This is a genomic window from Roseibacillus ishigakijimensis (assembly GCF_016595415.1).
Taxonomy (GTDB): Bacteria; Verrucomicrobiota; Verrucomicrobiia; order Verrucomicrobiales; family Akkermansiaceae; genus Roseibacillus; species Roseibacillus ishigakijimensis.
In genome coordinates this window covers 1-115,343 of the sequence record NZ_JAENIO010000004.1, presented here as the reverse complement: position 1 = coordinate 115,343, position 115,343 = coordinate 1, and the positions used below count along the sequence as shown (strand labels likewise).

General features: G+C 60.2%; 88 protein-coding genes and 1 pseudogene (1 of these 89 running past the window's edge). 52 read left to right on the top strand and 37 right to left on the bottom strand.

The features are described 5' to 3' along the window. Positions 1-877 carry the end of a helix-hairpin-helix domain-containing protein gene (locus JIN78_RS02665; RefSeq protein ID WP_200390388.1) on the top strand. The gene continues 2,522 nt to the left of window position 1, outside the view, so only the last 877 of its 3,399 coding nucleotides appear in the window; its start codon lies off the left edge, out of view; the stop codon is at positions 875-877. 12 nt (positions 878-889) lie between these two features. Then, a complete protein-coding gene (locus JIN78_RS02660; protein WP_200390387.1) occupies positions 890-1,540 on the top strand; it encodes a hypothetical protein in 651 nt (216 codons plus the stop codon). Between the two features lie 27 nt (positions 1,541-1,567). On the opposite strand, the gene pdeM is transcribed toward JIN78_RS02660, so the two are convergent. Beyond that, the gene (gene pdeM / locus JIN78_RS02655) at positions 1,568-2,242 is read right to left on the bottom strand and encodes a ligase-associated DNA damage response endonuclease PdeM (protein ID WP_200390386.1); all 675 of its coding nucleotides are present in this window, start codon (positions 2,240-2,242) and stop codon (positions 1,568-1,570) included. 89 nt (positions 2,243-2,331) lie between these two features. Between pdeM and rsgA the strand changes: the two genes are divergently transcribed. Further along, complete coding sequence (rsgA, locus tag JIN78_RS02650) at positions 2,332-3,435, top strand: ribosome small subunit-dependent GTPase A (protein ID WP_200390385.1); 1,104 nt, start codon at positions 2,332-2,334, stop codon at positions 3,433-3,435. Between the two features lie 21 nt (positions 3,436-3,456). Here the strand turns inward: rsgA and JIN78_RS02645 are convergent, their stop codons facing one another. The 9 genes from JIN78_RS02645 to JIN78_RS02605 form a co-directional block, all read right to left on the bottom strand. Next, complete coding sequence (locus JIN78_RS02645) at positions 3,457-3,993, bottom strand: hypothetical protein (protein ID WP_200390384.1); 537 nt, start codon at positions 3,991-3,993, stop codon at positions 3,457-3,459. Positions 3,994-4,077: 84 nt separating this feature from the next. Then, entirely contained in the window at positions 4,078-4,737 is a 660-nt protein-coding gene (locus JIN78_RS02640) for a hypothetical protein (RefSeq protein ID WP_200390383.1), read from the bottom strand. 145 nt (positions 4,738-4,882) lie between these two features. Continuing rightward, the gene (locus JIN78_RS02635; protein WP_200390382.1) at positions 4,883-5,824 is read right to left on the bottom strand and encodes a metal ABC transporter permease; all 942 of its coding nucleotides are present in this window, start codon (positions 5,822-5,824) and stop codon (positions 4,883-4,885) included. Next, positions 5,821-6,408, bottom strand: a complete 588-nt coding sequence (locus JIN78_RS02630; protein WP_200390381.1) for a Uma2 family endonuclease — start codon at positions 6,406-6,408, stop codon at positions 5,821-5,823. Before JIN78_RS02630 ends, JIN78_RS02635 begins: the two co-directional genes overlap by 4 nt. Before the next feature lie 49 nt (positions 6,409-6,457). Further along, the gene (locus tag JIN78_RS17490; RefSeq protein WP_200390380.1) at positions 6,458-7,825 is read right to left on the bottom strand and encodes a metal ABC transporter permease; all 1,368 of its coding nucleotides are present in this window, start codon (positions 7,823-7,825) and stop codon (positions 6,458-6,460) included. A 15-nt stretch (positions 7,826-7,840) separates the two neighbouring features. Continuing rightward, positions 7,841-9,256 carry a sulfatase gene (locus JIN78_RS02620; RefSeq protein ID WP_200390379.1) on the bottom strand — a complete coding sequence of 472 codons (1,416 nt, stop codon included), beginning with the start codon at positions 9,254-9,256 and terminating at the stop codon, positions 7,841-7,843. A 7-nt stretch (positions 9,257-9,263) separates the two neighbouring features. Further along, positions 9,264-10,091 (bottom strand): metal ABC transporter ATP-binding protein, encoded by an 828-nt coding sequence (locus JIN78_RS02615; RefSeq protein WP_200390378.1) that lies wholly within the window; start codon positions 10,089-10,091, stop codon positions 9,264-9,266. 63 nt (positions 10,092-10,154) lie between these two features. Beyond that, on the bottom strand, positions 10,155-10,934 hold the full coding sequence (locus JIN78_RS02610; RefSeq protein ID WP_200390377.1) for a transporter: 780 nt from the start codon (positions 10,932-10,934) through the stop codon (positions 10,155-10,157). Positions 10,935-11,021: 87 nt separating this feature from the next. Beyond that, positions 11,022-12,014, bottom strand: coding sequence for a metal ABC transporter solute-binding protein, Zn/Mn family (locus tag JIN78_RS02605; protein WP_200390376.1), 993 nt, complete (start codon positions 12,012-12,014; stop codon positions 11,022-11,024). Positions 12,015-12,233: 219 nt separating this feature from the next. On the opposite strand from JIN78_RS02605, the gene JIN78_RS02600 reads away from it, so the two are divergent. The 11 genes from JIN78_RS02600 (at position 12,234) to fdhD (ending at position 27,309) form a co-directional block, all read left to right on the top strand. Then, entirely contained in the window at positions 12,234-13,832 is a 1,599-nt protein-coding gene (locus JIN78_RS02600; RefSeq protein ID WP_200390375.1) for a c-type cytochrome, read from the top strand. Beyond that, the gene (locus JIN78_RS02595; RefSeq protein WP_200390374.1) at positions 13,829-16,216 is read left to right on the top strand and encodes a ThuA domain-containing protein; all 2,388 of its coding nucleotides are present in this window, start codon (positions 13,829-13,831) and stop codon (positions 16,214-16,216) included. Before JIN78_RS02600 ends, JIN78_RS02595 begins: the two co-directional genes overlap by 4 nt. Before the next feature lie 360 nt (positions 16,217-16,576). Further along, positions 16,577-16,702, top strand: a complete 126-nt coding sequence (locus JIN78_RS17485) for a hypothetical protein (RefSeq protein ID WP_267906996.1) — start codon at positions 16,577-16,579, stop codon at positions 16,700-16,702. A 118-nt stretch (positions 16,703-16,820) separates the two neighbouring features. Next, positions 16,821-18,734, top strand: coding sequence for a hypothetical protein (locus JIN78_RS02590; RefSeq protein WP_200390373.1), 1,914 nt, complete (start codon positions 16,821-16,823; stop codon positions 18,732-18,734). 46 nt (positions 18,735-18,780) lie between these two features. Continuing rightward, positions 18,781-19,518, top strand: coding sequence for a phosphodiester glycosidase family protein (locus tag JIN78_RS02585; protein WP_200390372.1), 738 nt, complete (start codon positions 18,781-18,783; stop codon positions 19,516-19,518). Between the two features lie 111 nt (positions 19,519-19,629). Then, the gene (locus JIN78_RS02580) at positions 19,630-20,958 is read left to right on the top strand and encodes a thioredoxin family protein (RefSeq protein ID WP_200390371.1); all 1,329 of its coding nucleotides are present in this window, start codon (positions 19,630-19,632) and stop codon (positions 20,956-20,958) included. Positions 20,959-21,020: 62 nt separating this feature from the next. Continuing rightward, the gene (locus JIN78_RS02575; protein ID WP_200390370.1) at positions 21,021-21,959 is read left to right on the top strand and encodes a thioredoxin family protein; all 939 of its coding nucleotides are present in this window, start codon (positions 21,021-21,023) and stop codon (positions 21,957-21,959) included. 121 nt (positions 21,960-22,080) lie between these two features. Further along, positions 22,081-23,127: a recombinase RecA gene (gene recA / locus JIN78_RS02570; RefSeq protein WP_200390369.1), complete on the top strand. Its 1,047-nt coding sequence runs from the start codon at positions 22,081-22,083 to the stop codon at positions 23,125-23,127. Between the two features lie 425 nt (positions 23,128-23,552). Further along, positions 23,553-24,599, top strand: coding sequence for a ketol-acid reductoisomerase (gene ilvC, locus JIN78_RS02565; protein ID WP_200390368.1), 1,047 nt, complete (start codon positions 23,553-23,555; stop codon positions 24,597-24,599). 232 nt (positions 24,600-24,831) lie between these two features. Continuing rightward, on the top strand, positions 24,832-26,433 hold the full coding sequence (locus tag JIN78_RS02560) for an MFS transporter (RefSeq protein WP_200390367.1): 1,602 nt from the start codon (positions 24,832-24,834) through the stop codon (positions 26,431-26,433). 102 nt (positions 26,434-26,535) lie between these two features. Then, positions 26,536-27,309, top strand: a complete 774-nt coding sequence (gene fdhD, locus JIN78_RS02555; RefSeq protein WP_200390366.1) for a formate dehydrogenase accessory sulfurtransferase FdhD — start codon at positions 26,536-26,538, stop codon at positions 27,307-27,309. 9 nt (positions 27,310-27,318) lie between these two features. Here the strand turns inward: fdhD and JIN78_RS02550 are convergent, their stop codons facing one another. Both JIN78_RS02550 and JIN78_RS17835 read right to left on the bottom strand, forming a co-directional pair. Then, positions 27,319-29,022, bottom strand: coding sequence for a hypothetical protein (locus tag JIN78_RS02550; protein WP_200390365.1), 1,704 nt, complete (start codon positions 29,020-29,022; stop codon positions 27,319-27,321). 596 nt (positions 29,023-29,618) lie between these two features. Then, positions 29,619-30,179, bottom strand: a pseudogene (locus tag JIN78_RS17835) (peptidylprolyl isomerase); the annotation flags it as partial. A gap of 614 nt (positions 30,180-30,793) precedes the next feature. Here JIN78_RS17835 and JIN78_RS02540 point away from each other — a divergent pair. The 4 genes from JIN78_RS02540 to JIN78_RS02525 all read left to right on the top strand — a co-directional run bounded on the left by JIN78_RS02540 (position 30,794) and on the right by JIN78_RS02525 (position 35,216). Beyond that, positions 30,794-31,528, top strand: a complete 735-nt coding sequence (locus tag JIN78_RS02540; RefSeq protein ID WP_200390363.1) for an HAD-IB family phosphatase — start codon at positions 30,794-30,796, stop codon at positions 31,526-31,528. Between the two features lie 240 nt (positions 31,529-31,768). Next, positions 31,769-32,671 (top strand): putative selenate ABC transporter substrate-binding protein, encoded by a 903-nt coding sequence (locus tag JIN78_RS02535; RefSeq protein WP_200390362.1) that lies wholly within the window; start codon positions 31,769-31,771, stop codon positions 32,669-32,671. A gap of 71 nt (positions 32,672-32,742) precedes the next feature. Further along, entirely contained in the window at positions 32,743-33,495 is a 753-nt protein-coding gene (locus JIN78_RS02530; RefSeq protein WP_200390361.1) for a phosphonate ABC transporter ATP-binding protein, read from the top strand. Further along, positions 33,492-35,216, top strand: coding sequence for a PhnE/PtxC family ABC transporter permease (locus JIN78_RS02525; RefSeq protein WP_200390360.1), 1,725 nt, complete (start codon positions 33,492-33,494; stop codon positions 35,214-35,216). Before JIN78_RS02530 ends, JIN78_RS02525 begins: the two co-directional genes overlap by 4 nt. Positions 35,217-35,222: 6 nt before the next feature. Here the strand turns inward: JIN78_RS02525 and JIN78_RS02520 are convergent, their stop codons facing one another. The 5 genes from JIN78_RS02520 to JIN78_RS02500 all read right to left on the bottom strand — a co-directional run bounded on the left by JIN78_RS02520 (position 35,223) and on the right by JIN78_RS02500 (position 45,682). Then, the gene (locus JIN78_RS02520) at positions 35,223-38,297 is read right to left on the bottom strand and encodes an FG-GAP repeat domain-containing protein (RefSeq protein ID WP_200390359.1); all 3,075 of its coding nucleotides are present in this window, start codon (positions 38,295-38,297) and stop codon (positions 35,223-35,225) included. Positions 38,298-38,567: 270 nt separating this feature from the next. Beyond that, a complete protein-coding gene (locus JIN78_RS02515; protein ID WP_200390358.1) occupies positions 38,568-39,209 on the bottom strand; it encodes a peptidoglycan recognition protein family protein in 642 nt (213 codons plus the stop codon). A gap of 7 nt (positions 39,210-39,216) precedes the next feature. Continuing rightward, positions 39,217-40,089, bottom strand: a complete 873-nt coding sequence (locus tag JIN78_RS02510) for a YicC/YloC family endoribonuclease (RefSeq protein ID WP_200390357.1) — start codon at positions 40,087-40,089, stop codon at positions 39,217-39,219. A gap of 192 nt (positions 40,090-40,281) precedes the next feature. After that, complete coding sequence (gene trxB / locus JIN78_RS02505) at positions 40,282-41,217, bottom strand: thioredoxin-disulfide reductase (RefSeq protein WP_200390356.1); 936 nt, start codon at positions 41,215-41,217, stop codon at positions 40,282-40,284. Between the two features lie 316 nt (positions 41,218-41,533). Then, on the bottom strand, positions 41,534-45,682 hold the full coding sequence (locus JIN78_RS02500) for a carbohydrate-binding protein (RefSeq protein ID WP_200390355.1): 4,149 nt from the start codon (positions 45,680-45,682) through the stop codon (positions 41,534-41,536). 232 nt (positions 45,683-45,914) lie between these two features. Here JIN78_RS02500 and trpA point away from each other — a divergent pair, with 232 nt between their 5' ends. Both trpA and JIN78_RS02490 read left to right on the top strand, forming a co-directional pair. Beyond that, a complete protein-coding gene (gene trpA / locus JIN78_RS02495; protein ID WP_307832970.1) occupies positions 45,915-46,709 on the top strand; it encodes a tryptophan synthase subunit alpha in 795 nt (264 codons plus the stop codon). An 81-nt stretch (positions 46,710-46,790) separates the two neighbouring features. After that, a complete protein-coding gene (locus JIN78_RS02490) occupies positions 46,791-47,690 on the top strand; it encodes an alpha/beta fold hydrolase (RefSeq protein WP_200390353.1) in 900 nt (299 codons plus the stop codon). 345 nt (positions 47,691-48,035) lie between these two features. Here the strand turns inward: JIN78_RS02490 and secD are convergent, their stop codons facing one another. The 3 genes from secD to tgt are packed head-to-tail and all read right to left on the bottom strand — an operon-like array spanning position 48,036 to position 51,934. Then, complete coding sequence (secD, locus tag JIN78_RS02485) at positions 48,036-50,417, bottom strand: protein translocase subunit SecD (protein WP_200390352.1); 2,382 nt, start codon at positions 50,415-50,417, stop codon at positions 48,036-48,038. 42 nt (positions 50,418-50,459) lie between these two features. Continuing rightward, positions 50,460-50,813 carry a preprotein translocase subunit YajC gene (yajC, locus tag JIN78_RS02480; protein ID WP_200390351.1) on the bottom strand — a complete coding sequence of 118 codons (354 nt, stop codon included), beginning with the start codon at positions 50,811-50,813 and terminating at the stop codon, positions 50,460-50,462. Further along, positions 50,810-51,934 (bottom strand): tRNA guanosine(34) transglycosylase Tgt, encoded by a 1,125-nt coding sequence (gene tgt, locus JIN78_RS02475; protein ID WP_200390350.1) that lies wholly within the window; start codon positions 51,932-51,934, stop codon positions 50,810-50,812. Before tgt ends, yajC begins: the two co-directional genes overlap by 4 nt. A gap of 257 nt (positions 51,935-52,191) precedes the next feature. Here tgt and JIN78_RS02470 point away from each other — a divergent pair, with 257 nt between their 5' ends. Both JIN78_RS02470 and JIN78_RS02465 read left to right on the top strand, forming a co-directional pair. Then, entirely contained in the window at positions 52,192-54,540 is a 2,349-nt protein-coding gene (locus JIN78_RS02470; RefSeq protein WP_200390349.1) for an OmpA family protein, read from the top strand. A gap of 14 nt (positions 54,541-54,554) precedes the next feature. Next, the gene (locus JIN78_RS02465; protein WP_200390348.1) at positions 54,555-55,301 is read left to right on the top strand and encodes an alpha/beta fold hydrolase; all 747 of its coding nucleotides are present in this window, start codon (positions 54,555-54,557) and stop codon (positions 55,299-55,301) included. 33 nt (positions 55,302-55,334) lie between these two features. Here JIN78_RS02465 and JIN78_RS02460 read toward each other — a convergent pair whose 3' ends face one another. Continuing rightward, positions 55,335-56,159, bottom strand: a complete 825-nt coding sequence (locus tag JIN78_RS02460) for a LamG-like jellyroll fold domain-containing protein (RefSeq protein WP_200390347.1) — start codon at positions 56,157-56,159, stop codon at positions 55,335-55,337. Positions 56,160-56,347: 188 nt separating this feature from the next. Here JIN78_RS02460 and JIN78_RS02455 point away from each other — a divergent pair, with 188 nt between their 5' ends. Then, the gene (locus tag JIN78_RS02455; protein WP_200390346.1) at positions 56,348-59,215 is read left to right on the top strand and encodes a PSD1 and planctomycete cytochrome C domain-containing protein; all 2,868 of its coding nucleotides are present in this window, start codon (positions 56,348-56,350) and stop codon (positions 59,213-59,215) included. Positions 59,216-59,223: 8 nt separating this feature from the next. Beyond that, positions 59,224-60,651 carry a DUF1501 domain-containing protein gene (locus JIN78_RS02450; RefSeq protein WP_200390345.1) on the top strand — a complete coding sequence of 476 codons (1,428 nt, stop codon included), beginning with the start codon at positions 59,224-59,226 and terminating at the stop codon, positions 60,649-60,651. 92 nt (positions 60,652-60,743) lie between these two features. Here JIN78_RS02450 and fabV read toward each other — a convergent pair whose 3' ends face one another. Next, positions 60,744-61,928 carry an enoyl-ACP reductase FabV gene (fabV, locus tag JIN78_RS02445; RefSeq protein WP_200390344.1) on the bottom strand — a complete coding sequence of 395 codons (1,185 nt, stop codon included), beginning with the start codon at positions 61,926-61,928 and terminating at the stop codon, positions 60,744-60,746. Positions 61,929-62,126: 198 nt separating this feature from the next. Between fabV and JIN78_RS02440 the strand changes: the two genes are divergently transcribed. Beyond that, a complete protein-coding gene (locus JIN78_RS02440) occupies positions 62,127-63,539 on the top strand; it encodes a sulfatase family protein (RefSeq protein WP_200390343.1) in 1,413 nt (470 codons plus the stop codon). 31 nt (positions 63,540-63,570) lie between these two features. Here the strand turns inward: JIN78_RS02440 and JIN78_RS02435 are convergent, their stop codons facing one another. After that, positions 63,571-64,626 (bottom strand): hypothetical protein, encoded by a 1,056-nt coding sequence (locus JIN78_RS02435; protein ID WP_200390342.1) that lies wholly within the window; start codon positions 64,624-64,626, stop codon positions 63,571-63,573. A gap of 123 nt (positions 64,627-64,749) precedes the next feature. Between JIN78_RS02435 and JIN78_RS02430 the strand changes: the two genes are divergently transcribed. Beyond that, complete coding sequence (locus tag JIN78_RS02430) at positions 64,750-65,583, top strand: alpha/beta hydrolase (RefSeq protein WP_200390341.1); 834 nt, start codon at positions 64,750-64,752, stop codon at positions 65,581-65,583. A 21-nt stretch (positions 65,584-65,604) separates the two neighbouring features. On the opposite strand, the gene JIN78_RS02425 is transcribed toward JIN78_RS02430, so the two are convergent. Continuing rightward, complete coding sequence (locus JIN78_RS02425; protein ID WP_200390340.1) at positions 65,605-67,746, bottom strand: choice-of-anchor L domain-containing protein; 2,142 nt, start codon at positions 67,744-67,746, stop codon at positions 65,605-65,607. A 278-nt stretch (positions 67,747-68,024) separates the two neighbouring features. Between JIN78_RS02425 and JIN78_RS02420 the strand changes: the two genes are divergently transcribed. Both JIN78_RS02420 and JIN78_RS02415 read left to right on the top strand, forming a co-directional pair. Continuing rightward, positions 68,025-69,311: a hypothetical protein gene (locus JIN78_RS02420; RefSeq protein ID WP_200390339.1), complete on the top strand. Its 1,287-nt coding sequence runs from the start codon at positions 68,025-68,027 to the stop codon at positions 69,309-69,311. 142 nt (positions 69,312-69,453) lie between these two features. After that, positions 69,454-70,830 (top strand): sulfatase, encoded by a 1,377-nt coding sequence (locus JIN78_RS02415; RefSeq protein ID WP_200390338.1) that lies wholly within the window; start codon positions 69,454-69,456, stop codon positions 70,828-70,830. 74 nt (positions 70,831-70,904) lie between these two features. On the opposite strand, the gene asnB is transcribed toward JIN78_RS02415, so the two are convergent. Next, a complete protein-coding gene (gene asnB / locus JIN78_RS02410; protein WP_200390337.1) occupies positions 70,905-72,869 on the bottom strand; it encodes an asparagine synthase (glutamine-hydrolyzing) in 1,965 nt (654 codons plus the stop codon). An 83-nt stretch (positions 72,870-72,952) separates the two neighbouring features. On the opposite strand from asnB, the gene JIN78_RS02405 reads away from it, so the two are divergent. Next, complete coding sequence (locus JIN78_RS02405; protein ID WP_200390336.1) at positions 72,953-73,276, top strand: four helix bundle protein; 324 nt, start codon at positions 72,953-72,955, stop codon at positions 73,274-73,276. 31 nt (positions 73,277-73,307) lie between these two features. On the opposite strand, the gene JIN78_RS02400 is transcribed toward JIN78_RS02405, so the two are convergent. From JIN78_RS02400 to JIN78_RS02390, 3 genes are all read right to left on the bottom strand, one after another. Then, positions 73,308-74,399 (bottom strand): aspartate/ornithine carbamoyltransferase family protein, encoded by a 1,092-nt coding sequence (locus JIN78_RS02400; protein WP_200390335.1) that lies wholly within the window; start codon positions 74,397-74,399, stop codon positions 73,308-73,310. A 145-nt stretch (positions 74,400-74,544) separates the two neighbouring features. After that, positions 74,545-75,963: a sodium:solute symporter family transporter gene (locus JIN78_RS02395; RefSeq protein ID WP_200390334.1), complete on the bottom strand. Its 1,419-nt coding sequence runs from the start codon at positions 75,961-75,963 to the stop codon at positions 74,545-74,547. Between the two features lie 7 nt (positions 75,964-75,970). Continuing rightward, complete coding sequence (locus JIN78_RS02390; RefSeq protein WP_200390333.1) at positions 75,971-76,303, bottom strand: fibronectin type III domain-containing protein; 333 nt, start codon at positions 76,301-76,303, stop codon at positions 75,971-75,973. 364 nt (positions 76,304-76,667) lie between these two features. On the opposite strand from JIN78_RS02390, the gene tdh reads away from it, so the two are divergent. The 10 genes from tdh to JIN78_RS02340 all read left to right on the top strand — a co-directional run bounded on the left by tdh (position 76,668) and on the right by JIN78_RS02340 (position 87,179). Then, complete coding sequence (tdh, locus tag JIN78_RS02385) at positions 76,668-77,693, top strand: L-threonine 3-dehydrogenase (protein WP_200390332.1); 1,026 nt, start codon at positions 76,668-76,670, stop codon at positions 77,691-77,693. 36 nt (positions 77,694-77,729) lie between these two features. Further along, the gene (gene kbl, locus JIN78_RS02380) at positions 77,730-78,905 is read left to right on the top strand and encodes a glycine C-acetyltransferase (protein WP_200390331.1); all 1,176 of its coding nucleotides are present in this window, start codon (positions 77,730-77,732) and stop codon (positions 78,903-78,905) included. A 97-nt stretch (positions 78,906-79,002) separates the two neighbouring features. Next, on the top strand, positions 79,003-80,289 hold the full coding sequence (locus JIN78_RS02375; RefSeq protein WP_200390330.1) for a Zn-dependent hydrolase: 1,287 nt from the start codon (positions 79,003-79,005) through the stop codon (positions 80,287-80,289). After that, a complete protein-coding gene (locus JIN78_RS02370; RefSeq protein WP_200390329.1) occupies positions 80,283-81,014 on the top strand; it encodes a cysteine hydrolase family protein in 732 nt (243 codons plus the stop codon). The genes JIN78_RS02375 and JIN78_RS02370 overlap by 7 nt, the downstream gene beginning before the upstream one ends. A gap of 38 nt (positions 81,015-81,052) precedes the next feature. After that, the gene (locus JIN78_RS02365; protein ID WP_200390328.1) at positions 81,053-82,093 is read left to right on the top strand and encodes a tRNA dihydrouridine synthase; all 1,041 of its coding nucleotides are present in this window, start codon (positions 81,053-81,055) and stop codon (positions 82,091-82,093) included. A gap of 42 nt (positions 82,094-82,135) precedes the next feature. Next, complete coding sequence (locus JIN78_RS02360; RefSeq protein WP_200390327.1) at positions 82,136-82,600, top strand: hypothetical protein; 465 nt, start codon at positions 82,136-82,138, stop codon at positions 82,598-82,600. Positions 82,601-82,631: 31 nt separating this feature from the next. Continuing rightward, positions 82,632-82,985, top strand: coding sequence for a cupin domain-containing protein (locus tag JIN78_RS02355; RefSeq protein ID WP_200390326.1), 354 nt, complete (start codon positions 82,632-82,634; stop codon positions 82,983-82,985). A 165-nt stretch (positions 82,986-83,150) separates the two neighbouring features. Further along, a complete protein-coding gene (locus tag JIN78_RS02350) occupies positions 83,151-83,705 on the top strand; it encodes a PEP-CTERM sorting domain-containing protein (RefSeq protein WP_200390325.1) in 555 nt (184 codons plus the stop codon). A 189-nt stretch (positions 83,706-83,894) separates the two neighbouring features. Continuing rightward, positions 83,895-85,418: an alkaline phosphatase PhoX gene (locus JIN78_RS02345; protein ID WP_200390324.1), complete on the top strand. Its 1,524-nt coding sequence runs from the start codon at positions 83,895-83,897 to the stop codon at positions 85,416-85,418. Between the two features lie 81 nt (positions 85,419-85,499). Then, positions 85,500-87,179: a hypothetical protein gene (locus tag JIN78_RS02340; RefSeq protein ID WP_200390323.1), complete on the top strand. Its 1,680-nt coding sequence runs from the start codon at positions 85,500-85,502 to the stop codon at positions 87,177-87,179. Between the two features lie 39 nt (positions 87,180-87,218). On the opposite strand, the gene JIN78_RS02335 is transcribed toward JIN78_RS02340, so the two are convergent. From JIN78_RS02335 to JIN78_RS02320, 4 genes are all read right to left on the bottom strand, one after another. After that, positions 87,219-88,709 (bottom strand): hypothetical protein, encoded by a 1,491-nt coding sequence (locus JIN78_RS02335; RefSeq protein WP_200390322.1) that lies wholly within the window; start codon positions 88,707-88,709, stop codon positions 87,219-87,221. Between the two features lie 36 nt (positions 88,710-88,745). Continuing rightward, positions 88,746-89,720, bottom strand: a complete 975-nt coding sequence (locus tag JIN78_RS02330) for a c-type cytochrome (protein WP_200390321.1) — start codon at positions 89,718-89,720, stop codon at positions 88,746-88,748. Between the two features lie 153 nt (positions 89,721-89,873). After that, the gene (locus JIN78_RS02325) at positions 89,874-90,578 is read right to left on the bottom strand and encodes a hypothetical protein (protein ID WP_200390320.1); all 705 of its coding nucleotides are present in this window, start codon (positions 90,576-90,578) and stop codon (positions 89,874-89,876) included. Between the two features lie 41 nt (positions 90,579-90,619). Continuing rightward, complete coding sequence (locus JIN78_RS02320; protein ID WP_200390319.1) at positions 90,620-91,510, bottom strand: SDR family oxidoreductase; 891 nt, start codon at positions 91,508-91,510, stop codon at positions 90,620-90,622. Positions 91,511-91,603: 93 nt separating this feature from the next. On the opposite strand from JIN78_RS02320, the gene deoA reads away from it, so the two are divergent. After that, complete coding sequence (gene deoA, locus JIN78_RS02315; protein WP_200390318.1) at positions 91,604-92,920, top strand: thymidine phosphorylase; 1,317 nt, start codon at positions 91,604-91,606, stop codon at positions 92,918-92,920. On the opposite strand, the gene JIN78_RS02310 is transcribed toward deoA, so the two are convergent. Beyond that, the gene (locus JIN78_RS02310) at positions 92,917-95,352 is read right to left on the bottom strand and encodes a glycoside hydrolase family 31 protein (RefSeq protein WP_200390317.1); all 2,436 of its coding nucleotides are present in this window, start codon (positions 95,350-95,352) and stop codon (positions 92,917-92,919) included. The two genes, deoA and JIN78_RS02310, sit on opposite strands and share 4 nt — an antisense overlap. Before the next feature lie 246 nt (positions 95,353-95,598). On the opposite strand from JIN78_RS02310, the gene JIN78_RS02305 reads away from it, so the two are divergent. Next, positions 95,599-96,867 (top strand): glycosyltransferase, encoded by a 1,269-nt coding sequence (locus JIN78_RS02305; RefSeq protein WP_345778140.1) that lies wholly within the window; start codon positions 95,599-95,601, stop codon positions 96,865-96,867. An 8-nt stretch (positions 96,868-96,875) separates the two neighbouring features. Further along, positions 96,876-98,438 (top strand): glycoside hydrolase family 57 protein, encoded by a 1,563-nt coding sequence (locus JIN78_RS02300; RefSeq protein ID WP_200390315.1) that lies wholly within the window; start codon positions 96,876-96,878, stop codon positions 98,436-98,438. Between the two features lie 66 nt (positions 98,439-98,504). On the opposite strand, the gene JIN78_RS02295 is transcribed toward JIN78_RS02300, so the two are convergent. Both JIN78_RS02295 and JIN78_RS02290 read right to left on the bottom strand, forming a co-directional pair. Further along, positions 98,505-99,866 carry a hypothetical protein gene (locus tag JIN78_RS02295; RefSeq protein WP_200390314.1) on the bottom strand — a complete coding sequence of 454 codons (1,362 nt, stop codon included), beginning with the start codon at positions 99,864-99,866 and terminating at the stop codon, positions 98,505-98,507. A 117-nt stretch (positions 99,867-99,983) separates the two neighbouring features. Then, positions 99,984-101,123: an aminotransferase class I/II-fold pyridoxal phosphate-dependent enzyme gene (locus JIN78_RS02290; RefSeq protein ID WP_200390313.1), complete on the bottom strand. Its 1,140-nt coding sequence runs from the start codon at positions 101,121-101,123 to the stop codon at positions 99,984-99,986. A gap of 149 nt (positions 101,124-101,272) precedes the next feature. Here JIN78_RS02290 and JIN78_RS02285 point away from each other — a divergent pair, with 149 nt between their 5' ends. Next, positions 101,273-103,876 carry a lamin tail domain-containing protein gene (locus JIN78_RS02285; protein WP_200390312.1) on the top strand — a complete coding sequence of 868 codons (2,604 nt, stop codon included), beginning with the start codon at positions 101,273-101,275 and terminating at the stop codon, positions 103,874-103,876. A gap of 63 nt (positions 103,877-103,939) precedes the next feature. Here JIN78_RS02285 and JIN78_RS02280 read toward each other — a convergent pair whose 3' ends face one another. Next, positions 103,940-104,338, bottom strand: a complete 399-nt coding sequence (locus tag JIN78_RS02280; protein WP_200390311.1) for an NINE protein — start codon at positions 104,336-104,338, stop codon at positions 103,940-103,942. A 139-nt stretch (positions 104,339-104,477) separates the two neighbouring features. Here JIN78_RS02280 and JIN78_RS02275 point away from each other — a divergent pair, with 139 nt between their 5' ends. Then, positions 104,478-107,177 (top strand): PVC-type heme-binding CxxCH protein, encoded by a 2,700-nt coding sequence (locus tag JIN78_RS02275; RefSeq protein WP_200390310.1) that lies wholly within the window; start codon positions 104,478-104,480, stop codon positions 107,175-107,177. A gap of 69 nt (positions 107,178-107,246) precedes the next feature. On the opposite strand, the gene JIN78_RS02270 is transcribed toward JIN78_RS02275, so the two are convergent. Beyond that, a complete protein-coding gene (locus tag JIN78_RS02270) occupies positions 107,247-107,732 on the bottom strand; it encodes a DUF805 domain-containing protein (protein ID WP_200390309.1) in 486 nt (161 codons plus the stop codon). An 84-nt stretch (positions 107,733-107,816) separates the two neighbouring features. On the opposite strand from JIN78_RS02270, the gene JIN78_RS02265 reads away from it, so the two are divergent. From JIN78_RS02265 to JIN78_RS02235, 8 genes are all read left to right on the top strand, one after another. Beyond that, positions 107,817-108,542: an RDD family protein gene (locus JIN78_RS02265; RefSeq protein WP_200390308.1), complete on the top strand. Its 726-nt coding sequence runs from the start codon at positions 107,817-107,819 to the stop codon at positions 108,540-108,542. Then, complete coding sequence (locus JIN78_RS02260; protein ID WP_200390307.1) at positions 108,539-109,513, top strand: stage II sporulation protein M; 975 nt, start codon at positions 108,539-108,541, stop codon at positions 109,511-109,513. Before JIN78_RS02265 ends, JIN78_RS02260 begins: the two co-directional genes overlap by 4 nt. Beyond that, positions 109,500-110,990, top strand: coding sequence for a DUF4129 domain-containing protein (locus tag JIN78_RS02255; protein ID WP_200390306.1), 1,491 nt, complete (start codon positions 109,500-109,502; stop codon positions 110,988-110,990). The genes JIN78_RS02260 and JIN78_RS02255 overlap by 14 nt, the downstream gene beginning before the upstream one ends. Positions 110,991-111,034: 44 nt before the next feature. Continuing rightward, a complete protein-coding gene (locus tag JIN78_RS02250; RefSeq protein ID WP_200390305.1) occupies positions 111,035-112,096 on the top strand; it encodes a DUF4350 domain-containing protein in 1,062 nt (353 codons plus the stop codon). After that, positions 112,093-113,130 (top strand): AAA family ATPase, encoded by a 1,038-nt coding sequence (locus JIN78_RS02245; RefSeq protein WP_200390304.1) that lies wholly within the window; start codon positions 112,093-112,095, stop codon positions 113,128-113,130. The genes JIN78_RS02250 and JIN78_RS02245 overlap by 4 nt, the downstream gene beginning before the upstream one ends. A gap of 3 nt (positions 113,131-113,133) precedes the next feature. Next, positions 113,134-114,441: a DUF58 domain-containing protein gene (locus tag JIN78_RS02240; protein WP_200390303.1), complete on the top strand. Its 1,308-nt coding sequence runs from the start codon at positions 113,134-113,136 to the stop codon at positions 114,439-114,441. 3 nt (positions 114,442-114,444) lie between these two features. Continuing rightward, a complete protein-coding gene (locus JIN78_RS17480; protein WP_267906994.1) occupies positions 114,445-114,576 on the top strand; it encodes a hypothetical protein in 132 nt (43 codons plus the stop codon). A 21-nt stretch (positions 114,577-114,597) separates the two neighbouring features. After that, positions 114,598-115,343: RHS repeat-associated core domain-containing protein (locus tag JIN78_RS02235; protein WP_307832969.1), on the top strand; the 746-nt coding region annotated here is incomplete at its 3' end.

The window sequence follows — 115,343 nt, the reverse complement described above, 5'->3', positions numbered from 1 at the left end:
GGGAGACTTCGAGCCCAGCGAAGTTCTCAGCCAACTTTTCGATGGTTCCAATGCCACGGATGAGGCGGTGGGAAAAGTAGCGGCCTATATGAGTGTGGACGGACTTTTCAATGTCAATTCCACTTCGGTGATGGCTTGGAAGGCATTGCTGGGCGCGCTCAACGGCTCGCAAGTCACCACCCGGGATGAGAGTGGGGAGGTCTCTCCGCGCGATTCGCGGGGGGGAGTGCCGGTTCCCGGTCTTCTGGTCCCCGCTGATGAGGTGGCGGATGGGCGCACGGGTCAGCCTCTCTTTGACTCGGCGCAGTGGAATGGCCGTCGTGTCCTTTCCGAAGATGAAATCGAGGCGCTGGCAGAAGGCATCGTGCGCGAAGTGCGCAAGCGGGGGCCTTTCCTCTCTCTGGCGGACTTTGTGAATCGCCGGGTCGGCAATGATGACGACTTGGCCCGGGCGGGAGCCATTCAGGCCGCGCTCGACTCCGATCAAGTCGGGTTGAATGCTGCCTTCGAGAACCGGAGCGTCCTGGGGGCGACGGCTAGCCGGATGGCCTTCCCGGCCGCCGAGGATGGACCCATTTCCACCGGGATTCCGGGCATCATCAAGCAGGCTGACATCCTGACACCCATCGGGCCGCTGCTCACCGTGCGCTCGGATACCTTTATCGTGCGAGCCTATGGGGAGTCGCGTGGACCCAACGGCCAGGTGCGGGCCCAGGCCTGGTGTGAGGCCCAGGTGCAGCGGGAGGCGGACTATCTGGTCAAAGAGGCGGATGAGCGGGACGAGTTGCCCGACGACTTGAGCAATCGGCTGAACCAAACCTTTGGCCGGCGCCTCAAAGTTCTTTCTTTCCGCTGGCTTAACCCTGCCGAAGTCTAATAGAGTGTCGTAATGATGAGACTGTTTTTATCGACACTGTTTCTCCTTGGGGTAGGCCCGTTGTGGAGTCAGGGCCTGCAGGTTCGCTTCTTGGCCCAGACCCTGCCGAAAAATCTCCCCGAGGTGGTGGGGGTAGCCGCTGAGGAGGCTTCCGAGCCCTTCAGCGTGCCCAAGAACAATCTGTCCCCGCGGCAACAGATGCCGGCCCGCGAGTTTGTCCTGCAAACGGTGGGAGAAAACGGCAAGCCCTTGAGCAAGATCAAGCTGCCCGAGAGCGGGAGCGACTTCATCGTGCTCTTGACCCCGGGGAAAGACACCGTTTTTGAACCTGTGATTGTCAACAGCGATGACACCAGCTTTCGGCCGGGTCATTTCTACTTTCTCAATCGTTCCAAGGAAACGGTGGTGGGGAAAGTTGGCGACACGCAAGCCATGCTCAAGCCCGGTGAGGGTAAGGTGGTGGTGCCCACCAATCCTCAGCAGGAGCGCTATTACAACGTGCTTTTGGGGGTTCGGGAGGGAAATAGTGCTCGTCCGCTGAGTTCGGCGCGGTGGCCGATGTCGAAGGTCAATCGCACCTACGTTTTCTTCTTTGATGACCCATCGGGAAAGAGCGTGGATTTCCGCGCGGTTGACGAGTTCGTCCCGCCGGATGAGGAGTGAGGAGGGGCTGAGAGGGGAGAAAGCGGCTCACCTCTCTGTCGACCAAAGCTTGGCGGGCAGCTCGACCACCCGTCCGTTCAAGGGGGTGAAGAGGCGGTCTTCGCCCTCTTTGTAGGGATAGGATTGCCCTCCGGTGAAGCTGCCGAAGGCGGGTAGGACCAATTGATTGCCGCGCAGCCAGTAAATCGGGGTGCGGAAGCCGGGGCCGGTGCCGTCCTTGATGCGCACGGCAGGGTGGAGATGCCCGCCGAGGTGAAAGCCAGTGGACTCGCCGAGCACCTCATCGGGATTGTGCCGAATCTGGAAACCTTCCCGGGTGACTGTCGTTAGCAAGGGATGAGCGGGGCCGAGAGGGTTTTTTCCGCAGGCGGCATCGTGATTCCCCTCCACCAGGGTGATGGGCACGGGGGCCTTTGCCAGCCAAGGGAGGAGGAGGGAAAGGACCTCGGGCTGACAGCCGACGCGGGCATGGAGGAGGTCGCCGGCGATGACGAGTTCCGTGGCCCGGGTATCCGCCAGCAGCTGGTCGAGGCGGGCCAGGTCGGCCGCGGTATCACCTTCCGGGACGGGGAGGCCGCGGGCACGGAAGGCGGCGGACTTACCGAAGTGGGTGTCGGCCAGCACCAGCACTCTGGTCGTTGGCAAGAGGAGCGCTTTGTCCGCCAGAAGTTCGATGCGGCCGGGAGGGAGGTCGAGAAACACCTGCGCACTGTGCGCGGGTGGGGAACGGCGTCCACTGCTTTTCGGCGAAAATCTTTTCTGGAGAGCTGCCTTTTGCTAGGCTCGCGCGAGTGACTTTGCAAGAAATCGGCTGGAGCGACTTTTTTGAGGAACAATTTGCCCCCTATCGCAAGAAGGGCTGGGTGCCCGCGCGTCTGGTGGAGGAGACCAAGATTAATTTTCGCGCTTGGCTGGAAGGGGGGGATGAGTTGGAGGTGGTGACGGGCGGGAAGGTGTGGCACGCGGCCAGTTGTGATGCCGAGCTCCCGGCAGTGGGCGACTGGGTGGCTGTGGAAGTGCAGGATGATGGCGACGAGCACATCATCCGGGCTCGTCTGGAGCGTCGCACCACTTTTTCCCGCAAAAAACCGGGAAATTCTTCCGAAGAGCAGGTCATCGCGGCCAATGTCGATCTTGTGGTGGTGGTCACCGATGCAGTGGCTGACTTCAATCTCCGCCGCTTGGAGCGCTACCTGACCCTGATCGGAAAGAGTGGTGCCCGGGGCGTGTTGCTCGTCAACAAGGCCGACCTCGTCAGTGAGGAGGAGATGGCGGAATTGGTCGCTTCCGTGAAGGACTTGGACGCCCGCATCGAGGTGAGGGGGGCCAGTGCGTTGGAAGGAACGGGCCTAGAGGTCCTCAAGAGCTATCTCACGGAAGGGGTCACCCTGGCCCTGGTTGGCTCCAGCGGGGTGGGAAAATCGACTCTCGTCAACCAGCTCCTTGAGCGGGATGATCTATTGACCGGTGAGGTGAATGAGGTCACTGGCAAGGGGCGGCACACCACCAGTTGGCGTGAGCTCGTGCTCCTGCCGGAGGGAGGCATGCTCATCGATAACCCCGGCATCCGGGAGGTGCAGATGTGGACTGATGAGGCGACATTGCGGGAGAGCTTTGCTGATATTGAGGAGTTGACCCGTCAGTGCCGCTTCTCGGATTGTCGCCACGAGAAAGATGCCGGCTGTGCCATCGTGGCTGCGGTGGAGGCGGGAGAACTCGACCCCGCTCGCTACGAGAGCTTCCTCAACCTCGAAATCGAGATTGAAGAACTGAAACGGCGGCAGAAGAAGCGCCAGATGGCCACCGAGCGCTGGGCTAAGCGCGACCGCAAGGTGAAGGCCCGCAATTGGGCGGATCGGGTCGAGCTCGACAAGGAAGAGCGGGGAGATTGGTAGGGAGCCGCTCCTCTGGGGAGGTCAGGGCACAATGAAGTATTTGCCCCGCTTGACGTCGGGCAGTCCGGTGGCGGGGTCTACGTAGGGCTTGCCGGTGGCGGGGTCGATGGGGATGGTGGAGGGGTCGCAGAGTTTGTCACCCGAGCTGGCTCCCGTGGTGTCGAGCACGTTGTAGGGAGGGTAGGGGGAGATGACGGTGTTTGGTTTCAGGCTGCTCATCGCCACTGGGATTTCTCCCGAGCTGGTTTGGGCGGGGCGATTCTCGCTTGTGGCCGGAGAGGGCGCGGGAGGTTGGTAGCCAGGTCGGGATTGGGAGGCGGAGCTATTGTTGTTCAAGCGGGAAGGGGGCTGGTAGCTCGACCCTCCGCTACCGGCCTCGCGGTAGTCTGAGCCCTCGTTGCCGAGCTCCGCGCTGCGATAGTCCGACGGGGGCGAGATTCGGGGACCTCCGTAGGCCAGGGGCGCTTGGGGTGGGTAGGGGGTGCAGGAGGCGAGCGCTCCGGCGGCCAGGCAGGCTCCCGCGGAGGCGAGACTGCGGAAAAGGGTCCAGTTTTTCATAATGGTAGAAATTTGACTTCGCTTGATGCTAGATTATTCGCATGAATCCCTCACAAAGCAAGTCTCTGCTTACCAGGGGGGCCATTATTGGCCTACTGGCAAGGTGGAAGATTTGCCCGTTTTTTCCTGAGTGCCTTTGTCCTGGTTGAGGTTCAGAGGCGCGCTGGGGGCTTCTTTTTCCGGATGGGCCGGGAGCTGGGCTTCCGAGACCAGGCCGGTGGCCAGGCAGAGGAGATTGTAGTTGTGGTGAATGACGGCCGGGAAGGTGACTCGTCCGGGCTCCGCGACGTTTTCCCGCAGGAGTTTGGAAGAAAGGTCGGCCAGGAGATCGGTGCCTACTTTGGCGACTTGCTGCACGCCCATCACCTCGGTGCTGGCGTCGGCCCCTTGCCGAATGGCATCGGAGGTGATTTTTTTTCCTTGGAAGGCCATTGAGGATTGGGCGGACACGATGTTCCCCTTTTTGTCGAGAGTCACTTGCAGAGAGGCGTGGTCGTCGGCGGCGAAGAGTCCGCGCAAGTGGTCGATGCGCATGGAGATGAAGAGCCCGCCGTCTGGCATGGGGGTGACTTCCGGCTTCCAGGTGCGGTAATTGGAGCCGGAACGCTCGTAGTCGGCGGCGCGATTGCCTTTGGCTTCCCAGCCGCCGAGCTGTTCGCCGAGCTTGTCCATGTTCAGAATCGGTCCCGCCACCGCGAGGAGGGTGGAGAGCAGGAGGGTGAGGAGAAGCAGAGGAGTTTTCATGAGGTCGATTGAGAGGGTGGAGGAGAGACGTCGCCGGGGGAGACTTTCTTCACCGTATTTTGCCACAATGCGCGCGAAATACAGGAGAGACTTGGAAATTTTTGCGCGGGGCCCTGTGGGGGGACTGTTGGAAGCGCTTCTTTGTTCAGTGGGGACTGAGAAGGTCGCGCGATTTTGGCGAAGGGGTGGAGTGAGGAGTTGGCTGGTTGCGTCGGTGCAGACTTTTTTGCACAAGACCTCCCAGCCAGACGAGGAGGAAAAGGAAGCCCGAGGCGGTGGCCATCATCCCGGAGGTGTTGGTGTCGGCGAAGCCGAACCAGGTGGGCACGGTGATGGCGCTGAGGTGACCCAGGAGGGCGGCGGCCGCCGCCAGGAGGCAGGAAAAGAGGAGGACGAGCCCCAGGCGATGGGTCAGCAGCAGGGCGGTGGCGGGGGGGACGATGAGCATGGCGATGACGATCACGCTGCCCACGGCCTCGAAGGCAGCCACGGTGGTGATAGCGACGAGGACCATGAGGAGGTAGTGCAAGAGCTGGGAGGAGAAACCGAGGGTGTCGGCCAGACCGGGGTCGAAGGCGCTGAGTCGGAATTCTTTGAAAAGGAGAAGAATGACGAGGAGATTGAGGAAAAAGATCCCGCCCGCGACTGCGGCCGCGCGGGGGAGAGCGAGGCCAAGGAGGGTCACTTCGTCGAAGGGAGTCAGCTCGATGGCTCCGTAGAGCACGCAGCCGGGATCGAGGTCGACATGGTCGGCAGCGCTGCGGATGAGGATGAGCCCGAGGGCAAAGAGGGTGGTGAAGACGATGCCCATGGCCGCGCCGCGGTCGACATTGCCAAAGCGGCCAATCCATTGGGTGAAGACGGCGGTGAGGACCCCGACGAGGGCGGCGCCGAGGAACATGGTGAAGCTGGCCCGCGAACCGGTGAGGATGAAGGCCATCGCGAGACCGGGGAGGACGGCGTGGCTGATGGCGTCGCCCATCATGGACATCTTTCGCAGCACGAGGAAGCAGCCCGGCAGGGCGCAGGCCATGGCGCAGAGCACGCCCACGAGGACGATGGAGGTATCGAAGGAAGTCCAGTTCACAGGCGAGCGTAGAGGTCGGCGAAGGGGAGACGGTAGTGGATCGAGTCGAGCTGGAGCTCGCCCTCGGAAAACTGCACCGGTTGCCAGCGGTTGTCGCGGCGGAAAATGGTGACCAGAGGCTTGGCGGGATCGCAGCTGATGAGGACGTATTCCTCCAGGGTGGGAATGGCTCGGTAGGAGGAGAGCTTGTCCAGGGCGGCGGCGAGATTGCCTTCGCTGTAAACTTCCACGATCAGTTTGGGAAAGTCGACTTGTGCCGAGTTGTCCTTGTCGCGGACGTCGCAGGTGACGACCAGGTCGGGGTAGAAGTAGAAGCGCTTGTCGAGGATTTGCACATGGACCTTGATGTCGGCTTTGAAGACTTCGCAGGGCTGTCCCCGGAGGTGGGAGACGAGGTTGACGGCGAGGTCGAGGCTGATCCGCTCGTGGTTTTTCGAGGCTCCGGCCATCGCGCGGACATAGCCGTCGATGTATTCGTGTTTCTCGAGAGAGCGCTCTTCGGCGGCGAGGTAATCTTCCACGCTCATCCAGACGATGCCGGGCTCGATGGCGATGGCAGAGGTGCCGTCCACGGGAGTTTTCATGAGAAGACTATGGGGTCCATGAGGGGAAAAAGCGAGGAAAGAAGAGGGCTCAGGAGGGGCGGGCGGGTTCGATTTCATGCGGGCTGGTGGGCATGGCGACCCAGGCATCGCGGTCGCGCAGGACGCGCTCCAGCTCACGGACGAGGTCGGCCTCGAGAACGTGTTCAACCATATCAGCATCGCGGTCGACGTGATTGGGGGCGATGTCGGCGTGGGTCACGAGGTAGGCTTCCCAGAGGCGGTGGTTGCGGGTGACGCGGGCCGCTTCGCCAAAGCCGGCTTCGCTGAGCAGGATGGTGCCCTCGGGGCGGCGGGTGAGGTGCTCGCGGCGTTGCTCGGAGCGGAGAATTTTCTGCAGGGTGTGGGGGGACCAGGTTCGTTTGGCGAGAAGGGCGGAGAAGGGAAAGGGCGCGTTGGTGACGAGGTGGCCCCCGGCCGGGTCCTGCTCGTGGGTGCATTGGCTCTCGAGGATTTCGTAAGCGGCGCGCAGGACGTGTTGGCGGGCGACTTTTTGCCGCAGGCGGCGCTGGCGGAGGAAGCGGGGGAGGACACCACGGGCGGGGGCGAAGATCATGCTGAGGAGGAAGAGGAGGGCGGCGGCCAGCACGATGAGGGCCCCGGCGGGCAAGTTGGCGTAGGCCGCGCTCAGGCTGGCTCCCAGCCAACCGCTGAGGGCTCCGAAGAGCCCGGAAAGGACGGCCAGATGGGAGAGACGCTCGGTCCAGAAGCGGGCGGTGGTCGGGGGGGTGATGAGGAAGGCGATGATAAGGATGAGCCCCACCGATTGCAGCCCAATGACGGTGACGGCGGTGACGAGGGCGAGGAGAGCGATATCGAGGAGGAGAGCGGGCCAGCCCTGGGAGGCGGCGAAGCCATCGTCGAAGCAAAGGAGAGTGAACTCTTTGAAAAGGAGAAGGGTGGTCAGGGTGATGAGGAGGGAGACGGCGGCGATGAGCAGAAAGTCATTCCATACGATGGAGGCCGATTGCCCGTAGATGAAGGATTCCAGCCCGGCCGCGCTGGCGTTGGGGAGCTTTTGCACCATGGCCAGGAGGGCCACGCCGAGCCCGAAGAAGACCGAGAGAACCAAGCCCATGGAGACATCGTCGCGCAGGCGGGTGGTGCGTTGGATGGCCAGCATGAGGAGGACGCCCAGCACGCCGGAGAGGGTGGCCCCGGCGAGCAGGGCGGGGAGGGATTTGCCGTCCAGGCCCCAGCTGGTCATGAGGGCAAAGGCCAGGGCGATGCCGGGTAGGGTGGCGTGGGAAAGGGCATCGCCCATCAGGGAACGCTTTCTGAGCAGAAGGAAAGACCCGACCAAGCCCGCCGCCACTCCGAGGATGGTGGTGGAGAGGACCACTACCCGGGTGTTGTAGTTGCGGAGGGTGAGGATGTCCCAGAAATCGGCCAGCGTCATGGAGGCAAGAGGGGGCTATTCGCGGCTGCGGGGCTTGTCTTTCAGACGGGCGTGAAGTTTTGCACTCAGCTCGTTCACCACCTCGGGGTGGTCAGCGGCGATGTTTTTAGCCTCGCGGTCGCGCTCGTCATAGAGCTCGGCATAGCCGTCTTCGTGCAGGACGAGGCGGTAGCGGTCGGTGCGCAGGGAGTGGACGTCGTGCTTGTAAGAGAGGGCAGGCTGGCCACTGGCGGCGGGATCCTCGAGCTGGGGGCGCAGGGAGCGCCCGTGGAGGGTCTCTGGCTGGGCAATCCCCGCGAGGTCGCAGAGGGTGGGGTAAATGTCGATGGTCTCGCTGAGGGCGCGCGTCTTTTTCCCGGGTTGAGTCAGGTCGGGATGGCTGATGATGAGGGGGGAGCGCAGGGATTCCTCGAAGAGGGCATGCTTGCCCCAGATGGCGTGCTCGCCGAGGTGCCAGCCGTGGTCCCCCCAAAGCACGACGATGGTGTTTTTCCCGGCCGGGCTTTCTTCCAGCTGGGTAAGAAGCTCGCCCACCATGCTGTCGACGTAGGTCACGCAGGCGGCGTAGTGCTTGCGCAGCTCGAGGGCCAGCTCGGCATCCTCGTTGGGCTCGCGGCCCCAGGTGGTGTATTGGCCGCGGAATTCTCCCGAGTCATGCCAGGTGGAGCGCCAGTCCGGCTTCTCCGGGTGCGGGGTGGGCGGCAGTTCGGCCTCGCGGTAGGGTTCATAATATTTTGCGGGAGCGCCGAAGGGCAGGTGGGGGCGGATGAAGCCGACGGCGAGGAAGAAGGGCTCGTCCTGGTCCGTGAGGTCGGCCAGTTGCTTGCGGGATTCCTCCAGAATGAGCCCGTCCGGGTAGCTGGTATCGGGGCCGTCGAAGGCTTGGTAGACATCCATGCTGCCCTTGTGCACCTGGGAGCGGATTTCGCCATTGGCGAGGCCGTGCATGGCTCCGCGGGGGTGTTGCCAGGGGCCGGTGGGCATGAGGTGGCGGTCCCAGCTCAGGGGCATTTCCTTTTCTTCTTCCGTATCCCAATCCGGACCGCCCCGGCCCCCGGGGTGGTGGGAGACCTTGCCCACTGAGACGGTGGTGTAGCCATGTTCGCGAAACCAGGCCGGCAGGGAGGGGCTGACTTCTTCGCCCGCCGCGATCTTTTTCCCCCTTTCAAAGAGGGAACGGTTGCCATAGGGGCCGTAACGGCCGGTCAACAGGGTGTAGCGCGAGGCCCCGCAGGTGGGAGCCTGCACGTAGTGGCGGGTGAAGGCGCGGCCCCGCGCGGCGAGGGCGTCAATGTGGGGCGACTGGATGTAGTCGGCACCAAAGCTGGCCAGCTCCGGGCGCAGGTCGTCGATACAGAGGAGAAGGACGTTGGGGCGCTCGGCCGCCAGGAGGCCACTGGTGGTGAGGAGGAAGAGGAATCGTTTGATCATGGAACAACTATTTCGTGATATCCCGGAGGGCTTGCACAGCTTGATTGAGGAGATTCAGTTGACCTCCGTAGGTCTTTTCGAGGTTCTCGGGGGTGAAAACCTCGCTGGTGGGACCGGAGGCCACCACCCGCATATTGAGCAGAATGACCCAATCGAAGTAGCGGGCCACGGTGGCGAGGTCGTGGTGGACCACGAGGCAGGTTTTGCCCCGGGCATTGAGCTCTTGCAGGAGCTTGACGATGGCTTGTTCGGTGGCGGCATCGACGGCGGCAAAGGGCTCGTCCATGAAGTAGAGCTGGGCGTCCTGGGCGAGCGCGCGGGCGAGAAAGACCCGCTGCTGCTGCCCGCCGGAGAGTTGGGAAATCTGCCGGTCGGCCAGCTCGCCGATGCCGACCTGCTCGAGGGCCTTACGGGCGATCTCTCGCTCGCGCTTGCCCACGCGCTTGAGCCAGCCCAGTTTGCGGTAGGTGCCCATGGCGACGACGTCGAGGGCGCTCACCGGGAAGTCCCAGTCCACGCTTTCCCGCTGCGGCACGTAGCCCACCAGCTGGCGCTGTTTCTTGTAGGGCTCGCCGTAGATGGCGACCTCGCCGGAGGTGCGCGGGATGAGCTCCAGGCAGGCCTTGAGCAAAGTGGACTTGCCGGCTCCGTTCGGCCCCACGATGCCCACCAGCTTGCCGTCCGGAATGTCCAGGTCCAGGTCCCAGAGCACGGGCTTCCGGTGGTAGGCGACCGTCAGATCGTGCACCGCGAGGGGAACCTCCTTCGGGTGGTCCGAGAGGGTCGGCCCCGCCGCGTCGCCCCGGGGAGAGAAGGTTTTGGCCAAGGACTTCATGCCATTTTTCTATCAGAGGAAGAGGCGACCCGCAATGAACGGTTGCCACCTGGGGTGATTGCGCTAGTAGCGGATGGTGAATCCGGTGAAGAGTCCCAGGTCCTCGGCTTCGTCGGTGAGGCCGAAGGTGGCTCCCGCATCGAGGAGGAGATGTTCATGGACTTGGTAGGTGAGCCCGGCAGCCAGTGAAGCTTCGTAGAAACCTTCTCCCGCCGTGCCAATGTATTCCGTGAAAAGGCCCAGGCGCTCGCTGAGATCGAAGCCCAGGACCGCAGTGTGGACGAAGGCAAAGGCGTGGTTCCCCTCCTCTTCCTCATACAGATAGTCGATTTCCGCCATGAGCCCCAGTCCCACTCCCTGGGCCAGACTGGTGCTGAAGGGGAGGATGAGGCCGCCTTCCCATTGGTCATTGGAAAGCTCGCCGCCGGTGGGAATTTTGACAAAAGGAAAGAGCGCGAAGGCGGTCCCGCCACCTTCGTTTCCCCACAGGTTGTGCTTGTAGCGGATGGTCAGGTCGCCCGAGCCCTCGGCGCCGGAGTCCGTGCGGGAGTAGCTGTCCCAGACGAATTGCAGGTCGGAGGAGTCCGTGAGCCCGACCTTGGCGGTGAGGGAGCCGAAGGTGTGGCTTTCTTCTCCCTTGTGGCGGCGGTAGTCGTAGAGGGAGGCCTCCAGTTGGAAACGCCCGGCGTCGACGGTCTGGGGGCTCTCGGTGGCGTCCGGCCGATCCGCGGCGAGTTCACGCAGTTGATCGTCGGCGACGGGGTCGAAGAGATGATTGGCGGAGAGTGGGCCAAGACCTGAGCAGGCGAGGGCGAGGAGTTGGGTGCGGGTGTTCATATTCATGTTGGTTAGAGTGTTTTGCGGGCAGATCTCGCCCTCCGCACGACCTCGGGCAGCGCGTTGGGGAGAGGTTGGGCCGCTGGCAGGAGGTTAGTTCCGGGAAGCTCGAAAGCCTCTGGCCTGCCCGCCGAGAGCGCGGGTGATGGTCGTGATGTTGTGGTCGATCATGCCCACGTAGGTGCCTTCATAGGTTCCGGCCGGCCCCATGGCATCGGAGAAGAGCTTTCCCCCAATAGTAACTTCATGCCCTTGGGCCCGGGCCCCTTCCTGCAGGGCCTTCACGTGCTGATCGGAGACCGAGCTCTCCACGAAAATGGCGGGAATTTTCCTGTCGATTAGAAAGAGGACCAGATTCTCGATGTCTCTCACCCCCGCTTCGGATTCAGTGGAAAGACCCTGAACCCCTCTGACCTCGATGCCGTAAGCGCGGGCAAGGTAGCCGAAGGCGTCATGAGCAGTGACCAGGACCCGTTGCTCTTGCGGAATGGTCGCCAAGGAGGTGCGGGCATAGTCGTCCAATTGGCGGAGTTCAGCGAGATAGCGGTCGGCATTTTCCCGGTAACGGTCGGCATGGGCGTGGTCGTGCTTCATCAGAGTGGTGGCGATGGTTTCCACCGCTTGCATCCACAGGCGCACATCCATCCACACATGGGGGTCGGGGTGATCCGACTCGTCCCGCAGAGGGCCTTGGGTGGATTGCAATACCGACTCCGCCACTGCGACGACGGGTTTGCCGCTCTCGCCGAGACGGGAAAACGTGTCCCCCATTTTTCCTTCCAAGAGGAGACCATTGTAAAGAACGAGATCGGCCTTCTGCAAGGCGAGCAAATCACTGCGCGCGGCCTTGTAGGCGTGGGGATCGATGCCTTCCCCAATGAGGTTGGTCACTTCGGCCACTTCCTCGCCTCCCACTACCTGGCGCGTGATGTCCGCGATCATTCCGGTCGTGGCAGTGATGCGGTAGGGGTGGGAGAAGGAACTGGCAACGCTCTTGGCTCCCTCCTTGTCCCGGCAAGAGGCGATTCCAAGAAGCAAAACCAAAGCACCTGTGGAGGTGAGAAGACGAAAGAAAAGTGAGTTCATGGCCCTGAATTAGCCCGGGCTAATTTTAATAGCAACTTAAAAAATAATTTTCCTTTGCTCTTTTTTTTTGGGCTCGTTTTTTTGGTCATTCCGGGGAGCGGGCTGGGAGGGGGTTGCGCTCTTTTCCGCGTAAAATTGTCCAATCTCACCAATTCGGGGGAGTAGGGAAACATCCGGATGGGGGCCGCCGTAGCGGGCGGCCCGGTTTCCTTTCCTGACATGAAACAACGATTTTTTGATAAAAAGGCTCTCGTCGCGACTGCCCTGGCGATTTTCTCTGGAGCAGGCTTGCGGGCCGCAGAGCCTACCGGTGAGGCCCTCTACGGTCTCTACTGTGCGGCTTGCCATGGACCCGATGGCAAGGGCGCGGCAGGGGCTCCTTTTCCTCCCTTGGCGGGGAGCGAGTGGGTGCGAGGTGATGCCCGGCGCATGATTTCCGTGATTCTTCATGGGCTCGAGGAGCCAGTGCTGGTGCGGGCCAAGACCTACAACTTGCAAATGCCGCCCCAGGGCTCGGTGTTGAGCGATGAACAGATTGCTTCCATCGCGAGCCATGTGCGGTCGAGCTGGGGGAATCGCGACGGGGCGGTGAAGCCGGAATTGGTGGCGGAAGTGCGGGCGGAGAACGCAACACGGGAGAGTCTTTGGACCGCTCCCGAGCTTCTGATGAAGCATCCCCTCCCGCCCTTGCCCCGCCATCGCTGGGGAGTGAGCAATCTGACCGTGACCGTCTATGAGGGCGAGTGGGAAGAGATGCCGGATTTCAGCCAGCTCACCTCGGTGTCCGAGGAAAAGGAAGAAGGCCCTATCAGCCTCAGTCAAGCGGGCGGCCGGAAGGAGAATTTTGCCGTTGTCTGGGAAGGGACGATGGAAAGTCCCGGCGACCACGATAGCAATTTCTTTGTCTCTTCGGTGGGTGGGCTGCGACTCATTTACAACGGGCAGGAGGTTTTTCACCTCAAGGGTCAGGGTCAGCATTACCGCCACACCAGTGCGCGGGCCAAGGCGGTGAAAGGAACCAATTCCTTCCGTCTCGAGTATTTTCAAAAAGGTCCCCGTGGGGGGCTCGCCCTTCATCGGAGCGGCGGCTCCATGGGCCTTCATCCTCTCACCGACACTGACCGCGATGCCGATGCGAAGGATTTTCCGGATATCTTTCTCTTCCCGGAGAATGGCCGGAGCACGCTCTATCGCAACACTATCGAGGGGGTGAGCCCCCGGGCCATCGGGGTCGGTCTCGAGGGCGGGATCAACTATGGTTTCAGCGCCTCTACCCTTGCGCTGGAATTGCTTTGGCAAGGAAAGTTCATCAATGCGGGGCAACACTGGACCGTGCGCGGCACCGGGGCCACTCCTCCGGCGGGCGAACAGGTGGTCTCCCTCGGGCGTGGACTGGGAATTGGCCCCTTGCCCAGGCCGTCCGGGCAAAAATGGCCGCGCGCCTTTCCCCTGGATTGGCAAGTGCTCTTCCTGGGCTACGATTTGGATGAACAGAACCGACCGGCCTTTCGCTATCGCGCCGGGGAGCTCCTGATCGTGGATCAGCCCCTTCCCGGTGAGGGGGAAAGTCCTTCATTGCAGCGGAAGCTGACCATCACGGTGCCGCCGACGGGGGCGGGTGATTGGGCGCTGCGTCTTGTCTCCGGCCAAGAGCTACAGGCGCGAGAGGACGGTTTCCTGGTTAATGGAGCCCTCACGATCTCCGCTTCGGCCCCGGGCGCTCTCCAGCAACGGGGTTCCGATCTTTATCTCTCGCTCGCTGGCCTGACTGCCGGCGAGCACTCTTTGGCAATGACATACACTTGGATTCAACCATGAAGGCTCTTTTATCCACACTTTCGCTAGCCGGGGCGGTGACCCTTGCCGCCGCGACCCAGGACGATTTCTACCGCCGCGAGGTCATTCCACTGCCCGCTGGCACGGAGGCCGAGGTGGGCAGCATTGCGCTGCTTCCCGAGAAGAAGCTCGCCATCTCCACCCGACGGGGGGAAATCTGGATTGCGGAAGGAGCCTACGGGGAGGACCTTTCGCAGGTCTCCTGGACGCGCTTCGCCTATGGCCTGGAGAGCTCCTTCGGCATGTTTTGGAAGGATGATGCTCTCTACGTCACTACCCGCACCGATTTGAGCCGCTTGCAGGATCGCGATGGCGACGGGGAGGCTGATCGCTTCGAGATCGTCAGCCAGGACTGGGGCTTTGACGCCACCTACCACCAGTTTGCCTTTGGTTCCGAGCCGGACCAGGCAGGCGATGTCTGGGTGGCCCTGTGCCAATTGGGAGGGAGTTCCAAATGGCGTGGCTGGATGATCAAGGTCGCCCCTGATGGCACCACCACCCCCGTGGCCTCGGGATTGCGTTCGCCGGGGGGAGTGGGTTTCAATGCCGAGGGAGAGACCTTTTTCACCGACAATCAGGGCACTTGGAATGGCACTTCATCCGTGCGCCATGCCAAGCCCGGTAGCTTCCTGGGCTTTCCAACGGGCTTCGAGTATTATGCTGAGATTCCGGATCAAGAGGCTCCCGCCCGCCCGAATAGTCCCAGCCGCTTCCCGACCGAGATGGCGCGCATCCCGGAACTCTACCCGCCCAGCGTGCTCTTGCCCCACGGACGCATGGGGGCCTCGCCCACCTTTGTAGTCTTGGACGAGAAAGGTCACCTCGGGCCCTTCGAGAATTCGCTTTTCATTGGCGAGCAGAGTCATTCGCAGGTCCAGCGGGTCTTCACCGAAAAAGTCAACGGCGTCTATCAAGGCGCGGCCTGGCATTTCTTAGAAGGCTTCGAGAGCGGGCTCGTCCCCGGCAAATTGGCCGACGATGGCACTCTCTTTGTGGGCGGCACCAACCGGGGGTGGGGTTCCCGGGGCACGCGCGGCTTCACCCTGGAGCGCGTGCGCTGGAATGGCCAGGTGCCCTTCGAGACCTCGCAAATGCGGGCCCTCCCCGATGGCTTTGAGCTGACCTTTACCGAAACCGTCGATCCCACCACGGCGGGCGACCCCGCCAGCTACGCCATGGAAGCCTGGACTTATATTTATCAATCCAGCTACGGCAGCCCTGAGGTGGACCAGAGCACACCCGTAATCAAGCGGGCAACCGTTTCCCCCGATGGCTTGCGCGTGCGGCTGCAGGTGGAAGGCCTCGTGAAGGGTCATCTCCATCGTCTCGATTCCTCTGGGGTGCGAAGCAAGTCCGGTCGCGCGCTCTGGCATCCGGTGGGGTATTACACGCTCAACGAGATTCCGGCTGCCCCTCCGCAGGCTGCCCAGACGGCCCCCCCCAAGCCGCCGAACGGTTGGGTCAAGTTGCCCTGGGAGGAGAAAAAGGAACTCCTCGTCGGTATGTTCGGCCCCAGTTTGGCAGAACAAAAGCAGGTGCAGGAGGCGGTTCCCAGAAAGGCCGCCGTCCCCGCGCCCGAACCGGCGCGCGTTCTCCTCTTTTGGCAATGCCAATATCCCCACACTAGCATCGCGACCGGGAATTTTGCCTTGTTGGAAATGGCTAAAAGGACCGGGGCCTTCACGATCACACTCAGTGACGACCCGGCGGATTTTCACCCCAACTATCTGGCTCAGTTCGATGTCGTTCTCTTCAATAACACCACCAGCTTCGAGCAAACCATCGGACCGGATGGGCAAAAGGCTTTGCTGAGCTATCTGAAAGCCGGCGGGGGAGTGGTCGGCATTCATTCCGCCTCCGATAGCTGTCGCACTTGGCCCGAGGGAGTGGCGATTATGGGGGGCATCTTTTACTGCCATCCTTGGTCGCCCAAAGGCACCTGGGCTTTTCAGCTGGAGTCCCCCGATCACCCGCTTAACCGGGCCTTTGACGGCCAAGGCTTCTGGCATTCGGACGAGATTTATCTCTATCGCGAGGGAACTTTCGACCGCCAGCACTCCCGCGTCCTGGTGAGTCTCGATATGTCCAAGGAGGAGAATCAAACATCCGACCAGCTCTATCAGAACGTGGCCCATTTCATCCAAGAGGACGGCGATTATCCCGTCAGCTGGGTGCACAAGGTGGGCACGGGCCGGGTCTTTTACACAAACTTCGGCCACAACGCCTCTTCCTTCTGGACCCCTGCCATCCTGCAGCAGATTCACGACGGCATCCAATATGCCGCCGGGCACCTCGAGGCCGAGGCTATTCCTTCCGCCGCTTTGCCGGAGCCCGCCCCCTGTGCCTGCGCGCCCGAGGCCCATTGAGCGCTGGCACCGTCATCCTGCTAAGGAAATAGTTGGCAGGAGCCTTGTGCTTTCCCGAACTCCCGTGAAACACTGGCTGGATGGCCATCCAACCAGAATGTGAAGGATAGTGGCCTGTCTGGGCAGACTCACGAACACGGCGAGAAAGCCAACGGACGGGTCACGACGCGCCGCATTGCCGTCACTCAGGAACTGGATTCGATGCAACCGTCGCTTCGCAAAAGGTGGGAAGCGCTCACGAGTCTCGTCATGATCGTAAGCGAGAGCTGCTCGGTGTCAAAAAAGAAGGAGTGGCGGCGGAAGTCGTTCTCGGTCAGAATTATGTAGAAGGAAGTGAATGGAATCGCCATCCTGCGCCGCATGGCCCCAAACCTCCTCAAAGCCGCCCCCCTCAAGCAAGAAGTCTCTCCCCATGAGCGAGATGAGGGCCAGAGCAGCCTGGGGCAACAAACTCCTCTCCCCACCTGGATGACGCCGAAGCGGTAGTGTTTTGAAATTTGTTTCCATCCCAGAAAGAAAATGTTAGTGGGATCTGTTGCAATGGGATGAGGATCGTTAAGTGGCGGTCTGAATTCCTTGCAATGTTTTTTTGATAATGATGATTATGAAGAACAAGCAACAGATGGGCGGAGTGAACGGGGTTGGTTGGCTGGGAGTGCTCATGGGGCTAGGCATTCTTTCACTTTCGGCGGAGGTGGTGCCGCTGACCGAGAACTGGCATCTTTACGATCCAGAAGGGAATTCCAGCCTTTCGGCCCAGTCGGCCACGGGATTCGAAGCGACCATTTCGGATCTGGAGGATCCCACCATTGCGGGGAATCGTCCTGCCGTGGTCCAGGAGTTTGAACCGGTCGATGTTTCCGAGGTGGGGGCTTCCTTGCGGGTTCAGTTCGACGTCGAACTTCTGACCGAAGTCATAGACCAAAATGACACCGATTTCCGTTTCTCGTTCTACGATACGAGCACGAACTTCGAGATCATTGTGGGGATGGTGGATTTGGGCAGCCCTAGTGGCACGGGCATGCGCCTGCGTGTCGACAATTACATCAGCACCCGCACCGTCGATGAAGTCACTGAGGAGGAGATCCCGAGTGATTTCGAGCCCGGAGATTACTCCCACCTCGGTGAGGGGGGAGGCACCCTTTCGCCCAGCGGGGGCAATCCGGGGGGAGACGGTCTCAAGTTCCTGCAGGATGTGCATAGCTTCGAGGCTACGGTGACTCGTATCTCTCCCAGTGAGCTGGAGATTGTCACCCAATGGGTCGTTGAGCCGACCGGAGGATTTGAACAGCGTTGGGCGAGTGTCGCGGCGGTCTTGAATGAGGCGGAACCCGTCAATACCAACGACGTCCCACCCGGGGGAGGCTTCCAGACGATCAACGGATTTGGATTTCGCTTGAATGATGCCAATCCCTTCAATGCCGACGGAAACGATGAAACGGTGGAATCGGGGAGTTACCGCATCTCGAGCTTGCAGATTGATCGGAGTGTGTTGGTGAGCAATCCTGACGATTGGTTTCTGTATAAGGGCGAGGGCGATGAAATCACGAATCTGACCGGAGTGAGTGCCGATGGCTTCACTGCCGAGATTGGAGCGGTGGCCGAGGGGGTGGCCTTGCCCGCGATCACCCAGCAGTTTGCTCCCCTGGCCCTGAGCGAGGTGGGCCAGTCCATCGAGGCGAGTTTCGACCTCAAGCTGTTGAGCGATGTCTACAAGGGAAGTGATACCGACTTCCGTTTTGGCTTCTTCGATACCGCCAGTAATTTTGAATTTGTTCTCGGAATGATCGACTTCGGTCCCCCCGGCGGCACCGCGATGCGCATTCGTGTCGATGATCACATCAGCAGCTACGAGGAGGGAGAGGAGTTGACTCCCTTTATTGAAGGCGACTTCGCGGTCTTTTTGAGTGCGGGGGGAACCTTGGGCCAAAGTGGCGATCCCAATTTGGTCGGCTTGCAGTTCCCTAATGACACCAGCCGGTTCGTGACCCGGGTGACCCGGATCTCCGAGACCGAGGTGGAGATGGCCACCACTTGGTATAATGATCCTGTGACCGGCCAGTTCACCGCTATCACGGCCACGGCATTGATTGATGAGAGTGCTCCCCCTAACCCCGATGATGTGCCCCCCTCCGGAACCTTTACCCAATTGAATGGTTTCGGTTTCCGCATTTTTGACGCGCATCCCTTCGAGGATAGCGAAAATCCATCGGTGGACTCGGGAAGTTTCGAGATCTCCAACTTCCGGCTCCGCTACTGTGGAGCCCCTGTCGAGGTGGTCACGGAGGGGATCGAGGTGATCGGCATCACGTTGCAGCCGGAGAGCGGGGATTATCTTGTGGAATGGGTTGCCGAGGATGGCGCGTCCTATGACGTCTACAAGAGCCTGGATTTGGTGGATTTTGGCGAGAATCCTGTGGCTACGGTCGTCGCCAGCGGGCCCACGGGTAGCTATCTCATTCCTGCCACTGAAGTGGCTACGGATGGCCGGGCGTTCTTTCGCCTCAGCAAGCAATAAGCATCGTTTTGTTTGACTGCGAAGTTCTAGCTACAAGAATGTGACGATGAGGCTCATCGTCACATTCTATTTTCTTTCTCTGCTTTGCTTACGGGGAGGAGAGGAAGAATTCCTCCACCGGGGCAAGGAATTTCGCGTTTTTCGCACGGAGCCAGAAAAGGTGCGCTTGCTCTGGCTGGGCGAGGACGGAAAGCCGCTTTTCACCTTTCGCGCGGCCAGAAAGGCTTTGCAAAATCAGGGGGAGGAGGTGCTGATGTTGACCAATGGCGGCATCTTCGAGCCCCGCCAAATTCCCTCCGTGCTCTATCTCGAGAAGGGCAAAGAGTTGCGCCCACTCAACCTGCGTGACGCCCCCGGCAATTTCTTCCTCAAACCCAACGCCCTTTTTTATCTCCAGAAATCGGCCGACAAAATGGTAGCCGGGGTGGTGGAAAGTCAGGCCTATGCCAAGTGGAGCGTGGAAAAAAAAGCCTCCCTCTGGGCCGCCGTGCAATCGGGTCCCGCCCTCTTGCTGGAGGGCCAGACTCACCCCGCCTTCAACGAGGGATCGAACAGCGAACTCCTCCGCAATGGCGTGGGCGTGGATGGCGAGGGGCGGGTCGTCTTCGTGATCACCAAGGGCGAAACGATGGTGAACCTCTGGACTTTTGCGGACTGCTTCCGCGCTTTGGGCTGCCGCAACGCCCTTTTTCTCGATGGCGATATTTCCCAAATGAAGGTGAACCCCACTGCGACCGTGAAGGGGCACGGCTTTGCCTCGATTTTTGCTGTGGTCGCGGATTAGGTGCTCTTCGCTAGCTGCTCAGGGGGGGCTGACTTTGCCATCCTGGTTTTTCTTGAGGTTCCGCGGCTTGGGGACTTGCCACCCCAGAAACCCGAGTCTAAGGGTCTTCTCATGCGACTCTTTATTCCCTTGCTCGCGGGTGCCCTTTTCGCGGTTTCTTCCTCGCTACCAGCCAATGAGGCCGTCTGGCTTGACCATTATGAGGCCGGGCTGGAGAAAGCCGCCGCCGAGGACAAAGATTTGCTGATTACCTTCGTGGGCTCCGATTGGTGCGATCAATGCCAGGTGCTCCGCGAATCCGTGCTGACGAAAAACGAATTCACCCGCGCTCTGGGACGCGACTTCGTTTTTGTGGAGCTGGATTTTCCTCAAAGCAAACCCGCCATTGCCGAGCGCAACGAACCCATCCGGGTGCAGTATGGCATCAAAGGCTACCCGGTGCTGGTGACCGCCGACGAGAATGGCCATCCCTACGGCGTGGTCCGCTATTTGCACGATTGGCGGGTGACCGACTATGTGGACGCCGTCAAGGATCAGCAGGACAACCGTTTGACTCGTGATGAAGCACGGCAGGAATTCGAGGCCGCGCAATCCGATGAGGACCGCGTCACCGCCTTGGAGAAACTGCTCCGGGCCGTGCCCGAAACCAGTATCTTGGGAATGTATGAAGCGGAATTCCAAGCTTTGCGGGAGGCCTCCAAGGACCAGTCTCCTCTCGTCGCCGAAGTGGTGGCCAAGGAGCGCACCGAGAATCTGCAAACTGAACTCGTCCCCCTGATGAACAGCAAGCGCTATCAGGAAGCCGTTGCGCTCTGTGATGACTATCTCTCCCATGAGACCTTGAAAAAAGGGGAGCGCCAGATGGCTCTGGCTTTCAAATACTATTCTTTAATGGAGATTCCTGATTATCAAGAAGCGATGGAGACCGCCCAGACCCTGCAGGAAATCGATCCCGCTTCGCCCATTGGCCAGCAAGCCTTCGGCCTCGTCAAACGGGCCGAGAAGCTTCTCCTGGCGGCTCGGGAAAAAGAAGCCACTCCCGCTTCCACGCCAGACGAGCCTGCCGTCGCAGGGGTGGGAGAAGCCGCTCGTTCCGACGGGCAAGAGGCGGAAGTCGCCAAGACTGAAGGGGTTGCTCCCGCTCCGGCTAAGAGCGAGCAGGAGCCGTCGCAAAAAGTTGACACCCAAGAAGCCAGCGCAAAAGCTCTCGCAGCCGTGGAAGCGGCTCTCAAAGAAGCCGAAGCAGCCTTGAAAACCGCCCGGGAGGCCCATGAAGAGTCGCTCGCGGAGCAGCAAGCGCCCCAAAAAGAAGAGGGCGGGGAATCCACTTGGGACGAAAGCCAAGTGAGCGCTTTTGAGAAACGGGCCCGGGAACTCACCCGCCAAGCGGAGGCCCTGCGTCAACAAGCGGAGAAGTTGAGAAAGGCCTCTCAGCAATAATTCTCCTCTTGAGCGGTATTTCAATTTGACTAATCGCTCCGGCAGCGGCGTTGTAGTGGAGTATGAAATCAAAAACACTCGCGGTCGCTTTTCTGGGAATCTTTGCGGCCTCTGCTTCGGCAGAACTCACTTGGCACACGGATTTTGAGAAAGGCCAGAAAGCGGCTGAGGAGGCTGGCAAGAATCTCCTTGTCGATTTCACCGGCTCGGACTGGTGCCACTGGTGCATCAAACTGAAAGAGGAAGTCTTCGACCAAGAGGCTTTCGAAGCGGTGGCCGAGGATTACGTCCTCGTCGAGCTGGACTTCCCCAACGACGAAAGCCTCGTCTCTCCCGAACAACGGAAGAAAAACGAGGAACTGGCCCTCAATTACTCGGTGGAAGGCTTCCCTACTGTCCTTCTTTTCGATTCCGCCGGCCGACCCATTGCCCGCACCGGTTACCAACAGGGAGGAGCGGAAGCCTATCTCAAGCATCTCGCCGAAATCACCCAGCCCTATGAAAACCTGAAAAAGGCTGACGGCGAAGAACGGGAAGAGGCCTTGGCCACTTTCCTTTCCAACACCAACCCCTCCGACATCGAGGCTCACTTCGAAAAGGAATTGGACGAACTCAAAAAACTTGATCCCGAGGATGAACGGGGCGTCCAGGCCGAGCTTGCGAGTGCGAAGCGCTTGGCCGAATTCCAGTCCAAGATTGAAGAGAAATTCATGGCGGGCGAGTTCGACAAGGCCCTCGCCGATGTTGACTCCTATCTCGCCAAGCACGAACCAAAGGGAGAGGAACTGCAGTTCATCCTGATGGCCCGCCTCACCGTCTACGTGGAGCAGGGCAAAAAAGAGGAAGCCTTCGCTGCTGTTGATGAAGTCGCCAAGGTTTTGCCGGAATCTGATTTCGCTCAGAATGTCGAAGTCATCAAAAACAACATCACCGCCCACCTCCAGCAGCGGGCGGAAATGGAAGAAGAATCCCCTGAACAGGAAGAGGCTGACTCCGAATAAGGAGTGATATTCTAAAATCACTTGAACAGTTTTCTCTTGACCAACTGTCAGGAGAGGTTCTAAAGTGCTGGCGAACGAACCCGAAATCGCCATGGTCTCCGCCTCCGAAGAAGAAACAAAGATGTCTGAAAAGTCCGATAAACAGAAAGCCAGCCGCGCCGTCGTGGTTGATGAGAAATTGAACCAAGCCCGCGCCAAGAATCTGGATTTGGCGATCACCCAGATTCAGAAAGATTTTGGCGAGGCTGCCATCATGCGCCTGGGAGACGACACCCGCATGGATGTCGACGCCATTCCGACGGGCAACTTGCTCATTGACCGCGCGCTCGGGGTGGGTGGCTTTCCGCGCGGTCGGGTGATTGAGGTCTTTGGGCCGGAGAGTTCTGGAAAGACGACCCTCACCCTCACCGCCATTGCGCAGGCTCAGAAGGCGGGGGGATTGGCGGCCTTCATCGATGTGGAGCATGCGCTCGACCCCTCCTACGCGCGCAAGCTGGGGGTGAATACCGATGACTTGCTGGTTTCCCAACCTTCTTCAGGTGAAGAGGCTCTGCAGATTTGTGAAACACTCGTTCGCTCCAATGCTCTCGACGTGGTGGTGCTCGACTCGGTGGCTGCTTTGGTGACCCGGCAGGAACTTGATGGCGAGATCGGGGACTCGACCGTGGGCGCGCAGGCCCGTCTGATGAGCGCGGCGATGCGAAAGTTGACTGCGAGCATCTCCAAGGCCCGCACGGTGTGCATCTTCACCAACCAGATTCGGGAAAAAATCGGAGTGATGTTCGGTAGCCCGGAAACCACCCCGGGTGGACGGGCCCTCAAGTTTTTCTCTTCCGTGCGGGTCGATATCCGTCGCATCGGGCAAATCAAGGGCACCGATGGCGTGGTCACTGGCAGCCGCACCAAGATCAAACTGGTCAAAAACAAAGTGGCTCCACCCTTCACCGAAGCAGAATTCGACATCATGTATAATGAGGGAATTTCTTCCGTGGGCTCTCTGCTCGATTTGGCCTTGGAATTCGGAATCGTGCAAAAGCGGGGCAGTTGGTTCAGCTACGATGGCAATCAGCTCGGGCAAGGTCGCGATGGTGCGAAGACCGCGCTCAAGGAAAACGAAGAGCTTTACCTCGAAATCGAGGACAAGGTGAAGGCCGAGATGGCCAAGTAGGTTTTCCTTGGCGGGCTCCGAAGCCCTGACTGGAGAATTTTGATGACGGCGGCTTGTGCAAGCCGCCGTTTTTGCGCCCCGGGGCCTCCTTTGCAGTCATCGTCCCAGAGAGGGGACCCGAGCCACTAGATTTACGGAAAGGCGAGATTTTTGGAAGGAGCTTCGGGTCCCCCGGCCTTGAATGAGGCCGTCGACCAGCCAAGTGAGCATGGACCCGTGAGGTCTGAGGCTTTTTTTCGCAAGGTAGAGGCAATTTTGGGAGCGAAGACTGCGCAGGGATTGCCTGTTTGTCGGAGTAAAGGGTAAATTTGGGGCGAAGAGAGAGCTCTTGGGCGCGCGTATTTTGGAGAAAGAGCAAGAAAATCGTTTGTCTGCTTGACGATACCCCCTGGTCTGTGCAGCCTGCGCCTCCTTTCACCGTAAGCATGGCAGCAAAAATTTACACAGACAAAGACGCCGACCTCTCTTCTCTCCAAGGCAAGAAGCTCGCCGTCATCGGTTTCGGTTCCCAGGGCCACGCCCACGCTCTGAACCTGAAAGACAGCGGATGCGAGGTCATCATCGGCCTCTACCCCCAATCCAAGTCCCGCGAAGTCGCTGAGAAGCTCGGTTTCCAGGTGATGGACACCGGCGAAGCGATCGCGGCGGCCGACGTGATTTTTGTCGCGGTCCCGGATACGGTTATCCCCTCTGTTTACGAGAGCGACATCGCTCCCAACCTGACCGAAGGCAAGTGCCTCCTTTTCTCCCACGGTTTCGCCATTCACTTCGAGACCATCACTGTTCCCGACAATATCGACGTCATCATGGTCGCTCCCAAGGGCCCGGGTCACACCGTCCGGAGCCAGTTTGTTGAGAAGAAGGGCGTTCCCACTTTGATCGCCATTCACCAAGACGCCACCGGCCAGGCTCATGACATTGCTCTGGGCTGGGCCAAAGGCATCGGCGGCACTCGTGCGGGTGTCTTCGAGACCAATTTCCGGGAAGAAACCGTCACCGACCTTTTCGGTGAGCAGTGTGTTCTCTGCGGTGGAGCGAGTGCCCTCGTCAAAGCTGGCTTTGAGACCCTCGTGGAGGCTGGCTACCAGCCCGAGATGGCCTACTTCGAGTGCTTGCACGAATTGAAGCTCATCGTCGATCTCATGGTCGAGAGCGGCATCGCCGGTATGCGTTTCTCCATCTCCGAGACCGCGGAATACGGTGACGTGACCGTTGGCCCCAAGATTATCGATTCCTCCGTCAAGGAGCGCATGGCGCAACAATTGAAGGCTATCGAGAACGGAGAGTTTGCCAAGGAGTGGACCGATGAGTATAATGCCGGCGGCAAGAACTTCGATGCGATTCGTGAGAAAGAAGCCCAGCACCCCATTGAGGATGTGGGCGGCAAGCTCCGGAGCATGATGAGCTGGCTGGGAGACAAAAAAGTTGGTAAGGGCCAGAGCCAAGCCAGCTACGTCTCCGGCTCCAACTAAGAAAGACAGATTTCACAACAGATTTGGGAAGTCCGGTGGGGACCGGCTCCCATTCCAAAGCCGCGCGGTGGGGGCCGCGCGGCTTTACTTTTTTCCGCAAAAAGGTGTTAGGGCGCTTTATCTCGACCGTATGGCAATGATTGACTTGATGCGGTCTCAATTTTGTAGAGACTCGGAGTCGGTTCAAAAAAAGCAGCACTAACACATGACAAAAGCAAACGAAGTAAATCGCATGCGACTCCTCTGGGCAGGATTCGTCGCGATCTTGGCGGCCGGGGTCGGTTTCGGCGTCCGGGGAGGTATTTTCACCAACTGGGCTGATGAGTTCGGTTTCTCAGGAGCCCAGCTGGGGATGATTGGGGGAGCGGGTTTCACCGGCTTCTGTTTCGGCATCATCATCGGGGGGGTGATCGTGGACAAGATTGGCTATGCCAAGCTCGTCATCGCGGCTTTCCTCTTCCACACCATCTCTGCTTTCGTGACTCTGGGAGCCACGGAAGGACAATCCACCGAGGTGGCCTTCAACTTCCTCTATTGGGGAACTTTCATTTTCGCTCTAGCGAATGGAACCCTGGAAGCGGTGGCGAATCCTCTCGTCTCGACCTTGTTCCCCAATAAGCGGACTCATTACCTCAACATTCTGCACGCCTCTTGGCCGCTCGGAATGGTCATCGGTGGTCTCATCGGTTGGTTCCTCGGCTCCGGGGAAAACGCCATGCACTGGAAGGGCCAGCTCGCCCTCTACTTGGTTCCCACACTGGCCTACGGCGTCATGTTCTTCGGCCAGAAGTATCCTCAGTCCGAGGCCTCGGAGAAAGGCCTGTCCTTTGCCCAGATGTTCCGCGAAGTCGGTTACCTCAGTGGTGCGGTGGTTTGCTTCATGCTCGCCCTTTTCGCGCGCGATACCGTGAACACTATCACTGGTCCTGGTGTGGCTCCTACCTTGGCCGCTCTCGTCGTCGGCATCGGTCTCTTCGTGCTCACTCTCAAGCTGACGGGTGGATACGCAGGCAGCGTGCTTCTCTTCTTCCTCTTCATCGCCCACGTGCTCGTGGGTGCGGTGGAATTGGGAACTGATGGCTGGATTCAGAACATCACCGGTGTGATCTTGAACCCTACCCAGGGCAAGATTCTCTTTGTCTTCACCTCCCTTCTCATGTTTGTCCTGCGCTTTGCCGCTGATGCCATCGAGAAGAATCTCCGCATGAGCCCGGTGGGTCTCCTGCTGACTTGTGCGGTCATCGCGGTTATCGGTCTCAATGCCATTGCCGCCATTAGTGGTTTCGGCTTCGCCTTGGGTGCGGTCGCCATCTACGCGATTGGTAAGACCTTCTTCTGGCCGACCATGTTGGCGGTGGTTGGGGACCGTTTCCCCTCCACAGGTGCGGTGGCCATGAGCTTGATGGGTGGCGTGGGCATGATGTCTGCCGGCCTCATTGGTAATGTCGGCCTGGGTTACCTCAAGGACCGTTACGCGGTGGATGAGCTCAAGACCGAGAACGCGGCCTTGTATGAGCAATACAAGAGCGAAGGCGATCCGAGCTCCTTCTTCGGGGTGGGTGAGGTGCAGCCTCTCGATGGTAAATTGCTGGAAGAAGCGAAGAATGCGGGTGACGAGCGCACTAGCGAGCAAACCGCCGTGGTGGAAGCCGACGTTCGCGGTGCCCGTCGCACTTTGCGCACCGACGCCCTCATCCCGGCTGCGATGGCCCTGATTTACTTGGGCATGTTGCTCTACTTTAAGAAAATCGGTGGCTACAAGCCCCTCACCATTGAGGATGAGGAGAGCGTCAAGGCTCAGAAAGCCGCCGCCGAACACGCGGGCGAGGCTTAATCCGCTTTTTCCGTTCTACCACCTTTTCATTTTCCAAGCCTGCTCTCCGGAGCAGGCTTTTTTCGTGTTGGAGAATGCCGCTCCCTCGTCGAGGCTCCCTCCATGAAGTTTGCCATTGCGCGAGAGGGGCGGGAGGGAAGTGAAATCGTCGAGGATGAGCTGGCGGTGGAGGAACCTCTGCAAATCACGGTCGACGGCTTTCCGGTGGCGGTGGTGATGCGCACGCCAGGCCATGATGCCGACCTGGTGGCGGGCTTTCTCCTCACCGAGGGCTTTGTGGACTCTCTGGCGGAAGTCGCTCGCATCGATCTCGAGCAGAAGGAGAATCATGCCCTTGTCTTTCTCGCCGATGGTGTGGAATTCGACCGGGCCAAGCTCAGTCGCCATCTCTTCAGTGCGTCTTCCTGTGGGATTTGCGGCAAGGCCAGCATTGAGTCGATTCGGCAGCATCATGAGCCCGTGGGGGAGGGATTTCAGTTGGCGCGCACGGCCTTGCTGACCTTTCCGGACAAACTCCGCGCCGCCCAGCAAGCCTTTGCGCGCACGGGGGGCATTCACGCCGCCGGGCTTTTTGATGGGGAGGGCCAGTTGCTGGTCTTGCGGGAGGATGTCGGCCGTCACAATGCCATCGACAAGGTCATTGGTTGGGCAGCGGACGAGGGGGTTGCTTTGGCTGAGACTGTCCTCCAGGTCTCGGGGCGGGTTTCCTTTGAGGTGATGCAAAAGGCCCTCGCCGCAGGGATTCCCGTGGTCGCCGCCATTTCCGCACCCTCTTCCTTGGCAGTGGAGTTCGCCCGCGAGAGTGGCCAAACGCTCATCGGGTTCCTCCGCCCGCCCACTTTCAATGTTTATGCGGGCGGGGAGCGGCTCTCGTGAACGGGGCTGCTAGCGTTCCTGCACCCAGATGCCGAACTCGGCCGCTTGCTCAAAGGGGAAACCATTGACCTCGCGGGTGACGAGGCGGTGGAAGCGGTTGATGAGGGGCTGGCCGGAATTGATCTCACCCGTACGGTGGGAGTCGAAGTAGAGGCGCAGCCGGAGAGGTTCCGGCAGATTCGGGCCATCGAGGGTGAGATTTCCCCGGAAGGGGCCGCTTGCCTGGTAGTCCACACTATCGATGGAGTACTCGCCCTGCAGGTCGCCCCCGAGACCAGCGAGGATTCCCGCCGTGCCCGCCGCATTCAGGTAAAGATTGAAGATGTTCAGCACTTGCGAGGCCGTGCCTTCCTCGTTTTCCCGTCCTTTGAATTTGAAAAAGGCATTAGGAAAGCCTTCCGCGAACTCCTCGGCGGGCCAGTCGGGGTAGGTGCTCACTGTGGCGCTGGTGCGGAAGAAGCCGCGTTGGTTGGCTGCGAGGGTCGGGGTGAGATCGAACCCACTCTCGGCGGAGCCGTCGATGGGATAACTGCTCTGACCAACCCGGTTCCAGCTTTCGAGATCGGTGGACGCATCGAGGTAGCGGATTTCGCCGGGCTGGGCCCCCGTGAGCACCCGGGGCCCGGTGAGGGGGGAGAAATCGAGCTCGGCGCGGCTCGTGCTCAAGCTGATGGTGGGGAGGGAGATGTTGTCGTCGTTTTCTCCCAGCAACGCAATGGGGTGGAAGTTGGAGACGTTCTGATTCTCAAAAGTGATCGAGTTGATTTTGGCGGGCTCGCCATTGATGATGGTCTGAACCACCGCGCGACTACTGGGCACGTAGGTGCTGGGATTGGTATTGCCGGTGTAGGGGCCAGAGACGACTCGACCGATGTGGGTATGGCGACCGCGAAAGTCCGGGTTGCCTGCGACGCCGGTGATGAGAATTTCCGCGCCAGCGGTATTGGGCTCCAGCAGGCTGCGATTGGCCAAAGCCACCGCAAATTGTTGGCTCGGCCCTACTATCCCAGCGGCATTGGAAAAGCGATCTCCCCAGGGGCCGGCGGAGTCGTTGAAGTCGTTGTGGAACTGGTCGATCATCTCGTTCTGCATTGACCAGCCGGGTGAGTTGTTGGTGCCGAAGGTCTTTTTGCCGAGGGAAAGGTAAGGATGTTCGCCAGTGATACGGAGGATGTCCTCGTTGTCGTAGAAGGGTCCGCTGGTGACCTCTCCGGTGACTTCATCGAGGTAGGAGAGCTTGGGATCCTCCTTGATCATGAAGCGCCGCACCATGGTGGAGCCGTTGTAGAAGAGGCTCACATAGGGATTGTCGGAGGTCCAGGTGCCATTGTTGTTTGTGAAGGTGGCCATCTTGGAACTGGTGGCGCTGAGGAAGAGGGTCGCACTCGGAGGGTTGGCGGAAGAGTTGGCCGCGACGATGGTGTAGGCCGTTCCTCCCGGCAGGAGGGTGCCATTGGCATCGGCAGGCACGTATTCGCCGTGGGGGTTGTTGACCGTGGTGGCCAGCTTGCTGCGGAAGTGGCGGGTTTCGGTCTCGGCCAAGAGCATGAAGAGGCCTACATTGCGGGGGGCGTGCTGGTAATCGAGTTCGATCACGAACTGGTAGTCGTTGGGTGGGGCGTCGTTAGTGAATTCGACGTCCACGATGGCGTAGATGCCTTGGGCAAAGACGCTGGCCGTGCTGGCGAGAAAGGCGAGAAGGAGAGACTTCATGGAGTGGTGAGGGAAAATGTGCCGAAAATGGGTTGAGCGCCGTCGTCGAAGAATGCGGTGCCATCCATCCGTCCGTGGGTGGCGGAGTCCGAGGCCAGTTCGAAGCGGAAGGGGACGTAGTTCTCCGAAAAGATCACCAGCGAGGCGGTGTAGGGCGTGGCGAACTCTTCCCAGACCTCGGTGATGGGAGAGGACCCCTCGCCAATCGTGAGGGTGCCCTCATCGCCGATGGTGGCATCGGCTGCATTCAGCTGCACGACGAGGGTGGTGCTTCCTTCGTCCTCGAGCTCGAAGGTCAGGGTGCGGCCCAAGTAGCTTTGGGGTAGGGTGTAAGGGTGCTCGATGAGGGTGGTGCGGAAGAAGGCGCGGGGTTCGCCACTGGTGGGGAAGAGCTCCTCCCCACCGCTCTCGCCATCGCGAAAGCGTTCGCTGGTGCTCCATTCCTGCAGGTCGGGGCTGCTCGCGACTTGCAAAATACTGTTTGCCGGTTGTTCCACCCGGAGGGCGCTGGCCTCGGCAGTGAAGGGGGGCGCGAGGGCCGTCACCCGGGGCACTCCTTGCGCTGTTTCGTCAAAGGACTCGGCGGCCGTGCCCTGCCGGTGGATGCTCACCGACTCGATGACGACCGGGGTGGTGGGGCGATCATCGCCATCGGTCGCCGTTTCCAAAATGGCGTGGATGGTGGCGGTTCCGCTTGCGACCTCGCCGAAGATGGTGTGATCGCCGTTGAGCCAATTCGGAGTTTGCTCGGTGATGAAAAACTGCGAGCCATTGGTGTTCGGGCCGGAGTTGGCCATAGCCAGCAGGAAGGGCCGGTCAAAAGTGAGCCCATTGTCGGTTTCATCCGGAAAGCGGTAACCGGGACCATCCGTGCCCTGTCCATTGGGCGAGCCGCCCTGAATCATGAAGCCATCGATGACGCGATGAAAGATGATGCCGTCGTAGTAGGGCGTGTTGCTCCACACCACGCCGGTGGTGGAGTCGATCCAAGGCCGGGAGCCCTCGGCCAGTAGGATGAAATTGGCTGCGGTGAGGGGGGCATTCTCGTAATCCAGCACGACCGAAAAGTCGCCCAGAGAAGTCTCGAAATCGGCGAAAATTTGAGCTTGGCTGGGGAGAGCGGTCAGGAAAGCGAGGGGGAGGGAAAGGCACTTCATGTCGCGGCAGTGGGCGCACTCTAGGGGCAATTGGGGTCCTTGGAAAAGAAAACTTCCCCAGCGCTTGGGTGCCAGATGCTTAGCTGGTGGTTGTGTTCGTCACAGAGCCGCAGAGACTCAGAGCGTCGCGGAGTTTTTTTCTTAAAAAGCTCTGTGAGCCTCTGTGACTCAGCGTCTCGGCGTCGAGAATAGGTCGGCCTTGGACACAGAGTTGCAGAGACTCAGAGCTTCGCGGAGTTCTTTTCTCAAAAAGCTCTGTGAACCTCTGTGACTCAGTGTCTCGGCGTCGAGAATAGGTCGGCCTTGGTCACAGAGCCGCAGAGACTCAGAGTTTCGCGGAGTTTTTTTCTTAAGGAGCTCTGTAAGTATCTGTGACTCAGTGTCTTCGCGTTGAGAATAAGCCAGCCTTCGTCACAGAGCCGCAGAGACTCAGAGCTTCGCGGAGTTCTTTTCTCAAAAAGCTCTGTGAACCTCTGTGACTCAGCGTCTCGGCGTCGAGAATAGGTCGGCCTTGGACACAGAGCCGCAGAGACTCAGTATCTCCGTCACAAAAACGGACTCCCTTCATCACCGGGCTTGCACCGGGATTCAGACCAGCTTTTCCTTCTTCTTCCGTGAGCAAACCACCACATGCCAAGGGCTGGGCCCTTTTCGACCTCGACCAAACCATTGTTCCTTGGGATCTGCAGGTTCTTTTCTGCAACTTCGTGCTGCGTCGCGAGGGATGGCGCCGCATCCTCTTGCTACCTTTTTTCCTCCTTCTCCCGCTGGCGAAAGTGCTGGGGTCCCAGACCATGAAGCGTGTTTTTATGGGCTTTGCCTGGCGTCTTCCCGGGGACAAACTCTCGGCCTGGGGGCGAATCTTTGCTGCTGAAGTGGTGCGCGATCTTCCTTATCCCGAGGTGGTGGCGGAGATTGAGCGCCATCGCGCGGCCGGAGACACTCTCGTCCTCGTCTCCGCCAGTCCGGAGCTCTACGTCTGCCCCATTGGCGAGGCGCTGGGTTTCGATCACACCTTTGGCACGGTCGTGGAGGTGGAGGAAAGGTTGCGCTGGTTTCCTCCTTTCCCCCTGGGAAACAACAAAGGAGCGAACAAGGTCGTTCGTTTGCAGGACGAGCTGGGCCTGCAGGGCGTGCTTCCCGCCAGTGAAGGTTACTCCGACAGCAAAGCCGACCTGCCCATGCTGGCGCTGTGTGAAAAGGTGACCGCTATCCATCCTGAGGGCCTTTTCGCGCAAAAAGCGGCGGACGAAGGCTGGCGAGTCCTCACTCCGGCCAAGCCCTGGGGAGACCGCCGCGAGTTCGCCTTTGCTCTTCTCCTCATGATGCTGGGGCTGTATCGTCCCTAGCGCGCGACTCATTTTTAACTTTTTTCTTTCGGTAGCGAGAGGCGGAGTGTTTAGTCCTTCTTGAACGCGATGAGGGTGAAACGACGAAAACCGGTTCATGGATGTGGGTCCACATCCAGCAACAAGCTGCAGACAAACCGTCTGACCGGGGCTTTGGGCCTTCGTGTCGACGGTTTTTTTGTGCCCCGCTTTCCCGCCCCCTTGCTCATTGGGGGCCATTCTTATTTTCTAAATGATTTCATGAAAACCATCCTTAAACTCGCCGCGGTGGGCAGCCTCGCCGCTCTTTCCAGCTGTAAATACTCTTCTTCTGACCAAGCGGGCGAGCCCGCTGGCGGCACTCTCGTGATCACCGCCATTCCGGACGAAAAAGTCTCTGACCAGGAGGCCAACTTCGCCGCTTTGCAGGATTATCTGGCCGAGGAACTCGACATCGACGTCGAATTCTCCATTTCGGCGGACTACCCGGCGGCGGTGCAGCGCTTTAAGAATGGCGAAGTGCACCTCGTCTGGTTCGGCGGGCTCACCGGAGTGCAGGCCCGCGAGGCCGTGCCAGGTGCTCGGGCCATTGCCCAGGGCGATGTGGACCCGGAATATGTCAGCTACTTCATCGCGCACAAGTCCACGGGCTTGAGCAAGAGTGAGAGCTTTCCTGGCGAGGCCATCAAGGACCTCACCTTCACCTTCGGCAGTCCCAGCTCCACCTCGGGTCGTCTCATGCCCACCTACTTCATTCAGGAGGAAACCGGACAGGCCCCCGAGGACTTTTTCACTCAGCCAGTGCAGTTTCAGACCAAGGGGAGCCACGATGCCACGGCCCGGGCGGTGGCCAGCGGCTCGGTCCAAGTCGGCGCCCTGAGCTATAAGAAATATGAGTCCATGGTGGCCGATGGCGACATCAGTGCCGAGGATGCCCCGGTCATCTGGGTGACTCCCCAATACGCGGATTACAACCTCACGGTGCATCCCGACCTCGAGGACCTGTTTGGGGATGGCTTCATCGACAAACTGCAGACCGTGCTCGTCGACTGCGACGACAAGGAGGTGCTGAAGGCTTTCAACCGGGATGACCTCATTCCCGCCAAGAACGAAGATTTCGCCGGCATTGTGAAGGTCGCCAAAGAGCTCGACCTGCTGCGCTAGATCCCCCCTGAACTCCTGTCTGCACGTATCGATCTTCCGATTGAGGGTGCGGGCAGGAGTCTTCTTTTTTCATGTTTGAGCTCCGTCAAGCGACCCTTCGTTACGGGGATTTACCTGCTCTCCACCCCACCGATCTGAGGATCGCGGAAGGCGAGCAGGTGTGCCTCATCGGTCCCAGCGGAGCGGGCAAGACCAGTCTCCTCGGCCTTCTCAATGGCCGCTTCCTCCCCAGTGCGGGCCAGGTGCGGGCCAATGGCCGTGACTTGGCTCAATTGGGAGCCAAAGGTCTGCGGCAAGTGCGCTCGCGATTGGCCTGGGTCCCGCAGGACCTCGGCCTGGTGCCCAATCTGCGGGTTAATCAGAATGTAGCCTGCGGGCGGGTGGCGGAGAAAGGCCCCTGGGGCCTGTTGCGCAGCTTTTTGTTCATGAAAAAAAGCGAGCGAGAGGCCATTCATCACCTTCTCGAGCGACTGGGTATCGGGGAAAAGCTCTATCAGCGTGTCGATCAGCTTTCCGGGGGACAACAGCAACGGGTCGCCGTGGCGCGGGCTCTTTTTCAACAGCCTAGTGCTATTCTCGCTGACGAGCCTGTGAGCGCCATCGATCCCGAGCGCGCGCGCGACCTCATTGAGTTGCTCACCGCCGTGGCCCGGGAAGAAGACCTGACCCTTGTCGCCAGCTTGCACGATGTTGCTCTGGCCCGACGCTACTTCGACCGCATCATCGGCCTGCGGGCGGGCCGGGTGGTCTTCGATGGCGAAGCCGAAGAGGGGCTGGTGAACCAACTCTATCGCCTGGACGACCACGATAATCCGGCCTCATGAAACGGCGGTGGTTTCTCCTCAGCGGCCTGCTCCTCTTTCTGGCTGGTCTGTGGATTCTCGGGGCCCACCCTTGCGATCTGCTGCCCTCCGAGAACGGCCGCCGGGTGGCCCTCGATTTCTTCCAAGCGGCCTTTCAGCCGGCTCTGGATTACCAATCCCCGGATGCCCGCAGGGGTGATCTGCCCTTTTGGCAAAAAGTGCTCACCGCTCTTTGGCTCACCGTGCGCTATGCCGCCGTGGCGATGAGTCTGGCCTTGGTGATCGGCATCGTGGGGGGCATCCTCGGGGCGCGTCGCTGGTGGAGTCGGCCTTCCCGCCCTTTGGAAGCCCTGCGCCGCTTTTCGCGTCTCGCCGCCACCGCCCTGCGTTCCGTGCACGAGCTGATGTGGGCCCTGCTCTTCATCTCCGCAGTGGGGACTTCGCCTCTCGCCGCCGTGCTTGCCTTGGCCCTTCCTTATGGGGGAACTTTGGCCAAAGTCTTTTCCGAGCTGCTCGATGAGGCCGACGCTTCTGCCACCGAAACTTTGCGCGCCATCGGTGGCGGTGGTTTCGCTTCCTTTCTGGCCGGAGCCGCCGTCCGCGCCCTGCCTGACCTCGTCACCTACGCCCTCTATCGTCTCGAGTGCGCCGTGCGCTCCTCCGCCGTGCTGGGCTTCGTGGGCATTCCCACCATTGGCTACCATCTCTCCACCGCCTACGAGGATGGCCATTATCGCGAAATCTGGAGCTATCTTTACGCCTTGCTGGCAGTGGTCATTTTCTTCGAATGGAGTGGCACCCGTCTGCGTGCTCTCCTCGCCAAAGGCGTGCCCGCGCGGCGGTCTCCCGGTCCCGGGGCCAGCCTCTCCGACCTCTGGCGGGCGCGCCCCCGCAGTCGCTTCGTGCGGGCCGCGACCGGCGGGGCCGTTGTCCTTACCCTCGCGGCCTGGCTGCTGGAGTCCGACTGGACCTCTGGGGTGAGCTTGGAGCGGCGTTGGCAGAATCTGCAACGATTCGGACAAGAGCTCATTCCTTATCCCCTCCGCGCGGGCCAGCAAGGGGACACCCTGGGTCAATGGCTTCACGAGCTCTTGATTTGGGAAGGGCTCGATGCCCTCTGGCGCACCCTTCATGTGGGCACGACCGCGGCCCTTCTCGCCGGGGCGGCAGCTCTCGTGGGCATGATTTGGGGCACCCGCAGCTTGGCTCGGGCCTGTCCCCGCGGCGTTTGTTTGGGGGGGAAGGTGACCCGTCGTTACTTGGGACAACTGCTGCGGGGGGTGGCCATGCTCGCCCGGTCTTTGCCCGAATTCATCCTCGCCTTTCTCCTCTTGCAAGTCTTTGGCCCTACCGTCTGGGCCCTCATTTTGGCCCTTGCCATTCACAATGGCGGCATCTTGCTCCGTCTTGGCGCCGAGGTCCTCGACAATGCCCCCAGCCGCGCCGCAGAGGTCATCCTCTTGCAAGGGGGCACCCGCTCCAGTGCCTATCTCGGCGCTCTCTTGCCAGCCAATTTCAACCGCCTCGTTCTCTATCTCTTCTATCGTTGGGAGACCTGCATTCGCGAGGCCACCGTCCTGGGGATGCTCGGGGTAGGCTCTCTGGGCTTCCTCATCACCGAGGCCGGGGTGCGCTTTTACTACGACGAGATGCTCCTTTGGGTCCTCCTCGGTGCCAGTCTCGTCTTCGCCGGCGACCTCACCTCCGACTGGGTTCGCAAAAAGCTCCGGGAGGGGCGGTGAAGGAGGTCATTGTGACGGGGCTTCTCGTTCGACGATGCGCGAGCGGAAATAGAGTTGCTTGCTGGATTGGTGGGTTCCGGGCACGTGGAGAAGGCTCCACTCTTCCTCGATGCCGTATCTCAGTAATCCCTTGTTGTAAGGATCGATGACGGGTTCGCCACTGATGCGGTGCCAATTTTGCAGGTCGACGCTTTTCTCCAAGATCACTTCATAGTCCTCGTGCAAGGCTGCCGGGAGGGCAAAGGACCAAGCGAGTGGGGGGGAGTAGTCGAGGGAAAAGTGAAGGTGCGAGGCCTGTCCGGGTTGATGTCTCTCTTGACGGCTGGGGAAGTTTTCTCGGTCCGAAACGTGGGGGTCGGTGCCGTGGACCCATTCTTCGAAGTTGCTCAGCTGGTCCCCATCAGCATTGTCCGCCGCGGAGTTCGCTGGTAACTGTCGAGTGGCCGCCCACTCTTCGTAGCTGGAGTAGTTTGGGAGGGGTGAGTTTTTGAGCCAAATCAAGCGGCCGTCGACCTCTGAGGAGAGAAGAACATCGTTGCGATCGTCCCCATCGTAATCGTGGATTTCGATTTGGTTGCAGTCGGCGAGACCGGGAATGTCCAGCTCGGACCAAAGCCGGAACTCCTGGGGGGCGGTTTGGGTGAGCACGAAGATCTGCGCTGGGACCGGATTTCCGAAGGCATCACTGCCTCGTCCATTGTTTAGAATCAGATCGTCCAAGCCGTCTCCGTCGAGGTCTCCAACTCCCATCGCTCCTTCGGAATAGCCACTGGGGAAATAGTCGCGTTCGGACTGATGCTGATTGATGGGAATCTGGAATTCCTCCCGTCCCCAGTCGAGGAGGACCGTCACCAGCCCGGAGCCGGGATTTCCCAATGAATCTTTCGTGGGCTGGAAAAGAACGAGATCGGGGATGCCGTTGCCATCCATGTTGCCCGTTTTCAACTCAGCGAGAAGGGAAGAGGGACCGGCCAGTTCCTCCCTAGTAAAATTCCCCTCGCCGTCGTTGCGAAAGAGTGCCGGCTTGAGAAGTGGTGTGGAGACAGCGGCGAAGAGGTCGAGGTCGCCATCCTGATCGGGATCAGCCACCAGATAGTGGCGGGAGTCAGGCCAGGTTGGCTGAAAGTCGTTGCTCCACAGATGCCTGTTCCAAATGATGGGGGCGAGTCCCAGTTGGCTCGAGACTTGATCCAAGCGAAAGGTGAAGAGGCATTCGATCATTCCCGAGGAGGAGTTGATCGTGATGGGGTCGGGGGTGCCATCGCCATCAAAGTCTTCAAAGGCCAAGAGGTGAGAGGGGACGGGGCCGGTGGATTTGGTCGCGGTGGAAAAGTTGTCTTTGATGAAATCCTCCCAATGCGGAGAGGGATAGGTGGCTTCGCCCCACGCGAGGAAATAGGGTTCCAGCCATTCGTCGTAGTGACTGTGGTGATGGTGAATGCCTGCTTGATCATTCTCTTCCTCTGAATGGATCCGAATGGGGGTGGGGGTGCGGGTGCTGTGTTGTGGGGCCAACAGCGTGCGTCCCCGGCCAGGGGAGCTGCTCCGGTCGAGTTCGGTCAGGCGAGCCCCCTGATGCTCTCCGCCTCCATAAGTTTGGATTCGGGCATTTTCGTCCCCGTTGAGCACGACCAGGTCCCGGTGGCCGTCGCCTGTTTGATCCACCAAAAGGAAGCGACGCGGGTGAAAGGTGGTCGCGATCGGTGAGCCCGGGTAGGCATAGGTAAAAGGAGGATTTCCGCGCCAGGTTGTGCGGGCGGTGTGAACAATTTTCGCCGCGCCGGAGTGGCTCTCGCCAGAGAAGAAGGGAAGGAAGGGAAAGTCATTTCCCTGGCGGCTAGCTTCGTAGAGCAAGGTTTGGCTGTCGGTGTCCGAGGTCTTTAGCAAGCCGATGAGAGAGCCCGAGTAGTTGGCAGGACCTTGTTTGCCAGTTGGGCCGGAGAAGGAGGCCAGCGGGTGGAGACTTGGCTCAGCGAGATTATCGTTTGGGAAATCAATGGCGAAGCTTTGGGAGAGAAAGGGAATGTTGATGAGAATTTCGTGGTGAGAATCTTCGTCGAGGTTGCCACAGGTAAAACCGGACACCTCCTCAGTGGTCTCAAACGGAAGGGATTCCTCAGAGAAAAAGACGGTCCAGAGAGGCACCAAGCTTCCGTCCTCCTGCAGGTGGGTGCAGATGAGCCTGGGCCGTTGGGGCTGACTTCTGTGATCTATGACGAGTTCCAAATGTTCTTCCGTCCCGTCTCCGTTGAGATCGATGGGATAACGATTGCTGGCATAGCCCTGGGGGAAACTCTGTTGGGTCCACGAGCTACGGTCCTCGGCGAGGCTATGCAAAAAATAGGAAAAGGTGTTCAGGTGTCTGACCACCATGCCATCCTTTCCCTCTGCCGTGGGGGAGAACTTGAGCAAGTGGTAGCCATTGAAGTCCTCTTCGGCAGTGATGTCGGGAAAGGAGAGGGAAAGAGTCTCAAACTGGCCCGCCGAGTCTTGGAGCAGGAGTAGAGGTGGATCGCGATATTCTCCATTGTAGCCCTGGATGTTTTGAGGATGGCGAGGAGGAAGGAAGAGCAGGTCGGCCAAGCCGTTGCCATCGAAATCCAGGGCCCGATCCTCCACCACCTCCACCCCCGTGGGACTGGCCAGGCGGTGATCAAGCTCGAAGTGGGTGAGTAAGGCGTCGCCCCGGGGAAGAGTGGTGAGAACGCCTTGGCGCGTGAAGGTATCCGTATCGTATTCGCCCTCTTCGCCCTTCTTCCACCAGAGGAGTTGGTCGCCGTCTTGGATGATCAGGTCTCTTTTTCCATCGCCGTCGACATCGCCCATCGCGAGGCCGCACACATCGGATTCGAGAGTTTCCAAGTTGCGGAGCTGGTTGCGACTGTTGTGATAGTATCGCAGAAAAACCTGGCGGCGGTCTCGATCGCAAATGACGGTGGCGTAGTCCGAGCTCCCGGAAAACCAAGGGGTATAGAGGATTTGATCCGCCGAAAAACCTTCCACCAAGTCGATGGGGCGCTCCAAGTGAAATTGGGCCTGAAGAGTGGGGAGAAGGCTGAGAATGAGGGGGTAAATGCGCACGGCGACCATTTCTCATCAAAAGATAAGGGGAGGGAAACAAAAAAAGAGCGAGTGCGGGGGCTTACGCTGGGGGAGGGATTTTGGGGATGGTTGAGGACCCTGTTGAGAGATTGGGGACTGACGGAAAAGGTGGGGCCGACGAGGCGTCGGCGCTACGGACGCGAATTTTCCCTTCCGGTAGGGATGGTCTCGCCGAGACATCCGGGGGTTGACTGGTGAGGTCGATTCTTCTGGGGCCGACGAGGCGCTGGCGCTACGGGCGGGCGATCCTTACAGGTAGGATTGGATTTGGCGCTTGAAGGCTTGCCATTTGGGTCCGTATTTGCCGTTGTCGAGAAGGGGTTTGGGGCAATTTTTGTAGCCGAGGTTCTTGCCGTCGGAGTAGCGCACCCGTTCCCATTCGCAGTGACCCACCACGCGGGAGAGGGGGATGTCGTGCTGCTTCATGAGCTGGGCAATGAGCTTGGCGGTGCGTGCTTTGGTGGCGGCGAAGCTGCCGTCGCGATTCTCGCACATTTCGATGCCGATGGAGTATTTGTTACCCGATCCCTCGTAGTCCGCGTGTTGGCCTTGTTCATTGGTGGGCAGGCTCTGGTAGATGCTTTCGCTGTCCACCGAGAAGTGCCAGGTGAGGTAGCCGAGGGAATTGTGGGTGGACTTGAGCCCACCGCGGCGGAGAATCTGGGCATGGGTGCGCGCTCCTGCTCCGCGGCCATAGCTCTGGGTGGTGTGCACGGTGATGTAGCGCGGGTCCATGGGGCGCATCTGATGGCGACCGTATTGCCCGGCGGGAATCATGAGGGAGACGTTCACCCCTTCCGGTGCGGAGTGGCTGCTCCGGCTCGAGCCGGGGCCGGAGGGGGTGCAGGTGGCCAAGAGTAGGGGAAGGGCGAGAAAAAGGAGTCTTTTCATTGGGGAGTTACTCCACATTTTGCACCTGCTCGCGGATTTTTTCGAGTTCTGTTTTTGAGGTCACAATGCGGTGGGCGATGGCGGAGTTGTTGGCTTTGGAGCCGATGGTGTTGAACTCGCGGTTGAGCTCTTGGCAGAGAAAATCGAGGGGCCGTCCCACCGGTTCGGTGGCGGTGAGGAACTCGCGGAAGCGGGTGAAGTGGGCCGCGAGCCGGGTCAGTTCCTCCGAAATATCGCAGCGGTCGCAGAAGAGGGCGATTTCCTTGAGCACGCGCTCATCGCCGGGATCGAGCTCCAGCCCGGCCTCGTTGAGGCGCTGCAGGAGGAGTTCGCGCTGGCGGGCGGGCACGGTGGGGGCGAGCTCGCTCACTTCTTGGGTGAGCTGTTCGAGGGTGGCCAAGCGGGTGGCGAGGTCGGTCTGCAGGGCCTGGCCTTCCTGCCCACGCATGGTGAGGAGTTCGGCCAAAGCTTTTTCCAAGGCCGGTTGCACGGCGGGCAGCACGTCTTCGGCTTGGTAGCCGCTCTCGATGAGAAATTGGTCGGGCAAGCGGAGAAAATCCTGGGGGGTGAGGGTAAAGTCTTGTCCCAATTCTTCACCGAGCTTGTTGAAGGCGTGCTGCAGGGCCTTTGCTTTGCCCAAGTCGATCTGCAGGTTGGAGGCGCTCTCGTCTACGGCGGTGAGCTTGACCGTGACGTTGATACGGCCGCGCGAGATGGCAGTGAGAGCGATCTTGCGCAGGGTGGGCTCCAGTTCGCCGAGTCCCCGGGGCAGGCTCAGGGCGACTTCGGCCTGTTTGCGGTTGACGGAGGCTACTTCCACCTCGGCGTGAAAGAGCGCGGTCGTTTTTTCTCCTCGGCCAAAGCCGGTCATCGATTGCATGGGGGGAGGTTTACGCGATTTCGGGGAGGGGATCGCGTTTCTTTTTTAGGCAGGGTGGATTTCGGACAGGGTTGACAGGATGAGACAGGATTTTTTTTGCGGGGTTTTTGGGAGGAGACGGGGGGAACTTGGCGAAAAAAAAGGCAGCCCTTGCGGACCGCCTTTTTGGAAAGATGAGAGCAGGAGTTGGTTTTACTCCGCGTCGGCGAGGTAGCGCTCGGCCTCGATGGCGGCCTTACAGCCTTCGCCAGCGGCGGTGATGGCCTGGCGGTAGTAGTCGTCCATCACGTCACCGGCCGAGAAGAGACCGGGAGTTTTGGTCGCGGTGCGCTCGCCCTGAGTCACGATGTAGCCTGCCTCGTTGCGGTCCACGAGGTCGCCGGCGAACTGGCTGTTAGGCACGTGACCGATGGCGATGAAGGCTCCGCGCACGTCGAGTTCGCTTTCTTCGCCGCTCTTGAGGTTTTTCACCTTCACTCCGGCCAATTTGTTGTTTTCACCCGGGATGTAGGCGGTGAGGGCGCTGTCCCAGACCATCTCGATTTTTTCATGCTCCAGCGCGCGGTCGGCCATGATTTTGGAAGCGCGCAGCTCGTCGCGACGGTGGACGAGGTAGACCTTGGAGGCAAAGCGGGTGAGGAAAAGAGCTTCCTCGGCCGCCGAGTCGCCGCCTCCGACGACCACGACCGGCATGTCGCGGTAGAAGGCGCCGTCGCAGGTGGCGCAGGTGGTCACCCCGGCTTTGCCGTAAAGTTCTTGTTCGCCTTCGATGCCGAGGAGACGGGGAGAGGCTCCGGTGGCGATGATCACGGTCTTCGACTCGATGACCTCGTCGCTGCCTTTGATTTTGACTTCGAAGTGACCGGCTTCGGTCTTGGCGATGGACTCCGCGACTTTGTATTCGGTGCGGGCTCCGAACTTCTCGGCCTGCTGCTGCATGCGGTTCATGAGCTCGTAGCCGTCGATGCCGTCGGGGAAGCCGGGGAAGTTTTCCACCTCCGAGGTGGTGGTGAGCAGTCCGCCGGGCTGCTCGCCGGCGAGGACGCGGGGCTCAAGGTTGGCGCGACTGGTGTAGAGAGCGGCGGTCCAACCGGCTGAGCCGGTTCCGATGATGAGAACGTTTTCCATAAATTTGCGAATGAGAGGTGTGGGGCAGGACTTTATGCCCATTTTTCTCTCCGCCAAGCGGGAATCGGGATTATTGAGTTCAGAGTTCAGAGTTCAGAGTGCGGATCTTAAGTGGTGCAGATACGGAAGCTGACCAGGGAACTACTTGGCACCACGAGATTGCGCGGAGGATCGTAAAATGGGATGGGGGTGAAAGCCCTTTGCCTTCTGCTCGGGAGGCGACTGAGGGCTTGGATGACAGGGGGGAGGTTGGCACAAAAAAAGCGGGACCGGCTGGTCCCGCTTGTCGTTTAAGAATGCTGGGAGCGAGTCGCTTTTACTCGACGGTGGCTTGGAGGCGGAAGAAGTGCTTCGCGTTCGTGGTGGCCGAGTAGTTGAAGAGCACTTCGATTTCGAGGAGACCTCCATTTCCGGCGAAGACGGGTCCTACCGCTTCCCAGTCATTGGCCTCCATGGTGTCGCTGCCGTAGACCTGGTAATTCACTCCTTGTTGCGACTCCTCCACCGTGAAGCTAAGTTGCTCCGCCTGGGTGCCATCGAGCCCGAGAGTGAGGTTGGCGATGACCACTTTGGCGGGGTCGATAATCACGGCCTCGGCCTCGGTGGTGGCGCTAGCAATGGCCGAGTCCGGTCCGGCCTCGCCCGCAAAGGTCGCGCTCACAACGTAGTAATAGGTGGTTTCGGGTGAAAGCCCGCTATCGGCGTAGCCGGGGGAGAGAAGCCCTTCGGCCACGGGGAGGAAGGGGCCTTCGCTCGCCGTCGCGCGCTTGACGGTGTAGCTTCCGGCTCCCTCGGTGGCTTCCCAGTTCAAGTCGATTTGCTCGCTGCCCGTTGCGCTGGCGGTGAGGCCGGTGACGGGGAGGAGCACGGTGGTGTCCTCGTTGACCGAAAACCAGTTGAGGTTCATCAGGTAACCGCCTGCGGGGTCGGCGGCTTCCTCGGCGAATTCGAGGTAGAGGTTGTAGATGCCGGCCGGGACGCTGAGGGTGGTGGTCAGGGTCTCGTAGTTCTGCCAGCCTCCGGTCTCGGGCACGGCCACTTCCCCGAGGACGGGGCCTTCGGCGCTGCCTTCGCGCACGCGGATGAGGGCCGGGAGGCCGCCATTGGGACGAGCGGCGCGGAAGCTCACGGTGGCATTGGTAGCGAGCGCGACACTGCCGAAGCGGAGGAAGTCGCCGTGGTTGGTGTGGCAGATGTTTTCCCCTCCATCGACATCGCTCGCGGTTTCGGTGCCGGTCCCCCATTGGTGGGAGTAGTCTTCGGCTTCGAAGCGCCGGGGGGCGAAGTCCTCGCCATCAAGCAGGATTTCAAAGCAGCAAACCGATTCGCCGGGGATGGTGGAGGCGAAGGAGGTGCCGGAGGTGACGGCCTCGTAGCTGACAAAGCCTTCCACCTCGGCGGGGTCGATCCAGTGGGTGCGGCGCACCGAGGAGCCCTCGATGGTGCGGCCGGAGGGCGTGATGATGAGGGGCACGGAGGCCGCGTTCTCGTTCACGATCCAGACTGTCATCAGGTTGCCCTTGATGAAGGCCGCGACATTGCGCGGGATGTCGTCATCATTGGAGCCCAGCGGGGCGGTGAAGAGATCGGGTTCTTCCAGAATGTCGAGGGCGTGACCGTAGTTGGAGGTCGAGCTGAGCTTCTGGAAAATGTGATACTTCACATTGCGTTGGGGAGTGCCACTGGGGTTCAGGATGTAGGAGTGGCCCTGATTGGTGGTTCCGATGGCGAGCCAGCCATTGAGACCGCCAAAGCCAGCCCGGACCGCTTCGAGGTAGTAGTAGAAGGACGTGGTCTCGTTCTCGTTGGAAGTGCTCTTCCAGCCGTGGACCTCGGTGTTCCAGATTTCGACATCGTCACCCAGTTCGGCGCGAGCAGTGGCGGCGAAGGATTGAGCGTCGCCGGTGCGGTCGGTGTTGTGGGAGGCGGCGATGGCGATGGCTTCTTTGTCTCCACTGTCGAGATTGCTGATCCAGCTTCGCCCTTGGGAATAGTTCCAGGAGGAGGGCGCGACGATGAGGGGGATGTCCTCCGGCGCGAGGAAGAGGTCGGGCTCCACTTCCGAGTAGTTCCAAGGATTCTCAAAGTAGGTCACGTTCAGGTATTCATGGATGTTGTCCATGTCGTCCTGGGTGAGGCGGCCGCCGCCCACGTTGCTCTGCCACTCGTTGGTGATATCGAGGAAGCTGATTTGGAAGCCCTCGTTTTTCATGAGCAGGAGGTAGCGCACGAGGTATTCCGCGCACTTTTGCCAGTCAAAGTCGAAGTTGCTGTTGTTGCCAGTGGCTCCGGTGATCCAACGGGGGTAGGGTTGCCAGGCGACTCCGCTTTCCGCTTCGTTTTGGGGGCGGGGAGAGGCAAAGAACTTGAGCTGGGGGTTGGCCTCCTGCATTTCGCGCATGAGGGGGAGGATTTTGTTCCCGTAGGCGCTGTAGTTGTAGCTGCCTTCGGTGAGTTCGTAGCCCCCATTGACCGCCACGCGGATGAAGTCCACGTCCGCATCCACGGTGGTCCAGCGGGCGATCTGGTCCCGCTCGGAGCCATTGAGCCCGCCGGTCCAATACCAGAGGCGCTCATAGTCCATGCCGTAGCGCATCTTTTGCTGGGGCGTGTTGCCAATGGTCAGGGCATGGCCGAGGGGGTCGCCCTGGGCAGTGAGGAGGAGGCGGCCATTGGGGCCGGAATTGTCGATGGTGAAGGACCAGATGCTGGTGTCCACTCCGGGAGCGAAGGTCAGGCCCTGGTCGATGATGTCGCCATTTTCCACTTCCAGCACGGTCCAGGTGCCGCCGCCTTCGGTGAGGTTGTGGTAATCGACGTCGAGGAGGGCGCCGTTGGCGAAAGTGGCCGAGGTGCCGCTGGTGTTTTCGGCACTGTCCTTGATGAGGATGGGAGTCACCCCGCCGAAGTCGATGCCCACCTGCAGGACCGAGCCGCTATGCTGCTCCCAGAAGCCATCGCTGTCGTCATTGGCTCCCGCGATGGCGATCTCGCTTGCGGTGGAGCCCAGAACCGCGAAGGTGCCCTGGCCGGCATGGGTGGCATCGCCGAGCTTGATTCCGGTGCGGGTGGCGAAGGAGCCGCCCGAGATCGTCAGGGTGCCGTCGCCGGCGTCGCTGAAGTTGGAGTGGGCCCCGAGGAAGAGGGAGTAGCCGTTCCTAGCCCGGCCGATGCGCAGCTCTCCGTTGCTGAGATTGTAGTGGGCGTCGTTGCCCACCGTGCGGCCGATTTCGAGGGCATTGAGCCCGAATTCGCCACCGGTTTGGTTCACGGTGCCATCGAGATTGCTGTAGGCGGAGGAGAGTTCTGCAGCCTGGATCTCGCCGCCGGAGAGGTTGAGGGTGCCCCCGGTCATGCGAAAGCCGCGCAAGTTGGCGCTCAGTCCATTGGCCTCGGTGTAATCGATGGTGCCGCTCTCGATGTGGACATATTTGCCATCAGCGACGCCGAAGTTATTGGTCCAGTTGGCGGGGTTGCCCCAGTCCGAGTTCTCCGAGCCATCCCAATAGACATCGCGATTGACTGGTTCGTTGGAAGTGACGGTGAGGAGGCCGTTGTTGCCGGAGTTGTCGATGGCAAAGGACCACACGCTGGTGTCCACTCCCGGGGCAAAGGCGAGGCCATTGTCGACGATGTCGCCATTCTCCAGCTCCAGCACGGTCCAGGTGCCCCCGCCGGAAGCGCCCGCGTAGTAGGAAACGTCGAGGAGGGTGCCATTCTCAAAAACCGCCGCTGTTCCGCTCTCGTCGCCGCTGCCATCATGGATGACGATGGGAGTGACGCCTCCGAAGTCGACGCCCACGCGGAGGGTGGAGCCGGGGAGTTGGTTCCAGGCGCCGTCGCTGTCCTCATTGTTGGCTCCGATTCCAATGCTGCTGGCCTGTGAGCCGAGGACGGCGAAGGTGCCTGCTCCATTGCCATTGGTCGAGCCCAGTTGCACCGCGCCCCGGGTCAGGAGGCTTCCGCCGGAAATCTCGAAGGTGCCGGTGCCGCCATCGTCATTGGCCTTGTTGCCCCCAAGGAAAATGGACGAGCCCGAGAGGCCGCGCGCAATGAGCAATTCTCCCGCAGTCACTTGATAGAGGCCGGTTTTGCCGTTGCCCGTGCCGACCTGCAGCTGGTTGAGGTGCACGGTGGCCCCCTCCTGGCTCGCGGTGCCGTCCACCGTGTTTTGCCAGTTCGGGTGGGCGGTGGCTTTGAAGAGTCCGCCCTGAAAGGTCAGGGTCGCTCCATCCAGCAGGACGCTGTTGTAGTTCACCTCCCGGTCGCTGTCGAAGGTCACGGTGCCGCTGTTGATGCGCAAGACGTCGCCCTCGGCGGGTTGGGTATTGCTATCCCAGTTGGCGGCGATTTCCCAGTCGCTACTGGTCGCGCCCGTCCAGTTCAGGTCGGCGGCGGAGGTATGGAGGGAGAGAAGCCCGAGCACGAGGGCGGGCCTGAGTTGGGTCAAGATCATGGTTTTCATGGCAAAAAAGCGGTCCGGAAACACCTGGGGGGATGGCTTGGCTGGACAGCGGAGGCCGCCCCGGCGCTGTCATGGCAACGGGCGACTGGCCATCAAGTTAGGGCCGGAGGGCTGGATTTTCAGGAGAAACACGTTCACCCTGTTGACTTTGTTGGCGCGGTCTGCGGGCGAGGAGAGCACAAATTCGCATTCGAGACTTCCGCTTTCTCTCCCGAAAGGTGAGATTGCGCCAGTGAATCGATTGGACAGCACCTTTGAGAAATTGCAGGCGGAGGGAAAAAAGGCCTTCGTAGCGTATGTGGCAGCGGGTGACCCCGACTTCGACCGTTCCCTCGCCATCATGTGTGGCCTGGCCGAGGCCGGAGTCGACGTCATCGAGATGGGCCTCCCTTTCTCCGATCCTCTCGCTGATGGCATTGTCAATCAGATGGCTGCCGGTCGCGCGCTCGCGGCTGGGGCCAGCACTGCGGGTTGCCTGGAGCTCATTCGCGAGTTCCGCCAGCGCCACGAGACCCCGCTGGTGCTCTTCACCTACCTCAATCCCGTCTTTACCTACGGTTACGAGAAATTCCACCAGGATGCCGCGGCGGCCGGGGCCGATGGCATCTTGCTCCTCGACCTCCCCCCGGATGAAGCCGCGCGCAATGCCGACTTGGCGCAGGGGGCGGGGCTGCATCACATCCAGCTCATCGCGCCGACCACTCCCGAGGAGCGGGTCAAGTTGTTGGCGGAGAATTCGCAGGGCTTTCTCTATGCCCTCTCCCGCACGGGAGTCACCGGGGCCCACGGAGCCCCCTCCGAAGGCATTGGCCAAGTCGTCGATCGGATTAAAAAATACACCGACACCCCGGTCTGTGTGGGCTTCGGCATCAATACCCCCGAGCAAGCGGCGATGGTGGCCAAGGTCTCCGATGGCATCATCGTGGGTTCGGCCATTGTCAAAATCGTAGAAAACAACGCTGACGATCCGGCAGTGGCGGAGAAGGTGCAATCCTTCGTCAGCGAGTTGGTGGCCGCCATCCGCTAGGGTGGCGAGCATCGGCTGGAGTGATGCTGCCATCGGAAAGTTCGATGACCCCGGCGGAGCTGCTGTGCTAGCTTGGGGCTTGTGAACGAAACGAATTTTCTCACCCTCTCCAGCGGTCGACGCTTGTGCTATGCCGAGTATGGCGACCCTCAGGGCCGGCCTTTGATGTATTTTCATGGCTGGCCTTCCTCGCGTCTGCAGGCGGCGGCCTTGCATGAACTCTGCGTGGAAAAAGGGGTGCGCCTCATCGCTCCCGACCGCCCGGGGGTGGGGAAGTCCGAGCTGCAGCCGGGGCGCACCCTGCGCGATTGGCCCCCCTTGGTCATTGAGCTAGCCGATTCTCTTGGCTGGGACAAGTTTTCCGTCATGGGGGTCTCCGGAGGCGGTCCCTATGCGGTGGTGGCGGCCGCTGGCCTGCCCGGGCGGGTAGAACAGACGGCAGTGGTCTGTGGGGCTCCGCCCCTGGCGAAATTCCCCGATCGCTCGGCGATGATGTGGCCTTACCGCGCCCTCTTGCGCATCCGCCCCCATGCCCCCTTCCTCATCCCCGGTATTCTGCGGGCCTCGCATTGGATTTCACAGTTTCCTCCTGAAAAGGCCCCCATGTCGTGGGTCATGCGGTGGACGGCACAGGCCGATCGGGAGGCTTTGCAAGGGGCGGAGAGTTTCGAGACCGTGACGCGCAGTTTCCGCGAGGGAATCTCGGCGGGCACGGCGGGGGTGCAGATCGATGGCGACGTCTACACCGATGACTGGGGTCTCGATTTCTCGCAAATCACCGTTCCCATCGAGTTCTGGCACGGCGAGGAGGACCGCAACATCCCCTTTGCGATGGTGAAGGAGTATGCCTCGTGGATTCCCGGCGCGCGCACCCGCTATTTTCCCGGGGAAGGGCACTACTCCATCATCGCCCGCTCTAATGAGGGGGTGCTGGAGAGCTTGTTCGGGGAAAAGGAGAAGGTCGCGGCGGTGGAATCCTAGCGCGATGGAGCCCTGCAACCTGCAGGGAGGCATTGTCCGGTCCCGATGGTGTCCTGCAGCTTGCAGGGAGGCATCGTCCGACCCCGATGGCGTCCTGCAGCTTGCAGGGAGGCATTGTTCGGCCCCGATGGTGTCCTGCAGCTTGCAGGGAGGCATTGTCCGGCCCCGAAGGCGTCCTGCAGCCTTGCAGGAAGGCATTGCCCTGTCGCGAAGGCGTCCTGCAACCTTGCAGGAAGGCATTGCCCGACTCCGCTGGCCCATCAGCTGGGTGGCGATGGGGGCAGAAAAAAAGCGCGGGGCCGGAGCCACGCGCTTTTGGGAAAAGATTGTTCTGTCTGGCCAGGCCTAGCCTTTGCCGGGATTGACCTGGGCTTCCAGCTGGGCGTCGATGACTTCCGCGCGCAGGTTGGTGCCGCGCTTCTTGGACCACCAGGAGACTACGGGGGCGGCGACGAAGATGGAGGAGTAGGTTCCCACCACCACGCCAATCATCATGGCAAGGGCGAAGTCGCGCATGGCCGCACCACCGAAGATGAAGAGCACCAGCACCGCCACAAAGGTCGTCGCGGAGGTTAGGATGGTCCGCGAGAGGGTGGCGTTGATGGCCTCGTTCATGATCTTGTTGATGTCGCCACTGCGCATCTGCAGCTGCTCGCGGATACGGTCAAAGACCACGATGGTGTCGTTGATGGAGTAACCGGCGATGGTCAGGATGGCCCCCACGTGGATGAGGGAGAATTCCCGGCCCAGCAGGATGAGGATGCCGATACAGATGATGACATCGTGGGCTAGGGCGACGAAGGCACCGAGCGCGAAGGAGAATTCGAAGCGCAGGGTGATGTAGATGAGGATGCCGAAGAGGCCAATGCCGAGGGCGATGAGGGAGTTCTTCAGGAAGTCGCCGCCGAGGGCCGCTGAGACCGTCTCGGTGGAATACTCGATGTCACCCAGCTCGGGGAAGCTGGCGCGCAGTTGCGTCACAATGGCGGGCACGTCCTTCTCCGAGGAGCGCACGGCCAGCGAGAAGCCGGAGGCGGACTGCTCTTCCTGCACCTGGGGCTCCTTGGCGAGGCCTTCGGTCTTGTTGACTTCTTCCTGCACTTTGGCCACGGGCAGTTCGTTGTCACCCAGCTCGAAGCGGGTGAGGGCACCGCCGGTGAAGTCGATGCCGAGAGCCCCTTCACGCTTGATGCCAGTCATCAGCAGGGAGCCCACGATGAGGACGGAGGAGATGACGAAGGCGATTTTGCCTTTGGAAAGGAAGTCCATGGTCTTCTCCGGCACCACATTGAGGAAGTTGAGCTTCTTGACCATGCCGGCATCCTGGAACCACCAGAAGAGGATGCGGGTAACGAGCAGGGCCGCGAACATGGAGGCGAGGATACCGATGGTGAGGGTGATGGCGAAGCCCTTGACCGTGCCCGAGGCGCGCCAGAAGAGGATGAGGGCGGTGATCAGGGTGGTGATGTTGGCGTCGAAGATGGCGGAGAAGGCCTTGTCGTAAGCGGCGGAGATGGCCGCCCCAATGGACTTGCCGGCTGCCATTTCCTCGCGCAAGCGCTCGAAGATGAGGACGTTGGCATCGACCGCGACCCCGATGGTGAGGATGATGCCCGCGATGCCCGGCAGGGTGAAGGTGAAGCCGAACATGGCCATGGAGCCGAAGAGAATGAGGATATTCACCAAGAGACCGAGAAGGGCGATGATGCCTGCGAAGCGGTAGTAGATGGTGACGAAGACGAGGGTGAGGGCGAGACCGGCCACCCCGGCGTAGATGCCTTGCTTGATGGTGGCATCCCCAAGACGGGCGGAGACCTGCCGTTGCTCCTCGATGATGAGGGGATTGCTCAAGGGGTTGCGCAGCTGCTGGGCGAGGCGCTCGACGACGGCGGTGCCGCCGGAGATGCCGGTGATGATGAACTTGCTGCCGAGGTTTTTGCTCTGGAAGCCGGGGGCGCTGAGGACCTTGCCATCAAGGACGTGGGCCATGCGGTCGCGGCCGGGGGTGATGGTGGCGGTGTAGTCGCGCATCTTGCGCCCACCTTCGCCGGTGAGCTCGATATTCATCACGCCGGGGCGGGAGTAGTCGGGGAAGGCGGCCTTGATCTCGCTGCCGGAGACCTTCACGCGGCGCTCCACGAGGATGGGACGGGTGACGGGCTCACCGTTCTCGTCGAGGAGGGGCTTGCCTTCCTCGTCATCGACGGGCTCTTGCAAAAGTTCGTAGCCAGCGGGGCGGGTGACCGCTCCGGAAGCCACCTGCGGAGCGAGGGTGTCGTTGTCGGAATGCACGGCGCGGAAGTTCAGCACGGCCTGCTTCTGGAGAATGGCCGCGATTTCCTTGGCTTCCTCTTCGGTGGTGCCGGGCATCTCGATGGTGATGCGGTCGTCACCCTGGGCCTGGATGGTCATGTCCTTCACGCCATCGGGGTCGAGGCGGTCGGCAATGACGGAGATGGCGGTTTGCTGGTCCTCGGGGCTGACGGGCACGGGCTGGCCCTGGTCATCCTTCTTGGGGTCCACCCGCACGGTGAAGGCGGAACCACCAGCGAGGTCGATACCGGAGCGCAGGCCTTCGGTCTGGATGGCCAGGCCGCAGAGCAGAGCGACCACCGCAGTCACAGTGGTGCCGATTCGCTTCTTGTTGCGGTGCTTCTCGGCCGCAAAGTAGGCAAAGAGGAGGCCGAGAATGAGAAGGCCAACAAAGAAAATAATGTAGGGATTCATGGGATCTAACTATCGAAAGAGCGCGTCCGGTGGGACGCGGGATTACTTTTTACCGTTCTTTTCCTCAGCTTTTTCAGCTTTCAGCTTTTTCACGGAAGCTACTGAGGTTTTGTCGAAGGTGAGGAAAACATTGTCGCCGCCGACCTTGAGGGTGACGGTTTTGTCCGAGAGACTGTGCACACTGCCGTGGAGGCCGCCGGTGGTGATCACCTTGTCGCCTTTTTCCAGCGAGTCGATACGCGCTTGCAGCTCTTTGCGTTGCTTCTGCTGGGGGCGGAAGATGAGCAGGTAGAAGATGGCCACCATCAGGATGATGGGCACGAGCTGACTGGCCAAGGGGTTGCCTCCGCTGGAGGCTTGCGCGAGAAGGGAGAGGGAATCGAAATGGAATGTCATTTTGCTTGGGCTGTGTAGCGAGCGGTGAAGTCCTCGCGGAAGGCGGTGAATTCGCCTGCCACAATGGCCTTCCGCGCTTCGCGGGTCAGGCGAAGGTAGAAATCAAGATTGTGGAATGAAAGCAATCTTAAAGCGAGCATTTCCCCGGCCTTGAAGAGGTGGCGGAGATAGGCGCGCGAGAATCCGGCGAGGTGGGGATGGCAATCGGGAGTGAGGGGGCGGGGGTCGTCAGCGTATTTGAGGTTCTTGATGTGGATGGGGCCATCGGCAGTGAAGGCGAGCCCGTGGCGGGCGGATCGGGTGGGGTGCACGCAGTCGAACATGTCGACGCCGCGGGCGATCATCTCGAGGATCTGGGTGGGAGTGCCCAGGCCCATGGCGTAGCGGGGCTTTTCCTTGGGCAGGAAGGGCTCGGCATTGTCGATGGCGGCGAACATTTCTTTCTCCGGCTCCCCGACGGAGACGCCGCCGATGGCATAGCCGTCGAAGTCGAGGTCGACGAGGTCCTTGGCCGAGCGCTCGCGCAGGTCGGGATACACGCTGCCCTGCACGATGCCGAAGTGCTGCTGGCGGCCGGTGCTGGCGCGGTTCTCCTCCACCCACTGCTTGCAACGCCGGGCCCAGCGGCTGGTCAGTCCGGTGGACTCCTCGGCGTAACCGCGCTCGCAGGGGTAGGGCGGGCATTCGTCGAAGAGCATGGCGATATCCGAGCCGAGGATGGACTGGATTTCCATGGAGGTCTCGGGGGTCAGCTCGAGCCGCGAGCCATCGAGGTGGGATTGGAAGGTGACCCCTTTTTCCGAGATTTTGCGCAGTTTCGCCAAGGACCAGACCTGGAAGCCGCCGGAATCGGTGAGGAGGGCATTGGGCCAGTCCGCGAAGCCGTGGAGGCCGCCCATCTTGCCGATGATCTCGGTGCCCGGGCGCAGCCAGAGGTGGTAGGTGTTGCCGAGAATGATCTTGGCCCCTAACTCCTCCTTGAGTTCCCGGGGATGGAGGGTCTTTACCGTGGCCTGGGTGCCCACCGGCATGAAGACCGGGGTCTCGATCTCGGCATGGGGGGTGGTCAGCAGACCGGCGCGGGCCTTGCTCTCGGGGTCGGTGGCATCGAGGCGAAACATAAAAGAGCGCGCACCCTCTGCTTGTTCCGTCCATCTGTCCAGTTTGAAAGGGGGGTGCATTTTGCTTAAGGAAATTGAAGTATTTTCGCGGAGCAGGAAAAGTGGGGGCGCCGGGCGGAGGAAGGGATGAAAGAGACGCAGTTTGCGGGGATTCCTCTTCCCGGAGCCCCGCCAAGGAAGCGGGGAGAGGCCTTTTTTCTCCTGATGGGAGGCTTTCTCTTTGTTTCGGAGGGAATCTTCGTAAAGTCATCGCCGACATGAAGAGGGCGTTTATTTTACTAGCGACCGCCAACTTGGCCTGGGGCCAGGAAGCGGCGGTGACTCCCAAAGAGGAGGTGACCGGAGCAAATATTGGCATCGTTCCCATCGGGGAATATGAAAAGGCTGCGGCTGAGATTGACCGCTTGCGGAGTGAGCTCGACCAAGCTTTGCAAGGAAAGGCCGGAGCCCAGCGGGCTTTGGAAAAGCAGGGCGAAACGGCGGTCAACGTGGCCGAGCTGCGCCAGCAATTGCAGGCGGCCCGGCAGAAGGCCGCGCAAGCCCTGCGGGCCAGCGAGCAAGAACAAAACGAGTTTGCAGCCCGGGAAAAGCAGTTGGCTGCCAAGGTCAACAAGATTGAAGCGGATCGCGCCAAGGTGGACGCCGACTTCGAGCGCCGGCTGGCCGGTCTGCAGGCGGAGTTTGGCCAGCAAAAGGGCAAGTGGGAGGGCCAATTGGCCGAGGTGGAAAAAGAACGCGACGCCGCTCAGCGCAAATTGGAGGAATCCGAATTGACCCGGGTTCGCGACAATGAGGCCTGGCGCAAGGCGGTTGCCGACTGGCGCCAGAAAGCAGAGAAAGCTCTGCGCACCGCCCAGGTGCGGGAAGCCCAGACTGCAGTGGCCAATACCGCTCGCCTGGCCAAGGAGTGGCAGAGCGAGCGCTCGCAGCTGGAGGAAAAAGTGGTCGCCTTGGGAGAGCAGGTCAGCGGTCTGGAGAAAGAACTCGGGGTGAGCCAGGAAAAAGCGGCCCAAGTGGTGACCTTGCAGCAGAATTTGCAGGAGAAATCACGCGCGCTGGCCGAAATCGGTGCCGAGTCCGCCCGGCTGGCCGAGGTTTGGAAAAAAGAGCGCGCGGAAACCCAGTCCGAACTGGAGAAGCTGCGCCAGCAGAACGCCACGTCCGCGGAGGAGCTTCAGCAACGCGACCAGCGGATGGCCGAGCTTGAGAAAAGCCTTGCCGACAAAGACGCCGCCCTCAATTCCCTGGCCGCCGAAGCGGAACAACTTGCCAAAAATTGGACCGAACAACGGGGTGGTCTCCAGAAGACCATCGACCAATTGGAAGCCAAGGTCTCCGGCCTGGACCAGAAGCTGACTCAGGCGGTCGAGAGAGAACGCCTGGCTATCAAGAATGGTCAAAAGGCCAATCAGGAAATCAGCACCAAACTGGCTACCCAGGTGGCGTTGGCCGCCAAGCTGAAGCAGGATTTGGGAGCGGTGCAAGAGAGCGAAAAAGGGCTCAAGGGCAAGCTGGCCGAGTTGCAGGGCGAATTGGACCGGCTCAAGTCCGAAGTCAGCGATTACCGCAGTCAAAAGGAGGCGGATGCCCAGGCTCTGGCCGCGCTGAAGGAGGAACTCAAGGAGCTCAAGGCTCATCATGCTGAGACCGAAAAGGAGCTTGCCCAGACTACCGAGAGCCTGGCGGCGGCCAAAGCGGAGGCCGAGAAGCTGAAAGCCCGGACCCAAGAGTTGGAAAGCCAGCTCGCCACCACTCGTGAACAGCTGAACCAGGCTCGGCAGGAGGCCCGGACCCATGCCGGGGCGAAGGAAGAAGTGGCTCGCAAGAGTGCCCAGATCAATCATTTGGAAACCCAGTTGGGCCGTCTCACGGTTGCGCAACAAGAGCTTGAAGGCACCCTCCTGACCACCATGGGAGATTTCGAGAAATTGCAAAAATCCTACCTCGAGCTCCAAGCGAAATCCGGAGGAGAAGCCAAAGGCGCGCAAGAGGCGATCGCGCGGCGAAAGGAGGCCGAGGCCGAGCTGGAAAAACTGCGTGAGAAACTTCGCGTGGAAGAGGAAAAGCTGAAAAAAGCCCGTCAACAAGTCGAAGAGGTCGAGAAAGAAAAGGAAGATGCCGAGCAGGATGCGGCCAAGGGAAAGGCGGCCTTGGGAAAGCTTGAAACCGAGTTGCAGAAGGCTCGCCGGGAACTCGGCGACCTGCAACTCGGGCAATCCCAACTCACTCGTGAGGTGACCGCGCTGCGCGAGCGCTTTCTCTCCATCGAGCCCGTGCGCTATCAGCTGGCCTCCGCCGATGTGGTGGCCCAGCAGCAGCGGGTCCTGGCCGAGGTGCGCCAGATTCTGGAGGTCTATCCCGAGACGCACTTTGCGATCAAAGGGCATACCTGTAATCTGGGGAGCAAGGAGGGTAACCAGAAGCTCAGCGAACAGCGAGCGGCTGGCTTGCGCGATTTCCTCGTGGCGGCCGGATTGGCGGAAACCCTTTTTACGGAAGTGAGGGGCTGTGGCGACAACGAGCCGGAGGCCTCCAACGAGAGTGAACAGGGGCGGCGCCAGAACCGCCGGGTCGAGATCACGGTGCAACCCACCCCGCAAGGCTGAGGATGTCGGCACGCATGATTTGGTGTCTCCACGGAGCCATAGGCCGGGCCGGGGACTGGGACGATTTCTCGGGGGCCCTCGCCGCGCACGGGGAGACCTGCCGCGCGGTGGACTTGTGGCGCTTTCAAGAGTGTGACAGCCTCTCCTTTGCCGATTGGGCGGGGGCCTTTAATGCCGAGGTGGCTGCGGCCGGGGCGGCGGAGAATGTTCTCGTCGGCTATTCGCTGGGAGGTCGTCTCGCCCTGCATGCCCTCTTGGCGCGGCCTTCCCTGTGGCAAAAAGCGGTCATCGTCTCGGCCCACCCCGGGCTGCGAGCGGAGCCGGAGCGTTTCCAACGCATGGTGGTCGATGCCGAGTGGGCGGCCTCCGTGCTGACGGCGGACTGGGGGCAGTTTTTACGGAATTGGGATGAGCAGGGAGTGTTGCAAAGCGATGTGGTGCGGCCTGACCCTGATCCCCGGCTGAAGCTAGTCAACCGTCGGCGCGCCATTGCCCGTTCCTTTATGGAATGGTCCTTGGGCAAACAAGAAGATCTGCGTCCCCGTCTCGCGGAGATCAGTTGCCCGATACTCTGGTTGACGGGGGAGCGCGATGGGAAGTTCACCCGACTGGCAGGGGAAGCGGCTCCTCTTCTGTCCTGCGGCCGTCATCAGGCGGTGGCGGATTGCGGTCATCGCCTGCCCTGGGAGCGCCCGGAGGAGTTCCTTCGTCTGGTGCGCGAGTTCGTGTGCAAAAAAAAATCCGACCCGAAGGCCGGATGAGTCGAAAGAAGGGGTCGCGGAGGGGGGTGAGCCCTAGCGACGGCGGCGGAGGGCAAGGAGTCCGCCGGATAGAACGAGCAGAGCGGAGGATGGCTCGGGGATGACTTCGGCGGCATTGAGTCCGGCCAAGCCACCATTGTAGAGTGCTGTGATCTGCTCATCACTCAGGGCTTCGTCCCAGATGGCGAGGTCATCGACCAGACCGGTGAAGCGGCGACTGTCGTTGTTGCGGTCGGTGCCAAGTTGCCAGATCTGCCCACCAGCGTTGTAGCTGAGATCGTTAAATGTCGGCTGTGTGATGGTGGCAATGAGGTTTCCATTGAGATAAACTCCGCCGGTGCTGGATACCCCATCGCCCGCGAAGGTCATGACCAAGTGTTGCCAAACATTTTGCTCGAAAGCGGGGACGTCAACTCCGTGGCTACTTCCTACGGTCGGATTGTTGTAGCGCATGTCGGCTTGGCGGGTGCCTTCAACATTGATGCCCCAGTTGTCCTCTCCGCCTCCGGGAACAATGGGGTCGCCGCTCGTATTGTCGACAAAGTCGGCCCCAGTGGTGAAGATACCGCGATAGCCGGTCTGCCCGCTGGCCTCGTTTACCCAGATGGAAATGGTGAAGTTATTGCCGTTTCCGATAGCGTCATTGGCCACCATGACGTCGGCGGTGAGATCGATGGCTCCTCCCATCTGTCCCGTTGTCCAAGCCACAGTGCCATTGGTGGTGGTGAGGTTTTGCGGAGTGCCGGCAGAATCGGCGGCGGTTTGGCCGCTGGATTCGTCAAAGGTGTAGTGGGCAACAAGCGCGGCTTGGCTGCTGGCAGCACAAGCGAGGCTAAGAATGAGTGTTCGCTTTTTCATGGTTTTCTGTTTTAGGTGTTGGTTGCGAAGGTTGCCTTCGCGCTTTTTGGTTTTTTGAGAGGAACTCAAAGGAGTCACTGCTACCCGGACTGGAAATCGCCTCTTTTTTTTGCAATTCACCAAGGTGAGCGGAAAAGGGACAAGGGAATGCTGAAAACTTCGCGGCAAACTTGCCGTTCTGCTCTGCAGTGAGAGTCGTCCTTTTTTTTCAGTTTCTCCTTCTGGTGCGAGTGAGCGCGGAAGCCTTCAGTGCGGCAGATCTCGAGTTCTTTGAGCGCGAGGTGCGTCCTGTCCTGGCCGAGTCCTGCTACAGTTGTCACAGTGCGGAGGCCAAGAAGTTGAAGGCCGGGTTGTGGCTGGATTCGCGGGCTTCCATTCTCTCCGGAGGGGATACCGGTCCGGCCATCGTGCCGGGCGATCCCGATGCCAGTTTGCTGATCGAAACGGTGCGCTACAACAACGTCGATCTGGAGATGCCCCCCAAGTCCAAGTTGCCCGATGCGGCGATTGCGGCGCTGGAAAAGTGGGTTGCGATCGGGGCACCTTGGCCGGATGAACCCGATGACGGGGTCAAGCGGGCGGGAGGATTCGATTTGGAAGGGCGCCGCGACGAGCACTGGAGTTGGCATGGCCCCGAGGAGCGGGAGCTGCCGTCGGTGGAGCAACGGGATTGGCCGCAGGGACCGATTGACCATTTTATTCTCGCCCGCTTGGAGGAGGCGGGACTGAAGCCGGCCCCCGATGCCGACCGGCGCTCTTGGCTGCGTCGGGTGAGCTTCGACCTCACCGGGCTCCCGCCCACTGCGCAGGAGGTGGCGGATTTCCTCGCTGATTCTTCGCCGGAGGCTCATGCCAAGGTGGTGGATCGCTTGTTGGCCTCGCCCCGCTTTGGCGAAAAATGGGCCCGCCATTGGCTGGACCTCATGCGTTATGCGGATAGCTATGGGCACGAGTTCGATTATCCCATCCCCCATGCCTGGCGGTATCGCGATTACGTGGTGCGGGCCTTCAATGAAGATTTGCCCTACGACCAGTTTCTCGTCGAGCACGTGGCGGGTGATTTGGTCGAGCCCCGGGTCGAGGAGGGTTCGGGCCTGAATGAAGCGATTGTCGCGACCACTTCCTGGTGGCTGGGGGAGGCCAATCATGCGCCGACTGATGTGCGGGGGGATGAGGCTCTTCGTATCGACAATCAGATCGACGTTTTCTCCAAGACCTTCCTCGGCCTGACGGTGTCCTGTGCGCGCTGTCACGATCACAAGTTCGATGCCATTTCGACCAAGGATTTCTATGCCTTGGCGGGTTTCCTCCAGAGTAGCCGGCGGCGGGAGGCCTATCACGATCCGGATGGCCGCCTTTCGCAGGGGCTCTCCCGGTTGCAGGACTTGCAGCGGGAGGCTGCGGGACTTCTTTCCGAGAGCACGGGAGGAGGAGTTGAGGAACCTTCGCCCGGCGCGGAAGTCATCGAGTCTTTTGCGCAAGGGGTGCCTGCCGATTGGTTTGTCAGTGGTCCAGCCTTTCAGCCCGGTTCCCAGGGCCCGGCCGCAGAGGCGACCGTTGCGCTGGCTGATGAGGAGCGCCCTCTGGTGCCGGCGGGGGTGGTGCACAGCGGTCTTTTTGGGAAAAAACAGCAGGGGGTGCTGCAGTCGCCCACTTTTGAGCTCACCGAGCCCGAGATCCATATTCGGCTCGCGGCGACCGGTCCGGTGCGGGTGCGGGCAGTGATTGATGGCTACTTCATGACGGAGTATCATCAGTTGCTCTTCAAAGGGACCAATTTGGATTCAGGGCAGGCCAACACCAAGGGAGCCTTTGCATGGAAGACGTTGGGCGGAGATCTGCGGAAATACGTCGGGCATCGTATCTACCTCGAGTTTGCCGATTTGGGGAATGGCTACCTGGCTATCGACGAGATTGCCTATCGGCGTTCGGAGAAGCCGGAGTTTACCCAGCAAGCGGAGGCCGGGCTCAAGGAGGCCTTGCAGCCGATCTTCACGGAGGCTGCGGAGGTGGAGCAGTCTCTGCCCGCGCCCGTGGTGACCCTCGCTCTGCAGGAGGGCACTCCGGAGAATGAATTTGTGCACATCCGGGGCGGGCACAAGAGTCTTGGCGACGAGGTGCCCCGGCGGAATCTCACCGCCCTGGGCGAGGAGGCCTTCACCGTGCCCCCCGGGGCGAGTGGGCGGCTGCAGCTCGCGCAGTCCCTCATCGCGGAGGACCATCCCTTGACCGCGCGGGTCTATGTCAATCGCCTCTGGCACTATCTCACCGGAGTGGGTCTGGTGGCCTCGGTCGATGATTTCGGGGTGATGGGGGAAGAGCCGAGCCATCCCGCCTTGCTTGATTGGCTGGCTCGCGACTTCATCGCGCAAGGATGGTCCAGCAAGGCCATGATTCGCCAGATTGTGCTCTCCCGCACCTATCGCCAGGGGGTGGTGGCTGCGGAGGAAAATTCGGCCGACCTCATCGCGCAAGCGGACCCCAACAATCGTCTGTTGCATCACTTTCGGGTGCGCCGTCTCCCGGCGGAGGGGGTGCGTGATGCCATCCTGGCGGTCTCGGGCTCCTTGAGTGACCAGCATGGGGGCCCCAGTGTGCTCGTTCACCTCACTCCGTTTCTCTCGGGACGGGGGAAGCCGGAGAGTGGTCCCCTCGACCTCGATGGCCGGCGCAGTCTCTACCTCGCCATCCGGCGCAATTTCCTGTCGCCCTTTGAGCATGCCTTTGATCGTCCTATCCCCTTCACCACCATTGGGCGGCGAACGAGCTCCAATGTTCCGGCCCAGTCTCTGACCCTGATGAATGATCCCTTCGTGCTGGAAGAGGCCCGGCGCTGGGCGCGGACCTTGCTCGCGCTCCCGGCCAGCGAAGAGCGGCTGGAGTCGGCATATCTGGCCGCCTTCTCGCGCTCTCCTTCCGCCGAGGAAAGGGACCTCTTGCGTCAATTCCTGAGCAGTCAGCAAGAGCATTACCAGGCCGGGCCCGATGATGAGCAGCTCTGGACCGACCTCTGCCATTTGCTTATTAACCAGAAAGAATTTATCTATCTTAAATAACCGTCTCCATGCATTGCCAACGATTCACTCCCCGTCCTCTCACCCGTCGTCAGCTTCTGCAACAGGGAGCCCATGGCATCGGTGCGGTGGCGCTGGCCACTTTGTTGAACGATCGGGCTTTTGGCCGGGTGCCGGGGAGCGGTCTCGTGCAGTTGCCCCATCATCGCCCCAGGGCCAAGAACGTCATTTTCCTCTACATGGATGGCGGGCCTTCCCATATCGATACCTTTGATTACAAGCCTGCTTTGGCGAAATACAATGGGCAGAATGCGGCCGAAGTGATGGGTAAGCTGGAGCCCACCCAGTTTGACAATATTGGCTCCATCATGGGATCTCCCTGGGAGTTCAAGCAACACGGAGAGTGCGGGCACTGGGTGAGTAGCCTCTTTCCTCATGTGGCTAAGCACGCGGACAAGTTGGCCATGATCAAGTCCTGCACCTCACAATTTTCCGAGCACACCGCCGCCAATTACTTTCTCCATACTGGGTCGGGCTTGCAGGGTCGCCCGAGCATGGGGGCCTGGGTGGGCTACGGCCTTGGGAGCAGCAACCAGAACCTGCCCGGATTCGTCGTTCTCAATGGCGGCCTCATTCCGCCCGGGGGACTTGATAACTTCAATTCCAGCTTTCTCCCGGCGACTTACCAAGGCTCCATTTTCCAGTCAGGCAAGGAGCCGCTGGCCAATATCGTGCCCCAGGAAGCGCAGCCATCTCTCCAGCGCAACAAGCTTGCGACGCTTCGTAGTCTCGATCAGCTCGCGGTGGGCGATTTCGGGGGAGCGGAGGCGGTCGAATCTGCCATTGCCAACTACGAGACGGCCTATCGCATGCAGGCTGCCGTGCCCGACCTCATGGATCTGCGCGGCGAGACGGAGGCCACCCGCAAGCTCTATGGGCTGGATGAATCCTTCGAAGCCACCCGCACCTTTGGCGGGCAATGCCTCATCGCCCGGCGCCTGGTCGAGCGCGGGGTGCGCTTCATCGAGCTGACTTGCCCGAAGTGCACCGATGATCGCTGGGACCAGCACAGTAAGATGCGGCAGGGGCACGAGGCGAATTGCAAGGCGGTGGATCAGCCCATCGCGGGCTTGCTCACGGACTTGCAGAGCCGGGGGCTGCTCGAGGAAACCCTCGTCGTCTGGGCGGGCGAATTTGGCCGCACTCCCTTTGCGCAAGGGAAGAATGGTCGCGATCACAACCCCTTCGGCTTCACCATCTGGATGGCTGGCGGCGGAGTGAAGGGCGGGGCCAGCTACGGCGAGACCGATGAATTTGGCTACAAGGCGATTCAGGACCGCATTGAGATTCATGATCTCCACGCCACCATGCTGCACCTTCTCGGCTTGGAGCATGAAAAGAGCACTTTCCGCTTCGGTGGGCGCGATATGCGCCTCACTGATGTGCATGGCCACATCTTGCACGACATCATCGCCTAGCGAGAGAGTGCGCAAAGCTGCGGGGTGATTCCCAAGGATGAACCGGGAGCCACCATCCGCATCTTTGCGATCGGTTTTTGGGGAAAGCCTCCTTAACTCGGCAGGGGGCGCTCGGTGTGGGTCTCGGCCTCGTAGTTGACGCCGGCGAGGCCGAAGCCAAAGAGCTTGAGGAACTCGGCCTGGTAGCCGGCAAAGTCGGTCTCGCTGGCGAGGTTTTCGGTGGAGATGTTTTCCCAGACTTTCATCACCTCGGCTTGCACGTCCTCGCGCATTTCCCAATCGTCGATACGGATGCGGCCCTTCTCGTCCAACTGGGGACCATTGGGGCCGCAGTAGTGGTCGGCGAAGAGGCGCTGGATTTGCTCGATTGTTCCCTCGTGCAGCCCCTTCTCTTTCATGATTTTGTAGAGAATGGAAATGTAGAGGGGCACCACCGGGATGGCGGAGCTGGCCTGGGTGACGAGAGCTTTGTTGACCGAGACCAGGGCGGTCTGCGCGCCGAATTGCTCGTTCATGGCGGCGGCAGTTTGTTCCAAATGCTCCTTGGCCCGACCGATGGTGCCATCGGTGTAGACGGCCCAGGTGATTTCCGGCCCGATGTAGGAGTAGGCCACGGTGCGGAAGCCTTCGGCCAGCACGCCGGCCTCCTTCAGGGCCTCGATCCAGAGCTGCCAATCTTCGCCGCCCATCACCTTCACGGTGGCTGCAATTTCTTCTTCGCTGGCGGACTCGATGGTCACTTTCTCCACCTCGCCCTTGTCGGTATTCAGGGTGTGCTGGGTGTAGGTGTCGCCGGTGGGCTTGAGCACGGAGCGGTAGGTCTCACCGGTGGCGGGGTCGGTGCGGCGGGGAGAGGCCAGCGAGTAGACCACCATGTCCACTTGACCGAGGTCCTCCTTGATGGCGGCGATGACCTGCTCCTTCATTTCGGTGGAAAAGGCGTCACCATTGAAGCTGCGGGCGTAGAGCCCTTCCTCCTTGGCGGCTTCCTCGAAGGCCACGCTGTTATACCAGCCGGGCGATCCGGGCTTTTTCTCGGTGCCTTCTTTCTCGAAAAAGACCCCCATGGTGGCGGCCCCTCCTCCGAAGGCGGGCACGATGCGCGAAGCGAGCCCGTAACCCGTCGAGGAGCCGATCACGAGCACCTTCTGGGGAGCATTGTCCAGCTTGGGCTGGCTTTTGACATAGGCGATTTGCTCCTGCACGTGGGCCGCGCAACCATCGGGGTGCGAGGTGGTGCAGATGAATCCACGGATCTTGGGCTTGATAACGGGCATAGGGGCCGACTTTGCCCAGCGGGGCGTCATTTGGCAAGTGTTGGAAAATCACGATTCGCGTTCCCGGGCAGGGCTTTTCGGGAAACTGCCTTGCGAAGGGACATTTCTCGTGATGGGGTGTTCCAATCGCCCGGAATCCCGCGCATTGTTAGTATGAACTTTCTTCCGACCCCGATCTCTTCTTGGACAAAAAGCCTGTTGCGAGCGAAGCGGCCCTGCTCCGGTGCATCCCTTCTCCGGCAGGCCGGACTCCTGCTGGCGGCTTTTCTTTCTCCTCTCTCCCCGGCGGTGGCGGAGACCTCCCAAGCGCGGGTGAAGCCGAATTTCATCATTATTCTGACTGATGATCAGGGTTATCAGGACTTGGGATGCTTTGGCTCTCCCAATATCCGGACGCAACGAGTCGACCAGATGGCGCGGGAAGGGCGCAAGTTCACCAATTTTTATGCGCAAACGGTTTGTGGTCCCGCTCGCGTTTCCCTTCTGACTGGTTCCTATCCGATGAGAACGGAGTGGGCCGGGCACGATGACGGACAGATTCCACATCCCGCGATTTCCTTGCAGGAGGTGACTCTCGCCGAGCTTCTCAAACCCCTGGGCTATCGCACCGGGATGGCGGGCAAGTGGGACCTCTCGGGACGGAAGGATGCCTTTCGGGTTGCGCTCGGCCCACACAATCAGGGATTCGAGACCACCTTTTGGGCTGAGACCAGTGATTGCCGGAACATCCGGGTGGGGGAGGAAGTGGTGCGCAGGAAGCCCCCGCGCGCAAGTCTGACAAAGCTCTTTACCGAGAAGGCTCTCGACTTCATTGAGGAGCATCAGGAGGAGCCCTTTTTCTTTTACTTGGCACATCCCATGCCGCACACCCCCATCGATGCTTCTCCCGCTTTCAAGGGAAAGTCTGCGGAAGGACTTTATGGGGACGTCATCGAGGAGCTGGACTTCCATACCGGGCGGGTGCTGGACAAGCTGCGGGAGCTCGGATTGGATGAGCGCACCTACCTCATCTACACCAGCGACAATGGACCCTGGTGGCGCCAGGGGAAGAATGGTGGGCATTGCCATCCCTTGCGCGGGGCCAAAACGAGCACTTACGAAGGCGGTCTTCGCGTGCCCTTTGTCATTCGGGCACCGGGGCGGATCCCCGCTGGAACCACCTGTCATCAGCTGGCCGCCACCATCGACTTGCTTCCTTCTCTGGTGCGACTGGCGGGAGGAGAGATTCCTACCGATCGCGTGATTGACGGGTTGGATCTCACAAGTCAATTCCATGGGGAGGACCGCGAAAGGATGCGTCCTTATTTTTATTACCAGCATCAGGCTCTGCGCGCGGTGCGCGAGGGGGACTGGAAGCTCCATCTTCCCCATTCGGAGCTCGATAAGACCAAGGAAGGAGAAAGCTGGCTCAGTCATGTCCCCGAAGAGGACCGCCCTTATCTCAAGGAGTTGACCCTCTACAATCTGAGCAAGGACATCGGGGAGACCACAAATGTGGCTGCCGACCATCCCGAGGTGGTTGCGCGACTGAAAGCTTACCTGGATTTTGCCCAAGAAGACATTGGGTCCCACGATTTTATTGGCAAAAACTCCCGGAGACGATCGCGCTGAGGGAGGTGAGGGTGTTCAGTCCCCCGTAGATTCACCGATTTCCTTCTGCGTGCGAGGAGGCTGCTTCGGCGCGCTGCGCGACGACTTCCAGGATGGTGGTCTGGATTTCCTTCATGATGACCCGGCTCCACCACTCGGCATAGCGATTGAAATGGGAGCCCAGGCGGTGGCGGCTAGTGAGGTGGAGGCGGCACTGATGAGGGTCGAGGGCTTCAATTTCATATTTGCCATCCAAGACATCATAGAAGCGGCCGCCGACGATGATGTGCTCGTCGAAGGCATTGGCGGGAATGAAGGCGGGGTCGGCTTCGATGCTGAAGGAGAGGCTCTGGGGGGGATTCCAGGTGTCGATGACCTCGAAAAAGCTGACCTCCCGCTCGAAGGTCGCGATGCGTTTGCCGCCGACGCCGTGGTGATCGAGGGTGGCGGCCCGGGGGCGGGGAAAGCCGAGTTGATAGATCCAGGAATTGCGGATCTCGTCCTGCTGGATTTCCGGCACGCTGGCGATTTGGTCCCAGATGACCTCGGCAGGGGCTTGGACGAGGATGCTGTCGTGCATGGTGATCTCTTCAGGAGGGAGGTCGAGCATTTGCTCGATGGGGGCGACGAGATAGGGGAGAAAGAGAAGACTGGAGGAGTAGAACTTGAGACTGGAAGGGCGCATTTGGCGCATCAGCAAGGAGGTGATGACTCCGCCCAAAATGGCCATGGTCATGAGAATGGGAAAGGCCACGATGAGACAAAAAAGAGCCTCCAGATGGGAGATGAGGGCAGCCACGGTGCCAATGATGATGGCCAGAATGGGCATCGCCACGCCCCAGAATGAGACATTGCGGGTGGGGGCGACGAGCATGCCGACGAGGGCCACCAGGGCTCCGAGGACGAAGGGGGTGAGAAAGAGATAGCTCATGCTCACGGGAGTGCCGAAGATCCCTTGCAGCGGCTCGTAGCCCCAGCTCAGGCGGGTCAGGAGGCCGTAGAGCAATCCAATGCCGAGAGCGAGGGGCACCCGCCATTTGGCGAGGGGGTGCCGCACGGGATTTTCCGGCGAAGGCGGAAAGTTTGACGGAGAAAGGGGCTCTCTCATTCGGGTGAGAATCTAGAAAACGCGGTTTCTTTTCACAAGATCTTCTCCTTGCTTTGCCTGCTGATTCGCTTTCCCCTGTAGGGAGGAGGAATGATGGAGAATCCTTTACGAGTCGCTTTCCGGATGACATGGGCCCGCTTGCGGGGGCCGACTTACCGGGACCTCGTTTATGGCGAGGTTGGGGGGAAAGAGCTGCATCTTAACCTCTATCTCCCGGCTTTTTCCCTTCGCAGTTGTCCGCTGGTGATCTCGCTTCATGGCGGCGGCTGGAGCTCGGGGAGCTACGCCAGCCCTGGGGCGGAATGGTTGACGGGCTATGGTTTTGCAGTGGCCAGCGTGCAGTATCGGCTCAGTGGGGAGGCGGTCTTTCCGGCCCAAATCCACGACGTCAAGGGAGCGCTGCGCTGGTTGCGGGCCCGGGCTCCCTACTATGGCTACGATGCACGTCGTATCGGAGCGGTGGGAGTTTCCGCCGGGGGGCATCTGGCGATGTTGGCCGGGGTCTCTGCCGGCCATCCCGAGTTGGAAGGGACGGTGGGCGGCAATGAGGGAGAGGATTCCTCCGTGCAAGCGGTGGTCGATTACTTTGGAGCCAGCGATCTTTTGCTGCGCAGCCGCAGCCAGCCCCGGGCCACCGAGCCCCCGGGCTCGGTGGTGCACAAGCTCCTGGGAGGCGCGGTCAGGGAGCATCCGGAACGGGCTCGCTTGGCCAGCCCGGCCTTTCACGTCCATGCCGCTGCCCCGCCGCTGCTGGTCATCCATGGCGGGAAAGATCCCCAAGTTCTCGTCGATCAAGCGGAACGCATGATTGCTTGTTATCAAGAGAAAGGCCTGACGGTGGAAAGTGAGATTCTTCCGGAGGAAAAGCACGGGGGAGCCCGCTTCTTTTCACCCGCCTGGCAGTACCGCGTCGCCACTTTTTTACGCAAGCATCTGGGGGATTTGTCGAGGTCGTGATCGCGGGCGCTCCCGCCGGGTTTATTTGCCCTCTTCCGACTCTTCCGGGGAGCGGAGAGAGTTTTCTTTGATAAAGAGGGCCGAGTCGTATTGGGCGTCGTCGACATCCGCAATGATGAACTTCATGCGGTAGGTCTGATTGGGGGTGACGAAGACGTGGGACCTCAGCTTGATCGTCATCCCGTCATATTCACAACGAGTGTCGGCTTTCTCCGGGTCCACCCGGGCGAGAATGTCGGAATCGTCCACGTAGAGATGTTCATTTTCCGCGCTCACGTCGTCGGGATTGCAGTCGGATTCCTCGGCGGAGATGCTGGGGTGAATGGAGTGCACGGCCACGATGTCCGAGCAATCGGGCACCATGGATACGAGGACGCCATTAACGGTGATCATAAAGGCATCGTTGTGGCAGCTTGGGTCGGTTCTCTGGGTGACCCATTCCACATATTCTTCCGAGGCAAACTGATACTCGATGTCGATTTGGCTTGAGGAGGGGATGATGTCGAATTCCAGCACGGCGGCATCTTCGGTGCGGAATCCCACCACGCGGTCCTCCAGCTCGGCATTTCCCCCGGTGCGCCATTCGGTGTCGTTGTGGGAGCCTTCATCCTCGTCGCCACTGTTCCAATTGCTTTTGCGGCCGGTGGTGAGCAGGGCGCCTGCGTCCATTTCCAAGCCTGCATCCAGGCCGCCGGAAAAGAGCCCGCTGGAGGCTTCCACACCATGGAAGCGTTCGCTCCCGGGAACGACCGTGACGGAGCTGCCGGCCACGATGGAGCTGACCAGGGAGTGGGCGAGGCCCGAGCTGACGTCCACTTCCAGGTAGTAGGGGAGGCTGGTGTCGCCGTTTTGGTCGCGGGCCACGACCTCAATGACGTGGGTTTTCAGGTCCCAATCCGAGGTGTCGAAGGTGAAGCTCCCTTCGGGGGGAGTGCGGGCGTAGAGGACGCTGCGGGAGGAGAGGATGGTGGCCTCGATACTGGCTAGATCGTCATCGCCATCCGGATCGCTGGCCAGGCAGTGGATGGTGAAGGTGTTGTTGGGCTCCACGACGGTGATGAAGTCGCTCGTAGGTGAGAGGACCTCCAGTTGGGGGCGGGCGTTTCCGCTGGTGACGGTGATGGGATATGACTCGGCGGTCTCCCCCACCGCACCCCGGGAATCATAGGCCTTGGCCGTGATGTGGTGGATGCTCTCGTCCTCGGGAGTGGAAGGATCGTCGTCAAGCCGCAGAAGCTCCACGTAGTTCCCCCGCCGGGTGAGGACATTGTTGCCAAAGGAAAGAACGGCCGGATCGTCGGTTTCAGTCGGGGTGCTGTCGGTCCCGATGAGCTCCCCGTTGGCGTAGAATTCCACCCGGCGCACGGGGTCTCCCTCCACATCTTGGGTCAGCGCGGTGAAGTTGACAAACTGCCGGTTGGGCGAATTCTGCTCCGGCCCGGCGGTGATGGTGACCGTGGGAGGCATGTTGCGGCCCAGGGTGACCTGCCGGATGCTGCTGGCGAAGGCCACTCCCTCCTCATTCAGGGCTGAAGCCTGCAGCTCGAAGACGCCGTTATCATCTCCGGGAGCCACCTCGGCCAACCAGACCGCGCAGCCCCGGATGAATTGGAAGTCATCTTCCTCGTCAAAATCCCGAATCTTTCCCAGTTCCTCCCAAGGCTGATTGGGCGGATGGGTCGCCCGTTTGAAAAGTTGAATCGCGCTGGGCCGCTTAGGGAGAAGGTTCAGGTCAAAGGCGAAGCAAATGCCGTCAATTTCGTCCGACTCGTCGGCTGGGAGGGGAAGGAGGGTGAAGGCGTCGTTGTTTGGCTCTGCCATCTCCCTGACGCGGAAAAACATCCGCTTGGCATTGGTGGCCTTCGATTCCACCACCCGGCTGCCCGTTCCGGCTACTTCCCGGCCCGTCCAGGTCCAGTCTTCCAGATCAGGGCTACTGTCGAGGTAGTAGTGAAAGTTTTCTGCGGTCTTCCAGCTGAGAGAGGGATTGTTGCAATCTCCCTCCACTTCCGGGGCCATTTCTTCTTCCGCCAAAAGGGAAAGAGAGGAGCCTAGCCAGCAAAGAATTAACAGCAGCTCGCGCACCCCCGGAGCAGCAGGGAGGCTCGAGGAAACTGGGCGGGAGAGAGTTGGCTGGGAGGCACTTGCGTGTCGGCTATCCATTCTATCTAAGGGTGGCGAGACGTTAGGCAGGGTCGGGGGGCAGGCAGATTCGAGGTGGGTTGGAAGGCTTGAGTAGAGTGAATCCTGATGGTGAAGGACTTGGCGGCTGGAGAGCACAATGAATCGCGCTCATCGGATGATTGGTTTAATGGGAATAAGGTAATCCCGATTCGAAAGCGATCAAATCTCGTGAAAAAGAGAGCGCGTTTTTCGCCTGCTGCCACCATGGTAAGCGTTTCTCGTCGACAAGAGATTCTGCGAGAATTAGTTTGGGAGTGATGTCAAAACGATGGCTTGGAGTGGGAATTGTTCTCATGGCGGTGGCCCTTTTTCTCGCATTGAGTGGTGAACGAGCAGATTCTCAAAAAGTCCGCCCGCTCAGCTCTCATGCGGGAAAGTCTTCCCAGCTTCTCACGGAGGGGCGCAAGACGGCCCAGCAGAGCCGCTTGGATCGGCTGCGAGCGACGGTGGAGCCTTCCCCGAATTTTGAGCCCGGCACGCACGAGGTTGCGGATTTGGTGGAATTCACTATTCCGGAGTTGAAACTGGAGCAGGCGACCTTTGCCGAGGCGCTGGATGCACTTTTGGAGGAATACACTTTCATCAGCTTGCGCACTCAACAGGAGCCGCTCGACTTTCGTCCCCAGGTTCCCGCTGGACTCGATGAGCGTCAGGATATTCTGATGACCAACCGCTCCTTTTCTCAAGTGCTGCAGACCTTGGCCATTGCCTATGGGGTGAAGCTGACTTGGCGTGAAGACGGGCAGTTCGACTTGGTCCGGATCGAGGATTTGGCCGTTGCTAGCGAAGAGGAGTTGGTGACGAGAACGTGGACCGTGCCGCCGACTTTGAAGACAGACCTACACGAGCTATTCTTTCGGGCGAATGAAGGTCAGTTTCCGATTACTTCCGAAGAGCAGGCCTCGCTGGATGCCATGTTCAAGCGGCTTGGTTGGTTGAGAGGAGCAGGCGAGCAGGCGGAATTTGATAGCTCTCACGGAATGGTTACAGTTCGCGCCGCCCCATCGGCACTTGACGAGATTGATGGCTTCACCAGCTCATTGCTTAGAACAGTATTTTATCAACAGCTTGTTGTGGGTGAGATGGTCTATGCCGAGCAAGAGATCCCGGCTTTGGAGCGAGGATTTCTAACTCGGGAGGACTTGCAGAATGATTTTTCAGCAGAGGGACAGGTGTTTCCTCTCCCCAGTGTGGTGACCGCTGCCGGGCCCCCAGCTGAAATCCAATCGATAGAGGGTGACCCGAATGGGGATTGGAAAGGTTTGCGCCTTTCGGTCGCAGCCGGTGGCTTCGGCTTTGGCTCTCAAGGGGATTTTCGATTTGAGTATCGCCCGGGAGGAAGTCCGATTCAGTTGGGGGAAGGTTCAACTTTCGCGCTCAGCAGTGCGGCGGTTGCGGAGTATCGCGACATTGCGCCACCTCAGCGTCATGCCTTGGTCGAGCGAATCTCGACCGACCAAGGCTACCTCTACTTGGTGATCTCCTCGACGACGATTGATGCCAGTGGACGGCCCAAGTATCCCGAGGATTTGGTGGGGGAGTAGTTTCTTTTGCCAGCAAGCAATGCTCCTGGTTTGGAGCTGGCCTTGGCGCAGTCGGCTTTTGCAACACAGGGTGACCGAAAGGCGAGAGGGGGGTGCTGACAAATGTGAGCGTCGGGAGAAGTAGTGGGTGGGAATGAAGGTGATGGCTCGAATCGTGATCCTGCTGCTGGTTGGAGTTCTTGTTTCGGTCGCCGAGGAGGAGACGAGACCCAATGTGCTCTTCATCGCGGTGGATGATCTCAATGATTGGGCGGGCTACCGGGGGGATGAGCAGGTGATCTCGCCCCACATGGATGGGCTCGCAGAGGAAGGCGTCTGGTTTTCGCGCGCCTACTGCCAGTATCCCGTCTGTGGACCTTCGCGAGCCAGCGTGATGGGGGGCATTTACTACCACCAGTATCAGTCGCAAAAGCTGCAAATGGACGACGAGGTGGTGGCCGAGAAGTTGCACGCGAGGGGTTCTGCTCTGTTGCACGAACGCTTCAAGGAAGCGGGCTACACGACCATGGCGGTGGGGAAAATCCTCCACAAACATCTCCCTGCCGAGCACCTCGACCTCTCCGGCGGGCGGGGCGGCTGGGGCACCTATCGCGATGAGGATGGCGGGCGGCGCAAGTTGCAGTGGAAAAGCCAGAAAACCCTCACTGACTGGGGGCGCTCCCCGACTCCGGAGCCGAAGATGAGTGACTCCAAGGCGGCGGCGTGGGCGGCTGCGCGGCTGGGGGAGGAGCACGAGGAGCCTTTTCTGCTCATGGTCGGCTTTCTGCGCCCCCATGTGCCTTGGTATGTGCCGCAGGAGTATTTCGACCGCTATGATCGGGAAAAGATTCAGCTGCCGCCTTATCGTGCGGACGACCTCGCTGATGTCCCGGCGGCAGGGCGCGCAACTCTCAATGAGGGCTATCCCCGCACCGAGTGGGCGCAGGAGGAGGACCAGTGGCGTGACATCGTGCAGGCTTACCTGGCCAGCATCACCTTCGTGGATGATAAGATTGGGCAAGTGTTGCAGGCGCTGGAGGCCAGCCCCTACCGCGACAACACCATTGTGGTGCTCTGGTCGGACCATGGCTATCATCTGGGGGAAAAGAACACCTTCCAGAAGCACACCCTCTGGGAGCGTTCCGCCCTTTCTCCGCTTATTATCAAGGTGCCCGAGGCCGATGATCGTAAAATTGCACCGGGCAAGTGCGAGCGGGTGGTGAGTTTGCTCGATCTCTATCCCACTTTGCTCGAACTCTGTGGCTTGCCGGCCAATAAAAAGGCGGAAGGCCGGAGTCTGGTCCCTCTTTTGGAAAACAAAACCGCGACTTGGGATCATCCCGCGCTGACTTATCGCAAGGATGGCGGGCGCTCCTTGCGGGACGAACGCTACCGCTACATTGTCTACGGGGATGGCTCGGAGGAGCTCTATGATCACGAGACCGATCCGAACGAATGGCACAATTTGGCGGAGGAGAATGAGGCGGGAGAGATTCTCGGCCGCATGCGGAAAAAATTGGCCGCCGCACACGTCGAGTGAGGGGGCGGGGCGGACAAAAAAAGGTGCCGGCGGAACCGGCACCCTGTGACAGAGTGGAATGAGCACCTCTCTTCCTACGCCACAAATTGGTGGTGCAGAATGTGGAGGCAGAGGAGGTGGTTGAGGAGAGCGTCTTTGCGGACGAGGGAAGTGGGGTCGGTGTCAGCGCGGTAGGCGTTGAGGAATTGCGTCACGCGCTCGGGGGAAAGGAGTCCGGCATCGCGCACGGTGTCCTCGTTGAGGAAGCTGCTGATGAGCTCGCCGACCTTGGCCTTTTTCGACTCGTCGGTGTGGGCGGGCGGAGCCATGAAGGCGAATTTTTCCCGCTTGTAGAGGACCTCGGGAAGCACGCCTTTGACCGCTTCGCGCAGGATGTGTTTCTCGGTATTGCCCTTGATGCGCAGGCTGGGTGGCACGTCCACGGCGGCGGCGGCGAGGTGGTGATCGAGGAAGGGAGGACGGGATTCCATGGAGTTGGCCATGTCCACCCGGTCGCCGCCCCAGTTCAGGATCTGGCCTTCCAGCTGGCACTTCGACCAGGTGTATTGCGCGATGTCGAGGGGATGGCGGCCTTCTAACATCGAGCCGTCAATGCGGTCGGCGATGGCCTCAATGGGATCGTAGTCGCGCAGCTCGTGGGCGACATCGTCGGCGAGGAGCGGACGGGCAATGTCGAGGGTGTCCATCCAGGGTTGCAGCCAGGAGGGGGTGAAGCCGCAAAGCCCCATCCAAGCCGGGTGGGTGCGCTCGTTTTCGGAAAGAATGGCTCCTTTGAAAAGGCTGTTGGTGCGCTCGAGGGCGGCTTGGTATTCGGCGCGCACGCTGGCGGGCTCGTGGCTGATGCCATGCAAGAACATGTCGCGCTTGAGGGCGGGGTAGCCGGCAAAGAGTTCGTCCGCGCCCTCGCCCGTGACGACGCAGCGGTAGCCGGATTCCCACACGGTCTTGGACATCAGATTCTTCGCCACGCCGAGGGTGTTGTAGAAGGTGCGCTCGGCGTGCCAAACGGTGTCGATGTAGTTCTGGCCGTAGAGATCCTCGGCTTTCAGGTTGATGACGTGCTGGTCGGCGTTCATGGACTCGGCCATTTCCTTCGCAATGGGAGCCTCGTCGTATTGGTCGTCGTCGAAGGAGATGGTGTAGGCCTTCACCGGGCTCTGCATGGCACCACTAGCAAGGCCGAGGATGCAACAGGAGTCGATGCCGCCGGAGAGGTAGGAGCCTACGGGAACATCGGCTTCGAGGCGCTTGACGATGGCGTCGATGAGCTCGGCGCGGATGCGTTCGACGTGCTCCTCTTCTTCCTTCTCGCTGATCTCCTTGGGGCGTTCTTCTTCGGTGGGAAAGTCGAAGTCCCAGTAGCGTTCCTGCGTGATTTCAAGTGAGCCGTTGCGCTTGCGAATGCGGAGGAAATGACCGGGCGAGAGCGAGTGGACATTCGAAAAAGCACTCATGCCCGGCGCGATGGTCTGCATCAACTGATGGAGAGCGGCCTTGGGGTCGAGCCGGGCCTCTACCTCGGGGTGGGCGAGGACGGCTTTGGCCTCCGAGCCCCAGACGATGGTGTCTTTGTTACCAGAAACGTAGTAGAAAAGAGGTCTCACCCCGAAGCGGTCTCGCGCGAGAATGAGCTCGTCTTCTTTTTGGTCGTAGAGTGCGAAGGCGAATTCGCCGCGAAGGCACTCGAAGAAATCGAGTCCCATCTTGCGGTAGAGTCCGAGCGCAATTTCAGAATCTGACTTGGTGAGAAAGCGTTGCCCCTCCGCCATCAGGGTGGAGCGGTAGCGCTTGAAGTCATAGAACTCGCCATTGACGGTGAGATAGTGGCTCTTGTCGGGCGTAAAGAGAGGCTGCGCTCCGTGCTCGAAATCGTTAATGATAAGCCGCGAGTGTCCTAGGGCGAGTCCGCGCTCCCGATCGAGGTGTTGATTGAAGGCATCGGGACCCCGGTGTTTGATCGTCTCCAATTGGGCATTGACGATGTCGGGAGCATTTTCAGTGAGGCCTTTGGTGGTGAAGTATCCGGCGATTCCGCACATGATTTGAGTTTAGAGTTGGGAGTTCAGAGTTTAGAGTGGGTGGGTGGGTGGACCCGAGGACAAAGGAGTTGAGAGAAAGGCTAATGGTTTTTTCGTTACGGTGTCTGGCACTGTATCGGGCTCTGCCGCGAAGTCAGGAATCGAAAGCTTTCGGGGTGCAGATGTTGCGGAGCAGCTCATCGGTGGGAGCCAATCATCGCGAAGCTTGCCGGGCTCGTTCTCAAGCCGAGTTCCTCGCCAAGATGGGGGATTGTTTGAAGGAGTTGGATGAAACAAGCTACTGGCTGGAGTTGATACGGAGGGGTGAACTGATGGCAGCGGAAAGATTGGAGGGTCTTGAGAGGGAAGCCGACGAGCTCATCGCGATTTTCGTGACGGTGGTGAACAAGAATCGTCGAAACTCTTAACTCTGCACTCTTAACTCTGCCATCGAAAGGATTAAAGCGATTCCAAGGGGGGGAGGCTGTCGAGGCGGCCGAGGGTGGCCATCAGGAGGGCCTGGCGGATGAAGACCGCGCCGTGGGCCTGGGAGAAGTAGAGGTTGTGGGGAGTCTTGTCCAAGGAGGTGTCGAGCTCGTCGAGACGGGCGAGGGGATGGAGAATGACCGCATCGGGCTTGAGCGGGCTGTTCGCATCGAGCTTGTAGCGGGCGTCGAGGGACTTGTAGGAGTCGCCCAGGAAGGCGATGGAATTCATGTAAACGACATCGAGGTCCGCGATGGTTTCTTGGATGTCGTTGGTGACCTCATAGGCGATATCGGCTTCGGTGAGGTGGTTGATGACGTCTTCACCGAAGGGGTCGGCCATCTCGGAGATGACGGTCACCTTGGCGATGTGGTCTTTGAAAAGAAGGGAGAGAAGGAGGAAAGATTTCACCGCGCGCATGGAGCCCGGGGTGCCGAGAATGCCGAGGTGGAGCTTGGGGGCTTCGGGGGGCTTGGGAGCGGCCAGTTCGGGTCGCCACTTGAGGAGGGCGAACCAGTCCGCGAGGGCCTGGGTGGGGTGCTCGCCAGAGCCGTTGCCCGCATTGACAAGGGGGATGCGCATGTTCTCGAGGATTTGTTCCGGTGCGGTGGTCTCGGTGTGACGCATGACCACGAGGTCGGCGTAGGCGTTGAACATTTCGCCAATATCGCCCAGGGATTCACCTTTGGCCTGGCCAGTGGTGGTGCCGTCGGCGATGGAGATGACCTTGCCGCCCAGCCGGTGAACCGCGCTTTCGAAGGAGATGCGGGTGCGGGTGGAGGGCTCGAAGAAGGCGGTGACCACGATTTTCCCGTCGAGGGGGTGGTAGGGCCAGACTTCGATTTTTTCCAAAACGGCGGCCAGTTTGCAGAGCTCGGCCACTTGATCGAAGGTGAACTGGGTGGCGCTGAGGATATTGGTTCCGGCCAGCTCTTCCAGGGTGTCGAAATTGACGGGATTGTTGGTGAAAAGGCCGGAGGGCTCGGGGCGAGTGGCCTCGGAATCCACCGGAGGATCGAGGAAGGGCGCTTGTTTGTTCTCGGCGATGGGCAGGTCGTCGTTCATGGTTTACCAGAGGTTTTTATTTTTGAGATCGCGAAAGAAAAGCAAGGCGAGGGCCAGGAAGGCGAGGCTGGTCCAGAGGAGGGAGCCATAGATGATGATCTGCAGAGCAGTGGGTGAAAACATGGTGTTTTTGCGGGGAAAGGAATTAGTGGGCGGAAGGTCGACCGATAAACTTTGCCGTCAAACAGAACAGCATGGAAATAGCCGCCGAGATGAGGGAGGCGGTATACCAGCCGAGCTGGAAATAGGCCCAGAGACCCAGACCAGCGGCGAGCACAATGCCGATGAGGATGGGCAAGCGGGCTGCGTTTTTCCAATAAATGCCTGCGATAACAGGCCAGATGAGAGCGGCAACGAGCGGGCCGGAGGCGTAGAGCACCTTGTAGAGAGGCCAGCGGGGGAGGGCCAGGCTCCAGGCTACCAGACCGGTGCCAATGATGATGTAGGCCGCCATGCGGCGAAAGCGTGCTTCCGGAATTTCGCCTCGGCCCAAATGCTTGGGCACGTCTTTCAGGATCAGGTCGGAGGTGGCGGCCAGCAGCGAGTCGATGGAGGAGGCGATGGAGCAAAAGAGGACAACGAGGATGAGTATACCGGCTGCGGGGCCGAAGCCGGCCTCGGCGAGCACGTGCTGGGCGACGGCAGGGCCGACTTGGTTGGTATTGGTCACGTTCAAGCCCAGTGGACCGGCGGAGAGGGCGATGAAGCCCGCCGCGATGGGGATGGGGAACCAGCAGAATCCCGCCAAAGTGAAGGCCTTGGGAGCCACGCCCTCACGCATGGCAAAGGTGCGCGACCACCAGACATTATTATGGAAGACCTCGCCAAAGCCGAAGAGCATGATGTTGAAGAAGGAGAGGAGAGCCACCGGCATGTAGGTCTGCAGGAGCATGGGCTGGCGCTGGGCGAGGCGCTCGTGGGTGTCGGGGAGATCGAGATTGGTCAGCACCAGCACGCCGGTGAGGACGATGCCGAAGAGGATGATGAGGCTCTGGATAAAGTCCGTGCCCACCACTGCGTAGAGTCCGCCGAAGAGGGTGTAGAGCACGCAGACGAGGAGGATGAGCGACATTCCGGTGTGGTAGGGAATGCCGGTGAGGACTTCGAGCAACTCGCCACCGGCGACCGTCATGGTGACCAGCCAGGCCAGAGAGTAGACGAGGGTGATGACGAGAAAGAGAAGCCACCCGGTTTGGCCATATTTGAGGTGGAAGAAATCGCCAGCGGTCGTGCCTTGGGGCAAAAGCTTGCGAATGCGCACCGCCAAGGGGGCGAAAAGAAAGAGGCCGAAGGAGGCGGTGGCAAAGGCCAGGACGCCCCAGAGCCCCTGGGTGTAGGCGAATTGCGGGGCGACCATGATGGTGTTGGAGGTCACCCAGGTGGCCATCACGGTAGCCGAACCGAGGGCGAGGCCGATGTTCCGTCCGGCGAGGGTGAAGCCTTCCGAGTCCTTGGCCTTGCGCCCCCAATAAATGCCGAGCCCCACCCAGAGAAGACTGAGGAGGATGACAACAGACCAGCCCACAACGGGCGAGACAGAGGCGGTGGTGACAGCGAACAACATCGGAAGCTTAGGGGAGTTCGTCAGGTTGGGAGCGGGAGGACAGATGACCGTGAACGACTGCGCCAGCAGTGGCGAGGACGACCAGGCCACCGAGAATGAGCAGGAGATTCACCTGCCCGCGAGCCATGTATTGGCATTCGACGGTCAAGGGCGGGGACCAGGGGTCGTTTTCCCCGGCCCGCACGCGGAAGATGTGCTCGCCCGCAGCCATGCCGGTGATCACGGTGGTGCGGTCGGTGCCGGGATGGCGCAGGAAGCTCTCCTCCCCCGGTGGCTGGTGCTCGATTTGGAAAGTTTGCTGGGGACCGGCCTCCTCTGTGGGCTCCCAACTCAAGGTCACCGTGCCATTGTCGGTAAAGCGTTCGTCCGCTGGAGGGCTGGTGAAGGTGACCGAGGTCGCTGCAGCCCCGTCCGCGAAGCAGACGATGGCGAGGAGTGTGAGGATGACTTGCGGTCGGAAAATAACGAATGGGTCAGGTCGAATGAAGCTCTTTCGGGCAAAGAGAGCAGCGCCTCAGGGCCGTCCAGCCAAACACAAGAAGAGAGGGATGCAAGGGGTTTCGTGGGAAAAATTTGTGAGATTGTTGGCCGTAAGCCTGCTTGCCTAGCTTCTTAAAGGACTTGAGAAGGGTTCTGAATTCTAGGCTTTTGTGAAAAAGAATTGAATAATTTGTCAATTTCGTTAGGGTGGCCGTGCTCCCGATATGAAAGCACTTCTCAAAGCCGCCGGAGAACCCGGCCTTTCGCTCGTCGATGTCCCTGAGCCGAAAATCGGCAATCGCGAGGTTCTCATCAAGGTGGATCGCACCGGCATCTGCGGCACCGATTTGCACATTTACAATTGGGATGCCTGGGCGCGCAAAACGGTGCCCGCACCCCTCATCATCGGCCACGAGTTTGTGGGTGAAATCGTGGAGGTGGGCTCGCTCGTCGACTACCTGCAGCCGGGCGACCTGGTCTCGGGAGAAGGGCACCTCATCTGTGGGCGCTGCCGCAACTGTCTCGCTGGCCGTCGCCACCTGTGCCGCGATACTGCGGGAGTGGGGGTCAACCACCCTGGAGCCTTTGCGGAATACATTGCTCTTCCGGCCACCAACGTCTGGAAGCACGGGCGCGGCATTTCCCGGGATTTGGCGGCAATTTTCGACCCTTTTGGCAATGCCACCCACACCGCGCTGTCCTTCCCCTTGCTCGGTGAGGACGTGCTCATCACTGGTGCGGGGCCCATCGGCTGTATGGCGGCGGCCATCGCGGTTCACGCGGGTGCCCGCCATGTGGTGGTGACCGATGTCAATTCCCAGCGACTTGACCTCGCGGAGGAGCTGGGAGCGACTCGCACGGTCAATGTGACCCAGGAGAAACTGCCTCAAGTGCAGCAGGACCTTGGCATGACCGAAGGCTTCGATGTCGGCCTTGAGATGTCGGGTAATCCGGCGGCTTTCAATGACCTAATCGACAACATGGCGCACGGGGGCAAGATTGCCCTTCTCGGCATTCCTGATCCTTCAGTCTCCATCGATTGGAACAAGGTCGTTTTCAATGGGCTCCATCTCAAAGGAATCTATGGCCGCGAAATGTATGAGACCTGGTATCAAATGACGACCATGATTCAGTCGGGTCTCGATATTTCGCCTGTCATCACCCACCGCTTGCCTTATCAGGATTTCGAGGAGGGCTTTGCTTTGATGAATGAGGGCTCCTGCGGGAAGGTGATTCTCAATTGGGTTTAAGGACGATTTTTTTGCACTGCTAAAGATAACGAATTTATGTCTCTTTTTGAAAAAGTGGCCGCTCAGTTGGCCGAAATGAAGGAAGCTGGTCTCTACAAAACGGAACGGCTCATCACCACTCCCCAGTCCAATCACATTGCCGTGCCCGGCAGTGGGGAAGTCATCAATCTCTGCGCTAATAATTACTTGGGCCTGGCCAATCATCCCAAAGTCGTGGCTGCTGCGCATCAGGCTCTCGACGAGTGGGGTTTCGGACTCGCCTCGGTGCGCTTCATCTGCGGCACCCAGAGCATTCACCGCGAGTTGGAGCAAAGGCTGGCGGCCTTCTTGGGGGTGGAAGATTGCATTCTTTACTCGAGTTGCTTCGATGCCAATGGCGGTCTTTTTGAGACTATTCTCGGACCCGAGGATGCCGTCATTTCCGACGCCCTCAATCATGCTTCCATCATCGACGGCATTCGTCTCTGCAAAGCCAAGCGCTATCGCTATGCCACCTCCGATATGGCTGATCTCGAGGCCAAGCTGCAGGAAGCGCAAGAGGCCGGGGCGCGTCATATCCTCATTGCCACCGATGGCGTTTTTTCCATGGATGGCTGTTCGGCCAAACTGCCGGAGATCTGCGATTTGGCCGACAAATACGGGGCTCAGATCATGATGGATGAGTGCCATGCCAGTGGTTTCATGGGCCCCACCGGGCGGGGGACCCACGAGCACCATGGGGTGCTCGGTCGCATCGACATCATCACCGGCACCTTGGGGAAAGCGCTAGGCGGAGCCAGCGGCGGCTTCGTGGGAGCTTCTCAAGAGGTCATTGATCTTCTGCGCCAGCGTTCGCGCCCGTATCTTTTCTCTAACAGCATCGCTCCGCCCATCGTGGCGGCCAGCCTGGCAGTGCTCGATCTGCTGGAGGATGAAGGCCCGGCTCTGCGCGAAAAGCTTTGGGAAAATACGCGTTACTTCCGCGAGGAGATGACGGCGGCCGGCTTTGACCTCCTTCCCGGAGACACTCCCATTGTGCCCGTGATGCTCTACGATGCGGTCAAGGCCAAGGACTTGGCGGACGAGTTGCTTCAGCTCGGCCTCTACGTCATTGCCTTCAGTTACCCGGTTGTGCCTCAGGGGCAGGCCCGCATCCGCACTCAAATCTCTGCGGCCCATAGCCGCGAGGATTTGGACCGGGCCATCGCTGCCTTCAAGCAATGTGTGGCTTGAGGCGGCTGGGGCGGAGGCCTTCCCCGTGCCATCCTCCCGGAAAAATGCGGGGTTTCGTTGCTATGCGGGCCGATCCGTGCGAGGCCTTTGGGTAGAAATGAGTGCAACGAAAGAAAAAGCAGCGGTGTCGCTGTCGCGTTTGCAGCGACGATTCAAGGAGTTGAGTGAGATTGGTCTCGATCCCGAGGTGGGAGGGCTTTACCGCATGGCCTTCACCCGGGAGGACATGGAGGCCCGCGACTGGCTGGAGAAAGAGATGAAAGAGGCCGGCCTGCAGGTATCGCGGGATGGAGCGGGCAATGTCAGCGGTTTGCTGGAGGGCAGCGAGCCCGATCTCCCCCGGGTGCTGGTCGGTTCCCACCTCGATACCGTCCCTTGTGCCGGCACCTTGGATGGGTCTCTCGGGGTAATGGCGGCCCTGGAGAGCCTGCACGCCATGACCGAGGCGGGCGTCCGGCCCCGGCATTCCATCGAGGTCATTTCCTTTTCGGATGAAGAGGGCCGTTTCGGTGGCATGTTTGGTTCGCAGGCGGTGGCGGGGAAGCTGACCCCGGAGACTCTGCACCATGCGCGCGATCTCAACGGGGTGAAGTTGTCCGACACCTTGGAGCGCCACGGCATGGATCCTTGGCAAGCCTTGGAAGCGCGCCGCGATCCCAAAAGCCTGGAGTGCTATCTGGAGCTGCACATTGAACAAGGCCCGGTTCTTGATGTCGCCCGCGAGCAAGTCGGCTTGGTGGAGGATATCACTGGGCTTTTCAAATGGTCGGTGACCCTGCGAGGAGAGGCCAATCATGCCGGGACCACGCCCATGGACATGCGGCAGGATGCGTTTCTCGGCATGGCGGAGTTTGCCTATCAGATTCCCCGCGTGCTGGAGGAGAATGGCAGTGAACGCTCCCGGGCCACGGTGGGGAAGGCCGAACTCCACCCCGGATCGGCCAATACCGTCCCCGGCGAGGCCATCTTCTCTCTCGATGTGCGCGATACCGATCCGGAGATTTTGCGGCAGCTCGCCGATCAATTCCGGCGCTCCCTCTCCGCCATCGCCCGGCGGCGCAACCTGATGTTTGAGTTCACGGTGGAAAGTGAGATCGCTCCCGTGGCCTGTTCGCGGCCCATGTTGAAGGTGCTGGAGGCAAAGGCCAAGGAGCTGGATCTGGCTTATCGCCGCATGCCATCGGGGGCTGCCCACGATGCCCAGATTATGGCCACCATTACCCCGACGGTGATGCTCTTTGTGCCCTCACGCGGGGGAAAAAGTCACTCTCCGCAGGAGTGGACCTCCTGGGACGATATTGAGGCCGGGACCAAGCTCTTGCTGGAAGCGCTGCTGGAATTCGGCAATTCGGGTCACCCGGGTCAGAAAGGAGTATCATGTTGAATCTTTCCCTGGATGAGGGCGAACGGCGCGCGGACTATATTGAGGCCTTCCTCAACCACCCCGAGCGGGCCAAGGCTCTGCGGGAACGGCGGGCGGCTCTTCTCTGCATCGATGTGCAGTATCTCGATGCCGCCCCCGGTTATGGCTTGTTCACCGACCCCGATGCCTCGGGCGTTTCCGAAGAGGGACGGAGCTACTATTTTTCTCGTTTGAAAAAAACGGTGCTCCCCAATATGCGTCGCCTGCAGGAGCTGTTTCGCGACAGTTCTCTGGAGGTCATCCATTGCCGCATCTGCGCCTTGACCAATGATGGACGGGATCGCTCGAAGGGGCACAAGCGCCTCAATCTCCTCGCCGCGCCCGATTCCAAAGAAGCGGAGTTCCTCCCCGAGGTGGCTCCTTTCGGAGATGAGATCATCATCAATAAAACCGCCAGCGGGGCCTTTCCTTCCACCAATTTGCATTATGTTTTGCAAAATATGGAAATAGAAACTCTCTACATGGTGGGAGTTTACACCAATGAGTGCGTCGAGACCACGGCCCGGGATGCCTGCGATTTGGGCTACTTTGTGACCGTGGTTGATGATGCTTGCGCCACTGTATCGCAAGAATTGCATGAGGCCTCTCTGGGGGTGCTCAAGTTCCGCTATGCCAATGTGATGACCACGCAAGAGGTCTTGCACGAGGTGCGGCGCGAGACTCATCGCAACCGGGGCGAGAGGTGAGGCTCGCCAGCGGCGGGGGATTGCGCTAAGAGCTGCCGATGGTTGACTTGCCGCGTCCCTTTACCGTTCTGGCCCCCATGCAGGAGGTCACGGACCTGCCCTTTTGGCGCACCCTGGCCCAGTGCGGGGGAGGGGCGGATCTGGCCATTACCGAGTATTTCCGGGTGCACATTCACTCCACCTTGGAGAAGCACATCCTGGCGAGCATCCTGCGGAACCCCACCGGCAGACCAGTCATAGCCCAGCTCATTGGCCAGGATGCGGGGGAGATGCGACGAACGGCGGGCGAGCTTCTCAACTACGAGGAGGTGGCTGGAATCGATATCAATCTCGGCTGCCCGGCCCCGGTGGTCTGTAGCAAGCAGGCGGGCGGGGGGTTGCTGCGGGATCGGAATAAGATTGATGACTTGTTAGGTCATCTTCGCGAGGTCTGCGGGTCTCGTTGGTTTACGGTCAAGACGCGGGTGGGGTTTGCCAGCGAGAGCGAGTTTGAGGAACTTCTGGCGGTTTTTTCTCGTCATCAGATTGATATGTTGAGTGTGCATGGGCGCACGGTCAAAGAGCGTTACCAGACTCCGGTGCACACCGGGGCCGTGCGGCGGGCGGTGGAGGCTTTGTCCTGTCCGGTGGTGGCCAATGGCAATGTCGTGGATGTGGCCACGGGCCGGGCTTATCTGGAGAAAACGGGGGCGGCGGGCTTGATGGTGGGACGAGGGGCGATCCGTAATCCTTGGATTTTTTCCCAGCTGCGCCAGTCCTTCGCTGGTGAGGAGGTGGCCGAAGTCAGGAAACGGGATCTCTTGCGCTATCTCACCCTGCTCTGGGAGGAGACCGCCCGCGCCCGGCTGGAATTCAAGAAAGACTTCGATCCGGGCAAGCATGTGCAGAAGATGAAGCGCTATCTCAACTATGTGGTCAGTGGCTTGGGAGAAGATCTTGAATACCGCATGAAGCGCTGTCGGGAGCAAGGGGAGCTCTTTGCGCTCTTGCGAGATCATCTCGACAACGAGGAGCTTATGCCCGCCCTGCCCCCGGAGCGCTCCAAGCTCTTTTGCGGCTTTTCCCGTTTGCTGGAGTGAGATGTCCTTGCCACCGGGAGGGCGAGTCGCTGCAATCGCGGGATGGCAAATCTCAAGGAACAGTTGTTGGGAGCTGTGCAGGCCAAGCTGGGGGAGGAGTTGTCCGCCCTTGAGCGGGCCTTGGCTGATTCCAGCGCTGCCGCTACCGATCCCGATAGCAAAGCGGAGAGCAAGTATGATACCCGTAGCCTGGAAATGTCTTACCTGGCTTCCGGGCAAGCCCGGCAGGCCGAGAGCTTGCGCGAAGCTCTGCGGGAGCTGGAAAACTTTGCGCTGCGGGACTTTGCGGTGACCGAGCGGGTGGAGGTCGGGGCTTTGGTCGAGCTGGAGCAAGAGGGGGAGTGGCGTTCCTACCTTCTCCTGCCTGTGGGTGGGGGATTGGAGGTGACTTGTGGGGAGCAGCAGGTCACCACCCTGAGCCCGGAGAGTCCTCTTTTCGCCTTGCTGGAAGGTCGCCGCATGGGCGAGCCCCTGCCGAATGGGGCGAGCGTGAGCGAGCTGGGTTGAAGGAGGGAGGAAGAGCTGCTTTGCTCTGTCCATGACCATTCGCCAGCTTTCCGCCCAGCAGCCATTCATCACCGCCGATGGTTCCACCATCCGGAGCATTCTGGATGCGGCCAATGCCCCTGTGGAGAAGCAGAGCCTCGCCGAGGCCACGGTGTCGGCCGGGGGCGCGACCCAGCGTCATTACCACCGCCTCAGCGAAGAGTTCTATTTCCTTCTGGCGGGTCGCGCAGTGATGGAGATTGAGGGCGAGGAGCGGGAGGTGGGTCCCGGGGATGCGGTCCTGATTCCTGCCGGGGCCTGGCACCAGATCCGGGGTTTGGAAGAGACCCGCTTTCTCTGCTGCTGTGCTCCCCCCTACTCCCACGACGACACCTTTTTCGAGTGAGGAAGCCGGGTGAGGTGGGAGATGTGACGGATTGTTCACAGTGAGAAAATTGACGATGGCTTGCTGTCAGGTTTCAAGAACAGCGGGTCTCGGGGACCATTCTTTCCCGAGCCCGATGCCTTCCTTTATCCAGCTCCAAAGTTGGATTCCCATTCTTGGAAAACTATGAAAATGAAATCCTTGCTCGCCCTTTCTTCCCTTGCCTTGTTGGCCTCCGGGGAAGCAGCTATGACTTATCAATTCGCTGGAGACTTGTATTCCAGCCTTTCGGTGGACCCGACGCCAGTTAGCGGTCAGTTTACTTTTGATGAAAGCAAACTCACCAACCAGGGGGCTCCGGGGGAGAATCTTCTCGCCCAGGACGTAACCTTCGAGATCACCCTTTTTGGGCAGACTTTCTCCAAAAGCGATGAGTCCGGATACCTGGGCGAGAGCGAGATCTTCTACGCTCTCAATTTCATCAACAACACCCCAAGCTCCTTCTTTTTTGCCATCGCGGAAACGCAGGAAGAGCTCGACCGGGTGGCGGGAATCATTCCCGGGCTGAACGCCAAACCGGGTGATTTTCCCCTCGACCAAGCCACCTTGATCACGGACCCCACCATCGAGGCATTCATCATCGATGTTTCCGATCCGGCGGGCTTCACCGCCATTCCCGAGCCTTCTGCCGCTCTTCTGCTGGTCCTCGGAGCCACTGGTTTCCTGCGTCGTCGCCGATAATTCCTCCTTCGCGGTCTTGTTTGTATCCTATTTATAGTGAGGTTTTTGTGTGATTTCTCATTGTCACGGAACCGTCACGGAAATCACCTTATCAGGGCAAGGGACCGCTACTAGAACTCTACTGTTGGCGATTCGTTGCTCTCCCCCGAGGGCGCACGCTTGAGCCAGCTTCTTTCTCACACCCTATCCATGAAAAACGTCATCACTACACTCACGCTTGCCGCGTGTGCCACTGCCCAGGCGGGAACTGCCACCTGGTTCACTCCTCTCACGGAGTCCGCGCCGGTCACCACTCCGAATTCGCCCGAAGAGCTGACCCAGCCCTGGGTTGCTCCCGAGGGGCTCAGCCAGAAAAACATCGTCAGCCTGCGTGAGGTCGAAGATCAGGTTCTCAGTTACGGACAAAGCATCGTGCGCGTTCCCGACCTCGGTTCCAATGGATCCATGATCGATATGATCGCCTATGATCCCTCGGGCAACTTTCTCTTTCTTCCCCATGAGACTCTCGTGGGAGCAGGAGTGAGCCGGGTGAACCTCTACACCTGCGAGACGGAAATCGTTTTCGCTGGCGATACCAAAGGCAACATGGGCGACTGGTCCAACGACTTTGGAGCTTTTGACCCCGCGCGCTTCACTCCCAATGGCACCGTCATCGCGGCTGAAGAGTGGTCGGGCCAAGGTCGCGTCATCGAATGTCTCAATCCTTACGCGGATCGGGAGGATGTGGAGATTCGCGAGTTGCACAGCTTCGCCAATGTTTCTCACGAGGGAATCAACTTCAGTAACAAATATAATGATACCGTTTACTTCGTGGACGAGGATCATTCCGGTTCCATCTACAAGTTTGTGATGAAGACTCCTGGAGATTACACCGTGGGTCAGACTTTCGTCCTGTCGGTGGATGCCTTCGCCTTCCATGGCGGGGATGCGGCTCTGAACTGGGACGGGGGCTCCAATCGCGACATCCGCACCGGGGAAGCTTCTTGGGTGGCTATCAGTGATGAGGAAGGGAATCCTCTTCCCGGTCTCACCGACGCCTTCACTTGGACGGAAGCTGATGGCCGTCCTGGTCGCACCGCTGCCAACGAAGTGGGAGGCACTCCCTTCGGCCGTCCCGAGGACTGCGAAGTGGGCACCCTCGCCAATGGCAATGAAGTTCTCTACTTCGCCGCCACTTCGGAGAACACCGTTTACTCGGTGGAGATGATGCAGGTGGACATTCCCGGCCGTTGGAACCGGGTGGGTCGCCGTTGGGTCTGGTCTCCCGCCCACACGGTGGACAAGGCCATGGTCCGGGTCTTTGCTTCCGACTCCGGCACGCCCAAGAACGAGGGCTTCGCCAGCACCACGGCGGTGATCAATTCCCCCGACAACCTGGCGCAGGACGCCCTGGGCAACATCTACATCATCGAAGACGCTCCCAACAGCAGCGACACTGGCGGCGACATCTGGTTCGTGCGCGACACCAACAACGACGGGGTGGGTGAGTCAGTCGACCACTTCCTGAGCCTGCGGGTGCGCGGGGCCGAAGCCACTGGCATGATTTGGAACCCGGTCTATCCCGAGGAGTTTGTGGTCGCCGTCCAGCACCCGGCTTCCACCAACTTGGACGAAGTGGATAGCGGTTTGGGAGATGCAGTCTGGATGTTCAACGTGACCAATATTCCCGACCAGACCTTTGTTCATCAACTGATTCAGACCCAGAGCCGCTGAGCCCGGGGTCCGTTTGCCTGTTCTTTCTACGGGGAGGGGGGATGGCCTCCTCCCCGTTTTTTGCTGAAACCTTTTGCCAAAATGAAATCCCACCTCTCTGCGCTTCTGGCTGCCTTTGCCACTTCTCTTCTTTCCCTTCCCCTTGCTGCTGAACAAGCGGAAGCCCTTGCCGCAGTCCGCCCTGCCTATCACGAAACGCTGTTGCAAAAGCTCCTCCGCCACGAGGGCGTGCTGCCTCCTTCCAACGAGGTCTACAACGTGCGGGCCATGTTCAATCGGGAGAGTGTGATTCCTCCCCAGTGCTACACCAAGAATCACGAGACTTTCAATGCCTGCTATGTCTGCCATCAGGCCGGGATAGCGGGGCGGGAGAACGTCATGAATGATGACGATTTGCAGGCGGAATACAGCTTCAGTGATGTTGGGATGATCAATCACTGGCAGAATCTCTTTGAGGACCGCAGTGCACGAATCGCGGCGATGAGTGATGAGGAGATCTTGGCCTACATCAATCAGGACAATTATTCCGAGCTGGCGGAGCGATTGCGGGCGGCGGATTTTCAAGGTTGGATCCCGGAACTCAAGGATTTGCAGAAAGGGACGGCAGCCTTCGATGAATTCGGCTTTGCCAAAGACGGCAGCCAGTGGGTGGCTTTCAATTACAAACCCTTTCCCAGCACCTTCTGGCCGACCAATGGCTCGACGGATGATATCATGATTCGGCTGGGCGAGAAGTATCGGCAGACTGCTGCGGGCGAGCCCTCGCTAGCGGTTTATCGCGCCAATCTCGCTTTGTTGGAGGCCAATATCAAAGGTTTGTCCCGCATCACCTGCCTCCCGGTGGACGAAGAAGAAGTCGGGGTCGACCTGGATGGCGATGGAACTTTGGGGACCGCTCATGAAATCACCGTGCACGATCGCTGGGTGGGAGCGGCCCAGGATGACTTCAAGGACACCTTTCTTTACCCCGCTGGGACGGAGTTTCTCCACACCGTGCGTTATCTGGGATTTGCCGACAACGGGGAGATCACCGTTTCCCCCCGTATGAAGGAGGTGCGCTACATGAAAAAATGGCGGGGCTACGGCAAGCCAACTTATGGCCGGGCTTACGAGGAAGAGGGATTTGAGAAAGAAGCCGGGCACCTGCCGGGCTACCAGGAGGTGGGTGCCCATGGCCTCGACAACAAGAATGGCTGGTCCATTGCGGGCTTTATCGAAGGTTACAATGGCCGCCTGCGGGCGCTCACTCATGAGGAGAACTTCTCCTGCATGGGGTGCCACAATTCCATCGGGTCCACTATCGACAAGACCTTTGGCTTCCCCCGCAAAGTGGAAGGAGCCAAGGGCTGGGGCTATATCAATCTCAAAAACATGCCCGATGTGCCCACCAGGGGAGAAGAGGAGGGAGAGTTTCTCACTTACCTAAAGCGAGTGGGTGGTGGCAGTGAGTTTCGCAATAATGAAGAAATGACCAGGCGCTGGTTCCGCGAGGACCAACCGACTGTGCCAGATGAGAAGAAGCTGGCGGCGGCGCGGGATGTCTACGACTTGATCACTCCTTCGCGAGAGCGCGCCCTCCAGCTGAACAAGGCCTACAAGACCATCGTGGAGGATCAGGACTACATTTATGGAAAAGATGCCATCCTGACCCCGCCGGAAAATGTCTTCGAGCGCATTGACAACGAGACCGCCACCACTCTGCCCGTCGACAAGCAGTATCGCTGGGATATTTTGCTCGATTGGTCGGCGCTGGCAGACTGAATCCCCGGTCCGCGACCGAGGATGGTTCGCCTGCTACTGTTACTGCTTCGGTAGTTGGTTAGCGGTGTAGTAGAAGAGTTGATTCTGAACCTTCTCGCCCCCGGCGCTGGTCAGGGCGGGGAGGTCGAGCTGGTAGACCTTCCCGGCCACAAAGTTGGCCAAGTCGACCTCAATGGTCCGTGGGTCGATTTTGCGCAGCTCGGTGATGGCATGCCCGGCCTGATTCTCCGGGGGGGAACCGTAGGTCCACTTGGATTGATAGGTGAAGGATGAGAAAGCCAGCTCGCTGGCGGCAGGCCATTCGGCAACATCCTGGGTGAAGGTGAGGCGGAAGCCGGTCGGGGTGATTTGGAAGCCTGTGATGTCAAAGGGCTCCGCTTTGTTCACGGCCCGGATGCGTTGCAGTCCTTCGGCCGGGGTCCCCCAGCCACGCACCGTTTGGCCCACGTAGATCTCCTGGCCATCGGGGCTGAAGCGGAGGCGGTGATTGCCCGAGCGCAATCCTCCTCCGTCCAGGAAGTGGGTGCAGGCTCCCTGGAACTCGCCATTGACCTTTTCCAGCATGATGCGGCTGATGCGGGTGCCATTGTTGTCGGGCAGGAGCATTTGCCCCGCGAAATGGGGGAATGCGGCCGGGATGACATGGGGTTCACCCGCCGAGCGGTTGATCTCCTTGTGGGGAATCTGGACCGCCGGGTAGGTGCGGTGCTCATTGTAGGCTTCCAAATCATCGCGGAAAGTGGCGAGAGGGTCCTTGTCCGCTGGCCAGGAGGGGTCCCAGACCAAGCTACTAGGGTGACCGTAGAAGTGGCCTTCCTGAAGGTGATAGAGCGGGGTGGCGGCTCGCCAGTCGCCCTGATTGTCCCCGCACCAGAGGTTGCCCTCGGGATCGAGGTGAATGCCATTGTGCATGCGGAAGCCGTAGCAAAAGGGGGTCAGATTGCCCTCGGCATCGCAGTGCAGGGTGGTGCCGCGCCATTTGACGGAGGCAAAGTTGCGGCCCCGCCGCCCGAATTTGGAGTAATCGCCGAGGGTGTGCTCGGCGGTAGGTCCATTGTGCGAGGCGGTGCCCACCGCGATGTAGTAGCCCCCTTTGCCGTCTTCACAGAGGGTGTTGGTTTCGTGGTAGTTGCCGGAGAGTCCCCAGCCGGAGGCAAAGGCATTGTAGCGGTCGGCGGTGCCATCGCCATCGGTGTCGAGGGCTTCGGTGAACTCCGCCATTTGGGTCACCCGCACCTGATCGCGGGAGACGGCATCAATGCCGCAGCCGTTGTGAAAGCCGGTGGCGAAGAGTTGCCAGTCCCACTCCGCCGGATTGGCCCTGGGAGTCGCCCGGAAGACGTCGCCCCGGCGCAGCACGACGAAGAAGGTGCCATCGGGAGCGAAGTCGATGCCACCCACTTCCGGTGGGCTGTTGTCCGGGAGGGGAATGGCTTCCACCTGATAGGCGTCGGCGGCCCAGAGGGGGGCCTCCGCAGCGGCGACGAGGGTGGCAGTAGCAAAAAGACGGGAAAAACGAGTGAAGGTCATGATCGTTGAAAAGGGGTGGTGGAAAAGAGGTGAAATCTACTCGGGTGCGACTTCGCGGGCGGATTTGATGAAAAGGATGACGGAGGCCAGCTCCTTCTCGGGAAGCTGGAAAGGAGGCATGTAGTTGGGCGGAAAGCCTTTCGCGGTCTTGGCATTAGGGGCGAAAATGGACTCCCGCAGGTAATTGTCGTCCGCGAGCACGGGCTCCCCTCCTTCAATTTCCCGCATGCTGCCGTGCAGATCCTTCAAGGTCGGGCCATGGCCATCGGAGCCATCAGTGGAGTGACAGGCGACGCAGCCATAGGCGAGAAAGACCTGCTCTCCCGCGTCCTCGTTGGGCTCGTCAATCTTGATCGTGCGGTCGAAGCCCTGATGGCGGGAGAGGACTTCTCCGCTGACGATTTCTTCCTTTTCCTCGCCCGCAGTGCGCACGATTCGTTTGAAGGAAAGGGCTTTCTCATTGGGCAGGATGGTCTCTTCATAGGCCGTTTCCCCCAGGCGGTAACGGAAGGTGGGCACACCTTGCGCGGAGAGATCGTAGCCCAGGAAGCGGGGTTTGGGACGCTCCTCCGGGCGGGCGAGGTAAAAGAGGTGACCCATCAGGCGGGGCGCGTAGTCAAAGGAACGCCGGGAGCCCATGGTGGCATCGCCCCAATAGGGAAACATGTCGAGAAAGCCCCCTTGCCAAGCATAGAGAACCCGGCACTCGGTGGTGTCGAAAACATAGGAGAGAGCCAGCCCGTGGTTGACCGCAATCGCTCCGGGAATGACCTTGAGGAGCTCGTAGTCGCCTTTCTCCGGATGGTCTCGGCCGTCCTTGGGGCTGTAGACGGGGGAGGGTGAGGCTTGGCCGTGATTGGCAAAGACCGCTGGGTCCAGCCCGGGATCGGGAGCGTAGGTGCGCAGCAGGAGGGGGCGATCCGCCTGACCGAGGGGATTGGTATCGAAGCTCAGGGGCTGGGCACTGGCCACCGCAGCGCTAGAGAGGAAAGAGAGAAAAAACCGAAGCATACCTTGGTGATACCGCATGGCAGCGACAATTCCTGCAAGGAAATGGCTACCCAAATGGAGTAAAGGCGGTCTTGTCGTGGGGGAAGGGGGCAAAAAAATCCTGCCACCAGCCGGGCCGGAGGCAGGAGGGAAAGGATGCGCCGGTGAGGAAAGCTACTCGATGCCGATGGTCGGCTCCTCGATGATTTCCTCGTCGGAAGGAGCCGGGATGGTGCCTGCAGGCTCGGGAATGGTCAGCTGGGGGGAGGCCTCCGCCGGGCGGGAAGTGGTCGGAATGAGAATCTCTCCCGGGCTGCGCTCAGGCGAGGGCTCTGGGGCCAGGGGGACGGTGTTCTCGGAGTAATTGGAAGGAGGCGGAATGACGGAGTCCCCGCTATCTTGCAAGGGAGCGGGCTCCAAGCTGGGTGGGGCGAATTCATCGGCTCCGCTGCTGCGCTGCAGGGGTTGGCTGGGCGGGGGCGGGAGGAAGGGCGTGGAATCGCTGGAATTCGTGGGCTCGGCCACCATGATGGCTGGCACGTAGCCCACGGAGCCGCCTTCCAATTCCACCTTGAGATAAGTTCCCTTCGTCGAGACCACCTTCAGTGGCGAACCCAGGGCCAGCACTTTGTCCGCAGTGGCACTCCCTTTGGGAATCTTGTTAAAAAAGGTGGCGTTGGGCACCGAGGTCTCGACCCACTCGCCGGCATCGTAGCTGGGACCAGTTTGCTGGAAGCTCTGGCTTCTCACCCGGGGGCTGTTAGGGCCATCCAAAGGACTGTATTCGCTTGAGATGGGCTCCTGCAGGGAAGATGTGATTTGGCCACAGCTCACGAGTGCGGAGGCGGCAGCCAGAGTTAACCATTTGCAGCTTGTCATGGAGTGAGAATGACATCCCTTTGTCTCCGGTCAATGGGTTTTCAGATAATGAGGCCCTTTTGTGGAGAGGGTGGGAGCTGCTCTCGTAGGCCTGCGCGCACCGCCTCCTCCCAGGGGCGGAGGGAGTGTCCTTCCGCCAAGAGACGGGCCGGGGTCATCGCAGTATGGATGGGGCGCTCGCTCCGCAGGGCCGGGAGGTCGCTCAAGCGCAGCGGAGTCACCGGAAGGAGTCGCGGCAATTGGCCTTCCTCGTGGAGGGCGGCCACCACCTCCTCCGCATAGCGGTGCCAGCTGACGGGAGCCTCCGCCGGGTGGGTAAGGTGATAGAGCCCCTGCCTGCCATGGGCGAGGAGCTCGTCAATGGCCCGGGCAAGGTCCTTGGCATAAGTCGGCAGTGAATACTTGTCGGCAACCGCAGCCAGAGGCTCCCCTTGCCGGGCCTGGCGGATGATTTTTCCCAAAAAGCTCTCTCCGGCTGCTCCGAAGACCCAGGAAATCCGCGCGACGAGAGCCCTGGGATGGAGGCTCAGCACGGCCTCTTCGCCCGCCAGTTTGGTCGCCCCATAGTGATTGTTGGGTCGGCAAGGAGCATGCTCATCCTTGAAGCCCGGCTCGCTCCCATCCAGTACGTAATCGGTGGAAAAGTGGACGAAGGGAACTCCGCGACGGGCACATTCGCGCGCGAGGAGGGCGGGCGCTTTCGCATTGACCCGGTGGGCCAGTTCTGGCTCTTGCTCGCAGCCCTCCGGGGTGGCAACGGCCGCAGGATTGACCGCGAGGTCGAAGTCGAGTCGGTCCAATTGACGGGCGAGGGCCTCGGGGCGGCTCAAATCGAGCTCCTCCCGTCCTGGGGTGAGCAGGTCCTGCCGGGCCCAGTGCCGGGCGAGATAGCCCCCCATCTTGCCCGTCGTGCCCGTCAGAAGAATGCGCATAGCGAGAGGTTATCAAAACTTGGGGGAAGGCAAAGTGCCTTGCGGGCGAGCTTGAAGGTTTTCTCGCGCCCGGGAATTGGGTAGCATGGACGTATGCTGCCGCAGGAAATCATTCGCAAGAAGCGCGATGGAGCTGAACTCTCTCCCGCTGAAGTGGCCTTTTTTGCCCGGGGCATTGGGGATGATTCCATTTCCGAAGGGCAGATCGCTGCTTTTGCGATGGCGGTTTTCTTTCGGGGGATGACTCTTGCCGAGCGGGTGGCGCTGACGGAGGGCATGCGGGACTCGGGCACGGTGCTGCGGTGGGATGGCTTGGATGGTCCTGCCATCGACAAGCATTCCACTGGCGGGGTGGGGGATAATGTTTCCCTGATGCTCGGGCCCCTGGTGGCGGCTTGCGGGGGCTATGTGCCCATGATTTCCGGTCGCGGCCTGGGCCACACCGGGGGCACCCTCGACAAGCTGGACAGTATTCCCGGCTACCGCACTTCACCCGACGAGGCTCTCTTTCGCCAAGTCGTGGGCGACTGTGGAGTGGCCATCATCGGGCAGACTGCCGAGCTGGCTCCGGCGGACCGCCGCTTCTATGCCACCCGGGACGTCACGGCTACGGTGGAGTCGATCGACCTGATCACGGCCTCCATTTTGTCCAAAAAATTGGCAGCCGGACTGGAGGGCTTGGTGATGGATGTGAAGACGGGCAATGGGGCCTTCATGGCCACGGAAGAGGATGCGCGCCGTCTGGCGGAAAGCATTGTGGGAGTGGCCAATGGAGCAGGCGTGCGCACCAGTGCCCTCATCACCGATATGAATGAGCCTCTTTGTGGTGCGGCGGGCAATGCGGTGGAGGTGCGCGATGCAGTATGCTTTTTGTCGGGCCTCAACACACGATCCCGCTTGCACGAAGTGGTGATGGAGTTGTCTGCTGAATTGCTGGTGTTAGGGCGTCTTTATGGGCAAGTGCAGGAAGCTCGTGAGGCGGTGGAAAAGGCTTTGACGACGGGGAAAGCGCTGGAGGTTTTTGCTAAAATGGTCGCAGGATTGGGCGGGCCTACTGATTTTGTGGAAAAAGTGGACCATTACTTGCCGGCTGCTCCGGTGGTGCGGGAGGTCACGGTGGCGGAGGGCGGCTTTTTACAAAAATGCGACACCCGGGCTCTAGGGTTGGCAGTGGTGGAGTTGGGCGGGGGGCGCCGTCGGGCCGAGGACAGGATCGATTATGCCGTGGGGCTCAGCGACTTTCGGAGCTTGGGTGACGAGTTGGCGGCGGGAGAGGCCCTTTGTCTGGTCCACGCCCGCGATGAGGCGAGTGCGGAGCAGGCTTCTGCCCAGGTGCGCGCGGCCTACCTGACAGGGGCTGAGGCTCTCCCGCTGGACGCCGCAGTGGGAGAGCGGGTGAGCTGGGATTAATGCTCGATCTCGATTCGTTCGTAGGCTGCCGGGACGGTGAATTCGAGGGCGGGCGCCACCTTTTTGCCGTCTACCGTGATGCTCTTGGGCTTCCCGGTGAGGCCGTGCAGATGGAGACGGACCTTGGGCAGGGGGAAGTCGCCTTCCCGGCGCACGGCGAGGACGACCTTGTCGGCCGCCACCCGCTCGCAGGTGAAGGTGGCGAGGGCGAAGTGACCGTCCTGGTAGTCGTAGTGGTCGCCGGAGTCCGCGTAAAGCTGTGACTCCACCGCGCCACAGGATTCGGTTGGCAGGTAGAGGTGGTGCTCTTGGGGGGCGGAGACTTTTTGCCAGGAATATTGCCGCACGGGATCGAGAGGTAAGAGAGCCCCGGAACGCACGAAGAGCGGGATGCGGTCCAGCTCCGCTTCGCAGAAGATTTCTTCTCCTCCGCAGACCAGCTCGTCGGTCCAGTAATTGTAGTAGTGCCCTTTGGTGAGATACATCCAGCGCCCTTTGGCCTCTTTTTCCTGCACCGGGCAGACCATCAGGTTGTCCCCGACGGCGAATTCGTCGGCGCGGTGGATGGTCTCGCTATCGGTGTGGTCGAGGTAGATGAGGGGGCGCAGCATGGGGTCGCCCTTCTCGATGTGCTGGTAGAAGGTGGTGTAGAAGTAAGGCAGCAGGCGGTAGCGGAGCTCCAGAAACTTGCGCACGATGGAGGTGTAGGGCTCGCCAAAGGACCAGGGCTCTTGGTCGCCATGCTCGCCGGAGCTGTGCACCCGGCAGAAGGGGTGGAAGATGCCGAGCTGAATCCAGCGCGTGAAGAGCTCGCCATTGGTCTGGTCCAGAAAGCCGCCGATGTCCGAGCCCACGAAGCTGTAGCCGGAGAGATTGAGGCGCTGGCATTGCAGGTTGGCGATGCGCAGGTGTTCCCAGGTGGAGATGTTGTCCCCGGTCCAGGCACAGGCATAGCGCCAGGCCCCGGCGTAGGCCGAGCGGGTGATGGCGAAGGGGCGCTTGCCACCATTGAAGCGGGCAATGCCCTCCCGGGTGGCCCGAATCATCTGCGTGCCATAGACATTGTGGGCCCGGCGGTGGGAGCAGGGGTGGCCATCGTAGTCATGACGGATGTGGCGGGGGAAAGTCTTGTCGTCGTTGAAGTCGGCGGGCTCGTTCATGTCATTCCAGATCCCGGCCAGGCCATCGTCCTTGATGAGCCCGTCGAAGAGACCCGCCCACCAATCGCGCACACTGGGCTTGGTGAAATCGGGGAAATGGCAATCTCCGGGCCAGACCTTGCCCGTGTAAATATCGCCGTCCATCTCTTTGCAAAAGTGGTCACCCGCAATGCCCTCGTCGTAGACGAAGTAGCCGGGATCGACTTTGATGCCGGGATCAATGATCGCTACGGTCTTGAAGCCCTTGCCCTCCAGCTCGCGGATCATCTCTCCCGGGCGGGGAAAGGCCTCTAGATTCCAAGTGAAGCAGCGATAGCCATCCATATAGTCGATATCGACATAGAGGGCATCGCACGGAATCTCGTGGTCGAGGAAGCCCTGGGCGAGCGTGGTGAGCTCCTTCTCGGTGCGGTAGGACCACTTGCACTGGTGGAAGCCCAGCGACCAGAGGGGAGGCAGCTCGGGCACCCCGGTCAATTTCGCAAAGCGGCGCACCACCTCCGCCACGCTGGGACCATGGATGTAGTAGAAATTCATCAGGCCGCCCTGTGCCCAGAAGGAGGAAACATCGGCTCGCTCCTTGCCAAAGTCGAAGTAAGAGCGGTGGGTGCTATCAAAGAAAATACCATAGGCTTTTCCGTGATGAATGCCTATAAAAAAAGGTATATTTTTATAAAGAGGATCGGTTTCCGTTCCATAGGCGTAGGTGTCCGATCCCCAGAGCTCGAAGCGGCGCCCGCGGATTTCGGAATGGCAGGATTTGTCACCCAGGCCGTAGAAGATTTCGCGCGGCTGGATGCGGCGGGAGTGCTGCACGATATTGCCGCCGTAGCGACTGTGCGGTTCCCAGTGAAAGCCCTTTTCGTCCTCGCTCATCACCTGGCCCTCCTCATCGCTGATGGTCAGGAGGAGGCCTTTCTCCGCAACCCGGACTTGGAGACGCGAGGTCGCGAGCAAAATATCCGCGCCTTCCTCGCTCAATGTCGGTGCTTTGGCGTGCGGGAAGTTCTCGCTCAGAGTAGCATAGGAGAATCCGTCGCCAAGGTGGCCATTGGGGGCGAAGGTGAAGTGGAGAATCTCTTCCGAGAGGGCGCAAACCGCAAGTTTCACTCCGTTGTCGGTTTGCAAAATGCAACGATTCTCTTCGCAAAAGTTCTTGGTGAGCTTGCCGGGGTAGAGATCGTGGAGAACTTCTTTCTTACCGGAAGCTAAATAATTTTCCTTATCGAAGGAATCTCCCTGGAGAGCTGCGTCGCTGGTTTCACTGTTCATTTTCAGGTTTTCAAGAGGGCTTTAGCAGGCAGTGCGCCAGTGTCGAGAATCGACTCATGGTATTTAGTCAAAATAGTCATCGAAAAAAAATTGATTTTGGAACAGGATAAGCTGACGACTCAAGTTGTCGTCCAAAAAACTTGATTAGAAAAACACCAAACGATGAAGGTATTGATGTTGGGGTGGGAATTTCCCCCGCTGATTAATGGAGGCCTGGGCATAGCTTGTCTGGGATTGGGTCGGGCCATGGCTCAAAGGGTGGAATTGAGTTTTATTCTTCCGAAGGCAGATCCTGAATTCCTCGTTGATCAGTTGGAGCTCATTGGCCTCAACAATCTGGACGAACGCACCGTGGACCGGGAAAAAATGGAGGCCAGCCTGGCAGATGTGGCCAATGTGAAGTGGGTGGAGGGGGAGGTGGCCTCCCGGCTCATGCCTTACCTGCCCGAGGAGGTGGAGCGGAGTGCTGGACACGCTGAGAGCACGGCGGTTTTGGCGGAGAAGCAGGCAAAGGTGGTCGCAGGGGAGAAAGTGGTGGACCGGTTGCGCGCGGTGGGCCTCGATGACCGCTTGGCCATGTTTCAGGGCGACAACCTCTACGGCGAGGATGTCGGCGAGCGAGTCTGGGCCTACGCCCAAGTCGCGGCCTCTCTGGCGGAGGACATGGACTTTGATATCGTCCACGCCCACGACTGGATGACTTTTGTCGCCGGGATGGAGATCAAGAAGCGCACCGGCAAGCCGCTTGTCCTCCATGTCCATTCGCTGAATTACGACCGGGGTGGTCCGGACAGCCGGGGCTGGATTTTTGATATTGAGAAGAACGCCATGGAGGCGGCCGACCTGATCATCCCGGTGAGCCGCTACACCGGTACCATTTGCACCGGGCACTACGGCATCGACCCACGCAAAGTGCATTTCGTTCACAATGGGGCCGATCCGGTTGACACCTTCCGCAGTGCCAGTCCCTTCAAGGACGGACTCGTGCTTTTCCTCGGGCGTCTCACCGGACAGAAGGGCCCGCGCTATTTTCTTGAGATTGCGGCGCGCGTTTTGGAGAAGAATCCGGGAGTCTACTTCGTGATGGCCGGGACGGGAGAGAAAATGCGGGAACTCATTGAGTATGGGGCCTACCGCGATGTGGGCGATCGCCTGCACTTCACTGGTTTCCTAAATAAGGAGAAGGTGAACAAGCTACTCTCGATGACGGATGTCTACTGCATGCCATCGGTCAGCGAACCCTTTGGCCTCTCTGCTATCGAAGCGGCTCAGTACGGTATTCCGGCCGTTATTTCCAAGCAGTCTGGAGTGGCGGAAGTGATGACTCACGCGCGGAAGGCCGACTTCTGGGATGTCAATCTGATGGCCGATCACATCACTGAACTGCTCACCGATCCCAAAGCGCGGGAAGAAGCCATCCAGCATTCTCTGGCCGACCAGAAGAACTGCACTTGGGAGGCAGCCTCAGACCGCATTATCGAACTCTATCGCGACCAACTCGGAATTCAGAACTGAAAAAAACCATGATGAAAAGCTTTCTCTCCCGTTTGAGCCAAGTGCTCTCCGGCGGCTCCAAAGATGAGCCGGAGGAAAAACCAGCCAGCCAGAGCCAGCAGCAGAGCCAGGCAACCGCCCCGGAGTCCGTTGATTCGGCCCCACCCATTGCAGACGAGCCTCCAGCACCAGCGGTGACCGACCCCGCGCCGGCTCCATTAGCCGAGGAGGTGAGTCCGGCTCCCGTGCTCGAAGAGCCGGTTGCCGAAGAGCCGGTCGTAGAAGCCGAGCCCGAGCCTGTGGAGCAGCCCGTTCCGACCCCTGTCGCTACCGCAGCGGCACCTGCTCCCGTCCGGAAGCAGAAGAAAGAGGCCTCTGTGGCGGTGGCGGCGGAAGATTCGGCCCCCCCAGCACCCATTCAGCCCATTTGCTTTTTCTTCGAAGCCCATCAGCCCAACCGCCTCAAGCCCTACAGCTTCTTTGATATCGGGCATGAGGAGAACTATGAGGACGACGAGCTGAACAACAAACTGCTCAACGAAATCTGTGACAAGTCTTATCTCCCGGCCAACAAGCTCATGAAGGAGCTCATTGAAGAAGGGGAGGGAAATTTCCGCATCTCTCTTTCCATCAGCGGAGTGCTGCTGGAAAAATTGGAGAAGGAGCGGCCCGACGTGCTGAAGAGCTTTCAAGAGCTCCATGCCACTGGCGGCGTGGAGATTGTGGCCGAGACCTATTACCACTCCATCAGCTTCCACCGCAGCAAAGAGGAGTTTGCCGAGCAGGTGCAGATGCAGGTGGACAAGATCGAAAGCGTTTTCGGGGTCAAGCCCAAGGCCTTCCGCCACACCGCTTGCGTCTATTACAACGAGTTGGCCGCCTTTGTGGAGGGGCTCGGCTTCGAGTCCATGCTGGGTGAGGCCGTGGGCCGCATCTTGGACGGACGCGAAGCGAACTACCTTTATCGTTCGCCCAATGTGAAAGAAATGAAGGTTCACCTTCGCAATGGCATTCTCTCCGATGATATCGCCTTCCGGTTTGGCAATCACGCCTGGCCGGAGCACCCCCTCACCGCCGAGAAGTATGCCCGCTGGTGCCAGACCAATGGCGGGGAGATTATCAACCTCTTCATGGACTACGAGTGCCTGGGCTATCACCAGGAAGAAGAGACCGGCATCTTCAAGTTCTTGAAAGCCTTCCCCCGCGAGTGGGCCAAACTGGGTGGCCGTTTCGTGACCGTTTCCGAGGCCAACGACGAGTTTGACTCGGCAGGTATCTACGACTGCCATGAACCCACGTCTTGGGCGGACTTGGACAAAGATCTTTCCCCTTGGAAGGGCAATGCCATGCAGGAGGAAGCGCGGCGCAAAATCCTGAACATGGAAGAGCTGGTGAAGTCTAAGAATTGCCCCAAGCTGCTTCATCGCTGGCGCAAGATGCAGACGGCGGAGCACTTCTACTACATGAGCACCAAGGGCGGGGAGTGTGGCGATTTCCACGATCGGCTGCGACCCTACCCCAGCGCCTACGACGCCTACCTCTACTTCATGAACGCCCTTTCCGACTTACAGATCCGGTTGGAAGAGGAGTAAAGGGAAACGACTTTTCCTGCTCACAGAAAAGGGTCGCTGATCTCAAAAGCAGCATCCTCTCCTCTTTCACTCTTCCTCGTTAGCTTGTCCCAGGCGAAAGAGGGCGGTTTCGTCTGCCCGTTCATAATGGTAGCCCTCGCTATTGACGGGAACTGCAGTCCACTCTTGTCCGTCGTTGCTCCTCACCGGTTGCTCGGTGGGGCCGGATTCGGGAAAGGCAATGGCTACTGATTCGGGGTCGGCCGGGTCCTGATAAACTTCCATGCTCTGGCGGGGACGGAGGAGGAACTCGATGGCACGAAAGGAGCTCGCGGGATCGGTCGTGTCGTCGCCTTCTTCGGTAGTCGTGAGCAGAAATTCGTTGTTGGCAGGATAGTAGACGGAGCGGCTCATTCCTCCGCCACTGACGATCAAATGTCCGGGATTGGGGCGGGTATAGATCCCGGCATGGCGCCCGGAACCCCGCCAATCACCGAAGGGACTGAAGCGAAGGCCTTCCAGTCGCACCCCGAAACGGTCTCCTCCCCGGTGATTGCCGAATATATTTTCATAGTGGGGTTCCCAACGGACTGGAATCTCGAAGCTCACTTTGACCAGAGGTCCCGCGAGTGCTTCGTAGGAGAGGTTGTCGTGGGCCAGCTTCATGAGAATGAGCATGCCGGGAAGGTAGAAATTTTGGCCGATGGCCTCCTCTTCACGAAGGGCTCCTATCATGAGGTTTTTGGAAGCATTGATGAACAGTCTGGTCTCGGGAGAAGTGTCGAGGCGGAGATTTTCAGGTCCGTCGATTGTGAGGTTTTGTCTGAGGGCAGGCTGCCCGGGGATTTCGATGGTGAACTCACCCGTTGGGGAAAGAGTGGCGGAGAAGCTCTCTCCCCGGAAGTCGTGGTTGTTGGAAACAAACCAGCCACCTTGTTCGGGGGGATAGTAGGAATAATTGATCTCAGCGGGGAGGACGTAGCGCGCCACCCGCCAATTGCCGGCCAACTCGGTCAGCGTCACGGTCTCTGGCGCACGGACCGCAAGATTGAACTCATGCAAGTGGCCTGAGCTGGCGGGGCCGGCTGTGCCTGCGGAGAAAAAGGCGCGCGACTCGACCATCACGTCGCGACTGCGGGAGACCCAAAAGGAGCGGGGATCACCCTCCTCGTCGTTGAAGAGTATTCGACCGAGGTCTTCGAGGGTATAGGGAAGACCCGCCCCGGGAGCGATGCCGGGTGCCCGGAATTCCCCGTTTTCGGCGTGATAGGTGTAGCTGTCGCCTCCAAAGTCGGAAGCTCCGAGGAGGTGTTCCTCGCTGTTTACAATGAGTTCCCGGGGAGTTTTGAGGTAGAGTCCGTGCCAATTCCCTGTCAAGTCGCCAAAAGCCAAGGGGGAGAGGGTGGTCCAAAGAAGCAAGGTCGCGCGTCTGGGAAGAGTCGTGGTCATGGTCCAATCGTTTGCGGGTTCCTTCCTTTTAACCGAGAGAGGAGAGGCTTATTTTCCCGTAAACGACTGGTTTTCATCTAACAGTATTGGTGTTCGGGTAGGCTGGGGTCGGGTGGCTTAACTCCCGCCACGGGCCAGCTTCCGCCAAAGGGTCGTCAGTTGGTCGATCTCATCTTGCTGATGGGCCGCGCTGAGAGTGAGGCGGAGGCGGGCCGTGCCCTTGGGAACGGTGGGGTAGCGGATGGCCGGGACGAGGAAGCCGTGCTCGCGCAGGGCTTCGGCCCGGGCCAGTGCCTGCTCGTTGTCACCCAGCACGAGGGGAATGATGGGAACCTCGCCCTCGGGTGGCTCCAGGGCGAGCGCCGAGCGCAGGTGCCGGAGATTCTCCCGCAACCGCGCGCGCAAATCGTCGCCTGCCGGAGAAGTGAGGAGGGAGAGTCCGGCTTGGGCCGCCGCTATCTGGGCCGGGGGGGGCGCGGTGGAGTAGATGAAGGAACGGGCCTTGTTGGTGAGGAGCTCGCAAAAATCCCTGCTGGCGGCTAGATAGCCTCCTGCCGAACCCGCGGCCTTGCCGAGAGTGCCCATTTGCAAATCCACCGCGCCGGATAGCCCCAGCTGGGCGGCCAGGCCCAGCCCACGGGGGCCGAGAACGCCTAGAGCATGGGCTTCATCGAGAAGGAGGAGGGCTCCGTAGCGGTCCTTGAGTGCAATGATTTCCCGCAGCGGGCAGCGGTCGCCATCCATGGAAAAGACGGACTCGGTGACCACCAGGAGGCGGCTCTCCGGCGGGGCCTTGGCCCGGATCTGGCGCAGAAGGGTTTCCAGTCGCGAGAGATTGTTGTGCGGAAAGACCCGTATGGTGGCCCCGCTGAGGCGCGCGCCGTCGATGAGGCTGGCGTGGCTCAGCTTGTCGAGGATGACGGTGTCGCCACTTTGTAGCAGGGCGCTCAGGGTGCCCAGCGAGGTGGCGTAGCCGTTGGCAAAGACCCGGGCGGCCTCCGTGCCCTTGAGGCTGGCGATCTGCTCCTCCAGCTCGCGGTGGTAGGGGTGGTTGCCGCACACCAGTCGGGAGGCGGTGGCCCCGGTGCCGTAGTCGCGGAGAGCCCGTTCGGCCGCTTCCTGCAAGGCGGGGTGCCGGGAAAGCCCAAGGTAGTCGTTGGAGGAAAAGTTCAGGAGAGCGGAGTCCTGTGCCGGGCGCAGCGTCCGCAGAAGGCCTGCGGCACGGAGGCGGGCGAGTTCATCGGCAGGCGAACGCATGAGAGGAGCTTTCTTTCCCGGAGAGGAAAGGGCGAACCTTTTGTGTGACAAAACCGTAACCGCTCTGGAACTGAATCCGTTGGCCAGTGGGCGCGCTTTGTGCTGATGCTGACCATGAGCACGGACTCGAACACGAGAGAAATCCTCCCATGAAAATGAAATCCTTCTGCGGACTAGCTGCCGCCCTCACCTTCCCCACCGCTACCTGGGCCCAAATCACGATCAATGAGATCGATGCCGACACCCCAGGCAATGATGCCGCCGAGTTCATCGAACTCCACAATCCGGGCGAAACCGAAGTCAACCTGGCGGGCCACATTCTGGTGCTGTTCAATGGTAACGATGACCAGTCCTACGAGGTGATTGAGCTCCTCGAGAGCGATGTCATTCCGGCGGGTGGCTTCTTCGTTCTCGGTAATCCGGGGGTGCCCAATGTGAACATCGAGATCGAACCCGGGGCGAACGGTTTCCTGCAAAATGGGGCCGACGCGGTAGCTCTTTACAACGGGGACACGGCGGCCAACTTCGATCCTAACGGAGGCACCCTGAGCCCCACTACTACGGACTTGGTGGATGCCATCGTTTACGGGACCAGTGATTCGGACGATGCCGAGCTCTTGGCCGGATTGGGGCAGAGCATTCAATACGACGAAGACGAAAATGGCGCCAAAGACACCCAGTCCATTCAGCGTAACCCGGACGGGTCGGCGAGCTTCGTGGTCAAGGAGCCCACGCCTGGGGCGACGAATTTTGCCGAGCCTTCCTTCACAGTCAATTTCGCTCCGGCGATTGTTTCCGAGGAGACCGGTTCCTTTGCCACCTTGGGAGAGGTTGTCCGGGGGGGAGACTTGTCCGAGGCTCTGACGGCGACGGTCGCTATCGTGTCCGGTGATGCCTCCCGGGTGAGCTTAAGTACCACTACCTTGAACTTCGCCGCTGAGGAGGATTTCGCCTCATTTTCAGTCGATACGGTGGACAATGCGGTGGTCGATGCCGATCCGGTGTTGGTTTTCGAGGTCACCGCGCCAGGTTACCAGGCCTCCCAAGGGTCCTTGGTGGTAGAAGATGACGAAGCTTCGTTCCCGACTCTGGTCATCAACGAAATGCTGGTGAAAGGCAGCGGAGGGGCGGATACCGAATTTGTCGAACTTTTCAACAATGGAGATACGGCGGTGGATTTGGCCGGTTATTCGTTGGAGGTCTATGCTTCCAATTCCCGGTTCTCGGCGGGCACTTTGCTCAATGAAATCGAGATTGCGAGCGGAAGCCTTGCTCCGGGGGAGTTTTTCACCATCGCTAACCAGCATTTGGCCAGCGTTTACGGGGTGACCCCAGACCTGGAGGTGGCCGATCTGGATATCAACGATTTCGATATCACCATTTTGCTCGTCAATGCCGCTGACGAGGTGGTTTTTTCGACTCTGAGCTATGACCCGGACGAAGAAATCAATGTCACCGCCAATCGGGCGGGAGAGCCGGTGGCCCCCGATATCACGGTGGTGGATCCGGGTGGATTCGCTCCGGCAGGTTATTATTTGACCGAAGATGGGGGAGAAGAAACCGGCCTCATTCCCTTTGGCCCGGTTTCGGAGCCCGCGCCATCGGCCACGCCCGGGGCTTCCAATGTCTCGCCCATGCTCACGCTCGCGGTTTCGGCCGACTCGGTGAGCGAAGCCAACAGCGAAGGCTTGACCTTCACCGTGACCCGATTCCCGGATACGACCGGGGAAGCGACGGTGACGCTGAGCAGTAGCGACATCGGGGAACTTACCGTGCCCGCTTCTGTCACCATCCTGGATGGCGAGAGTTCGACGTCTTTCGTGGCGACTCCGGTAGCGGATAGCGAAATCGATGGCAACCAGCCGGTCACGGTGACCGCGACCCTCGATGCCTTGACCGGTCAGCGGGAAGTGATCGTTCTCGATGCTGATGCCGCGGGTCTGCAGCCCTGCGATATTCTCTTCGCCGCCGCTGTTTCCGATACTCCCGACCTCTTTGCCTTTGTCGCGATGGTGGATTTGGCCAGTGGCATTCAAATCAAATTCACTGACAACGGCTGGTTCGCGGCAGGTGGTTTTCGCAGCAACGAGGGTGTCTTGACCTGGACGGCTCCCAACGAAGGGGTGCCTGCGGGCACGGTCGTCATTTACGAGGACGGGGCCGTCAGTTTGGGGACCATTGAGACTACGGACGGGAGCTTCAACCTTGCGGCAGGAGGAGACCAGCTCTTTGCCTATCAGGGGGATGATGCCGCCCCCACCTTCCTTGCGGGTTTGCAGATGGGGACGGATTGGAATGAGGACGCCACCAGCCCAAACACCTCGGCTCTCCCGGCGGATTTGCTCTCCGGAGGAGCTTTTGCCCTTGGCAGTGGAGCTGATAATGCGGTCTACACCGGGCCCACCACCGGGTCGCCGGCCGAGCTGAAGGCCGCGCTCACCGAAGCGGCCAATTACACCACCGGGGATAACCGGGAAGATGTCGATGCGAGCGCTTTGCCCGGGGCCTTCCTCTTTGGCGAGCCTTCCGATTACACTGTTGCCATCAGCGGGTGTTCCTACAGTGGCGGGGAATTCGTTGTCACCTTCACGGCGACCGGCGCCTCCGATGTCTATGTGAGCACGGATCTGCAAACCTGGACTCCGGCGACTGCAGGCGCGGGGGTGGCTTCCGGCAGCTACACCGATGCCGCCCCTCCGGCGGGTGGCAAGGCCTTCTACCTCATCCAGAAGGCTGGCACAGCCGCTCCCTGAGCTAGCTGTGATTTTCTCCTTCCAGGCCCCGGGCTCCACGTGAGTCCCGGGGCTTTTTGTGACTTAGCTCTCGCTGTTCAGTTCGTCGATTTGTCTGTTGAGGGTGCAAAAGTCGTAGGCCCAGCCGACGAAGAGGAGGCCGCCGGTGCAGAGAAAAAGGAGGCCGGTGAGGGGTTTGCCGAGATAGAAGCGGTGAACGCCCAAGTAGCCGAGAAAGGTCTGGAGGGCCCAGGCGATGCTGTAATCGTAGCGTCCGGGACGGAAGCGCCGGTCGGCCTTGCGATCCATACCGGGAATGAGGAAGAGGTCGATGAGCCAGCCGATGAGGAAGAGCCCCCCGGTGCAGAGCCAGAGGACGCCGGTGATGGGTTTGCCGTAGTAAAAACGATGGGCTCCGGTGAAGCCAAAGATCCAGAGCAAGTAGCCGACGGTCTTCGAGTGGGTATCGTGGGAAGGGGTCATGGCGACAAACTAGGCCCTTTTCCGAAAGGTGCGATGGTAGAAGGGGCGGCATTTTGGAACGCTGTGTCGTTCTTTCTCTGTATTTGTCGTAATTTCTCTTTCCGCCCGACCGTTCCCCTTCACAGTCTCATTTTCGTTTATGAACAGAACCCTTATTTTTGGAGTCTCCATGGCGGCCACTCTCCCGTTGGCGCTTGGAGCAGATGACCAGACGGGACCAAGCGCCCCGCCGGCCAAAGTGGCCACGGACCTCTTCCAGGTGCCGGAGGGTTTGGAAGTCACCGTTTGGGCCTCTACTCCCCAGCTTTTCAATCCCACCAATATGGACATTGATAAGGAGGGACGGATTTGGGTCTGTGAAGGCGTGCGCTACCGGCGGCACAAGGACCGGCAACCGGCGGGAGATCGGGTGGTCGTGTTGGAGGACAGCGATGGCGATGGCCAGGCTGACAAGTCGCACACTTTCGTGCAGGAGGAGGCCCTCGTCGCCCCCCTCGGCATCGGCGTTCTGGACAATAAAATCTACGTCTCCCAGCCGCCGGAGCTCATTGTTTACACGGATGTGAACCGGAACCTCGTTTTCGAGCCCGAGGTGGACAAGCGGGAGGTGCTTCTCACTGGATTCAACGCCCGCAATCACGACCATTCCCTGCACTCGGTGACGGCCGGCCCGGATGGCAAGCTCTACTTCAATGTCGGAAACTGCGGTGCGATTTTTGAAGACCAAGACCAGCGTGAATTCGTGATCGGAGGCCCTTACCGCGGTGGGGGCGGGGAGTGGTTTGTCGACAATCACGAGCGGGCGGGGGAGAAGTCCGCCGACGGCCACGTCTGGACCGCCGGGGCGACCTTCCGCATGAATGCCGACGGCAGTGGGCTCGAAGTCGTTGGTCACGGCTACCGCAATTCCTACGAGCAGACCCTGACCTCTTACGGGGATATGTTCCAAAATGACAATGACGATCCGCCGGCCTGTCGGGTTTCCTACATCTTGGAATACGGGTGCGCGGGCTACTTTTCTCGTGATGCCCGGCGCTACTACCGGGCGGAAAAGCGGCCCGGCCAGGAACATTGGCGCAATCATTGGCGGCAAGATGATCCCGGCACCATGGATGCCGGTGATGTCTACGGCGGGGGCTCGCCTACGGGGGTGGCTTTTTATGAAAACGGTGCCCTCGGGGATGGCTTTGTCGGCACCCTGTTGGCTGCTGAACCCGGTCGCAATGTGGTCTTCAGCTACCAACCCCGGCCCCACAAGGGAACGTTCTCGCTCAATCGCCAGGATTTCGTCAACACCAACAAAGACAAGAAGTTCTTTGGGAGCGACTTCGTGGGCGGCACGCAGGGCAAGCAACAATCCGAGACCGAGTCCCACCTCCTTTTCCGGCCTTCCGATGTCGCGGTGGGACCGGATGGCGCGCTCTACATCAGCGATTGGTATGATGCCCGGGTCGGTGGCCATGCTGACTTGGATGACAGCTGTTCGGGCACGATTTACCGTATTGCCCCCAAGGGCTTCCAGCCTGTGGTGCCAGACTTCGATGCCTCCACTCTGGAGGGGGCGCTCGAGGCTCTTCGTTCGCCGGCGGTCAATGTGCGTTATCTCGGCTTCACGGCCCTGCAGGAAAAGGGCGCGGAGGCTCTCCCGGCAGTGCAGGAGTTCATTGCCAATGAGGAAAATCCCTTTGTTGCTGTGCGCGGCATCTGGCTTTTGCCCCATCTCGGGGAGGAGGGACGCGCTGCTTGCGTGGAGTTCTTGAAGAATACCGATGCCCAGAAGCGCATTGCCGCGCTCCGGGCGCTGCGCCGGGTGGGGGTGGATATTCTGCCTCACGCACAGGCCTTGGCCCATGATCCCGATGCCGGGGTGCGCCGTGATGTTGCGCTTGCGCTGCGCGATTTGCCCGCCGAAAAGACCAAGGACATTTTTCTCACCTTGGCTCAAAAGGTCGACTACAGCGATAAAAACTCCTTGGAAGCCCTCGGGTTGGGCGCGGCCCTGCAGGAGAACGAAATCTGGACCCACCTGCGGGACAAGATGGGGGCGGGCGATGCGCTCAAGTGGGACGACCGTTTTGCCAGACTCACCTGGCGTCTCTGGCCGGTGGCCGCAGTGTCCGCTCTTCAGCAGCGAGCCCTTTCCTCCGAACTCTCACCCGAGGCGCGCAACTTTGCGGTGGAGTCCCTCGCCTTCATTGATCACCCCGACGCGGTGGAAGCGATGCTGACCGTCGCCAACGAGGGGTCGCCAGCCCGGGGGGCGGCCATGGACTGGCTCTTCCGCCGGGGCACCGGGGAGTGGCAGAAGCACAACGTCTTACCCGAGTTGAAAAAGCGTGGAATTTATGATCCCGATGCCGTGGAAGTGAGTGAGGTGCTGGTGGCCGAGCCTTCCGGCGAGCGCACTTACACCGTCGAGGACGTGCTGGCCTTGGAAGGCAATGCCGAAAAAGGGAAGACCACTGCTCTGCGTTGTGCGATGTGCCACCAGTTCGAGGGCGCGGGCATGGTCTACGGACCCAGTCTCTCCGGCTGGGGCAAAGGGCAGCCCCGCGAGGTCATCGCCCGGGCTTTGGTGGACCCCTCCGCCGATATCGCGCACGGCTACAAGGGCACGGAGATCAAAACCAAGGATGGAAAAACGGTGCATGGTCTTGTCACCAGCCCCGGGGATCCTCTGGTCATTATTTCCACCGGAGGGGTGGAGCAGCTGATTCCGCGCAAGATGATCGCGTCCGAGAAAGACCTGGGTCGCTCGCTGATGATGTCGGCCGAGCAACTGGGTCTAACCGCCCAGGATGTCGCGGATGTGGTCAGCTACCTGAAAGTTTACGAATAAAAAAGCGAGAGGCCTGGAGCCGCTCGCTTCGTTTGAAAAGCCTTCGTGAGTGTGACTCGCGGAGGTTTTTTAGTTGAGGGGGGGCTGATTGCTCTGCAGGGGGTCGGAGCCGTAGGGGTTGGGTCCGGGGGTGCCGACGAGGCAGCCGCATTCAATGAGGATCCAGATGCCGCCGACCCAGGGGATGAGGCAGACCAGGGCCATCCAGCCGCTCTTGCCCCGGTCGTGGAAGCGCTTGGACATGGCCGCAAAGGAGACCCAAGCGGCTGGGATGTAGAGGAGAAAGGCGACCAGCATGCCGACCATAAGAGTGACGATTTGGCCGTCGCTGGGCTCCGCGCCTTGCTCTCCCATGAACAAGGGGATGAAGGCCATGCCGTAGACGAACCAGGCAGGAAGGCTGACCAGGAAGCTGCCCAGCACACCGTAGCCCCAATACTGCGAGCGGCTGAAACGGCCTTTGCCGGAGAAGAGCTTGTCTTTGAGGCTGAGGGGCGCTTCCGTCGTTTCCGGTTGGAGAGCGGCGGTGGGTGCTTGATAGAGATTATCGGACATTCAGTTTTTGAGGGTTGATAGACCGGTTTGCTTAGGGAAGAGTGCTTTTCCTGTAAACAACCATTATCTTTCTCCGGACTTTTCATGAGTATCGCCCCTGCTGCCAAATTGGACAATCGCCGCGAGATTGAGCTCGCGGAAGGGGTGCAGATTTATCTTCGTCCGGCCGGCCTCTTTCCGCGTCTCATCGCCCGCGTTATCGATGGTTTCCTCTGGGGCACCATTTACACGATTCTCTCCCTGCTGCTGGTTTTGCCGGGAGCCTTCCTGGGGCAGGAGATTTCGCAAGGTTTTCTGCAACTCCTCGCCTTTGTCATGTTCTGGTTTTATGATCCGCTCTTCGAGGCGGGCAAGCACTCCGCCACGCCGGGGAAGCGGGCTCTGGGGCTGAAGGTGGTGCGGCGCTCGGGGGCTCCCGTGGGCTTCGCTTCCGCTTTTCTACGGGGCCTTCTCTTTTGGATCGACGTCCTGCCGGGTTGCGGTTCGGTGGGCATTGTCTCCATCCTGGCCTCCCGCCAGTCGCAACGCCTCGGTGATCGGGTGGCCGATACCCTAGTGGTCTATCAACAGCCGGTGCAGGTGCCGGAGTTGCCCGAAATCGCCGTGCCCGCCGTGTCGCCCGGAGTGCCCCTTTCGCGCGAGGAACAGTTGGCCTTCATCGGGTTCGCCGATCGCGCGGCCCATCTCAATGCCGCCCGCCAGCTTGAGGTCACCGCTGCTCTCGCCGAGCTGCCCGCCGCTCAACAGTCGCCCCAGACGACCAGCTTTGCCCTCGGGGTTGCCCGCTGGCTTTCCCGCCACGAACAATGATCTCCCGCAAGCAGTTCCAGAACCAGAATGAGGGGCGCTGGCAGGAGAGCGAGCAGCTCTTTGCCCGTCTCGACAAAAAGGAGGCTCTCACCCCGGCCGAGGCCCGGGCCTTGCCCGCGCGCTTCCGCCGTCTCTGCCAAGACCTCGCTCTGGCCGGGGAACGGCTTTACGGGATGGCCCTCACGACCCGGCTCAATGACCTGGTCATGGGCGGATTCCGCCATCTCCACCGCAGTCGGGCCCGCCTTGCCCCGGTTCGCTTCCTGACGCGGACTTTTCCCGGAGCTTTCAAACACAATGTCCCTCTCTTCTGGCTCAGCGTGGTCCTTTTCTGGCTGCCCTTTTTCCTTCTCTTTTTCTCGGGGCAGAACGGGCTCTTGTGGATTCAGGCCATCCTGGGGCCGGAGAGCATGCAGGGGCTGGATGCCATGTATGGCAAAAATGGCGATGCCCTCGCTCATGGTCGCGAGACCCATGGCAGCGATTTCATGATGTTCGCTTTTTATATTCAGAACAACGTCAGCATCGATTTCCGCACATTCGCGGGGGGCATTTTCTTTGGCATCGGCACCTTGTTTTTCACCATCTTCAATGGTCTCGCCATCGGAGCCTCCGCCGGGTATGTGCAAGCGACGGGGGATCCGATGAAGTTCTGGACCTTTGTCAGCGGGCATTCGGCCTTCGAGCTGGTGGGTTTGCATATCTCTTCCATGGCGGGCTTGCGCCTGGGCTGGGGGCTCATTCGTCCCGGGCAGCTCACCCGCATGGCGGCTTTGGGGAAAAATGCCCGCGAGGCTCTCGTCCTCTTGGGGGGCGCGGCGGTGCTCACCTTTTTCGCGGCGTTCATCGAGGGCTTCTGGTCAGCGCATCCCCACCCTCCGTCCCTCAAGTTCGCGGTGGGCGGTGCTTTTTGGCTGGTGACCATTCTCTATCTCCTGTCAGGTAGGAAGGAGTGGTATGAACGTCCGTGACCTGACCGTCAGCCTTCGGCCGCGCACGGCTTGGGAGGCCGTGGACCTCGGGACTGAACTGGCTCGCCATTCTTACCGCGACCTGTTCCGCATCGGTTGGAAGCTCGGCACTCCACCCGCCCTCCTCCTGGCTCTCTTGTGCTGGTTCTGGCCTTGGCTGTTCCCGCTTCTGCTCTGGTGGGGCAAGCCCCTCCTGGACCGCTTTTACCTTTTCTACCTGAGCCGTCGAATCTTCGGCCAAGAGGTCACCGTGCGGCAGACCCTGGGCCAGTGGCGGAGCTTGCTCTTCCGGGGGTCTTTGCCTCTACTGACCTGGCGGCGCTTTTCTCCCAGCCGGAGCATGACCTTGCCCGTGACTGATCTGGAAAACCTCCATGGTCCGGCTCGCTCCCAACGCTGCGCCACCGTCACTCGCATGGGCGGGGGACAGAGCGTGCTCGTGACTGCTGGCGGGGCTATTTTGGAGCTGATCGGCCTTGCAACGGTGATTCTCCTCGCCCTCTTTTTCGTGCCGCAGGGGCAGGATTTGAGCCAGGAAACCTGGCAAACGTGGTTTGACCGGGGGGGCACGGGTCCCACCCTGCTGACTTTGGCTTTGGGATTGTCCTACGGCTTCCTCGTCCTCCTTCTGGAGCCCTTCTATCTCGCCAGCGGCTTCGCTCTTTATCTCAATAGTCGCATCAATCAGGAGGCCTGGGATATCGAGTTGCGCTTCCGGGAGCTGGCGAGCCGGGTGCGCGAGAAAGCCTCCTCGGCCGCAGCTTGGTTCGCTCCTGTGTTGCTTCTTTTCGCCTTCTGCGGGGGAGGGGAGTTGTCCGCGCAAGGGCCCGATCCCCAGACGGTGGTGGCGGAGGTGCTCGCCGACGATGAGTTCAAGATCCGCACTCGCACCGAGCGCGAGTGGATTCCGCCCGAGGGCAGCTGGTGGGAAGGATTTTTTGACTGGCTAGGGGGGCTGGGTGCCGGGGCGGAAGTCGCTTCCGGCTTCGGGGAAATCCTCTTTTTCTTTATCAAGGTGCTCGCTCTCGTGCTGCTGGTGGTGGTCCTCCTCGTCCTCGCCATTCGGTTGGTGACCAGTTTGTCTGATCGAGAAGGCTCGGCTTTGTCCAAGAAAAGGGCCCGGCCCGCTCCCCGGGTGGTGCTGGGGATGGAGGTCACCCCCGAGTCGCTGCCCGCTGATTTACTGGGCGAAGCGCGCCGCCATTGGCAGGCCGGGGACAGTCGGCTCGCGCTTTCTCTACTCTATCGCGGAGCCCTCACTCATCTCATCACCGCGCAGGCGGTGCCCATCGAATCTTCCTCGACTGAGAATGAATGTCTTGCCGAGGTGGAAAGCCACGCTCCGGTAGCCCTCGGGAGCTATTTTGCCCATCTCTCCGGGCAGTGGATGAAGGAGGCCTATTCCCGCGAGCGAGTGACGGGGGAAGACTTTGAAACTCTCTGCCAAGGGTGGCCCTTTGAAAGGAGGCCGTCGTGAAAAACTGGTGCGGTGTTTGGCTCGCGCGGGTTCTGCTCGCTGCGATGGCGGTTCTCCTTGCCGCTTGCGGTCGTTTTGAGGAGAAAGAGCGCGAAGTTGGTTATCAGGGGCTGGCCAAGATCAATCACTTTCTGGCGGCCCAGCGGCTGGCGGAGGAAATGGGCTTGGCAGCGGGCAGTTATGCGGGGGCTCCCGCCTTGCCGCCTCCCACTGGCACTACTCTCGTCGTCTCGGCCGCCAGTTTGCAAAGCGAAGGCCAATTGTGGGAAATCTCGCAATGGATGGACGAGGGAGGCCATCTTGTGGTCTACATGGTGCTGCAAAACAAGGACTGGCTGTGGTATGAAAGCTCGGATTTTGATGACTATTTCGCTCCTTTCCTGAATTACTTCCAGCTGGCGCTCGAATTTCCGGGTGGGGATGAGAAAGCGAAGAAAGTGAGCGCGCTCGCTCCTTTTGGCTTGGGAACCTATGCCACCGAGTTCGAGACTCCCTTTCTCATCGACGACTTGGAGGACTACGAAGCGCCAGCCGAGTCCATCCGTAGCTTTGACTATGGAGGCGGTAGCTTGACCGTGATGGCCACCGCAGAGCCCTTCACCAATCGTCATTTGGGCAAAGGCGAGCACGCCACCCTGCTCTGGGACCTGCTCACTTTGGAAGAGGGAGATGCCGTTTGGTTTGTCTATTCCACCCGCCTCTCCTTCTTTCGCCTCCTCTGGGAAAAGGCCAGTGCGGCGGTCGTGGCCTTCCTTCTGCTCCTGATCTTCTTTGTCTGGTGGGCGGCCCGGGGCTTCGGGCCCCGTTTCCACCGCCTGGAAGTGAGCACGGCCAAACTTGATGAGCACTTGCAAGCCAGTGGCGCCTTTTTTCGCAAGCACCGGGCCGAGGATGCTGTGCTCGCGCCGCTGCGGGAGCGCCTGCTCCACCGCCTGGCCAAGGCTACCAATTTGCCCTTCAATACTCCGGCCTCCGAGCTCGTGGCAGTGGCCCGAGAACGTGCCTTGCTGGGTCCCGATGATGAAGTGGCACTGCTCACTCCAGTGACTGCCAAAGGGCTTCTCGAGCGACTGCAACACCTTTCCCAACTTGATAAAAAGCTATGACTGACCCTGATTCCGCCCTTTCTTCCGCGCCTGCTTCTCCCCTTGGGGAGGAAGCTCCCGGCGAGTCTTCCTCTGCGATTGGCAGCGACGCCGATTTTTCCCTCCTTTCCCGCATCCGGACCCAGATCGAGCGCGTCTTTGTCGGGCAAAAGGAGCTCGTCGACGGGGTGCTGGTCGCTTTTCTCAGTGGAGGCCATGTTCTCATTGAGGGCCACCCCGGGTTGGGAAAAACCCATCTTGTCCTCTCCCTGGCCAAGACCTTTCATGGGGAATTTCGCCGCATCCAGTTCACCCCGGATTTGATGCCTTCCGATATCAGCGGGCACAGCATTTACGATATGTCGCGCCAGGCCTTCGAGGTGAAAAAAGGCCCGGTTTTCACCAACCTGCTGTTGGCGGACGAGGTCAACCGGGCTCCCGCCAAGACCCAATCCGCTCTTCTCGAGGTGATGCAAGAGCGGCAGGCGACCATCGATGGCGTCTCCTACCCCTTGCCCCAGCCATTCATGGTCCTGGCTACCCAGAACCCGGTCGAGCAGGATGGCACTTATCCCTTGCCCGAGGCCCAACTGGACCGCTTTATGATGAAGCTGCTCGTCTTCGAGCCCGCCTTGGAGGAGGAGGTCACCATTGCCACCCGGGCGACGGGCTCGGGACAAAGTGATCTCGCGCCTGAGCAGATCGAGACCATTTGCCAACCCGAGGAAGTGGAGGCCCTGCGGGTCCGATTGCAAACGATCACCATTTCGCCTGCAGTCATCCGTTACGCCGTCGAGCTCGTGCAAGCCACCCGGAGTTCGGAGATGACTTCCTACGGTGCCAGCCCCCGTGCGAGCATCTCGCTGGTGCAGGTGGCCAAAGGCTACGCCTTTTTGCGGGGCAGAAATTATGTCGTGCCCGATGATGTCAAGGGATGCGCCCTGCAGGTTCTCCGCCATCGCGTGCGTCTCACCCCCGAGGTGGCGATCTCCGGCCAGACGGTCGACGAGACCGTGCGCGCCATCATCAACTCGGTGGAAGCTCCCCGGCAATAAGCCATGCGGCCGTCATTCCAGTTGCTGGGAGTCAGTGCGCTCCTCTTCGTTTTCGCCCTCGCTGTAGTCTTTTGGCCGGGGGCGACGATTTTCTTCTCTCTGGCCCTCGTCCTTTTCCTCTTCGTGGCTCTCCTCGATGCCATCTTGCTGGGAATGATTGGCAAGGTTTCTCTCGTGCGCAAGTGGCCCACGCGATTTGCCCTCAAGGAAGAAACCGAGGTCAGCTATGAGGTTCACAATGAAGGCCGCTTGCCGGTGCGGCTGCGCTTTTTCGAGGGCTTGCCCCCAGAGTCGAGCTATAGTCATCTTCCCTTTGACTTACCCAGGCTGAAGCCGGGCGAGAAAGCTCGGGCCAGCTATCGGGTTGCTTTCCTCCAGCGCGGGGATTTGCCGGTGGAGCCGGCCTATCTCGAGTTGCGTTCGCTGCTGGGCCTGTGGTGGCGGAGCCGCCGGGTGGGGGAGGGCCTCACCGCGCGGGTTTATCCCAATTACGTGCCAGCCTTGAACTATGGTCTTCTCGCCACCGCCGACCGGGCCGAATTGATGGGCATCGTCAAGCCCCGGCGTCGTGGGATGAGTAAGGAATTTCATCAGCTGCGCGATTATCACGAAGGGGACAGCCTGTCCCAGGTTGATTGGAAAGCCACTGCCCGGGCCAACCGGCTCATCACCCGCGAGTATCAGGAAGAGCGCGATCAGACCATTCTCTTGGTGCCCGATTGCAGTCTGCGCACCCGGGCCATCGACGGGGATTTGCCGATTCTCGACCACCTCCTCAATGCCGCCATCTTGCTGTCCTACATCGCGCTGGGGCAGGGAGATAAAGTGGGAGTCATGTCTTTCGGCGGGGCGGACCGCTATCTCTCGCCGGTGAAAGGCAATTCCGGGATGGCCCGCATCCTTGACCATCTCTATAACTATCAGCCGACACGGGATTATAGTGATTACAACGAATTGGTCGCCCGCATCCTGCGCACTCAGCACAAGCGCTGCCTCATTGTTTTACTGACGAATTTGCGGAGCGAAGACCAGTTTGGCTCCCTCGGAGCCCTGCAGCTTCTTTCCCGGCAACACCTCGTTATGCTGGCCTCCGTGCGCGAAACTGTGGTCGAGTCCGCCCTTCGGTCTCCTTTGGCAAGCTCGGCCGATGCCGATCGCTACCTCGGGGCCTTGGCCTACGAAGATGACGTCGCCCGCCTGGTGAGCGAAGCCCGGGGCCTGGGCTTCAGCGCGATTCATGAATCCCTCGAGCACTACCCCATCGCCTTGGCCAACCAGTTTCTCGATCTGCGCGCGTCCGGACGCTTTTGAGAAATGACGAACCGGGGCGAGACCTCCTCCCATGGGGGAGGTAAGCTGAATAACGACATCGCTTTCAAGACTTGGCAATCCGCTCGCAACGAACTTGAGGTCAGCGCCAAGGTCGAAAATGCTGGTAGCAATTGAATTTCGAAGTAGGCTGAAACCGTGAATTTTCTTGGCCAGGTGATTGGATTCGGATGGGGCAGTGCCAATGAGAGCCTTGATGAGCCCTATCAATACGACACCATCGGCAATCGAATCACCCCCTTCGGTCGCACCACAAGTTACGATGGCGATGGCAATAGGACTGCAGGAGTCGTTCCGGGCGCGACGGGAGCGGCGGGCACGGAGTTCGAAGATGTCGATGGTCCGGATTTTGCGGCTGCCACCAACCTGAAATGGGATGGAGAGAACCGGCTCGTTTCCCTCGTGGTCGATGGGCAGACCATTAGCTACGACTACGATTATCTGGGCCGCCGTATCAAGCGCACTCGCTCCGGGACCGTCTTTCATTATCACTACGATGGCTGGAACCCACTGGGACTTTGGGTTAGAACGACGCTGAACCGCACCTGGACCTGGGGACTGGATCTCAGTGGTTCCCCGCAAGGAGCTGGGGGAGTGGGGGGATTACTCGTTGCCGAAATCCAATCCGGTGGTAATGCCGGAGAGAATTATCCTCTTTACGACGGCAACGGCAATGTGTGCCAATACTTGGATAGTGCTGGAGTGCTGGAAGCTCGTTATGAGTATGATTCCTTTGGGCGAATTGTCGTTAATGCTGGGAATTCGGTGCGCAGCACTTTCCGCCATCGCTTTTCAACCAAACAAAGAGACGAGCACACCGGCCTCTACTACTACGGCTATCGTTACTATGACCCGGTAACGGGGAGGTGGCCAAGTAGAGACCC

Excerpts from the sequence above, each read along its gene's own strand:
- JIN78_RS02640 (WP_200390383.1), bottom strand. The coding sequence starts at position 4,737 with ATGAAAACTCCTCTGCTTCTCCTCACCCTCCTGCTCTCCACCCTCCTC.
- JIN78_RS02620 (WP_200390379.1), bottom strand. The coding sequence starts at position 9,256 with ATGATCAAACGATTCCTCTTCCTCCTCACCACCAGTGGCCTCCTGGCG.
- JIN78_RS02600 (WP_200390375.1), top strand. The coding sequence starts at position 12,234 with ATGAAACAACGATTTTTTGATAAAAAGGCTCTCGTCGCGACTGCCCTG.
- JIN78_RS02330 (WP_200390321.1), bottom strand. The coding sequence starts at position 89,720 with ATGCTTCGGTTTTTTCTCTCTTTCCTCTCTAGCGCTGCGGTGGCCAGT.
- recA (WP_200390369.1), top strand. The coding sequence starts at position 22,081 with ATGTCTGAAAAGTCCGATAAACAGAAAGCCAGCCGCGCCGTCGTGGTT.
- JIN78_RS02510 (WP_200390357.1), bottom strand. The coding sequence starts at position 40,089 with ATGCAATCGATGACCGGCTTTGGCCGAGGAGAAAAAACGACCGCGCTC.
- JIN78_RS02335 (WP_200390322.1), bottom strand. The coding sequence starts at position 88,709 with ATGACCTTCACTCGTTTTTCCCGTCTTTTTGCTACTGCCACCCTCGTC.
- JIN78_RS02290 (WP_200390313.1), bottom strand. The coding sequence starts at position 101,123 with ATGCGTTCGCCTGCCGATGAACTCGCCCGCCTCCGTGCCGCAGGCCTT.
- JIN78_RS02645 (WP_200390384.1), bottom strand. The coding sequence starts at position 3,993 with ATGAAAAACTGGACCCTTTTCCGCAGTCTCGCCTCCGCGGGAGCCTGC.
- JIN78_RS17480 (WP_267906994.1), top strand. The coding sequence starts at position 114,445 with ATGACGAACCGGGGCGAGACCTCCTCCCATGGGGGAGGTAAGCTGAAT.
- JIN78_RS02310 (WP_200390317.1), bottom strand. The coding sequence starts at position 95,352 with ATGAACAGTGAAACCAGCGACGCAGCTCTCCAGGGAGATTCCTTCGAT.
- tgt (WP_200390350.1), bottom strand. The coding sequence starts at position 51,934 with ATGTTTCGCCTCGATGCCACCGACCCCGAGAGCAAGGCCCGCGCCGGT.
- JIN78_RS02340 (WP_200390323.1), top strand. The coding sequence starts at position 85,500 with ATGAAATCCCACCTCTCTGCGCTTCTGGCTGCCTTTGCCACTTCTCTT.
- JIN78_RS02515 (WP_200390358.1), bottom strand. The coding sequence starts at position 39,209 with ATGAAAAGACTCCTTTTTCTCGCCCTTCCCCTACTCTTGGCCACCTGC.
- JIN78_RS02365 (WP_200390328.1), top strand. The coding sequence starts at position 81,053 with ATGGTTGACTTGCCGCGTCCCTTTACCGTTCTGGCCCCCATGCAGGAG.
- JIN78_RS02350 (WP_200390325.1), top strand. The coding sequence starts at position 83,151 with ATGAAAATGAAATCCTTGCTCGCCCTTTCTTCCCTTGCCTTGTTGGCC.
- JIN78_RS02240 (WP_200390303.1), top strand. The coding sequence starts at position 113,134 with ATGCGGCCGTCATTCCAGTTGCTGGGAGTCAGTGCGCTCCTCTTCGTT.
- ilvC (WP_200390368.1), top strand. The coding sequence starts at position 23,553 with ATGGCAGCAAAAATTTACACAGACAAAGACGCCGACCTCTCTTCTCTC.
- JIN78_RS02415 (WP_200390338.1), top strand. The coding sequence starts at position 69,454 with ATGGCTCGAATCGTGATCCTGCTGCTGGTTGGAGTTCTTGTTTCGGTC.
- JIN78_RS02435 (WP_200390342.1), bottom strand. The coding sequence starts at position 64,626 with ATGAGAGAGCCCCTTTCTCCGTCAAACTTTCCGCCTTCGCCGGAAAAT.
- JIN78_RS02360 (WP_200390327.1), top strand. The coding sequence starts at position 82,136 with ATGGCAAATCTCAAGGAACAGTTGTTGGGAGCTGTGCAGGCCAAGCTG.
- JIN78_RS02450 (WP_200390345.1), top strand. The coding sequence starts at position 59,224 with ATGCATTGCCAACGATTCACTCCCCGTCCTCTCACCCGTCGTCAGCTT.
- JIN78_RS02660 (WP_200390387.1), top strand. The coding sequence starts at position 890 with ATGATGAGACTGTTTTTATCGACACTGTTTCTCCTTGGGGTAGGCCCG.
- JIN78_RS02615 (WP_200390378.1), bottom strand. The coding sequence starts at position 10,091 with ATGAAGTCCTTGGCCAAAACCTTCTCTCCCCGGGGCGACGCGGCGGGG.
- JIN78_RS02550 (WP_200390365.1), bottom strand. The coding sequence starts at position 29,022 with ATGAAGTCTCTCCTTCTCGCCTTTCTCGCCAGCACGGCCAGCGTCTTT.
- trxB (WP_200390356.1), bottom strand. The coding sequence starts at position 41,217 with ATGGAAAACGTTCTCATCATCGGAACCGGCTCAGCCGGTTGGACCGCC.
- JIN78_RS02470 (WP_200390349.1), top strand. The coding sequence starts at position 52,192 with ATGAAGAGGGCGTTTATTTTACTAGCGACCGCCAACTTGGCCTGGGGC.
- JIN78_RS02320 (WP_200390319.1), bottom strand. The coding sequence starts at position 91,510 with ATGCGCATTCTTCTGACGGGCACGACGGGCAAGATGGGGGGCTATCTC.
- tdh (WP_200390332.1), top strand. The coding sequence starts at position 76,668 with ATGAAAGCACTTCTCAAAGCCGCCGGAGAACCCGGCCTTTCGCTCGTC.
- JIN78_RS02465 (WP_200390348.1), top strand. The coding sequence starts at position 54,555 with ATGATTTGGTGTCTCCACGGAGCCATAGGCCGGGCCGGGGACTGGGAC.
- JIN78_RS02595 (WP_200390374.1), top strand. The coding sequence starts at position 13,829 with ATGAAGGCTCTTTTATCCACACTTTCGCTAGCCGGGGCGGTGACCCTT.
- JIN78_RS02280 (WP_200390311.1), bottom strand. The coding sequence starts at position 104,338 with ATGACCCCTTCCCACGATACCCACTCGAAGACCGTCGGCTACTTGCTC.
- JIN78_RS02260 (WP_200390307.1), top strand. The coding sequence starts at position 108,539 with ATGATCTCCCGCAAGCAGTTCCAGAACCAGAATGAGGGGCGCTGGCAG.
- JIN78_RS02300 (WP_200390315.1), top strand. The coding sequence starts at position 96,876 with ATGATGAAAAGCTTTCTCTCCCGTTTGAGCCAAGTGCTCTCCGGCGGC.
- fabV (WP_200390344.1), bottom strand. The coding sequence starts at position 61,928 with ATGCCCGTTATCAAGCCCAAGATCCGTGGATTCATCTGCACCACCTCG.
- JIN78_RS02575 (WP_200390370.1), top strand. The coding sequence starts at position 21,021 with ATGAAATCAAAAACACTCGCGGTCGCTTTTCTGGGAATCTTTGCGGCC.
- JIN78_RS02525 (WP_200390360.1), top strand. The coding sequence starts at position 33,492 with ATGAAACGGCGGTGGTTTCTCCTCAGCGGCCTGCTCCTCTTTCTGGCT.
- kbl (WP_200390331.1), top strand. The coding sequence starts at position 77,730 with ATGTCTCTTTTTGAAAAAGTGGCCGCTCAGTTGGCCGAAATGAAGGAA.
- JIN78_RS02420 (WP_200390339.1), top strand. The coding sequence starts at position 68,025 with ATGTCAAAACGATGGCTTGGAGTGGGAATTGTTCTCATGGCGGTGGCC.
- JIN78_RS02610 (WP_200390377.1), bottom strand. The coding sequence starts at position 10,934 with ATGAATATGAACACCCGCACCCAACTCCTCGCCCTCGCCTGCTCAGGT.
- JIN78_RS02245 (WP_200390304.1), top strand. The coding sequence starts at position 112,093 with ATGACTGACCCTGATTCCGCCCTTTCTTCCGCGCCTGCTTCTCCCCTT.
- JIN78_RS02590 (WP_200390373.1), top strand. The coding sequence starts at position 16,821 with ATGAAGAACAAGCAACAGATGGGCGGAGTGAACGGGGTTGGTTGGCTG.
- fdhD (WP_200390366.1), top strand. The coding sequence starts at position 26,536 with ATGAAGTTTGCCATTGCGCGAGAGGGGCGGGAGGGAAGTGAAATCGTC.
- JIN78_RS02500 (WP_200390355.1), bottom strand. The coding sequence starts at position 45,682 with ATGAAAACCATGATCTTGACCCAACTCAGGCCCGCCCTCGTGCTCGGG.
- secD (WP_200390352.1), bottom strand. The coding sequence starts at position 50,417 with ATGAATCCCTACATTATTTTCTTTGTTGGCCTTCTCATTCTCGGCCTC.
- JIN78_RS02530 (WP_200390361.1), top strand. The coding sequence starts at position 32,743 with ATGTTTGAGCTCCGTCAAGCGACCCTTCGTTACGGGGATTTACCTGCT.
- JIN78_RS02630 (WP_200390381.1), bottom strand. The coding sequence starts at position 6,408 with ATGAAAACTCCCGTGGACGGCACCTCTGCCATCGCCATCGAGCCCGGC.
- JIN78_RS02400 (WP_200390335.1), bottom strand. The coding sequence starts at position 74,399 with ATGAACGACGACCTGCCCATCGCCGAGAACAAACAAGCGCCCTTCCTC.
- yajC (WP_200390351.1), bottom strand. The coding sequence starts at position 50,813 with ATGACATTCCATTTCGATTCCCTCTCCCTTCTCGCGCAAGCCTCCAGC.
- JIN78_RS02605 (WP_200390376.1), bottom strand. The coding sequence starts at position 12,014 with ATGAACTCACTTTTCTTTCGTCTTCTCACCTCCACAGGTGCTTTGGTT.
- JIN78_RS02285 (WP_200390312.1), top strand. The coding sequence starts at position 101,273 with ATGAAAATGAAATCCTTCTGCGGACTAGCTGCCGCCCTCACCTTCCCC.
- JIN78_RS02375 (WP_200390330.1), top strand. The coding sequence starts at position 79,003 with ATGAGTGCAACGAAAGAAAAAGCAGCGGTGTCGCTGTCGCGTTTGCAG.
- deoA (WP_200390318.1), top strand. The coding sequence starts at position 91,604 with ATGCTGCCGCAGGAAATCATTCGCAAGAAGCGCGATGGAGCTGAACTC.
- JIN78_RS02460 (WP_200390347.1), bottom strand. The coding sequence starts at position 56,159 with ATGAAAAAGCGAACACTCATTCTTAGCCTCGCTTGTGCTGCCAGCAGC.
- JIN78_RS02325 (WP_200390320.1), bottom strand. The coding sequence starts at position 90,578 with ATGACAAGCTGCAAATGGTTAACTCTGGCTGCCGCCTCCGCACTCGTG.
- JIN78_RS02405 (WP_200390336.1), top strand. The coding sequence starts at position 72,953 with ATGGTTTTTTCGTTACGGTGTCTGGCACTGTATCGGGCTCTGCCGCGA.
- asnB (WP_200390337.1), bottom strand. The coding sequence starts at position 72,869 with ATGTGCGGAATCGCCGGATACTTCACCACCAAAGGCCTCACTGAAAAT.
- JIN78_RS02255 (WP_200390306.1), top strand. The coding sequence starts at position 109,500 with ATGAACGTCCGTGACCTGACCGTCAGCCTTCGGCCGCGCACGGCTTGG.
- JIN78_RS02395 (WP_200390334.1), bottom strand. The coding sequence starts at position 75,963 with ATGTTGTTCGCTGTCACCACCGCCTCTGTCTCGCCCGTTGTGGGCTGG.
- JIN78_RS02305 (WP_345778140.1), top strand. The coding sequence starts at position 95,599 with ATGGCTCAAAGGGTGGAATTGAGTTTTATTCTTCCGAAGGCAGATCCT.
- JIN78_RS02295 (WP_200390314.1), bottom strand. The coding sequence starts at position 99,866 with ATGACCACGACTCTTCCCAGACGCGCGACCTTGCTTCTTTGGACCACC.
- JIN78_RS17490 (WP_200390380.1), bottom strand. The coding sequence starts at position 7,825 with ATGACGCTGGCCGATTTCTGGGACATCCTCACCCTCCGCAACTACAAC.
- JIN78_RS02535 (WP_200390362.1), top strand. The coding sequence starts at position 31,769 with ATGAAAACCATCCTTAAACTCGCCGCGGTGGGCAGCCTCGCCGCTCTT.
- JIN78_RS02275 (WP_200390310.1), top strand. The coding sequence starts at position 104,478 with ATGAACAGAACCCTTATTTTTGGAGTCTCCATGGCGGCCACTCTCCCG.
- JIN78_RS02265 (WP_200390308.1), top strand. The coding sequence starts at position 107,817 with ATGAGTATCGCCCCTGCTGCCAAATTGGACAATCGCCGCGAGATTGAG.
- JIN78_RS02580 (WP_200390371.1), top strand. The coding sequence starts at position 19,630 with ATGCGACTCTTTATTCCCTTGCTCGCGGGTGCCCTTTTCGCGGTTTCT.
- JIN78_RS02425 (WP_200390340.1), bottom strand. The coding sequence starts at position 67,746 with ATGGATAGCCGACACGCAAGTGCCTCCCAGCCAACTCTCTCCCGCCCA.
- JIN78_RS17485 (WP_267906996.1), top strand. The coding sequence starts at position 16,577 with ATGGCCCCAAACCTCCTCAAAGCCGCCCCCCTCAAGCAAGAAGTCTCT.
- JIN78_RS02345 (WP_200390324.1), top strand. The coding sequence starts at position 83,895 with ATGAAAAACGTCATCACTACACTCACGCTTGCCGCGTGTGCCACTGCC.
- JIN78_RS02585 (WP_200390372.1), top strand. The coding sequence starts at position 18,781 with ATGAGGCTCATCGTCACATTCTATTTTCTTTCTCTGCTTTGCTTACGG.
- JIN78_RS02250 (WP_200390305.1), top strand. The coding sequence starts at position 111,035 with ATGGCGGTTCTCCTTGCCGCTTGCGGTCGTTTTGAGGAGAAAGAGCGC.
- JIN78_RS02370 (WP_200390329.1), top strand. The coding sequence starts at position 80,283 with ATGTTGAATCTTTCCCTGGATGAGGGCGAACGGCGCGCGGACTATATT.
- JIN78_RS02270 (WP_200390309.1), bottom strand. The coding sequence starts at position 107,732 with ATGTCCGATAATCTCTATCAAGCACCCACCGCCGCTCTCCAACCGGAA.
- JIN78_RS02355 (WP_200390326.1), top strand. The coding sequence starts at position 82,632 with ATGACCATTCGCCAGCTTTCCGCCCAGCAGCCATTCATCACCGCCGAT.
- JIN78_RS02430 (WP_200390341.1), top strand. The coding sequence starts at position 64,750 with ATGACATGGGCCCGCTTGCGGGGGCCGACTTACCGGGACCTCGTTTAT.
- JIN78_RS02560 (WP_200390367.1), top strand. The coding sequence starts at position 24,832 with ATGCGACTCCTCTGGGCAGGATTCGTCGCGATCTTGGCGGCCGGGGTC.